At 59.5% G+C, this 111,451-nt stretch carries 117 protein-coding genes, 1 tRNA gene, 1 pseudogene and 1 riboswitch (2 of these 120 running past the window's edge); of the genes and pseudogenes, 66 read left to right on the top strand and 53 right to left on the bottom strand.

The window, feature by feature from the left end:
• Both C4S59_RS15645 and C4S59_RS15640 read left to right on the top strand, forming a co-directional pair.
• On the top strand, positions 1 to 65 hold the final stretch of the coding sequence (locus C4S59_RS15645; protein ID WP_234994793.1) for a tetratricopeptide repeat protein. The gene continues 469 nt to the left of window position 1, outside the view; only the last 65 of its 534 coding nucleotides appear in the window; its start codon lies off the left edge, out of view; the stop codon is at positions 63 to 65.
• A 44-nt stretch (positions 66 to 109) separates the two neighbouring features.
• A tRNA-Leu gene (locus tag C4S59_RS15640) sits at positions 110 to 195 on the top strand.
• A gap of 53 nt (positions 196 to 248) precedes the next feature.
• Here C4S59_RS15640 and C4S59_RS15635 read toward each other — a convergent pair.
• Together C4S59_RS15635 and C4S59_RS15630 are read right to left on the bottom strand one after the other, a co-directional pair.
• Positions 249 to 722: a CAP domain-containing protein gene (locus C4S59_RS15635; RefSeq protein WP_160006926.1), complete on the bottom strand. Its 474-nt coding sequence runs from the start codon at positions 720 to 722 to the stop codon at positions 249 to 251.
• 122 nt (positions 723 to 844) lie between these two features.
• The gene (locus tag C4S59_RS15630) at positions 845 to 1,411 is read right to left on the bottom strand and encodes a carboxymuconolactone decarboxylase family protein (RefSeq protein ID WP_103911451.1); all 567 of its coding nucleotides are present in this window, start codon (positions 1,409 to 1,411) and stop codon (positions 845 to 847) included.
• Positions 1,412 to 1,512: 101 nt separating this feature from the next.
• Between C4S59_RS15630 and C4S59_RS15625 the strand changes: the two genes are divergently transcribed.
• The gene (locus C4S59_RS15625) at positions 1,513 to 2,097 is read left to right on the top strand and encodes a TetR/AcrR family transcriptional regulator (protein ID WP_103911450.1); all 585 of its coding nucleotides are present in this window, start codon (positions 1,513 to 1,515) and stop codon (positions 2,095 to 2,097) included.
• On the opposite strand, the gene C4S59_RS15620 is transcribed toward C4S59_RS15625, so the two are convergent.
• Genes C4S59_RS15620 through C4S59_RS15595 form a run of 6 tightly spaced genes read right to left on the bottom strand, consistent with a single transcriptional unit; the run spans position 2,094 to position 7,477 of the window.
• On the bottom strand, positions 2,094 to 2,855 hold the full coding sequence (locus C4S59_RS15620) for an HpcH/HpaI aldolase family protein (protein WP_103911449.1): 762 nt from the start codon (positions 2,853 to 2,855) through the stop codon (positions 2,094 to 2,096). The two genes, C4S59_RS15625 and C4S59_RS15620, sit on opposite strands and share 4 nt — an antisense overlap.
• Before the next feature lie 4 nt (positions 2,856 to 2,859).
• Positions 2,860 to 3,663, bottom strand: coding sequence for a 2-oxo-hept-4-ene-1,7-dioate hydratase (gene hpaH / locus C4S59_RS15615; RefSeq protein ID WP_103911448.1), 804 nt, complete (start codon positions 3,661 to 3,663; stop codon positions 2,860 to 2,862).
• On the bottom strand, positions 3,660 to 4,526 hold the full coding sequence (locus tag C4S59_RS15610) for a fumarylacetoacetate hydrolase family protein (protein WP_103911447.1): 867 nt from the start codon (positions 4,524 to 4,526) through the stop codon (positions 3,660 to 3,662). Before C4S59_RS15610 ends, hpaH begins: the two co-directional genes overlap by 4 nt.
• 27 nt (positions 4,527 to 4,553) lie before the next feature.
• Complete coding sequence (gene hpaD, locus C4S59_RS15605) at positions 4,554 to 5,534, bottom strand: 3,4-dihydroxyphenylacetate 2,3-dioxygenase (protein WP_103911446.1); 981 nt, start codon at positions 5,532 to 5,534, stop codon at positions 4,554 to 4,556.
• Between the two features lie 38 nt (positions 5,535 to 5,572).
• Positions 5,573 to 7,084: a 5-carboxymethyl-2-hydroxymuconate semialdehyde dehydrogenase gene (hpaE, locus tag C4S59_RS15600; protein WP_103911445.1), complete on the bottom strand. Its 1,512-nt coding sequence runs from the start codon at positions 7,082 to 7,084 to the stop codon at positions 5,573 to 5,575.
• Between the two features lie 3 nt (positions 7,085 to 7,087).
• Positions 7,088 to 7,477 (bottom strand): 5-carboxymethyl-2-hydroxymuconate Delta-isomerase, encoded by a 390-nt coding sequence (locus C4S59_RS15595; RefSeq protein WP_103911444.1) that lies wholly within the window; start codon positions 7,475 to 7,477, stop codon positions 7,088 to 7,090.
• Between the two features lie 99 nt (positions 7,478 to 7,576).
• Between C4S59_RS15595 and hpaR the strand changes: the two genes are divergently transcribed.
• Positions 7,577 to 8,047 (top strand): homoprotocatechuate degradation operon regulator HpaR, encoded by a 471-nt coding sequence (gene hpaR, locus C4S59_RS15590; RefSeq protein WP_103911443.1) that lies wholly within the window; start codon positions 7,577 to 7,579, stop codon positions 8,045 to 8,047.
• A gap of 101 nt (positions 8,048 to 8,148) precedes the next feature.
• On the opposite strand, the gene C4S59_RS15585 is transcribed toward hpaR, so the two are convergent.
• On the bottom strand, positions 8,149 to 8,535 hold the full coding sequence (locus C4S59_RS15585) for a helix-turn-helix domain-containing protein (RefSeq protein ID WP_103911442.1): 387 nt from the start codon (positions 8,533 to 8,535) through the stop codon (positions 8,149 to 8,151).
• 192 nt (positions 8,536 to 8,727) lie between these two features.
• Here C4S59_RS15585 and C4S59_RS15580 point away from each other — a divergent pair, with 192 nt between their 5' ends.
• The 3 genes from C4S59_RS15580 (at position 8,728) to C4S59_RS15570 (ending at position 11,692) form a co-directional block, all read left to right on the top strand.
• A complete protein-coding gene (locus tag C4S59_RS15580) occupies positions 8,728 to 9,609 on the top strand; it encodes a LysR family transcriptional regulator (protein WP_160006923.1) in 882 nt (293 codons plus the stop codon).
• 92 nt (positions 9,610 to 9,701) lie between these two features.
• Positions 9,702 to 10,457, top strand: coding sequence for a hypothetical protein (locus C4S59_RS19530; protein WP_146064553.1), 756 nt, complete (start codon positions 9,702 to 9,704; stop codon positions 10,455 to 10,457).
• 56 nt (positions 10,458 to 10,513) lie between these two features.
• Complete coding sequence (locus C4S59_RS15570) at positions 10,514 to 11,692, top strand: MFS transporter (protein ID WP_103911439.1); 1,179 nt, start codon at positions 10,514 to 10,516, stop codon at positions 11,690 to 11,692.
• 272 nt (positions 11,693 to 11,964) lie between these two features.
• Here C4S59_RS15570 and C4S59_RS15565 read toward each other — a convergent pair whose 3' ends face one another.
• The 4 genes from C4S59_RS15565 to C4S59_RS15550 all read right to left on the bottom strand — a co-directional run bounded on the left by C4S59_RS15565 (position 11,965) and on the right by C4S59_RS15550 (position 15,822).
• Positions 11,965 to 12,981 (bottom strand): VOC family protein, encoded by a 1,017-nt coding sequence (locus tag C4S59_RS15565; RefSeq protein ID WP_103911438.1) that lies wholly within the window; start codon positions 12,979 to 12,981, stop codon positions 11,965 to 11,967.
• 36 nt (positions 12,982 to 13,017) lie between these two features.
• Positions 13,018 to 13,359, bottom strand: coding sequence for a 2-hydroxymuconate tautomerase (locus C4S59_RS15560; RefSeq protein WP_103911507.1), 342 nt, complete (start codon positions 13,357 to 13,359; stop codon positions 13,018 to 13,020).
• Between the two features lie 47 nt (positions 13,360 to 13,406).
• Entirely contained in the window at positions 13,407 to 14,294 is an 888-nt protein-coding gene (locus C4S59_RS15555; protein WP_103911506.1) for a LysR substrate-binding domain-containing protein, read from the bottom strand.
• Positions 14,295 to 14,361: 67 nt separating this feature from the next.
• Positions 14,362 to 15,822 (bottom strand): 2-hydroxymuconic semialdehyde dehydrogenase, encoded by a 1,461-nt coding sequence (locus tag C4S59_RS15550; protein ID WP_103911437.1) that lies wholly within the window; start codon positions 15,820 to 15,822, stop codon positions 14,362 to 14,364.
• A gap of 223 nt (positions 15,823 to 16,045) precedes the next feature.
• Here C4S59_RS15550 and C4S59_RS15545 point away from each other — a divergent pair, with 223 nt between their 5' ends.
• From C4S59_RS15545 to C4S59_RS15525, 5 genes are all read left to right on the top strand, one after another.
• Entirely contained in the window at positions 16,046 to 16,846 is an 801-nt protein-coding gene (locus C4S59_RS15545) for a fumarylacetoacetate hydrolase family protein (RefSeq protein ID WP_103911436.1), read from the top strand.
• On the top strand, positions 16,843 to 17,649 hold the full coding sequence (gene dmpH, locus C4S59_RS15540) for a 2-oxo-3-hexenedioate decarboxylase (RefSeq protein WP_103911435.1): 807 nt from the start codon (positions 16,843 to 16,845) through the stop codon (positions 17,647 to 17,649). Before C4S59_RS15545 ends, dmpH begins: the two co-directional genes overlap by 4 nt.
• Before the next feature lie 21 nt (positions 17,650 to 17,670).
• Complete coding sequence (locus C4S59_RS15535) at positions 17,671 to 18,585, top strand: acetaldehyde dehydrogenase (acetylating) (protein ID WP_103911434.1); 915 nt, start codon at positions 17,671 to 17,673, stop codon at positions 18,583 to 18,585.
• Positions 18,585 to 19,628, top strand: coding sequence for a 4-hydroxy-2-oxovalerate aldolase (gene dmpG / locus C4S59_RS15530; protein ID WP_103911433.1), 1,044 nt, complete (start codon positions 18,585 to 18,587; stop codon positions 19,626 to 19,628). The genes C4S59_RS15535 and dmpG overlap by 1 nt, the downstream gene beginning before the upstream one ends.
• 300 nt (positions 19,629 to 19,928) lie before the next feature.
• A complete protein-coding gene (locus C4S59_RS15525; RefSeq protein ID WP_103911432.1) occupies positions 19,929 to 21,599 on the top strand; it encodes a GMC family oxidoreductase in 1,671 nt (556 codons plus the stop codon).
• Between the two features lie 14 nt (positions 21,600 to 21,613).
• Here the strand turns inward: C4S59_RS15525 and C4S59_RS15520 are convergent, their stop codons facing one another.
• Positions 21,614 to 22,294: a GntR family transcriptional regulator gene (locus tag C4S59_RS15520; RefSeq protein ID WP_103911431.1), complete on the bottom strand. Its 681-nt coding sequence runs from the start codon at positions 22,292 to 22,294 to the stop codon at positions 21,614 to 21,616.
• 100 nt (positions 22,295 to 22,394) lie between these two features.
• Here C4S59_RS15520 and C4S59_RS15515 point away from each other — a divergent pair, with 100 nt between their 5' ends.
• A complete protein-coding gene (locus C4S59_RS15515) occupies positions 22,395 to 23,399 on the top strand; it encodes an AbrB family transcriptional regulator (protein WP_103911430.1) in 1,005 nt (334 codons plus the stop codon).
• Here C4S59_RS15515 and C4S59_RS15510 read toward each other — a convergent pair.
• The 5 genes from C4S59_RS15510 to C4S59_RS15490 form a co-directional block, all read right to left on the bottom strand.
• On the bottom strand, positions 23,396 to 24,037 hold the full coding sequence (locus C4S59_RS15510; protein ID WP_103911429.1) for an aspartate/glutamate racemase family protein: 642 nt from the start codon (positions 24,035 to 24,037) through the stop codon (positions 23,396 to 23,398). The two genes, C4S59_RS15515 and C4S59_RS15510, sit on opposite strands and share 4 nt — an antisense overlap.
• Positions 24,034 to 24,873 (bottom strand): ABC transporter permease, encoded by an 840-nt coding sequence (locus C4S59_RS15505; protein ID WP_103911428.1) that lies wholly within the window; start codon positions 24,871 to 24,873, stop codon positions 24,034 to 24,036. The genes C4S59_RS15510 and C4S59_RS15505 overlap by 4 nt, the downstream gene beginning before the upstream one ends.
• 1 nt (position 24,874) lies before the next feature.
• Positions 24,875 to 25,747, bottom strand: a complete 873-nt coding sequence (locus C4S59_RS15500) for an ABC transporter permease (protein WP_234994792.1) — start codon at positions 25,745 to 25,747, stop codon at positions 24,875 to 24,877.
• A gap of 84 nt (positions 25,748 to 25,831) precedes the next feature.
• Positions 25,832 to 27,091, bottom strand: a complete 1,260-nt coding sequence (locus C4S59_RS15495; protein ID WP_103911427.1) for an ABC transporter substrate-binding protein — start codon at positions 27,089 to 27,091, stop codon at positions 25,832 to 25,834.
• A gap of 20 nt (positions 27,092 to 27,111) precedes the next feature.
• Entirely contained in the window at positions 27,112 to 28,098 is a 987-nt protein-coding gene (locus C4S59_RS15490) for an ABC transporter ATP-binding protein (RefSeq protein WP_103911426.1), read from the bottom strand.
• Positions 28,099 to 28,328: 230 nt separating this feature from the next.
• Here C4S59_RS15490 and C4S59_RS15485 point away from each other — a divergent pair, with 230 nt between their 5' ends.
• The 3 genes from C4S59_RS15485 to C4S59_RS15475 all read left to right on the top strand — a co-directional run bounded on the left by C4S59_RS15485 (position 28,329) and on the right by C4S59_RS15475 (position 30,490).
• Entirely contained in the window at positions 28,329 to 29,033 is a 705-nt protein-coding gene (locus C4S59_RS15485; RefSeq protein WP_103911425.1) for a GntR family transcriptional regulator, read from the top strand.
• 182 nt (positions 29,034 to 29,215) lie between these two features.
• Entirely contained in the window at positions 29,216 to 29,860 is a 645-nt protein-coding gene (locus C4S59_RS15480; protein ID WP_103911504.1) for a HupE/UreJ family protein, read from the top strand.
• A gap of 15 nt (positions 29,861 to 29,875) precedes the next feature.
• Positions 29,876 to 30,490 carry a transmembrane anchor protein gene (locus C4S59_RS15475; RefSeq protein ID WP_103911424.1) on the top strand — a complete coding sequence of 205 codons (615 nt, stop codon included), beginning with the start codon at positions 29,876 to 29,878 and terminating at the stop codon, positions 30,488 to 30,490.
• A gap of 9 nt (positions 30,491 to 30,499) precedes the next feature.
• Here C4S59_RS15475 and C4S59_RS19525 read toward each other — a convergent pair whose 3' ends face one another.
• Together C4S59_RS19525 and C4S59_RS15465 are read right to left on the bottom strand one after the other, a co-directional pair.
• Positions 30,500 to 31,147, bottom strand: coding sequence for a hypothetical protein (locus tag C4S59_RS19525; RefSeq protein ID WP_146064552.1), 648 nt, complete (start codon positions 31,145 to 31,147; stop codon positions 30,500 to 30,502).
• A 122-nt stretch (positions 31,148 to 31,269) separates the two neighbouring features.
• Entirely contained in the window at positions 31,270 to 32,136 is an 867-nt protein-coding gene (locus tag C4S59_RS15465; protein ID WP_160006920.1) for a helix-turn-helix domain-containing protein, read from the bottom strand.
• 160 nt (positions 32,137 to 32,296) lie between these two features.
• Here C4S59_RS15465 and C4S59_RS19865 point away from each other — a divergent pair, with 160 nt between their 5' ends.
• The 16 genes from C4S59_RS19865 to C4S59_RS15385 all read left to right on the top strand — a co-directional run bounded on the left by C4S59_RS19865 (position 32,297) and on the right by C4S59_RS15385 (position 47,931).
• Positions 32,297 to 32,431, top strand: a complete 135-nt coding sequence (locus tag C4S59_RS19865; protein WP_268810633.1) for a hypothetical protein — start codon at positions 32,297 to 32,299, stop codon at positions 32,429 to 32,431.
• Positions 32,421 to 33,305 carry a carbohydrate ABC transporter permease gene (locus tag C4S59_RS15455; RefSeq protein ID WP_103911420.1) on the top strand — a complete coding sequence of 295 codons (885 nt, stop codon included), beginning with the start codon at positions 32,421 to 32,423 and terminating at the stop codon, positions 33,303 to 33,305. The genes C4S59_RS19865 and C4S59_RS15455 overlap by 11 nt, the downstream gene beginning before the upstream one ends.
• A 3-nt stretch (positions 33,306 to 33,308) precedes the next feature.
• On the top strand, positions 33,309 to 34,223 hold the full coding sequence (locus C4S59_RS15450) for a carbohydrate ABC transporter permease (RefSeq protein WP_234994791.1): 915 nt from the start codon (positions 33,309 to 33,311) through the stop codon (positions 34,221 to 34,223).
• A complete protein-coding gene (locus tag C4S59_RS15445) occupies positions 34,223 to 35,350 on the top strand; it encodes an ABC transporter ATP-binding protein (protein WP_103911419.1) in 1,128 nt (375 codons plus the stop codon). Before C4S59_RS15450 ends, C4S59_RS15445 begins: the two co-directional genes overlap by 1 nt.
• 22 nt (positions 35,351 to 35,372) lie before the next feature.
• Entirely contained in the window at positions 35,373 to 36,635 is a 1,263-nt protein-coding gene (locus C4S59_RS15440; protein WP_103911418.1) for an ABC transporter substrate-binding protein, read from the top strand.
• 69 nt (positions 36,636 to 36,704) lie between these two features.
• Positions 36,705 to 38,216 (top strand): polygalacturonase PglA, encoded by a 1,512-nt coding sequence (pglA, locus tag C4S59_RS15435; RefSeq protein WP_103911417.1) that lies wholly within the window; start codon positions 36,705 to 36,707, stop codon positions 38,214 to 38,216.
• Positions 38,210 to 39,310, top strand: coding sequence for a glycoside hydrolase family 88/105 protein (locus C4S59_RS15430; protein WP_103911416.1), 1,101 nt, complete (start codon positions 38,210 to 38,212; stop codon positions 39,308 to 39,310). Before pglA ends, C4S59_RS15430 begins: the two co-directional genes overlap by 7 nt.
• A gap of 6 nt (positions 39,311 to 39,316) precedes the next feature.
• A complete protein-coding gene (locus tag C4S59_RS15425; RefSeq protein ID WP_103911415.1) occupies positions 39,317 to 40,684 on the top strand; it encodes a pectinesterase family protein in 1,368 nt (455 codons plus the stop codon).
• Between the two features lie 87 nt (positions 40,685 to 40,771).
• Positions 40,772 to 41,509: a DUF1868 domain-containing protein gene (locus tag C4S59_RS15420; RefSeq protein WP_103911414.1), complete on the top strand. Its 738-nt coding sequence runs from the start codon at positions 40,772 to 40,774 to the stop codon at positions 41,507 to 41,509.
• Positions 41,510 to 41,621: 112 nt separating this feature from the next.
• Positions 41,622 to 42,293, top strand: a complete 672-nt coding sequence (locus C4S59_RS15415; RefSeq protein WP_103911502.1) for a Crp/Fnr family transcriptional regulator — start codon at positions 41,622 to 41,624, stop codon at positions 42,291 to 42,293.
• Positions 42,294 to 42,365: 72 nt separating this feature from the next.
• Positions 42,366 to 42,572: a YgaP family membrane protein gene (locus C4S59_RS15410; protein WP_103911413.1), complete on the top strand. Its 207-nt coding sequence runs from the start codon at positions 42,366 to 42,368 to the stop codon at positions 42,570 to 42,572.
• Entirely contained in the window at positions 42,569 to 43,009 is a 441-nt protein-coding gene (locus C4S59_RS15405; protein WP_103911412.1) for a YeeE/YedE family protein, read from the top strand. The genes C4S59_RS15410 and C4S59_RS15405 overlap by 4 nt, the downstream gene beginning before the upstream one ends.
• 3 nt (positions 43,010 to 43,012) lie before the next feature.
• Entirely contained in the window at positions 43,013 to 43,453 is a 441-nt protein-coding gene (locus C4S59_RS15400) for a DUF6691 family protein (protein ID WP_103911411.1), read from the top strand.
• A gap of 12 nt (positions 43,454 to 43,465) precedes the next feature.
• Entirely contained in the window at positions 43,466 to 44,353 is an 888-nt protein-coding gene (locus C4S59_RS15395) for an MBL fold metallo-hydrolase (protein WP_103911410.1), read from the top strand.
• A gap of 26 nt (positions 44,354 to 44,379) precedes the next feature.
• Positions 44,380 to 46,059, top strand: coding sequence for a bifunctional protein tyrosine phosphatase family protein/NAD(P)/FAD-dependent oxidoreductase (locus C4S59_RS15390; protein WP_103911409.1), 1,680 nt, complete (start codon positions 44,380 to 44,382; stop codon positions 46,057 to 46,059).
• A gap of 138 nt (positions 46,060 to 46,197) precedes the next feature.
• Entirely contained in the window at positions 46,198 to 47,931 is a 1,734-nt protein-coding gene (locus tag C4S59_RS15385) for a SulP family inorganic anion transporter (RefSeq protein WP_103911408.1), read from the top strand.
• A 3-nt stretch (positions 47,932 to 47,934) separates the two neighbouring features.
• On the opposite strand, the gene C4S59_RS15380 is transcribed toward C4S59_RS15385, so the two are convergent.
• Positions 47,935 to 48,411, bottom strand: a complete 477-nt coding sequence (locus C4S59_RS15380; protein ID WP_103911501.1) for a MarR family winged helix-turn-helix transcriptional regulator — start codon at positions 48,409 to 48,411, stop codon at positions 47,935 to 47,937.
• Between the two features lie 117 nt (positions 48,412 to 48,528).
• On the opposite strand from C4S59_RS15380, the gene C4S59_RS15375 reads away from it, so the two are divergent.
• Both C4S59_RS15375 and C4S59_RS19520 read left to right on the top strand, forming a co-directional pair.
• Positions 48,529 to 50,367 (top strand): feruloyl-CoA synthase, encoded by a 1,839-nt coding sequence (locus C4S59_RS15375; RefSeq protein ID WP_103911407.1) that lies wholly within the window; start codon positions 48,529 to 48,531, stop codon positions 50,365 to 50,367.
• Between the two features lie 63 nt (positions 50,368 to 50,430).
• A complete protein-coding gene (locus C4S59_RS19520) occupies positions 50,431 to 51,228 on the top strand; it encodes an alpha-crystallin domain-containing protein (RefSeq protein ID WP_146064551.1) in 798 nt (265 codons plus the stop codon).
• A 12-nt stretch (positions 51,229 to 51,240) separates the two neighbouring features.
• Here the strand turns inward: C4S59_RS19520 and C4S59_RS15370 are convergent, their stop codons facing one another.
• Positions 51,241 to 52,434 (bottom strand): APC family permease, encoded by a 1,194-nt coding sequence (locus C4S59_RS15370; RefSeq protein WP_103911406.1) that lies wholly within the window; start codon positions 52,432 to 52,434, stop codon positions 51,241 to 51,243.
• Between the two features lie 201 nt (positions 52,435 to 52,635).
• Here C4S59_RS15370 and glpD point away from each other — a divergent pair, with 201 nt between their 5' ends.
• A complete protein-coding gene (glpD, locus tag C4S59_RS15365) occupies positions 52,636 to 54,198 on the top strand; it encodes a glycerol-3-phosphate dehydrogenase (protein ID WP_103911405.1) in 1,563 nt (520 codons plus the stop codon).
• A 54-nt stretch (positions 54,199 to 54,252) separates the two neighbouring features.
• The gene (locus tag C4S59_RS15360; protein ID WP_103911500.1) at positions 54,253 to 55,368 is read left to right on the top strand and encodes a THUMP domain-containing class I SAM-dependent RNA methyltransferase; all 1,116 of its coding nucleotides are present in this window, start codon (positions 54,253 to 54,255) and stop codon (positions 55,366 to 55,368) included.
• Here C4S59_RS15360 and C4S59_RS15355 read toward each other — a convergent pair.
• The 9 genes from C4S59_RS15355 to C4S59_RS15315 form a co-directional block, all read right to left on the bottom strand.
• Positions 55,365 to 57,269 (bottom strand): beta-galactosidase, encoded by a 1,905-nt coding sequence (locus C4S59_RS15355; RefSeq protein WP_103911404.1) that lies wholly within the window; start codon positions 57,267 to 57,269, stop codon positions 55,365 to 55,367. The genes C4S59_RS15360 and C4S59_RS15355 overlap by 4 nt on opposite strands.
• 6 nt (positions 57,270 to 57,275) lie before the next feature.
• Complete coding sequence (locus C4S59_RS15350; protein WP_103911403.1) at positions 57,276 to 57,881, bottom strand: 2-dehydro-3-deoxy-6-phosphogalactonate aldolase; 606 nt, start codon at positions 57,879 to 57,881, stop codon at positions 57,276 to 57,278.
• 1 nt (position 57,882) lies between these two features.
• Positions 57,883 to 58,797, bottom strand: a complete 915-nt coding sequence (locus C4S59_RS15345) for a 2-dehydro-3-deoxygalactonokinase (RefSeq protein ID WP_103911402.1) — start codon at positions 58,795 to 58,797, stop codon at positions 57,883 to 57,885.
• On the bottom strand, positions 58,794 to 59,564 hold the full coding sequence (locus C4S59_RS15340) for an SDR family NAD(P)-dependent oxidoreductase (RefSeq protein WP_103911401.1): 771 nt from the start codon (positions 59,562 to 59,564) through the stop codon (positions 58,794 to 58,796). Before C4S59_RS15340 ends, C4S59_RS15345 begins: the two co-directional genes overlap by 4 nt.
• Entirely contained in the window at positions 59,564 to 61,279 is a 1,716-nt protein-coding gene (locus tag C4S59_RS15335) for an IlvD/Edd family dehydratase (protein ID WP_103911400.1), read from the bottom strand. Before C4S59_RS15335 ends, C4S59_RS15340 begins: the two co-directional genes overlap by 1 nt.
• Positions 61,276 to 63,354 carry an alpha-galactosidase gene (locus C4S59_RS15330; RefSeq protein WP_103911399.1) on the bottom strand — a complete coding sequence of 693 codons (2,079 nt, stop codon included), beginning with the start codon at positions 63,352 to 63,354 and terminating at the stop codon, positions 61,276 to 61,278. The genes C4S59_RS15335 and C4S59_RS15330 overlap by 4 nt, the downstream gene beginning before the upstream one ends.
• Entirely contained in the window at positions 63,354 to 64,202 is an 849-nt protein-coding gene (locus C4S59_RS15325) for a carbohydrate ABC transporter permease (protein WP_103911398.1), read from the bottom strand. The genes C4S59_RS15330 and C4S59_RS15325 overlap by 1 nt, the downstream gene beginning before the upstream one ends.
• Positions 64,203 to 64,245: 43 nt before the next feature.
• Positions 64,246 to 65,166 (bottom strand): carbohydrate ABC transporter permease, encoded by a 921-nt coding sequence (locus C4S59_RS15320; RefSeq protein ID WP_103911397.1) that lies wholly within the window; start codon positions 65,164 to 65,166, stop codon positions 64,246 to 64,248.
• Between the two features lie 103 nt (positions 65,167 to 65,269).
• Positions 65,270 to 66,526 carry an ABC transporter substrate-binding protein gene (locus tag C4S59_RS15315; protein ID WP_103911396.1) on the bottom strand — a complete coding sequence of 419 codons (1,257 nt, stop codon included), beginning with the start codon at positions 66,524 to 66,526 and terminating at the stop codon, positions 65,270 to 65,272.
• Between the two features lie 140 nt (positions 66,527 to 66,666).
• Between C4S59_RS15315 and C4S59_RS15310 the strand changes: the two genes are divergently transcribed.
• From C4S59_RS15310 to C4S59_RS15300, 3 genes are all read left to right on the top strand, one after another.
• Positions 66,667 to 67,458, top strand: a complete 792-nt coding sequence (locus tag C4S59_RS15310; protein WP_103911395.1) for an IclR family transcriptional regulator — start codon at positions 66,667 to 66,669, stop codon at positions 67,456 to 67,458.
• Positions 67,459 to 67,479: 21 nt separating this feature from the next.
• Positions 67,480 to 68,541, top strand: coding sequence for an ABC transporter ATP-binding protein (locus tag C4S59_RS15305; protein ID WP_103911394.1), 1,062 nt, complete (start codon positions 67,480 to 67,482; stop codon positions 68,539 to 68,541).
• Between the two features lie 306 nt (positions 68,542 to 68,847).
• Positions 68,848 to 69,471: an imm11 family protein gene (locus C4S59_RS15300; protein ID WP_103911393.1), complete on the top strand. Its 624-nt coding sequence runs from the start codon at positions 68,848 to 68,850 to the stop codon at positions 69,469 to 69,471.
• 230 nt (positions 69,472 to 69,701) lie between these two features.
• Here C4S59_RS15300 and C4S59_RS15295 read toward each other — a convergent pair whose 3' ends face one another.
• The 5 genes from C4S59_RS15295 to C4S59_RS15275 form a co-directional block, all read right to left on the bottom strand.
• The gene (locus tag C4S59_RS15295; protein WP_103911392.1) at positions 69,702 to 71,021 is read right to left on the bottom strand and encodes a mechanosensitive ion channel family protein; all 1,320 of its coding nucleotides are present in this window, start codon (positions 71,019 to 71,021) and stop codon (positions 69,702 to 69,704) included.
• A gap of 94 nt (positions 71,022 to 71,115) precedes the next feature.
• Positions 71,116 to 72,003, bottom strand: coding sequence for a helix-turn-helix transcriptional regulator (locus C4S59_RS15290; protein WP_103911391.1), 888 nt, complete (start codon positions 72,001 to 72,003; stop codon positions 71,116 to 71,118).
• Between the two features lies 1 nt (position 72,004).
• Positions 72,005 to 72,808 carry a substrate-binding domain-containing protein gene (locus C4S59_RS15285; protein ID WP_103911390.1) on the bottom strand — a complete coding sequence of 268 codons (804 nt, stop codon included), beginning with the start codon at positions 72,806 to 72,808 and terminating at the stop codon, positions 72,005 to 72,007.
• Between the two features lie 22 nt (positions 72,809 to 72,830).
• Positions 72,831 to 73,574 (bottom strand): ATP-binding cassette domain-containing protein, encoded by a 744-nt coding sequence (locus C4S59_RS15280; protein ID WP_234994790.1) that lies wholly within the window; start codon positions 73,572 to 73,574, stop codon positions 72,831 to 72,833.
• Complete coding sequence (locus C4S59_RS15275; RefSeq protein WP_103911389.1) at positions 73,567 to 74,274, bottom strand: ABC transporter permease; 708 nt, start codon at positions 74,272 to 74,274, stop codon at positions 73,567 to 73,569. The genes C4S59_RS15280 and C4S59_RS15275 overlap by 8 nt, the downstream gene beginning before the upstream one ends.
• Before the next feature lie 389 nt (positions 74,275 to 74,663).
• Here C4S59_RS15275 and C4S59_RS15270 point away from each other — a divergent pair, with 389 nt between their 5' ends.
• From C4S59_RS15270 to ureG, 10 genes are read left to right on the top strand one after another with little or no spacing between them, the layout of a single operon-like run.
• Positions 74,664 to 75,434 (top strand): urease accessory protein UreD, encoded by a 771-nt coding sequence (locus C4S59_RS15270; protein WP_234994789.1) that lies wholly within the window; start codon positions 74,664 to 74,666, stop codon positions 75,432 to 75,434.
• Between the two features lie 3 nt (positions 75,435 to 75,437).
• The gene (locus tag C4S59_RS15265; protein ID WP_103911388.1) at positions 75,438 to 75,740 is read left to right on the top strand and encodes an urease subunit gamma; all 303 of its coding nucleotides are present in this window, start codon (positions 75,438 to 75,440) and stop codon (positions 75,738 to 75,740) included.
• A gap of 26 nt (positions 75,741 to 75,766) precedes the next feature.
• Positions 75,767 to 75,937, top strand: coding sequence for a hypothetical protein (locus C4S59_RS19715; protein ID WP_200813235.1), 171 nt, complete (start codon positions 75,767 to 75,769; stop codon positions 75,935 to 75,937).
• The gene (locus C4S59_RS15260; protein ID WP_103911387.1) at positions 75,934 to 76,239 is read left to right on the top strand and encodes an urease subunit beta; all 306 of its coding nucleotides are present in this window, start codon (positions 75,934 to 75,936) and stop codon (positions 76,237 to 76,239) included. Before C4S59_RS19715 ends, C4S59_RS15260 begins: the two co-directional genes overlap by 4 nt.
• Positions 76,239 to 76,628 carry a lysozyme inhibitor LprI family protein gene (locus C4S59_RS15255; protein ID WP_103911386.1) on the top strand — a complete coding sequence of 130 codons (390 nt, stop codon included), beginning with the start codon at positions 76,239 to 76,241 and terminating at the stop codon, positions 76,626 to 76,628. The genes C4S59_RS15260 and C4S59_RS15255 overlap by 1 nt, the downstream gene beginning before the upstream one ends.
• Positions 76,629 to 76,661: 33 nt before the next feature.
• Positions 76,662 to 77,414: a hypothetical protein gene (locus C4S59_RS15250; protein WP_103911385.1), complete on the top strand. Its 753-nt coding sequence runs from the start codon at positions 76,662 to 76,664 to the stop codon at positions 77,412 to 77,414.
• A gap of 49 nt (positions 77,415 to 77,463) precedes the next feature.
• The gene (gene ureC / locus C4S59_RS15245; RefSeq protein WP_103911384.1) at positions 77,464 to 79,224 is read left to right on the top strand and encodes an urease subunit alpha; all 1,761 of its coding nucleotides are present in this window, start codon (positions 77,464 to 77,466) and stop codon (positions 79,222 to 79,224) included.
• Positions 79,225 to 79,283: 59 nt separating this feature from the next.
• On the top strand, positions 79,284 to 79,778 hold the full coding sequence (locus C4S59_RS15240; protein ID WP_200813234.1) for an urease accessory protein UreE: 495 nt from the start codon (positions 79,284 to 79,286) through the stop codon (positions 79,776 to 79,778).
• On the top strand, positions 79,702 to 80,406 hold the full coding sequence (locus C4S59_RS15235; protein WP_234994788.1) for an urease accessory protein UreF: 705 nt from the start codon (positions 79,702 to 79,704) through the stop codon (positions 80,404 to 80,406). Before C4S59_RS15240 ends, C4S59_RS15235 begins: the two co-directional genes overlap by 77 nt.
• A 14-nt stretch (positions 80,407 to 80,420) precedes the next feature.
• A complete protein-coding gene (gene ureG / locus C4S59_RS15230) occupies positions 80,421 to 81,056 on the top strand; it encodes an urease accessory protein UreG (RefSeq protein ID WP_103911383.1) in 636 nt (211 codons plus the stop codon).
• Positions 81,057 to 81,231: 175 nt separating this feature from the next.
• On the opposite strand, the gene aroC is transcribed toward ureG, so the two are convergent.
• Complete coding sequence (gene aroC / locus C4S59_RS15225; protein WP_103911382.1) at positions 81,232 to 82,332, bottom strand: chorismate synthase; 1,101 nt, start codon at positions 82,330 to 82,332, stop codon at positions 81,232 to 81,234.
• 94 nt (positions 82,333 to 82,426) lie between these two features.
• A riboswitch (TPP riboswitch) is annotated at positions 82,427 to 82,535 on the top strand.
• A 49-nt stretch (positions 82,536 to 82,584) separates the two neighbouring features.
• Here aroC and thiB point away from each other — a divergent pair.
• The 8 genes from thiB to pssA all read left to right on the top strand — a co-directional run bounded on the left by thiB (position 82,585) and on the right by pssA (position 89,733).
• The gene (gene thiB, locus C4S59_RS15220; RefSeq protein WP_103911381.1) at positions 82,585 to 83,568 is read left to right on the top strand and encodes a thiamine ABC transporter substrate binding subunit; all 984 of its coding nucleotides are present in this window, start codon (positions 82,585 to 82,587) and stop codon (positions 83,566 to 83,568) included.
• Positions 83,544 to 85,052 (top strand): thiamine/thiamine pyrophosphate ABC transporter permease ThiP, encoded by a 1,509-nt coding sequence (locus tag C4S59_RS15215; RefSeq protein WP_103911380.1) that lies wholly within the window; start codon positions 83,544 to 83,546, stop codon positions 85,050 to 85,052. Before thiB ends, C4S59_RS15215 begins: the two co-directional genes overlap by 25 nt.
• Positions 85,045 to 85,746 carry a thiamine ABC transporter ATP-binding protein gene (locus C4S59_RS15210; protein ID WP_103911379.1) on the top strand — a complete coding sequence of 234 codons (702 nt, stop codon included), beginning with the start codon at positions 85,045 to 85,047 and terminating at the stop codon, positions 85,744 to 85,746. The genes C4S59_RS15215 and C4S59_RS15210 overlap by 8 nt, the downstream gene beginning before the upstream one ends.
• A 167-nt stretch (positions 85,747 to 85,913) precedes the next feature.
• Positions 85,914 to 86,621, top strand: coding sequence for a DUF484 family protein (locus C4S59_RS15205; RefSeq protein WP_103911378.1), 708 nt, complete (start codon positions 85,914 to 85,916; stop codon positions 86,619 to 86,621).
• Positions 86,618 to 87,541, top strand: coding sequence for a tyrosine recombinase XerC (locus tag C4S59_RS15200; RefSeq protein WP_103911377.1), 924 nt, complete (start codon positions 86,618 to 86,620; stop codon positions 87,539 to 87,541). Before C4S59_RS15205 ends, C4S59_RS15200 begins: the two co-directional genes overlap by 4 nt.
• A 69-nt stretch (positions 87,542 to 87,610) precedes the next feature.
• On the top strand, positions 87,611 to 88,216 hold the full coding sequence (locus C4S59_RS15195) for a glutathione S-transferase (protein WP_103911376.1): 606 nt from the start codon (positions 87,611 to 87,613) through the stop codon (positions 88,214 to 88,216).
• 93 nt (positions 88,217 to 88,309) lie between these two features.
• Positions 88,310 to 88,981: a phosphatidylserine decarboxylase gene (locus C4S59_RS15190; protein ID WP_103911375.1), complete on the top strand. Its 672-nt coding sequence runs from the start codon at positions 88,310 to 88,312 to the stop codon at positions 88,979 to 88,981.
• Positions 88,978 to 89,733, top strand: coding sequence for a CDP-diacylglycerol--serine O-phosphatidyltransferase (gene pssA / locus C4S59_RS15185; protein ID WP_103911374.1), 756 nt, complete (start codon positions 88,978 to 88,980; stop codon positions 89,731 to 89,733). Before C4S59_RS15190 ends, pssA begins: the two co-directional genes overlap by 4 nt.
• 18 nt (positions 89,734 to 89,751) lie before the next feature.
• Here the strand turns inward: pssA and C4S59_RS15180 are convergent, their stop codons facing one another.
• Positions 89,752 to 90,411 carry an outer membrane protein gene (locus tag C4S59_RS15180; protein WP_103911373.1) on the bottom strand — a complete coding sequence of 220 codons (660 nt, stop codon included), beginning with the start codon at positions 90,409 to 90,411 and terminating at the stop codon, positions 89,752 to 89,754.
• Positions 90,412 to 90,649: 238 nt separating this feature from the next.
• Here C4S59_RS15180 and petA point away from each other — a divergent pair, with 238 nt between their 5' ends.
• The 7 genes from petA to uvrC all read left to right on the top strand — a co-directional run bounded on the left by petA (position 90,650) and on the right by uvrC (position 98,419).
• The gene (gene petA / locus C4S59_RS15175; RefSeq protein ID WP_103911372.1) at positions 90,650 to 91,213 is read left to right on the top strand and encodes a ubiquinol-cytochrome c reductase iron-sulfur subunit; all 564 of its coding nucleotides are present in this window, start codon (positions 90,650 to 90,652) and stop codon (positions 91,211 to 91,213) included.
• 12 nt (positions 91,214 to 91,225) lie between these two features.
• Complete coding sequence (petB, locus tag C4S59_RS15170) at positions 91,226 to 92,551, top strand: cytochrome b (RefSeq protein WP_103911371.1); 1,326 nt, start codon at positions 91,226 to 91,228, stop codon at positions 92,549 to 92,551.
• 17 nt (positions 92,552 to 92,568) lie between these two features.
• Positions 92,569 to 93,357 carry a cytochrome c1 gene (locus C4S59_RS15165; protein WP_103911370.1) on the top strand — a complete coding sequence of 263 codons (789 nt, stop codon included), beginning with the start codon at positions 92,569 to 92,571 and terminating at the stop codon, positions 93,355 to 93,357.
• 147 nt (positions 93,358 to 93,504) lie between these two features.
• Entirely contained in the window at positions 93,505 to 94,302 is a 798-nt protein-coding gene (locus C4S59_RS15160; protein WP_103911495.1) for a S49 family peptidase, read from the top strand.
• A gap of 170 nt (positions 94,303 to 94,472) precedes the next feature.
• Positions 94,473 to 95,426, top strand: a complete 954-nt coding sequence (locus C4S59_RS15155) for a calcium/sodium antiporter (protein WP_103911369.1) — start codon at positions 94,473 to 94,475, stop codon at positions 95,424 to 95,426.
• A 16-nt stretch (positions 95,427 to 95,442) separates the two neighbouring features.
• A complete protein-coding gene (locus C4S59_RS15150) occupies positions 95,443 to 96,234 on the top strand; it encodes an SDR family oxidoreductase (RefSeq protein ID WP_103911368.1) in 792 nt (263 codons plus the stop codon).
• A 307-nt stretch (positions 96,235 to 96,541) separates the two neighbouring features.
• A complete protein-coding gene (gene uvrC, locus C4S59_RS15140; protein WP_103911366.1) occupies positions 96,542 to 98,419 on the top strand; it encodes an excinuclease ABC subunit UvrC in 1,878 nt (625 codons plus the stop codon).
• On the opposite strand, the gene C4S59_RS15135 is transcribed toward uvrC, so the two are convergent.
• The 12 genes from C4S59_RS15135 to C4S59_RS15080 all read right to left on the bottom strand — a co-directional run bounded on the left by C4S59_RS15135 (position 98,420) and on the right by C4S59_RS15080 (position 108,599).
• Positions 98,420 to 98,854 carry an acyl-CoA thioesterase gene (locus tag C4S59_RS15135; RefSeq protein WP_103911365.1) on the bottom strand — a complete coding sequence of 145 codons (435 nt, stop codon included), beginning with the start codon at positions 98,852 to 98,854 and terminating at the stop codon, positions 98,420 to 98,422. It lies immediately after the preceding gene.
• Positions 98,854 to 99,618, bottom strand: coding sequence for a TIGR02186 family protein (locus tag C4S59_RS15130; RefSeq protein ID WP_103911364.1), 765 nt, complete (start codon positions 99,616 to 99,618; stop codon positions 98,854 to 98,856). Before C4S59_RS15130 ends, C4S59_RS15135 begins: the two co-directional genes overlap by 1 nt.
• Complete coding sequence (locus tag C4S59_RS15125) at positions 99,615 to 100,526, bottom strand: sulfite exporter TauE/SafE family protein (RefSeq protein WP_103911363.1); 912 nt, start codon at positions 100,524 to 100,526, stop codon at positions 99,615 to 99,617. The genes C4S59_RS15130 and C4S59_RS15125 overlap by 4 nt, the downstream gene beginning before the upstream one ends.
• Positions 100,527 to 100,626: 100 nt before the next feature.
• Complete coding sequence (locus C4S59_RS15120) at positions 100,627 to 101,592, bottom strand: ABC transporter permease (RefSeq protein ID WP_103911362.1); 966 nt, start codon at positions 101,590 to 101,592, stop codon at positions 100,627 to 100,629.
• Complete coding sequence (locus C4S59_RS15115) at positions 101,592 to 102,680, bottom strand: ABC transporter permease (RefSeq protein WP_103911361.1); 1,089 nt, start codon at positions 102,678 to 102,680, stop codon at positions 101,592 to 101,594. Before C4S59_RS15115 ends, C4S59_RS15120 begins: the two co-directional genes overlap by 1 nt.
• Positions 102,673 to 104,220, bottom strand: a complete 1,548-nt coding sequence (locus tag C4S59_RS15110; RefSeq protein ID WP_103911360.1) for an ABC transporter ATP-binding protein — start codon at positions 104,218 to 104,220, stop codon at positions 102,673 to 102,675. Before C4S59_RS15110 ends, C4S59_RS15115 begins: the two co-directional genes overlap by 8 nt.
• An 85-nt stretch (positions 104,221 to 104,305) precedes the next feature.
• Positions 104,306 to 105,310 carry a BMP family lipoprotein gene (locus C4S59_RS15105; RefSeq protein ID WP_103911359.1) on the bottom strand — a complete coding sequence of 335 codons (1,005 nt, stop codon included), beginning with the start codon at positions 105,308 to 105,310 and terminating at the stop codon, positions 104,306 to 104,308.
• A 142-nt stretch (positions 105,311 to 105,452) separates the two neighbouring features.
• Complete coding sequence (gene rimI, locus C4S59_RS15100; protein WP_160006917.1) at positions 105,453 to 105,899, bottom strand: ribosomal protein S18-alanine N-acetyltransferase; 447 nt, start codon at positions 105,897 to 105,899, stop codon at positions 105,453 to 105,455.
• Between the two features lie 8 nt (positions 105,900 to 105,907).
• A complete protein-coding gene (gene tsaB, locus C4S59_RS15095) occupies positions 105,908 to 106,486 on the bottom strand; it encodes a tRNA (adenosine(37)-N6)-threonylcarbamoyltransferase complex dimerization subunit type 1 TsaB (RefSeq protein WP_103911357.1) in 579 nt (192 codons plus the stop codon).
• The gene (locus C4S59_RS15090; protein ID WP_103911356.1) at positions 106,476 to 107,039 is read right to left on the bottom strand and encodes a NifU family protein; all 564 of its coding nucleotides are present in this window, start codon (positions 107,037 to 107,039) and stop codon (positions 106,476 to 106,478) included. Before C4S59_RS15090 ends, tsaB begins: the two co-directional genes overlap by 11 nt.
• Positions 107,040 to 107,215: 176 nt before the next feature.
• Positions 107,216 to 107,671 (bottom strand): universal stress protein, encoded by a 456-nt coding sequence (locus C4S59_RS15085; RefSeq protein ID WP_103911355.1) that lies wholly within the window; start codon positions 107,669 to 107,671, stop codon positions 107,216 to 107,218.
• 67 nt (positions 107,672 to 107,738) lie between these two features.
• Positions 107,739 to 108,599, bottom strand: a complete 861-nt coding sequence (locus C4S59_RS15080) for a branched-chain amino acid aminotransferase (RefSeq protein WP_103911354.1) — start codon at positions 108,597 to 108,599, stop codon at positions 107,739 to 107,741.
• A gap of 246 nt (positions 108,600 to 108,845) precedes the next feature.
• Here C4S59_RS15080 and C4S59_RS15075 point away from each other — a divergent pair.
• Positions 108,846 to 109,229: pseudogene (locus C4S59_RS15075) on the top strand (DUF2867 domain-containing protein); the annotation flags it as partial.
• Here C4S59_RS15075 and C4S59_RS15070 read toward each other — a convergent pair.
• Positions 109,204 to 110,640, bottom strand: coding sequence for an ABC1 kinase family protein (locus C4S59_RS15070; RefSeq protein WP_234994787.1), 1,437 nt, complete (start codon positions 110,638 to 110,640; stop codon positions 109,204 to 109,206). The pseudogene C4S59_RS15075 and the gene C4S59_RS15070 overlap by 26 nt on opposite strands.
• 164 nt (positions 110,641 to 110,804) lie before the next feature.
• Here C4S59_RS15070 and C4S59_RS15065 point away from each other — a divergent pair, with 164 nt between their 5' ends.
• Positions 110,805 to 111,203: a hypothetical protein gene (locus tag C4S59_RS15065; protein WP_103911352.1), complete on the top strand. Its 399-nt coding sequence runs from the start codon at positions 110,805 to 110,807 to the stop codon at positions 111,201 to 111,203.
• 67 nt (positions 111,204 to 111,270) lie between these two features.
• On the opposite strand, the gene trpS is transcribed toward C4S59_RS15065, so the two are convergent.
• A protein-coding gene (gene trpS / locus C4S59_RS15060) for a tryptophan--tRNA ligase (protein WP_103911351.1) crosses the window boundary here: on the bottom strand, positions 111,271 to 111,451 show its final stretch. 851 nt of this gene lie beyond the right edge of the window; only the last 181 of its 1,032 coding nucleotides appear in the window; its start codon lies beyond the right edge, outside the window — the gene reads right to left on this strand; its stop codon occupies positions 111,271 to 111,273.

Genomic DNA, 111,451 nt, shown 5'->3' with positions numbered 1-111,451 from the left:
TGGAGCTGAACCCATGGCTGTCAGAACGCCATCTTTTGCAAGAACTTCCCGGCGAAGAGCTCTGAGCTACTTCCACTTCCCTAAACACGTCGCTATGGTCGCGCTGCTGGCCCGCGTGGTGGAATGGTAGACACAGGAGACTTAAAATCTCCAGGCAGTAATGCCGTGCCGGTTCGAGTCCGGCCGCGGGTACCAGCGGTTTCAAAAGAAACAACTTTTTGATCAAGCAGCCGGAAGGCTGAAAGCGATCAACACCGTCCCGCCAGCGTCATCACCCAATAGCCGTTCACGTTTGCCAGCCCGTACACCCGCACGTCCGGTTTCAGCATGCTGGCGCGGTGGCTTGGGGAATCCATCCAGGCCTGAAGTACTGTTTTGTCGTTGAACGGGCCCTTGGCGATGTTTTCGGCGCGTGTTCCGCGACAGCCTGCGGCGGTGAGGCGAGAAACACCTGTGCTGCCATCCGATCCGCGGTGGCTGAAAAAGTTGTTTCGCGCCATATCCTGGGCGTGCTTCTGTGCCACGCGGGTCGCGGTGGCCGAGACAGACAGGGGCTGAAGCCCAAACTTCGCGCGGATCTGGTTCAGGTCCGGCAGGCTGGGATCGGTCGAGGTGATCTGTTCGACATCATAGGTCACGATCTTGGGCGACGGTGCCGTGCCCGCGCTGCCGCAGGCGGTCAGGATAAGGGACATAGATAGGGCGACTGCTGTACGGATCATGGGCCTGTTCCTGCCATTTCGCTGGTGTGGATGGCCCGAGTTTAGGTTGTGATCCCTTAACAATCCATAGACTGGATTGCCGCGTCGGCGGTGGCGCGCCTGTTTCGGCGCGCCGGTTGGTATCAGACGTCCAGCGGCGTGGCGCTGCGGGTCCATTTCAGGGGGTGGAAGACCTCGTCCACCGGCGTGTCGGCCACGTGGTTGATGTAGTTCGACATGGTTTTCTGCGCGAGGCCAAGGATCACATCCAGAACGGCGCGGTGGCCGTAGCCTGCGGCAAAAAAGGCGTCCATCTGCTCTTGGCTGACATTGCCACGGGTACGGACCATCTGAATGGTGAATGTGCGCAATGCCTCAAGCTTTTCTGACGGCAGGGGTGTTTCGTTGCGAAGGGCGTCGATGATCTCGTCCGAGACTTTCATCATCTTGGCGATGCCGGTGTGTGCGGGCACGCAGTAGTGGCATTCATGTTCGACGTTAATGGCCTGCCAGACGACCGTTAGCTCATCGGCGTCGAAATCGGTGGCCATGAATGTTTTGTGCAGAAACTGATAGGCTTCAAAGGCTTGCGGGCTTTCAGCCAGTACCTTGTGCAGGCCCGGCAGGCGACCGAACGCCTTTTGGGATTCCTCAAGAAACGGTTTCGAATTTTCGGGGGCGGTGTCGAAGTTGTGGAACGGGAATGTCATGAATCGTGTCCTTAGTTGAATACGGGTATGCATCATTAGGGGTTTCTTGAGTGATCACTCAAGTATATATTTTGAGTAATCGCTCAAATATTGGTGAACGGATGCCGAGACGGCCGAACTATGACCGGGATGACCTGATAGACCGCGCGCGGGATTTGTTTTGGCGCAGCGGCTGGGCGGGCACGTCTTTGAAAGACCTCGAGGCCACTTTGAAGATGAAGCCGGGCAGCTTTTATGCGGCCTTCGGATCAAAAGAGGCGCTGTATGAACTGGCGCTGGAAAAGTATTCGGAAGGCAGTAAGGCCACCGTGAAAGAACTGGTGGACCAGTTCGGCGCCTTCGGTGCACTGACCCAACTGCCTGCTGTCGTAGTCGAAGCCGAAGGCGCGCCGGCCAAGGCCTGTATGGTGTCCAAAACACTGCTAGAGCTGCACGCGCAGAACCATCCTCTGGCGGCCAAGGCCGAAGATCTGCTGAACATGATGGAAGAACAGTTCACCGGACTGTTCCGTCAGGCGCAGGCGGACGGGGATATCGACCCTGACCTTGATCCGGCGGTTCTGGCGCAGCGGTATCAGTCAGATTTGTTGGGTCTGCGGTTGTCAGCCGAACGCAGCAGTCTGGACGCCAGCGCCATCGCCGCCGAATTCGCAGAGAGCCTCGGGCGGCTGCGGCCCGCGACTTAGAACGCCTGTCGCAACGCGGTCAGGCCGCTGCGCAATGTGCCCACGTCTGATCCAACGGCCAGAAATTCCACGCCAAGATCAGCATAGCCTTTGGCCAGTGTTCGGTCGGATGTCAGGATGCCTGCCGCGACGCCTGCTTGGCGAATGCGGGTCAGGGCATCGTTCACGGCTTCTTGTACTTCGGGGTGGGCGGGGTTGCCCCTGTGGCCCATATCTGCGGCCAGATCGGAGGGGCCGATAAACACGCCATCCACGCCTTTGACCGCCAGAATATCGTCCAGCGCGTCCAGACCTGCACGGCTTTCGACCTGTAACAGAAGGCAAACCTGATCGTTGGCGGTCGCCAGATAATCGGCCTCGCCGCCATAACGGGACGCGCGCGCCAAGGCCGCACCAACGCCCCGCACGCCGTCGGGGGGATAGAGCATTGATTTCACGACCTCACGCGCCTGATCTGCGCTTTCGATCATCGGCACCAGAAGGGTCTGCGCACCGATATCCAGCATCTGTTTGATGTCCGCGCGGTTGTCGTCTTTGACCCGTACCACGGGATGGGCCGTGCCATGGCTGGCCGCGCGTAGTTGCGCCAACACATCGCGCAGCCCGTTCGGGCCGTGCTCGGCGTCGATCACCAGCCAGTCGAACCCGCAGCCTGCGGCAAGCTCGGCCACGCTGGGGTCGCCAAGGCCCACCCACAATCCGATCTGCGTTTCGCCGGATGTCAGGCGTTTCTTGAAGGTGTTCTCAGGTGCGGGCATCGGGTTACTCGAAGTTGATGGCGACAGTGCCGAAGGGGCCGAAATCGGCGTCGATTTCCGTGCCAGAGGGGCATTCAATCGGCGCGATGAAGGAACCGGACAGAACGATCTGGCCCGCTTCGATCCGCTGGCCATATTGACCCATGCGCCGCGCCAGCCAGACAAGCCCCATCACCGGATCGTCCAGCACCGCAGCGCCCAGTCCGGTTGTTTCAACCTCGCCGTTCACCCGGAAGATGGCACCGGTCCAGCGCAGATCAAAGGCGTCGGGCGCATGGCGGCCCGTGCCCAGAACAACGCCCGCGTTGGCGGCGTTGTCCGATACCGTATCGGTGATGATCCGCGCCTGACCGCTGTCTGGGTCTTTGCGCAGAATGCGGGTGTCCAGAATTTCCAGCGACGGGGCGACATAGTCGGTTGCCGCCAGCACATCGTCACGGTTCACATCGCCATCCAGCGCGGATTTCATGACAAAGGCGATCTCGGCCTCGACCCGAGGCTGGATGAACCGGCCTTTGGGCACGGTCGCGCCGTGATCAAACACCATATCGTCGTACAACACGCCCGAATCCGGAGTGTCGATGTTCAACGCGCGCTGCATCACCTTGGATGTCAGCCCGATCTTCCAGCCTGCAATCGTACGACCGGAGGCCAGCTTTTGCGCCATTTGCGCCGCTTGGATCGCATAGGCATCGTCCAGCGTCAGACCGGGATGTCGTAGGGACAAAAGCCCGATCTGTTCACGGGTTTCTTCGGCCTGCAGCAGGTCGGCGGCAGCGCGGTCGATATCGCTCTGGCTTAGGGTCATTCGTCTTCTACCGTGTTGCGCAGGATGCCGATGCCGGGGCATTCGACCTCGACCACATCGCCGGGTTTCAGGTATTTCGGCGGATCAAACCGCGCGCCTGCGCCGGTGGGGGTGCCGGTGATGATGATGTCGCCCGGTTCGAGCGTGGTGAAGGTCGAGATGTAGGCGATCTCTTCGCGGATCGGGAACATCATGTTCTTCAGCTCGTCTTCCTGACGCAGTTCGCCATTCACACGGGTCATGATCTTGGCGTCGTCCAGTTGCGCCGGATCGGTAAAGGGCACCATCCACGGGCCGATGGCGCCGGATTTGTCCCAGTTTTTGCCCTGGGTGACATTGAATTTGGCGTGGCGCACCCAGTCGCGGATCGTGCCCTCGTTGCACAGCGTCAGGGCGGCGATGTGGTCATAGGCGTCTTCGGCTTTGATGCGGCGGCCACCCTTGCCGATCACCACTACAACCTCGCCCTCATAGTCCAGCGTGTGGTTTTCCGGCGGGCGGATCAGGGGGCAGTTGTGGCCCGTAAAGCTGCTGGGAAAGCGCGGAAACAGCGACATGTGTTTCGGTTGGCTGCTGCCGTCTTTGTATTCGGCGTTCCGGTCAGGGAAGTTGACGCCAACACAGATGATCCGCGCAGGGTTCGGCACGGGGATGCCGTAGGTCACGGCGTCTTCGGACCAAGTGGGCGTGCGGGATTTTCCCGCCTCCACCAGTTCTTCCAATGCGCCCGCAGCGATCGCTTCGCGCAGGGTCGGGAACCTGCCGCCAAAGTCTGACGACAGATCGATCACGCCATCATCTGTGATCAGCCCGTAGTGGTCCTGACCATCGACGCGGAACGAGACGAGTTTAGGGGTGTTCATGGGAAACCTTCCAGATCGTCTGCGGGGTCAGGGGGCGATAATCGGCGTGGCCTTTAACTCGGCCTCGCGCGTGTCGACGCCGGTAAAGACCGACCCGTGTTCAAACCAGCTGCGCGGCGCGGCGGCACCCCAAAGGGTCTGGCGCTGCGGGTCTTTCAGATCCCATTTGATCGGTTCCAGATCGGGATCGACCGTCTGGTAGTCCGAACAGTAGATTTCGATCCGGTGACCATCGGGATCAAGGATATACAGGAAGAACGCGTTGGAAATGCCGTGACGGCCGGGACCGCGTTCGATGTTACTGACGTATCCGGTGGTCGCCATCAGATCGAGCAGGTCGATGATGTTCAACGGTGTCGGCACCCAGAACGCGGTGTGGTGTAGGCGCGGGCCTGTGCCGTTGGTAAAGGCGATGTCATGCACGCCGCCTTTGCGATGCGCCCATGCCGCCCACAAATGACCGGTTTCTTCGTCCTCGGTATATTCGGTGACGCGGAAACCAAGCTCGCCATAGAACTCAACCGCCTGATCCACGTTCGGCGCAAAGCAGTTGAAGTGGTCGATGCGCAGCGGTTTCACCCCGCGATAGAGTTCGTACTTCTGATGGATCGGCTCGAGCCTGTCCATTTTGTAGTAAAACTCCATCGGTGCGCCAAAACAGTCTTGGCTGCGCAGGGTGCGGCCCTGATAGGCGCGTTCGACCCATTCGGTTTTGTGACCCTTGGCTTTGAAAAACGCCTCGGCCTTGTCCAGTTCTTCTTCGGACCAGACTTTGTAGGACAGGTAGTCAATTCCTGCCTCGGGCTTTTTCTTAAGCACAAGGCAGTGATGCCCGCGCTCTTCCATGGCGCGCAGATAGATCGTGTCCTGATCTTCGTCTGTGACCTGCAGGCCAAGGATTTCGGTATAGAATTTGCGGCTCGCGGCCAGATCGGTCACGCCGAATTCAACGTGGCTGAGGCGCACAATGTTGAACGCGGGGTTCAGGTTTGGTGCGGGGATCGGCATTGGGTCTCCTCCCAAAGAATGCGTATAGGTGCGGCGTATCAGCCGCCGAGTTTCGGGATTTTGTGTGTCGCGCGGGGGAATGAGACGTTGACCGTCTCCATATAGAAATCAAACGACCAGTCGCCGCCGTCACGACCGATGCCGCTGGCTTTGACGCCGCCAAAGGGCGTGGGCAGGTGACGGATGTTTTCCGAGTTCACCCACATCATGCCTGCTTGCAATTCGTCCGTCATCCGCATGGCGCGGTTCAGATCGTTTGTCCACAGATATGCGGCCAGACCGTAGTCCACGTCATTGGCGATGCGCAGCGCGTCGTCTTCGTCTTTGAAGGGGATCGCGGTCAGAACAGGGCCAAAGATTTCTTCCTGCGAGATGGCCATGTCGTTGTTGGCTTTTGTGAACAGTGTGGGCGCAACATAGCAGCCGTCGTCACCCACCTTTTCACCGCCAGCCGCGATGGTCGCGCCTTCCTCTTCTGCCTTGTCGAAGTAGGACAGAACCTTGGATTCATGTTCGGGGTGGATCAGCGGGCCGACAACAGTGTCCGGATCAAGAGGGTGTCCAACCTTGATGCGTTTGGCGACGTCGGCGACGCGGGCGCAGACCTCATCATAGATCGTGTCCTGCACCAACAGGCGCGACGAAGATGTGCAGCGTTCGCCGTTCAGCGAATAAATCATGAAGGTCGCAGCATCGACGGCGCGGTCCAGATCGGCATCGTCGAATACGATGACAGGGTTCTTGCCGCCCAGTTCGAAATGAACGCGTTTCAGCGTGGCCGCGCCTTGGGCCATGATCATGCTGCCCGTCCGACTTTCGCCGACAAAGGCGATGGCCTTGATGTCGGGATGTTCGGTTAATCTTTTACCCACCTCTTCGCCAAACCCGTTCACCACGTTCAAAACGCCTTTGGGCAAACCGGCGCTTTCGGCGATTTCAACCAGAAGTTTGGCGGTCATCGGACTGAATTCTGCGGGCTTGTGAACAACGGTACAACCAGAGGCAAGTGCAGGGGCAATCTTCCATGTGGACAGCATGAAAGGCGTGTTCCACGGGGTGATCACTCCGACGGGCCCGATGGGGCGGCGCGAGGTGGTGTTCATCTGCGTGGGCGTGCGCGTGACCTCGCCGTTTTCGGCATCAGGAGCCTGATCGGCAAAGTAACGGAAGTTCGCTGCGCCACGGATCGCAGCCTTGGACATAAAGCGCAGCGCCTGACCGGTGTCCATGCATTCGGTAAAGGCGATCTCTTCGGCGCGGGCCTCGATTGCCTCGGCCACTTTGATCAGGATTTTCCGGCGCTCGGCGCCGGGGGTCCTGGACCATTCGGGGAAGGCGGCCTTGGCGGCAGCGACAGCGCGGTCGATGTCTTCTGCGCCGCCACGGGTCACTGTGGCCAGCACCGACAGATCGGTCGGCGTGATGGTTTCAAAAGTCTGGCCGCTTGCTGCGGGCACGGATTGACCGTCGATGTGGTTCAACACGCCGGTGTCGCGGAAATGGGCCATATAGGCCGTGGCCTTGGCGATGTTGTCTTGCAGAACGCTCATGTCCTAGTCCTTTTTCGAAAGCCGTGCGTGGATCGGCGTATCTTTCCAGCTAAGCGCCGGATCAATTTCACGAATTTCCAGTGACAGGGCAAAATGAGGGGTGCCAAGCGGGTCAGCCAGCGCGCCTTGCACAGCGGCGAAAATCGTGTCGCCGGCAGCTTTCAGCGTGTCTGTGTCCCGACCTGCGCCGACGGCCAGTGTCATGGCCAAAAAATCGTTTTCGGGGTGATCATCGGCCACAATCGCAATGTCAGCGCGATAGGCGCGCACGCGAATACCGCCCATGGGAAAGATCCCCGCATCAATCATCGCCTGATAGGCCGTGCGCGCAACGGTTTGCATATCGCAGCGCGCCTCCAGTCCTGCGGAATATTCCATCGACAGGTGTGGCATTATGATTCCTCCCTTGAATAATGAACATGTTAAGTAAATGGTTGCTTGTCAACGATGGAATATTCCGGAACTAAAAACACGGTTGGAGGAACAGACCCTATGACGGACCCGGAAATGCGTGACGGCTTTGAGCTGTCGGAAACGCGGCACACGCTTCCGATGGCGCTTTTGCGGCTTCGCGAATTGGTGATGGCTGAATTCCGACCGATTCTTTCGGGGCATGGTGTGACCGAACAGCAATGGCGCGTGATGCGGGTGCTGTTCGAAGTCGAGGAAGTCACCGCGAGCGATCTGGCCGACAGGGCACTGATTCTTGCGCCGTCATTGTCGCGAATCCTGAAAACACTTGAGGCACGGGGATTTATCGATCTGGGACGCAGCCCCGGAGACGGACGACGCGCCCGCATCAGATTGTCTGACACCGGGCGCGCCTTTATCCGTTCTGTGTCCCCGGAAAGCGCGGCAGTCTATGCCAAGATCGGAGAGCGAATCGGAGCAGACCGACTCGAGAAATTGTTAACGTTACTGGATCAGGCCAACACGGCGCTTGATGAAAATAGAACTAAATAAAAGAAACAGATCACTCGTTAAAACACAGAAACTTTTAAGGTCCACATCCAGAAAATTGAAAACACTGATGACAAAAGGTGGAAACGTGGAACTCGTTGAAATCACTCCGCCTTCATGGCGGTTGGAGCTAACTCGGTGTTCCTTAAAAGCTTAATCAATTCCAATACATGACGGCGATTTTCCGGCTTTTCCAACTGGTGCAGTTGGGCCGCCGCTTCTGCGACTTTGCGGTTGATGCGTTCATTCGAGCCAACCGGAGCGTCGGTCAGGCCATCGAAGAAAAAGTTGGGGGAAACGCCCAGTACATCGGAGAACTGCCACAGTTTGCTTGCGGAGATGCGGTTCTTGCCTTGTTCGTACTTCTGGATCTGTTGGAAGGTCAGGCCAACTGTCGATGCGAGCTGTGTCTGAGACATTCCATTCGATTCGCGGATAAAGCGAAGTTTGGAACCGACGTGAACATCAATTTTTTCCGGTGCTAACTGCAATTCTGGTTACCTCTAGTCGCTTACTGAAGACCCGTAATCTGGGCCAAATTTCAAAAATCTCCTTAGAGTTGTTTTATTTTGAGAAGTGCAGTCTTGAAAATTCCAAAAATTTTGAGCGATTATGGATAAAAAATTACCACCTGGTGGATGATTTGTCATACACTAAGGGGAATACAAAATGAGAGTGTAGCTTTGTCAAAATTGACTCGAAATGCGAACGTCTCGGTCGATATGTTGCGCGCCTTCGTGACCTTGGCGGAGTGTCTCAATTTAACCCGTGCCTCGGAAACGTTGAAGGTCACACGCCAAACTGTGCGGCGCCACATTACCGATTTGGAAGAAATTAAAGGCGAGAAATTATTCACGCTTCATCGGCACGAATATTCCCTGACCCAATTCGGCGCTGAATCAATTCCCGAAGCTAAAAGCATTCTGCGTCAGATAGAAGGTTGGTCGGGCAGTGCAAATTTGGCGCGACGTAGCGCAGAATTTCTGGAAAGCGCTGAATACACCGATTCGGATGGACGTAAGTTTTATTCCCAACAGCATTCAATTAGCTCTATTGCAAAGAATGGCCTTCCCATTCTGAAGGCAGCTTTGGCATCTTGGGGGAGTGCGCAAACACAGATCGAAGACTCGGCGATGGAAGACATCCGTCCCTATATGGTGGTCTACAGAAAAAGCGCGGGTGGCTGGATCTGCGTCGAGATCGGTGAAGAGTCTGCATATGCAAAGTGGTTTGGCTGGGCTTGGTCCAAAAGCGCCATCGGCAGGCTTTTGCAGGAAGACAATGCAGGCGACGATTACAACGATTTTATCGCCGGTGCGTACGCCCGCATCTACAGTGAAGGCGGGGTGCGATTGGATCATATTTACGCCCACCTTCCGAGAGAGGATAGCAGCGAGTCTGTACCGGTCAGTTTTCAGCGGATGTTAATGGGCTGCGTGTTTCCTGACGAAACACCTGCCTTGGCCATGGTCGCCGTGATTACGGACCAGATTGAGATAAAAACGCTCGAAAACATCGAGTTACCCCCACTTTCAGACGAGGTGAAGGCAATTTTTAGCACATAACGCAACTTCCAAGCGAAAAACATGCACGTATTTAGGGAAATTCACTGGTAGCATTCTATTATGGCAATGCTTGGACCCAGAAAGGAATGCCCATGTCTGCACTGAAACTTTATACAATGATTGTAAATGTCGGAAACATCACAAGAGAATTGGAAGCCGCGGGAATGCGGTTGGAAATCGGTGACGATTTCACAGTGTTCCGCCGTCTGAGAAATCAACAAGATGACCGGTCTGGCGTTTATCCCATGTTCGATGCATCGGCATCCTACGTAGATTCATCAAATGCATTTTGGGTTTGTGGATACAATGACGTAGGGGAACTGGTACACACACAAGCTATTCGCCTGCTAGACTTGTCGCACCAGTCGCTCAGCGAACATCTCAGAGTTCACAGGTTAAAGTACATCACTCCCAATTCAACTCCTGACCCTGAGAATACTTTCTTTTCGTCCACGAATGCGATGGATCGCGTGACTGGTCGTGTGTGTTACCATGGTGAGTTTTGGTTGAAGGGTGGCAAAGGCGGACATCGAAGCCAGGGCTTCACCGGTCTTTTGTCGCGTGTTGTATTTGAGTTGGCGCTTAAAATTTGGTCACCGGACTATGTATTCGGTTTTGTCGATTACACAGTTGCCGCGAAAGGGGCTCCGGTTCGTTACGGGTACACCCATTGTGAACCCGGTGTCTGGCGCGGTCCCGACAATCAGATCACGTCGGATGAGATGCTGGTCTGGATGAGCCGGATGGACATTGAGCAGTTCCTTGAAACGTCGCCGAAAGCACTTTCGGACGAACGTGTTCTGCCGAACCGTCAGGAACTGATGGCCAACATGAGTGTCGTCGCTTGAAAGAACCGCAGATCGGGCGGGGATGACTCGTCGGTTCTGCATTTGAAAGACTATTGATGAACGAACAAATTTCAAAAGCCTCCGGTCGCCTGGTCTCGAACCTGGCGATCGTGGGCATCATTCTGGCAAGTGTCGTTTTCGTTCTGGAAATGACACTTGTCCCATTGCTTTTGTCGACGTTGCAAGGCGACTTGCAGTTGACCACGGCCCAGCTTGTCTGGGTCTTCAATTCCTATTCCTTCGCAGTTGCTGTGTTTGTTTTGATTGGTGGCTGGGGTGGGGATATTCTGGGGGCCCGACGGGTCTTTGGTATTGGCATCATCGTGTTCTGTCTGGGGGCCGCTGTTTCCGCGGCCTCGGGCAGTTTCAGCACGCTGATCGCGGGCCGGATCATTCAGGGCGTTGGCGGGGGGCTGTTTTCGCCCCTTGTCCCTGTTCTGCTGACGCGGGCCATGCCGGATAAACCGGGCAAGATCCTGATCATCTGGGGCAGCATCGCGGGATATTTCGCAGCCTTCGCTCCGCTTTTGGGCGGTAAGCTGGTCGAGGCGGCGGGATGGCACGCGATCTTTGCCCTGTTTGCCGTTCTGGCGGTGGTCTCGTTGCTTTTGTCTTCGTTGCTGTTCATGCCCGAGGAAAAGCGCGAACTGACGCTGAAACGGGATGTTCTGGCGCTGTGCCGCTTGCCCAAGCTCTGGCTGACCTTTGCTTATGTGTTCTGTACATACGGCTGCATCACGTTCTTCCTGTTCGACTTCCCGCTTCTTCTGGGCGAGGCGCATTACACCGCCAAGGCGATCGGGCTGTTTTTGGCTGTGATGTGGTTCAGCTTTGCGGTCTTCAGCACGGTTCTGCGCAATTCGGTGGATGGCGAGAAGTTGGGGCTGATCATGTTTGCAGCGCCGGTTCTGATTGCCTCAGGCTTTGTCCTGGCACTGCTCACAGAACATGCCTTTGCGCTGTTCGTGGCGGGGGTTGCCGTTGGTGCAGGCTTTGCCTGTAGCAACGCGCCGTCCACGCAGCTTGTGCTTCGAATTGTGCCGGACTCTCTGCGCGGGATCGCGACCAGCTTTGACATCACCTTTGCTCGTATTGGCGGTGTTGTGGTGGTGGCCGCTTTGGCCAAGGTGGCGCCCAGCGGGGCCGTGATAGGGGTGATCTGCATGGCACTGGTCGCCGTTGCATGCGTCTTTCTACTGCGGGGCGAATTCAGTCAGGGTCCCGATAAAACGTAGCGTCGGGGACAATTCGCCCTACTGACAACAATCAGCCGGTGGTGCAGAACCTGAACCATCGGCTGGTCACGGTCGGTCTGCCGATGACGATCGGCACCTTGTGGACTGACTGCGCGGCACCTGCGCAGTGTGACCTGTCATGGTGAAAACGCGTAGTTGTACCAGTTGCAGCTTCGCGTTTTCCCAAAGATTTCTTCCCAATCGCCCAAACGAAAACCGCCCCCACCGGATCAGCGGTAGGGGCGGTGATTTGGTCGCTTGGGAGTTCGACCTTATTCAGCGGGTTCCTGCACCGCTTCTTTTTCGTCTGCCTGCGCTTCCATCGCCGCTTCGACGATGGGTGTGCCGTAGACGAAGAAGTCCTGAGGCAATTCGCCGCCGTACCAGACGCCGCCTGCATCAAAGAAGTTCTCTTCGGTCCATGTGAGCGTCTTCCACTCGGGGTCGAAGATCAGATAGCCAGCGTCGCCGAACAGTTCGATCCGGTTGCCGCCCGGTTCGTAGACATACATGAAGTACGCTTGCGAAATGCCGTGCTTGGCAGGGCCCGCTTCGATTGTGACGCCGTAGTCGGCCAGAACGTCTGCCAGATCCAGCATCTGGCCTTGGTTGCCGTACCAGAATGCAAGGTGGTGCAGGCGGTTGCCGGGGCCTGCCTGATCGACGGTGAAGGCAACTTCGTGAACCATCGGGCTGCAGGACAGCCAACAGGCCAGTTCCTGTTCGCCACCGAAAATCACGTTTTCACGCTTCAGGAAGCCAAGGCTGTCTTGCAAGAACTGGGCGTTCTTGGTCACGTCCGAGCACAGCAGGTTGAGGTGGTCGATCCGGCGGACCGGAACACCGCGCAGCGGGCGCTTCTGGATGCGGGACAGCAGTTTGGATTTCTGCTCTTCGCTGGGTTTGAAGTATTCAACGTCCCAGAAGATGTGCTGCACGTGGCCGTCGGGCGTTGTAAATTCATAGGCACGGCCATAGCCTTTGTGGCCTTCGACCCATTTGCCTGGACGGCCTGTCGCTTCGATCGCGGCAACGCGACGTTCAAGCGCTTGCGGCGATGCCGCGCGCCAGGAAACGGTGCCAACGCCCGCCGCATCAGATCGCGTCAGTTTAAGCGAATGGTGATAGCGATCCTCATAGCCGCGCAGATAGCAGGATTTGCCATCATCTTCGGTCGGCGTCATTCCGAGAACGTCGTGGAAAAACCAGAAGGATTCCTCGAATTTCGGGGTGAAAAGTTCGACCATTGCCAGTTGTGCAACGTCGTGGATTTGTTCCTGAAAGCTCATGGTTCCTCCCTTAAAAACCGTGAAGACAGCTGGGTGTCAGTTACTTGTCGCGACGCGGGCCTTTCCCGTGTCGTTTGCCGCTGCGTCCGCATCGGCGAATTTCGGTTCGCCCCCGACAGAGAAGTGGCCAGATTGCAGTTCCTGAAGCAGGATGCGTACGCTCTGGCTGGGCACACCCAAAGACTCGGCTGCTGCGTTTGTGACTGCGCGCATCAGCGCCTGTTTCTGGTCGGTTGTCCGACCTTCCATCAGGTGAATCTGGATTACAGGCATTTGGGCTCCTCTTGCGTGGTGGCGCGTGCTTCCCCAATTGCGGGGCCTCCTCACGCGTCCGTCCTGCAACTGTGGCCCAGTGCGAGCGATGCAATCAAATACCATTTCGTCCCGCACCCGATACCGGTTTGGCATCGAGACGAACGGCACGGTTAATCTGTCATTTCCCGTGCGACCTGCAGGAAATTCGCCAGCAAGGGCGAGCTGTCGTTTTCACGGTATATGCAGGATATGTCGACACCCGCGGCCTCGTTGACGTCAGACAGCGGCAGGCAGATCACGCCGTCCATCCGCACGCTAGTGATCGATTCCGGCACAAGGCAGACGCCGAAACCCGCCGCGACCAGCGCCATGGCGGTAAAGCCGTCGCCGACGACCTGTGCGACGTTGGGGGCAAAGCCCGCTTCGTGGCAAAGGCCAGATACCTTTTCGACAAAACCCTGCGCGCGGCTGGCTGGGAACAGCACCATCGGCTGCTCGGCCAGTTCGGACAGCGCGATGCTGTCACGGTCTGACCACGGGCCGGGATCGGGTAGCACCGCATAAAGCTGTTCGCGCTGCAGTTCTTCGATCATCAAACCGGGCACGGGCACCAGCATCCGGTTGAACCCCAGATCCAGCGACCGGTTTTGTAGCCCTTCGATCTGCGCCAGTTTATCGCTGGCATGCATGACGATTTTCACGTCCGGATAGCGGTGTTTGAATTCTAGAATGATGCGCGGGATCAGGCTAAGGATCGCGGTGCCGAAAATGGCGATGTCCAAGCGGCCCAGATTGCCCTCGGCGGCGCGGTGGACGCGGTCAGCGGCCTGTTCCAGAAGCTCTGCGATATTGCGGGCCTCTTCCAGAAACAGGCTGCCGGCCTGTGTCAGTTCTACGCCGCGCGGGGTTCGGATGAACAACTGCGCGCCCAGCGTTTCTTCAAGGCTTTGGATCTGGCGGGTGATCGGCGGCTGACTGATGTGCAGCCGTTCAGCCGCGCGACCGAAGTGCAGTTCCTCGGCGACCGCAATAAAGTAGCGCAGCTGTCTCAGGTTCATGTTCGTGCCCATCATGGACAACACTGTGTCGAGGAGCGTGGCGCCATGCAAGCGCCACGCTGCCGCATCACAGTTTCATGCACAGATTGGACCGCTCGGTGTAGAATTCGAGCGAATGCAAACCGCCTTCGCGCCCGATGCCCGAGGATTTCGAACCACCGAACGACGTGCGCAGGTCGCGCAGGAACCACGAGTTGACCCAAACCAGACCTGCCTCGATCTGTCCGCCGACGCGATGCGCACGGGACAGGTTTTCGGTCAGGATCGTGGCAGACAGTCCATAGGTGGTGTCATTGGCCATGGCGATCACTTCCTCTTCGGTGTCGAAGGGCGTGACGTGGCAGCAGGGACCAAAGATTTCCTCTTTCACGATGGCGCTGTCTTCGGGCAGGCCCGTCCAGATCGTCGGATCGACAAAGAAGCCGCCCTGACGTTCGTCATTGAACTGGGGCATACCGCCACCTGTCACGACCTTCGCACCCAATTCGCGGGCCTTGTCGTAATAGCCTAGGACCTTGCGGCGGTGTTCGTCAGAAATCAGCGGGCCGATTGTGGCGCCGGGGGTTTCCGGACCACCGTGTTTCAGTGCCTCGGCACCGGCCTTCAGGCGGCTGACGTATTCGTCAAACACAGGGCGTTCCACATAGACCCGTTCAGTGCCCAGACAGACCTGACCTGTGTTGGCAAAGACCGACCGCATCGTGACTTCGATCGCCTTGTCCATATCGGCATCGGCAAAGATGATCGCGGGGTTCTTGCCGCCCAGTTCGAAGGACACATCGCGGAGGCCGACGGCGGCCTGTTTCATGATCGCCTCGCCGGTGCGGGTTTCGCCGGTAAAGGTGATGCCGGACACTTTGGGATGCTGTGTCAGCAATTCGCCCGCTGATCCGGGGCCGAACCCGTGGATCACGTTATAGACGCCCTTCGGAATGCCCACTTCGTTCATCACCTCGCCCAGAAGGGTTGCGGTGTAGGGGCTTTCCTCGGACGGTTTCACAACAACGGTGTTGCCGCAGGCAAGGGCAGGGCCGACCTTCCATGTCATCAACAGGAACGGTGCGTTCCACGGGGAAATAACGCCAATCACGCCTTTGGGGCGGTGCAGTTCAAGGTTCACCGCGCCGGTGTGGTCGGGCGTGTCCATATGATAAAACTCGCCGCCGGTGTGTTTCAGCATTTCGGCAAAGATACGGAAGTTCGCGGCACCACGGGGGATTTCGACCTTTTCGGCGAAATGGCGGGTGTGGGCCGTATCGGCAACTTCGGCTTCGATGAAATCTGGGGTGCGGGCCTGAATGGCATCGGCCAGGCGCATCAGCAGATCGCAGCGCGCGGCCTTGGGCATCTTGCCCCATTCGCCCTTCAGCGCGGCATCGGCGGCCATGACCGCGTCGTTCACATCCTCGGCCAGTGCTTCGTGCACGACGGCAATCTTTTCGCCAGTCGCGGGCGAGATTTTGTCAAAGGTCTTGCCGGACTTCGCGTCGCGATAGGTGCCATCGATAAAGAGTTGATGCGTTTTCATGGTGTCCTCCGCCTTTAATCACCGTGCTAGATATGTAGAGAGCACCCGTGATGCGCTCCAATGCTTTTGCAGCGGGGTGTTGATACGGTTTTGGTATCAAGTGGCGGCGCTTTGCGATGCGGTATCGGTATCAAGGGCGGTCTGCCAAAGTATTGGAGCGTATCGGTCAACCTCTCTAGCTTGGCCTCCGACAGGACTTGCACGAATTGCGAGTGGAGGAGCTATGCTGGACCAATCAAGAACCGACGCGCTGGGCGATGCGCTGTATAATGCGCTGAAGTCGGGCAAACCGACCCCCAAGATCAGCGTCTTGGAACCCGAAAGCGATATCGAGGATGCCTACCGCATCCAGTTGCGCATGTTGCAGCGCCGTCTGGATGCAGGCGACAGCGTGATCGGCAAAAAGATCGGCCTGACCAGCCGCGCCATTCAGGATGCGCTGGGCGTGTATCAGCCGGATTTCGGTCAAGTGACCAAGACCATGCTGTTCGAAGATGGTGCCATCATCGATCTGAGCAAACTGATGCAGCCGCGGCTTGAGGGCGAACTGGCCTTCCGTCTGAAAGAAGACCTGATGGGGCCGGGCGTGACCACCACCGATGTGATCCGCGCCACCGAATACGTCACCCCCTGTTTCGAGATCGTCGATACCCGTTTCGAGGACTGGCAAATCCGTATCCAAGACACGGTCGCCGACAATGCATCCTGCGGTGTGTTCGTTCTGGGCGCGGCCAAGGCAGACCCCCGCGATCTGGACCTGAGCCTTGCGGGCATGGTCATCGAAAAGAACGGCGAGGTTGTCGCCACGGGTGCCGGTGCCGCTGTGCAGGGATCGCCCGTGATGGCGGTGGCATGGCTGGCCAACACGCTGGGTGAATTGGGCATCGGTCTGAAGGCTGGCGAAATCATCCTGTCGGGCGCGCAGGCCCCGTTGTTGGCGGTGACCGACGGCGACCACTTTACCTGCGAAATCGCGGGCATCGGAAAATGCGAAATGCGGTTTGCAGGAAGGGCAATGGTATGAGCCTTGATAACCCCAAAACCCTGAACGACGAGGCGATCATCCGCTTGGCCGAACGGGTTGAAACCGCACAGCGCTATGCGACGCCGATCCATAAGCTGACGCAAGACTACCCTGACATGACCCTGTCCGAGGCCTACCGCGTCCAGACCGCGTTGCGCCGCAGCTATGAGGCACGCGGTCAGCGCGTCATCGGCTGGAAAGCGGGCCTGACGTCCAAGCCCAAGATGGCGCAGATGGGCGTGTCGACACCTGGCGTTGGCTTTCTGACCGACGCGATGGAGCGTCCGGCCAACAGGAAGATCACGGTCAGCGACCTGATCCATCCTCGGGTCGAGGCCGAGATCGCCTTTGTCACCAAATCCGAATTATCCGGTAAGGTGACCGCTGAGCAGGTCATGGCGGCGACCGACTATGTACAGCCCGCCCTCGAAGTCATCGACAGCCGCTTTTCCGGTTTCAAATTCGATCTGGAAAGCGTGATCGCCGACAACAGCAGCTCGGCCCGCTACGTGCCCGGTGGCCGCATGATCCGCCCTGATGCGCTGGACCTGCGCACTGTGGGCGTGGTTTTGGAACACAACGGCGAAATCGCCCAGATCGGCGCGGGCGCCGAGGTTCTCGGCCATCCCGCCGAGGCCATCGCCATGCTGGTCGGCGTTCTGGATGACATGGGCGAGGTGCTGCCCGCAGGCAGTTTCGTCATGGCCGGTGCCATCACCGCCGCCGTCGCTGTCAAACCCGGCGACACCATCACCGCACGTTTTTACGAAATGGGGTCGATCACGGTGACTTTCACCGAATGATCCCCTGAACAGGAGGCTAAAATGCGCAAGATCAAATGTGCTTTGATCGGATCGGGCAATATCGGCACCGATCTGATGTACAAATTGCTCCGCTCCGAGGTGCTAGAGCCTGTGTGGATGGTGGGCATCGACCCCGAGTCCGAGGGCCTGAAACGCGCCGCCGAGAAGGGGTTGAAAACCACGCATGAAGGCATTGACGGTCTGCTGCCCCATGTCGAGGCGGACAATATCGAAATCGCCTTTGACGCGACATCGGCCTATGTGCACGCGGCAAACAGCGCCAAGCTGAACGAACTGGGCGTGCTGATGGTCGATCTGACGCCTGCCGCGATCGGCCCGCTGTGCGTGCCGCCGGTGAACCTTGCCGATCTGGCGGGTGACCGCCCGATGAACGTGAACATGATTTCCTGCGCGGGTCAGGCCACGATCCCGATGGTGGCTGCGGTCAGTCAGGTGCAGCCGGTGGATTATGCCGAAATCATCGCGTCGCTGAGTTCGAAATCCGTGGGTCCGGGCACCCGCGCGAACCTTGATGAGTTCACCTACACGACCTCTAGCGCGTTGGAAAAACTGGGTGGCGCGAAAAAGGGTAAGGCGCTGGCTATCATCAACCCTGCCGAACCGCCCCTGATCATGCGCAACACGGTCTATTGCGAGGTCGAAGGCACGCCGGATCAGGACGCCATCACCGCATCCGTCCACGCCATGATCAAAGAGGTCCAGCGCTATGTGCCAGGCTACAAGCTGGTCAACGGGCCGGACTTTGATGGCAACCGTGTCGCGATCTTCCTTGAGGTCGCGGGCCTTGGGGATTTCCTGCCGACCTATGCGGGCAACCTTGATGTGATGACGGCGGCTGCCGCCCGTACTGCTGAAATGTTCGCGGAACGTATCCTTGACGGATCCTTTGTTCTGCCCAAACCGGAGATGGCCTGATGTCCAAAAGCGCAATGGAAGGTATGAAGGTCAAGCTGCATGATATGTCCCTGCGGGACGGGATGCATGCCAAGCGGGAACAGATTTCCGTCGATATGATGGTGCAGATCGCGCGTGGTCTGGACGCCGCCAAGGTGCCTTATATGCAGGTCACACATGGCGCGGGTCTGGGCGGCAATTCGATCCAGCACGGCCGCGCGTTGGCCTCTAACGCCGAATATATCTCGGCCGTCGCGGACGTGGTGGAAAACTCTGTGATCTCGGTTCTGCTGATCCCGGGTCTGGGCACTATGGCCGAACTGAAAGAAGCCTATGACTGCGGCGCGCGATCGGTCCATGTGGCGACCCACTGCACCGAGGCCGATACATCGCCCCAGCACATCGCCTTTGCCCGCGAACTGGGTATGGACACCACCGGCTTTCTGATGATGTCGCATCTGAACAGCGCCAAAGGTCTGACCGAACAGGCGCTTTTGATGGAAAGCTATGGCGCGAACACTGTCTACGTCACCGACAGTGCGGGCGCGATGCTGGGCCACGAAGTGACCGAAGCGATTTCGATGATGCGCGACGCGCTGAAGCCGGAAACGGAAATCGGGTTCCATGGTCACCACAATCTGGGTCTGGGTGTGTCCAACTCGATCGCCGCGATTGGCGCAGGCGCGACCCGCATTGATGCCTCGCTTGCGGGCCTTGGGGCAGGCGCAGGCAACGCGCCTATCGAGGTGCTGTCCGCCGTCTGTGACCGCATGGGCATCGACACCGGAAGCGACACGTTCGCGCTGATGGATCTGGCCGAAGATGTGGTCGTGCCTTTCATGGATCACGTGGTCCGTGCCGACCGCGAGGCGCTGACACTGGGCTATGCCGGTGTGTATTCGACCTTCCTTCTGCCCGCCAAACGCGCGGCACAGCGGTTCGGTCTGCCGGCACGCGACATTCTGGTCGAACTGGGCCGCAAAAAGATGATCGGCGGCCAAGAGGACATGATCCAGGACACCGCCATGACCATGGCCCGCGAACGCGAGGCTGCGGCTGGTTAAGCATTGGTCATAGCCGGAGGATGGCCATCCTTCCGGCTCTGGCTGCCAAAGACGCGCGCCTTGTCTCGTGTGTCTTCGTTTCTGGCGCTGCTGCGCACCCGTGATACGCGGGATGGTTTTCGGGGTATGGATGCGTCGTGTATCCCTGTTGTGTGGGCCCGGTATCGTCCGGCGTGCGCACGGCGCCAGAAACACCCACTTCCTGTTCTGCTTTTTCACAGTCCGGCATTGCACGGTTAAACCCTTGCAACCGGTCCCAACCTGCTGGATTTTAGGGCTGTATTTGAAAAGGGCGGACACATGGCGGCACATTCTGGCGGTGACTTTGATTATATCGTGATCGGGGCAGGGACGGCAGGATGCCTTCTGGCCAACCGCCTAAGCGCTGATCCGAAGAACCGCGTGCTTCTGTTAGAGGCTGGTAAGCCCGACACCTATCCTTGGGTGCATATCCCCGTGGGGTATCTTTACTGCATTGGCAATCCGCGCGCTGACTGGCTGTATAACACCGAACCGGACAAGGGCCTGAACGGGCGGTCGTTGCGCTATCCGCGTGGCAAAACGCTGGGCGGATGTTCGTCGATCAACGGCATGATCTATATGCGCGGACAGGCGCGGGACTATGACAGTTGGGCCGATCAGACGGGCGAAGAGGACTGGCGCTGGGCGAATGCGCTGCCCGATTTCAAGGTCCACGAAGATCACTACAAACTGGACAACGGCGCTGATCCCAAAACGGGCGACAACAGCCGCTTTTCGGACATGCACGGGCACGGCGGCGAATGGCGCGTGGAAAAACAGCGCCTGCGCTGGGACGTGCTGGACAGCTTTGCCGATGCCGCCGAACAGAACGGCATTCAAAAGACGGATGACTTCAACAGCGGCGATAACGCGGGCGTCGGGTATTTTGATGTGAATCAGCGATCTGGCTGGCGCTGGAACACGTCCAAGGCCTTTCTACGCCCCGCCAAAACGCGCCCCAACCTGACGATTTGGACCGAGGCGCAGGTGGTCAAGCTGACGTTTGAGGCTGGCGACGATGGCCGGCCGCGTTGTACCGGCGCGCAGGTCGATCACAAGGGCCAGATCGTGGATGTGACCGCGACGCGCGAAGTGGCGCTGTCCGCAGGTGCCGTGAACTCGCCCAAGATATTGCAGCTGTCGGGCGTCGGCCCTGCCGCGCTGTTGCAGCAGCACGGCATCGACGTGGTTCTGGACGCGCCAGGGGTGGGTGAAAACCTGCAGGACCATCTGCAAATCCGCGCGGTGTTCAGCGTTGAGGGTACAAAAACCCTGAACACTTTGGCCAATTCCCTGTTCGGCAAGGCGATGATCGGTCTGGAATACGTGCTGAAACGCTCTGGCCCGATGAGCATGGCCCCAAGCCAGTTGGGCGCCTTCACCCGTTCCGACCCGAACCGCCCGCATGCGAACCTTGAATACCACGTCCAGCCCCTGAGCCTTGAGGCCTTCGGCGAAGACCTGCACGACTTCCCTGCGATCACAGTCAGCGTCTGTAACCTGAACCCGTCCAGCCGCGGCCACATCCGGATCGGGTCATCTGACTACCGCGATGCGCCCAAGATCACACCCAACTATCTGGCGACGGAAGACGACCGCAAAGTCGCCGCCGACAGTTTGCGGCAGGTCCGCTCGATCATGGCGCAGCCCGCGATGCAGCAATACAAACCGGCCGAGGTCAAACCCGGCACGCAGTATCAGACCGACGAAGAACTGGCCAAACTGGCAGGCGATATCGCGACAACGATCTTCCATCCTGTGGGCACCACCAAGATGGGCCGCGATGACGACGCGATGGCGGTTCTCGATCCGCACCTGCGCGTGCGCGGGATCAGTGGCCTTCGCGTGGTTGATGCAGGCGTCATGCCCACCATCACCAGCGGCAATACCAACGCCCCAACCCTGATGATCGCAGAAAAAGCGGCACGCTGGATGCTGGCGGATGCGTAGCCTTCGGCGATTTTCTAAAACGCGTCGTCTAGAACGCCACGGTCCCTGAAACGCAAATCCCTGACGCGGACGCGCTGGGCGGCTTGGATGTGGGCGCGGGTGGCGGCTTCGGCGGCAATTGGGTCGCGGGCCTTGATTGCGGTCATCATGGCGCGGTGTTCTTCTACGGCGTTGCGGGCGCGTTCGGGCTGGGTCAGGGTCGTAGGGCCCAGGATCATCAGCGCCTTTTGCAGGCCGGTAATGGATTTCGTTAGAAAGCGGTTCTTGGCGGCGTCCAGCAAAGCGGCGTGAAACAGGCGGTTCAGCTTGAACGCCTCGGGCGTGGCACCGGCCTTTTCCAACTCGTTATTCAGCGCCTCAAGTTCTTCGATTTCGATGTCCGATGCGGCGCGTGTGGCCAGTCGCGCGGCGGTGCCTTCCAGCACGGCGCGCATCTCGTAAAGCTCCATCACCTCGGCGTAATCCAGCGTGCGGATGCTGGCGCCCTGGCGGGGCACGTGGGCCACCAGACCGTCGGCTTCCAACTGGCGGATGGCTTCGCGCACGGGGGTGCGGGACACGCCCAGCCGGTCGGCCAATTCGGTCTCGCGCAAGCGGTCTCCCGCGTTCAGGCGGCCCGCGCGAATGTCGTCCAGAAGCTGGCTGTAAACGGACTGTCCCTGCGCGTCCTGTTGGCTGTCGTTTTGGCTGGTCAAACGTCTTATCCTGAATTATGTATCCGGATGAATACAGTTGGATACAAGATTCGTCAAGGAACGCCGAGTGGCCCTAAATTCCCCTACCTCCCAACGACTTATGACATTGTCCTTTGCCTGCGCCGGTGTCGCGTTCTTTTGGATTCTCGATTTGCCATTGCCGTTTCTGTTCGGCCCCATGTTCGCTTGTCTCGTCGCGGCTCTTGCTGGTTTCCGCCTGAAAAGCTTTGGTCAGGTGTCGGTCGCGGCACGCACCATTCTGGGCATCGCCATCGGCGGGTCGATCACCCCTGCGGTCGTGGCGCGCCTGCCGGAAATGGCGCTGTCCGTGGCGATTGTTCCGTTCTACATCGCGCTGATCGGGTTGATCGGCGTTCCCTTCTTTCGCCGGGTGTGGAAGTTCGACCAACCCACCGCCTATTACGCCGCGATGCCGGGCGGTTTGCAGGACATGGTCATCTTCGGGATCGAGGCAGGGGGCGACGCGCGCGCCTTGTCCTTGATCCATGCGACGCGCGTTCTGATCGTGGTCACGCTCGCGCCGATTTTCCTGACCCAGCTTTATGGCCAAAGCCTGACGAACCCCTTGGGCGTGCCTGCGTCCGAACTGCCGATCCACGAGATGGCGCTGATGGTTGTGGCGGCCTTGGTTGGCTGGAAGGGCGGTGAAAAGCTGGGCCTGTTCGGCGCGTCCATCCTTGGCCCGATGATTGTGGCGGGTGCTTTGTCGTTGGGCAATGTGCTGCACGGTCGCCCACCGGCCGAGGCGATCCTGACCGCGCAGTTCTTTATCGGATGCGGCATCGGCGTGCATTTCGTGGGCGTGTCGTGGCGCGAACTGTCGCGCGATGTGGCGGCAGGGGCGGCTTACGTTGTGATCCTGTCGATCCTTGCGGCCATCGTTGCCTATGTGGTGACCCATGTCGGGCTGGCCGCTGGGACCGAGGCATTTCTGGCCTTCGCCCCCGGTGGTCAGGCGGAAATGACGGTTCTGGCCATCGTGGCAGGGGCCGATCTGGGATATGTCATCGCGCATCACCTGACGCGGATCGTGCTGGTGATCATCGGATCGCCCATAATCGCGCGGCTGATGCGAAGGCGTTAGGCGGTCAACGTGGCCGCCATGTGCAGGCTTGCGCGGACACCGTCCACCAACAACAGGTCCGTCTCCGCTTGAGCCTCGGCCAGCAGCCCCGCCATGCCTGCACAGCCCAAGGCGATGGCCTGAACACCATCTTCGGCTTCGGCCCGTTTGATTTCGGCGATGACCTTGGCGTTGGCGGCTTTGGGATCGGACTCCAGTTCCAACACAGGCACGTCGCTGGCCCGCACACGGGACAAATGGGGCGACAGCCCGTAAGTCACAATGTTGCTTTCCAAAATCGGAACGGAAACGGCCAAAGTTGTCACCACCGAAAACCGTCCGCCAGCGCAGGCGGCCACGTGGTAGGCGGCTTGCCCGATCCCGATGACGGGGCAGGCGGCGATGTCGCGGGCTTCATAAAGCCCTGTGTCGTCAAAACACCCGATGATGATTGCGCTGGCCCCTTGGTCCGAGGCTTTCTGAACCAGTTTCAACATGGGGGGCACGGCAGCGTCTCCGTCTTCGCCCCCCTGAATGGAGGGCGGCCCGTCATGGGATGTCCACGCCTGCACCTCAATTCCGGGCAAGGTGCGTTCCGCCGTGCGTTGCATTGCTTCGGTCATGGCGACGGTGCTGTTGGGGTTGATCAGAACGATCATACCATGCCCTTTCCCGCATCCGATCCGGCGCGCGCCTTTCGTTTTGTGCTGACCCAGGTCAGCAACAGGAACGCCCCGATCATGATCAGCGAAAATCCGGTGGTCAGCGTTCCCAGCGCATAAAGCACGGGCGTCGTGACGTTTGTCGTCATCCCGAAAATCTCAAGCGGCAGGGTGTTGTAGCTGCCCGCCGTCAGCAGCGTCCGCGCGAATTCGTCGTAGCTGAGCGTAAAGCCGAACAGCGCCACCCCGATCAGCGAAGGCGCAATGATCGGCAGCACCACATGGCGGATGGTTTGCCATGACGTGGCCCCCAGATCGCGGGCGGCTTCTTCATAGCTGCTGTCAAAACGGTTGAAGACGGCGAACATGATCAACAGGCCAAAGGGCAGGGTCCATGTCAGCTGCGCGCCAAAGCCCGAGGTCGCCCAATGCACCGTCATCCCCGACTGGCTGAACATCAATCCGACGCCCAGTGAAATCAGGATCGACGGAATGACCAGCGCCGTGATGATCAGGTAGAACAGGATGTTCGATCCCGGAAAACGGCGGCGGAAGGCAAGGCCACCCATGACCGAGACGACGACGGTCGTGACCATCACCATCAACCCCAGCACCAGACTGCGGCTGAAGCTGCCCCAGATGTCACCCACGGCCTGTTGTTCGAAAAGATCGCGGAACCAGTGCAGCGACACGCCGTTCATCGGGAAGGTCAGGCCACCGCTTGGGCCCTGAAACGACAGGATCGCGATGGTCACGGTAGGCCCATAAAGGAACAGCATGAACAGCGTGAAAAACGCGGCGAGGACATAGAAGGAACGGGAACGGGGCTCCATCTTACAGCTCCTTTCTGATGTCGACGAACCGCAGCAGGATGCCGATCACGATCAACACGGTACACAGCAGAACAACCGCAGTGGCCGAGGCCGAGGGATAGGCCAGCAATGCCACGTCGTTGGAAATCAGGCGGCCCACGTTGGCCGATTGGCTGCCTGACATAAAGCGCACGGTGATAAAGTCGCCCATCACCAGCGTGACCACGAAAATCGTGCCGATCATGATGCCGGGTTTGGTCAGGGGGATGATCACATTCCACAGGATTTGCGCACCATTGGCACCGGCGTCGCGTGCGGCCTCGATCAGTGACTTGTCGATCCGCATCATCGTGTTGAAGATCGGGACGACCATGAACAGCGTGTAAAGGTGCACGAAGGCCAGCACGACGGCAAAGTCGCTGAACAGCAGCCACTCCAAAGGCTCGTCAATCACGCCCCAAGATATCAGCGTCGAATTGGCGATACCGTTGCGGCCCAGAAACGGAATCCACGAAATCATACGGATGATGTTCGACGTCCAGAAGGGGATCGTGCACAGCAGAAACAGTGCGATCTGCCAGCGTAGTGTGCGGATGTGGAAGGCTAGAAAATACGCCACGGTAAAGCCGATCAGCAGCGTCGCCGCCCATGTGATCAGTGCATATTTGAAGGTGTTGAAAAACACCCGATAGGTCACCGAGGACCCGAAAAGGAATTCGTAGTTCTCAAAGACAAAGGCAGGGATGATCGAAAATTCGGTCGCTCGCCAGAAACTGACGATCGCGATCATCGCGATGGGGCACACCAGAAAGACGAACAGCACCGCAACAAGCGGCGATACCATCATCAGGCTTTTGGAATTGGGGGACAGGCGCATCGGTTGGTTGCCAATCATTGTCTTTGATATTCAGGGGTTGGCGTGGGGGCCAGCGGCCCGCACGCCCCGGTCGGTGCCGTTAGGCACCGAAACCATGTCAGATCAGGCCGCGATGAATTCGTTCCATTTGCGGACCATGTACTGGTTTTCGTCCATAACGGCGTTCCAGCAGGCAACCTTGCCCATACGGTCATAGAACGAACCGCCATCACGCACCGCACCTGCGGTTTCCATGACGTCGCCGAACGGGTTGGTGATGTCGCCCTGTGCAGGCTTGCCTTCGAACCAGAAGCCCCACTCGTCTTCGGTCATGTAGTTCTTGGATGTTTCCGGAACGGCCGAATAGTAACCCTGACGCATCAGGAAGCCGCCGACCCAGCCATCAAGGTACCAGTTGATGTATTCATAAGCCGCGTCGCGTTCGAGACCGGTCAGCGCCGCCGACATGCCGATGCCGCCACCCCAGCTGCGATAGCCTTCTTCCAGCGGCTGGTAGACGCAGGGGATGCCTTTGGATTTGACCGCTGTGATCGCGGGCGACCACATGGACTGGATCACCACCTCGCCCGAGGCCATCAGGTTGACGCTTTCGTCGAACGACTTCCAGAAGGCACGGAACTGGCCGTTTTTCTTGGCTTCGGTAAAGATGCCAAGGGTCATGTCGATTTCTTCTTTCGTCATGTTGCCCTTGTCGGGGTATTTGTATTCACCCATCGACTCGACCACCATCGCCATGTCCATGATCCCGATGGACGAGATATCGAGGATCGATGCCTTGCCCTTGAATTCGGGGTTCAGCAGTTCGGACCAGTTGTTGATCGGGCGACCGATCAGGTCGGGGCGGATGCCCAGCGTGTCGGCGTTGTAGATTGTCGGGATCAGCGTCATCCAGCCGGATTCATTGTCCACAAACTCGGTGCCGTTCTGACCTTCGACAAAGCCCACTGTGTGGGGCGCGGTGCCTTGGGCGATCTCGCTTTCCGGTGTCAGCTTACCGCTGCGGAAAATGCCGACGATCTTGTCATAGTTCTTGATCTTGGACGTATCCATCGCCTGCAGGTTGCCTGTCGGCCAGACCTTTTTACAGATCCAGTATTCGATGTCGGCAATGTCAAAGCTTTCGGGCTGTGTCGCCGCGCGCTGTGTCACGCTGTCGGAATCCAGCGCTGTCATCTCAAGCGTAAAGCCCAGATCTTCTTTCACCTTGGCGGCAACCTCGTTCAGGTTGGAAACGCCGGTGCCGAACTGGCGCAGGGTCACATCCTTGATGTTCTGCGCCCAGATCATCGGCGCCCCTAGGGTGGAGCCCGCCGCAAGGGCCGTGCCCCCGGCCAGAAGTTCGCGTCGTGTCATTTTGGTCATGTCATACTCTCCTTGTGGGTCTATGCGCTCAGCTTGTGCAGCTGGTCTGTTTCCCAGGTCAGTCCGACGGGATCGCCCGGGTTATTCGGTTGCTCAAAGAAACGGGCGTCAGGCAAAAGCGCGGTGACCTCTTGGTCGCCGGCAATGCGTGCCGATACCGAAACATGGGTGCCTTGGAATTCGATCGCGGTGACAGTCCCGTCGATGGACCCTGCGCCGGGGGCCGACAGCCCCACCGCATCGGCGCGAATGGCATAGGTGCCGTCAGCCAGCGACACCACGTTGTGACCGCCCATGAACCGCGCGACAAAGGCGGTCTTGGGGGTGTTGAACACCTCGCGGGCTGTGCCCGCCTGTTCGATCACCGCGTTGTTCATCACGACAATCTCGTCGGCCAGCGCCAACGCTTCGTCCTGTCCGTGGGTGACGTGCAGAAAGCTGATCTTCAGTTCCTGCTGCAGCTTGCGCAGTTCAGCGCGCATCTTGATCCGCAGGAACGGGTCTAGCGCTGACAGTGGCTCATCTAGCAGCAACAACTGCGGCCGCGTGATCAGCGCGCGGGCCAGTGCGACACGCTGCTGCTGACCGCCCGACAGTTGATCCGGTAGCCGGTCCGCCAGCGCCGACAGGTCCACCAGTTCCAGCATCTCGCCCGCTTTCTTCAGGCGCTCGCCCTTATCGACGCCTTTCATCTTCAGGCTGAAGGCCACGTTTTCCGCAACACTCAGGTGCGGGAACAAGGCATAGCTCTGGAACATCATCGCCGTGCCGCGCTGAGCGGGGGGCAGGTGCGAAATGTCCACGCCACCCAACAGGATCGCGCCGTCGCTGACGGTTTCATGCCCTGCGATCATCCGCAGGGTCGAGGATTTGCCACAGCCCGACGGCCCCAAAAGGCAGGTGTAGCTGTTCGGACGGAAATGATGCGAAACGGCGTCTACAGCGACCGTGTCGCCATAGCGTTTCGTGACCGATACGAGTTCAAGCTCTTTGGTATTCAGACTCATGTCGCCTCCTGCGTTGGGACTACAGGAGCGACTTTTTGCGCCGCAGCAAAAATTCAGTGACTGTGATGTGGGTGGAATCCTGATGTTGCTGAAAATTTCCGCAGAAAAAATTCAATCTGGGTAAATATTGAGCGCAAAACTGTATACAATTTTTAAAAACATCCCGTACAACACTGTGGCGGGTTGAGTGAGCGCGGTGCTTTTGTCAGAACCAAAGGCAAGGAGACGACATGGACCCCGCGATCATCAAAACCCCGTCAGCAAGACCCGCACAGCCCTTGGCCGAGGACGTGACCCGCGCGCTGACGCTGGCCATCCACGAACACCGGATCAAACCGGGGATGAAGCTGGGCGAGGATGAACTGGCCGATATCTATGGCGTGTCCCGCACGGTCGTCCGCTCTGCGCTTCATGCTTTGGCACATCTGCAACTGGTCGATATCCAGCGCAACCGCGGGGCTTTTGTCGCCCAGCCAACCCTGCGCGACGCGCGCGAGGTGTTCGAGGCCCGCGAATTGTTGGAACCGCGTATCGCCCGCATGGCCGCTGCCAAGGCCACGGCAGAAGACATCGCCCTTTTGCAGCAGCACATCCATGACGAACACGCGGCATTGGCCGAGGCCGATCATGGCCGCGCGCTGCATCTGTCCGGCCAATTCCACATCGAAATCGCCCGCATCGCCGATCAGCAAACCATCGCGGCCTTTGTCGAAAGCCTGATTTCCCGATCCTCACTGATAATTGCGCTTTATTGGCGGCGCGAAAGCGCCCTGTGCGAAAAGCACGCGCATCATGAACTGGTGCAGGCCATCGCGGACGGGAACGGGGACAAGGCCGCTGATCTGATGCGGTCGCATCTGGTCGATCTGCATTCCGCGCTGGACCTGCGCGAACAGGACGAAGCGCCACGATCCCTGAAAGACGCGCTGCTGTAATCGGGTCGGCCACACCCGTACCTAATGGCAACTTGTCGGGCGCTCCGTTGGCCTCTACCTTTGGGCAGACCGGAACAAGAGCCGAAGCAAGACGCGTGAACCCCAGCACTTCCAGATCAAAGCCGCGCCACAACACGCGCCTGACGCCATATTCACTGCTGCTAGCCTTGGCCGCGCTGCAAATGACGGCCAGCGCCGCCTTTGCCCATGACGTCACCCCCGGTGACGCTGGCTACATTCAGGAAATTTGGGGCGTCCACATCGTGCCCTTCATCTACCTTGGCGCCAAGCACATGATCACGGGTTATGACCACATCCTGTTCCTGCTCGGCGTGGTGTTCTTTTTGTACCGCATGAAAGACGTGGCGCTTTACGTCAGCCTGTTTGCACTAGGCCATTCCATTACTATGTTGCTGGGCGTTTGGTATGGTTGGGGCATCAACGCCTATATCATCGACGCCATTATCGGCCTGTCTGTCGTCTACAAGGCGCTGGATAACCTTGGCGCGTTCCAGAAATGGCTGGGGGTCCAACCCAACACCAAGGCCGCAACCCTGATCTTTGGCCTGTTCCACGGCACGGGTCTTGCGTCGAAAATCATCGATTACCAGATCGACCCCGAGGGCCTTCTGGCCAACCTTCTGGCCTTCAACGTGGGCGTCGAAATCGGCCAAATTCTGGCGCTGTTCGTCATTCTGATCGTCATGGGTTACTGGCGGCGCAGCCCTCGGTTCATGCAACAAGCCACCTACGCCAACTGGATTATGGTCGCCCTTGGCCTTTTGCTGACCTACCAGCAGATCGCCGGCTACCTCGCCAGCACATAAGAACAGGAGCATTCCATGCACAACGCACCCAAGCCGAACCTAGAAGATCTGCCCACCAAAGCGCAGCTTCGTCGGTCTTCCATCGTGGCTGGCATCGGCGCGGTGGCCATCGGCGTGATGGTTTATATGCCTGCGGAACTGGGCAAGGATCCAACCGGTTTCGGCACGCTTCTTGGCCTGACGGAAATGGGCGAGATCAAACAGCAACTCGCCGCCGAGGCCGCAGCAGACGCGGAATTGCACACGCCGGATGAGTCCTCTTCGCTGATCAACGATCTGATGGGCTTGTTTGTATCTGCCGCCTACGCCGAAGAGGCATGGGCGGACGAGATCACCTTCGTCCTCGATCCCGGTGCGTATATTGAGATCAAAGCCACGATGGAGGAGGGCGCCACGCTCTATTACTCATGGGTGGCAGACGGTGGCCGGATCAACTTTGATCTGCACGCCCATGCCGATGGTCAGAACGTGACCTATGAAAAGGGCCGCGGTAAAACCGCAGGCGAGGGCAGCTTTGAAACGCCCTTCGCAGGCAACCACGGCTGGTTCTGGCGCAACCGCGACAAATCCGAAGTGACCGTCACCCTGCAACTGCGCGGCGACTACAGCGCGATTGTGCAGGAAGAGTGATTTAGGACATCATTCTTTCGCGGTTGACTTGATCTGTTCGATTTCTGCAGCTTTTGTCTGGGGAACCTGTTCACATAGACGGCAATCTGTTCGGAGCTTTTCCAACAACGAGGTTTTTTGGTAAAAGAACAGAAATGTACCAACTGCTAACAAGGCTATGAAGGGAACAAAGCTACAATATTGCGGCCTTTTGATATTACTTACGAATTTTTCGATTCTCGCTGTGTGCGTCCAAAGAAATCCAAAAATTGTTGCAAGTATGGCAACGTAAACCATCCATTCTAAGAGGGGAATGGGCGAACTACCATACATGCAACTGTGAATAGACAGTGGAAAGGCCACCCCCACGTATGCCCCGAAAATGTTTTGGCAGGAGCTGTGTAATTCGGTTAAGGCTCTTGAGATAAAGCTGGACTTCGCTAAGGCCGAAGCAATTTGCATTATTGCTGTCGCCAGAATTAAAATAACCGCCAATGTTCTCGATAATACCGAATTTACGAGATCTTTTGCTGCATCGTATGAAGCGCTTTCAAGATTGAAAAGTGCGATAGTCGACGCTAAGGAACCTATTACGAACCAAAGGCCAAAGGGCCCTATTATTGTGTTCCATGTTGATGGTTCTTTTTCGCTCTCTTGCGGTTTGTCGGTTGTGTTCACGCCACTAGTACCCATTCAAATTTGGAGTTTGACGGGATATATTAGTATGGCGTTCATGTAGCAATTCTAGATTGCTAACTTAGTCAAGTTAACAATCCTTGGTGGTTTTGTGCGGGCCTAACTCACTCCGCCTTCCCATCCTCGACCAGTTTGCTTTTCTTTTCGCGGTAGCTTGACGGGCTGGCGCCGATAAAGCGTTTGAACATGCGGCTGAAAAAGTAGGGGTCGGAAAAACCAAGTTCTGCTGCCACGGCCTTAACCGGCAGGCCCTGGCCCAGACGGTTGGCGGCAAATTCCATGCGTTTGAGTTCGCGGAACTTCTGCGGTGTCATACCGATCCGGTCGCGGAACGCGCGGCGGAAATAGTCGGGGTTATAGGGCACATTCGCCATGGTCTCCTCGACCACCGAACCCAGTGGGTCCGCCGACAGGTGAGTGGCCACGAACATGATGTGCATCGACAGCTGATCCTGTGAATCCTCGATGGCCTCGTTCGATTTCCAGCCCAAAAACGCGTCTTCCAGATAGGCCAGCAACAGAACCATAAACTGGTGATGCTGTGCCAAAGTGGTCGAGGTCGGGGTGGCCGACGCGCGGTAGTGCTGCACCAGCGGGCCCAGTGCCTCCCAATCGCGCAGGCGCACTTTGCGGTGCAAATCCATCTGCGACACCACATTGCCGCGTCCGAACAGATCGAGCGTAAAGTGCTGTGCGACACCGGTGTAAATGTCATCGCCGCCACCGTGCTGGCCCCGAAACCGCGTGTAGGCGGGGATCAGCAGCGCATCGCCCGGTTCAACTGTGATCTCCTCTCCGTCGATGTGATATAGCCCCCGTCCGGTCAGGCAGATAATCAGGTCGTGTACGGGGTTCAGTTTGTCGATCCGCCACGCGGGACCGTGGTGCATCCGGATCGTCGAACGCGCCAAACGCAGCGACAGCGACCGCATTGGCATAAGGGAAAGCGGAAAATCTACGGTTTTGTCCATCTTTTTGTCTGTAGCTGACATTTAGTCGGGCTGGCAAGGCGATTTACTGTGCTTTCAGGGAATCAATACGTGGTCCTGACCGAAAAGGATGGACCTTAGGGAGGCAAATAAGCATCCATTTGACCTGTGCATTGTCGATTTGCACAGGAAGAGGGGCGGCTTGATCTATAAACACATGAACTATTTCGAACACGCGTATACCGGCGGTGCGTCCGCCTCTTACGTGACACCCCACTGCGCCCTTAGCGCCCCGCTTGGCGGGCTGATGCACGGAGGCGGCGGTCATGGGCGGTGACAGTAAGTATCTGGGGCTGTGGTATGTTTCGCCCTACATCATCGGTTTGTTGCTGTTCACAGCCTTTCCGTTCCTTGCCTCTTTCTACCTGAGCTTCACGGATTACGATCTGCTGTCGACGCCTGAATGGGTCGGCATGAAGAACTATGAAAAGCTGTTCACCCGCGACCGGACGTTCGATAAGTCGCTGAAAGTGACGCTGATCTATGTGTTCACGACCGTTCCGCTGAAACTGGTCTTTGCCCTGTTCATCGCGGTGGTGCTGAACTACCGGCTGAAGGCCATCAACCTGTTCCGCACGGCCTATTACGTGCCATCGATCCTTGGCGGGTCTATCGCGATTGCGGTTCTGTGGCGCTATATCTTTGCCGATACGGGCCTTGTGAATATGGGCCTTGCGCTGTTCGGGGTTGAACCGATCAACTGGTTCGGCGATCCCAACACCGCGCTGTTCACCATCACGCTGCTGCGTTGCTGGCAGTTCGGATCGGCCATGGTGATCTTCCTTGCGGCGCTGCAATCGGTGGACAAATCGCTATACGAAGCGGCCGCTATCGACGGTGCGGGCCAGTGGCAGATCTTCCGCTACATCACCTTGCCGCTGATCACGCCGGTGATCTTCTTCAACCTGATCATGCAGACCGTACAGGCGTTTCAGGAATTCAACGGCCCCTACATCATCACCGAAGGTGGTCCGCTGAAAAGCACATACCTGCTGCCGCTGTATATCTACGACGAAGCGTTCAAGAGCTTTGACATGGGCTATGCCTCGGCCATCGCTTGGGTGCTCTTCGTGATCATCATGGTTCTTACACTCATCGCGTTCTGGTCCTCGAAAAAGTGGGTCTACTACGCTGGCGACAAGAGGAGCTGAGCAATGGTGTCCTATTCCGAATTGCCCAACCCCGCCCACAACACCGGCGATGCGCCGACCCAGTTGGAACTGAAACTGCGCCGCAAGGCTCGCATCAATTCGGCGCTGCGATACACAGTGCTGGCGGTCATCGGCCTGATCATGGTTTATCCGCTGATCTGGCTGGTGGGGGCGTCGTTCAAGACGAACTCTGAAATGTTCTCGTCGCCCGGCTTCTGGCCCAGCGAACCCACGGTTCAGGGCTATATCGACGGTTGGAAAACCTCGACGCCCTACACCTTCGGGCATTTCTTTCTGAACTCGCTCTGGATCATCATTCCGAAAACCATCGGCACAGCGATTTCCTGTACGCTTGTGGCCTACGGCTTTGCCCGCTTTGACTTCCCGGGCAAGAACATCCTGTTCGCCACGGTGATCGCAACGCTTCTGTTGCCCAACGTTGTCACACGTATTCCGCAGTACCTGCTGTTTCGTGACATCGGCTGGCTGGACAGCTTCCTGCCGCTGTGGGTGCCGTCTGCGATGGCGGGGGATGCGTTCTTTGTCTTCATGGTGATCCAGTTCCTGCGCGCCATCCCGCGCGACATGGAAGAGGCCGCACGTGTGGACGGGGCAACCACCCTTCAGACGCTGATCTTTATCGTTGTTCCGATGCTGATGCCTGCGCTGATTTCGGTGTGCCTGTTCCAGTTCATGTGGACCATGAACGATTTTCTGGGGCCGCTGATCTATATCAGCTCGGTTGAAAAATACCCTGTCAGCCTCGCACTTAAACTGTCGATCGACACAACCGAAGCCTTCGCCTGGAACCAGATCCTCGCCATGTCCGTGCTCGCGCTGACACCGTCGCTGGTCGTGTTCTTCATGGCTCAGAAATACTTCATCGAAGGCATCTCTACCGGGGGGGTCAAAGGCTAATGGCCGAGCTTCAACTCAAATCGCTGGAAAAAACCTATGGCAACGGGTTCAAGGCCGTTCACGGCATCAACCTTGAGGTCAAGGAAGGCGAATTCATGGTGCTGGTCGGCCCGTCCGGCTGCGCCAAGTCCACAACACTGCGGATGATTGCAGGGCTGGAAACGGTCACAGGCGGTGAAATCCGCATCGGCGATCAGGTGGTCAACGATCTGGTTCCGGGCAAGCGCGGCATCGCGATGGTGTTCCAGAACTACGCGCTTTATCCGCATATGAAAGTGCGCCGGAACCTGTCCTTTGGCCTGCGCCTGAAACGCCAGCCCAAAGACCAGATCGAACAGTCAACACAGGTTGTGTCCAACATCCTTGAGATCGAGGAACTGCTGGATCGTCTGCCGAAACAACTGTCCGGCGGTCAGGCCCAGCGTGTGGCGCTGGGGCGTGCGTTGATCAAGGAACCGGACGTGTTCCTGTTCGACGAACCGCTGTCCAACCTTGACGCCAAACTGCGCGCCTCGATGCGGGTGCGGATCACTGATCTGCACAAACGCCTGCGATCCGAAGGCCGCCCCGCGACCGTGGTCTACGTGACCCACGATCAGGTCGAAGCGATGACCATGGGCGACCGGATTTGCGTGATGAAAGACGGCCACATCATGCAGGTGGCCGATCCTGCGACGCTCTATGAACGCCCTGCAAACGCCTTTGTGGCGGGCTTCATCGGCATGCCGGAAATGAACCTTGTGCCTGCTGTTCTTAGCAGCAACGGCGCAGCCCGTCTGACCCTTGCCGGACAAACCATCATGGCAGGACCAGACCTGACAGCACGTCTGCAAACCGCGGATGGGCCTGTCACCTTGGGCATCCGTCCGCAGCACCTTGAGGTGCTCGAAGACGGTGCCGCAGAGGCGTTCAGCGGAACGATCTCGAACCTCGAGTTTATGGGGCACGAGGTCAACGTTCATGCCCGTGTCGGTGACGCGACCTTTGTCGCCGTCGTGCCGACCGAACGTTTCGACACCACCCTGCAACGTGGCGACAAAGTGGGCCTAAGACCCATCGCGGCACGTCTGCATCTTTTTGATCCGGAGACCGGCGAAAACGTGTCGCTGGCTGACCAGAATTCATAATCGTCCAGGGAGGAAACTGACGATGAAACTGACTGTATTGGGACTTGCCCTTGCCACAACTGCGCTTGCGGGCACGGCCTCTGCTGCCGACCTGCGCATGAGCTGGTGGGGCGGCGACAGCCGTCACGCGGCCACGCAAGAAGGCATCAAGGTCTGTGGCGAAAAGTACGGCCACAACGTTAAGCCTGAATTCACCGGCTGGTCCGGCCACTTTGAAAAGGTCGCGACCCAGATCGCAGGCCGGACCGAGGCCGACATTATGCAGATCAACTGGCCGTGGCTGCCGATCTTTTCCGCCCGTGGCACAGGCTTTGCCGATCTGAACGAACTGTCCGGCACAATCGATCTGGGCCAGTGGTCTGCTGATCAGCTGGCTGCAGGCACCATGAAGGGCAAGCTGAACGGCCTGCCGGTGTCCACAACAGGCCGTCTGTTCGTGTTCAACAAAACCACCTTCGACAAAGCGGGCGTTCCGCTTCCCACCACATGGGACGAACTGATCGCGGCTGGCCCTGTGTTCAAGGAAAAGCTGGGCGACGATTACTTCCCGTTCGAAGCAACCAAGCTGGACGCGACGCTGATCGTCACGCTTTACGGCACGCAGAAAACCGGCAAGCCACTGATCGACCCCGAGACGAACAAAATCCTGTGGTCCAAAGAAGAACTGATCGACGCGATCAACTTCTACCAGACGCTGGTCGACAACCACGTGATCAACAACTGGAAGGCCGCGCAGGCATCGGGCGTCAAGGCGCTGCACGAAGATCCGGCATGGGCCAAGGGCAAGATCGCGGGCACCTACCAGTGGGATTCCACCTACTTCAAAATCAACGATCCGCTGGAAGATGGTCAGGAACTGGCCTACGTCGATCTGCTTAGCCAGGATGGCCAGCAGACACCGGGCATCTACCGTAAGGCATCCATGGTCTTCTCGATCTCGGCCAATTCCGAGAACAAGGAAGCCGCCGCTCAGGTCTTGAACTGCCTGCTGAACGAACCCGAAGGCATTGCGGCCATGGGCACCGCCCGTGGTGTGCCGTCCTCGACCGCCGCGCGTGAACAGCTTCTGGCCAATGACGCCATCAAGCCGGTTCAGATCGAAGCGCAGGCCAAGGTTCTGGCAGCGGCCGGTCCGGCGATCCACCCGTTCATGGAGCATCCCGACGTCCGTTCGGCGATGCAAGACAATCTCGAGCTGTTTGCCTACGGCGAAGTGGATGCCGAAACGGCAGCGGACGAGATGATTTACGGCATCGAAGAAGCCTTGGCTGACATCGACTCGTAATCCTCCTGACGGGGCGTCTGCTGTCCTCTAACCCGCAGACGCCCCGCCTTTTCGAACAATGGTTTGTCTATGAGCGATCTTCGCGTTCTCCAGCTGTCTTCGCGGACAGCAAGTCTTTTGCTGGCCCCGGGCGGCGCACGCTATGCCGTGCCGGTTCCGATCAGCTGGCAACTCAGCTGTGGTGACAAACCCTGCGCGTCGGGCAAGGCCACTGTGGCTCCGCTGTTTTTCGAAAACCTGACGCCGGATACCGAATACTGCCTGACCACGCCGTTGGGGCGTCTGCGTTTCCGCACGCTGAAATGTGCCGGTCTGGTGGATGCGCGCAACTTCGGGGCCGATCCCCGCGCCGCCGACAACTCCGCCGCGATCCAGCGCGCGATTGATGCTACGCCCGAGGGCGGCACCCTGCGCATTGCGCCGGGTCGCTACACCATCGGACCGATTTTTCTGAAACCGCGGATGACGTTCTATCTGCCCGAAGGGGCCGAGCTGAACGCCCATGGTGATTGGTCCGACTGGCCGATCCTGCCTGCGCGCGATGACACAGGCCGCCCTCTGTCCAGTTGGGAAGGTCTGCCAGAAGCCGCCTTTGCGGCGCCGGTTACAGCCATCGACTGCCACGGCCTGATCCTGACGGGCAGGGGCGTGATTGATGGTGGTGGCGACAGGGGCGATTGGTGGTCGTGGCCCAAATCCACCCGCCGCGATGCCCGCCGCCCGCGCACGCTGTTTCTGGCGTGGTCGGACGATGTCCAGATCTCGGGCTTGACCATCCGCAATTCGCCCAGTTGGACGGTTCACCCCTTCCGCTGCGACCGGCTTACGGCCTCGGCCCTGCATATCCAGAACCCTGCCGACAGCCCGAACACCGATGGCCTGAACCCCGAAAGCTGCTGTGACGTGACCCTGACGGGTCTGCATTTCAGCGTGGGCGACGACTGTATCGCGGTAAAGGCCGGCAAGCGCGGGGATCAGGGCGAGGCTGATCACCTGGCGCCGACCACGGGCCTGACCGTCACCCATTGCTTGATGGAACGCGGCCATGGGGCCGTCGTCCTCGGCTCGGAAATGTCCGGCGACATCACCGATGTCACCATCACCGACTGCACGTTCGACCGGACCGACCGCGGCCTGCGCATCAAAACCCGCCGTGGACGTGGCGGGCGCGTCGCCAATGTGGTGATGGAGCGCGTGGACATGACCCATGTGGACACACCCGTTGTCGCCAACGCCTATTACTTCTGCGACCCCGATGGCAGCGATGATTGGGTGCAATCCCGCAAACCCGCCGCCATCACTGAAAAAACGCCTGCGATCGACAATATCCTTGTCCGCAACGTGACGGCCAAGATGGCAAAGTTGGCGGGTGCCGCGATGCTGGGCCTGCCCGAAAGCCCGATCACCAATGTGCGGCTGGAATATTTCTCGGTCACGTTCGACCCCGATGCCGAACCCGCCGAACCCCTGATGGCCGAGGGCCAAACGCCCGTCCGCCACATCCCCATGATTGCCGAAAATACTCAGGTCACGGGCGAACCCCTGTGCGCCGAACCTTTGAAGGACCCCATCCTATGTTGATCGATTTCTTTGATGCCTTCGCCCGCGATTACCACGCCTACAAACGCGGAACGTGGTGCTATGAGGATGGTCTGCTTTATCGCGGTCTGCAGTTCCTGTCTGAGGCAACAGGCGATCCGCGCTGGGAAGCGCATCTGATGCGTCTGATCAACGAACAGGTGCAGGATGGCCCCGAAGGCGCAACACTTTTCGGCTATGATCCGGCTGAGTTTAACGTCGACCATGTGCTGTCCGGCCGGTCGCTGTTGTATTTGCACGAAAAAGCGGGCGATGCACGGTGGCTGTCGGCGGCGGGGCATCTGCTGACTCAGTTGAAAAACCACCCCCGCACCAAATCCGGCGTCTATTGGCACAAGCTGAAATACCCTTGGCAGGTCTGGTTGGACGGCCTGTACATGTGGGCACCGTTCCAGATCGGCTATGGTCAGGAAACAGGCGATGACGCTTTGGTTGCGGACGCGTTGCAGCAGGTGTCGACCGCCTTGGACATGACCTACAACGCCGACACCGGTCTTTACGCCCACGCCGTTGACGAAGCCCGCCTTCAACCGTGGGCCGATGCGCAGACAGGCCACAATCCGGCCCACTGGTCGCGTGCGGTGGGTTGGCTGGCGATGGCGCTGGTCGATATCCGCGAACTGGTCGGTGCCGCGCGGTTTGAACCGCTTGAGGCCCGCACACGCGGCCTTTTGAAACGCACGCTGGACCTGCGCCAGCCGTCGGGGCTTTGGCTTCAGGTCATGGATCAGCCCGATCTTGCGGGCAACTACGGCGAAAGCTCGGCCTCGGCGATGTTTGTCTATGCCTTGCAAAAAGGCAGCACGCTGGGCCTGTGCGATGCGCCGTCTGACCTGATGGATAAGCTGACCGCTGGCGTCATGAAGCAGGGCGCAAACGGCCCCGAGATGGCCGGGATGTGCGAGGTCGCGGGCCTTGGCTATTACGAAAGCCGCTTCCGCGATGGCAGTGCCGAATACTACGTGTCGGAAAAGGTTGTGTCGGATGATGTCAAAGGCGTCGGGCCGATGATGATGGCTTATGCGGTGTCGTTGGAACTGGAAGGTCAGCGCATGCCGTCAAAGGTCAGCGCCTAAGCCTTTATGAAACCGGTTAACCCCGAACTGACCGAAGAACAGGCCGCGCTGTTCACGCGCGACAGGGTGTTGTCCCGTGCGGGCGCGACGCTCGCGCCTGACGACCTGCCGTGGTCCCCTGCATGGGGCGCGTCGCCCGATTGGGTGATGACGGTCGGCGTGACAGGATCGGACCACAAGACCGTCCAATCCGCCGTTGATGCCGCGATCATGGCTGCTGTGGCCGATGGGCATGGCGGGCTGGCCGAGTTGCGGCTGGCCGAGGGCCAGTTTGACGGTTTGGTCTATCTGCCCAACGTGCAGATCGGGGATGACGCATTGCGTTTCCGGATCACCGGCGCGGGGCAGGGCAGGACGGTTCTGACCGCCGCCATCGATGCGGAATCGCCGGGGTCGGAATACCGCGCACGTTTCGCGGCGCAATTCGCGGTCTCCCCCCTTCCGGTGCAGGTTCTGTACGAACAAATCGCAGATCGGGGCAAGCTGAGCACAGCCAATGCCTCGGTCCTGCGGAACGAAGCGGTGGGCACCTGCCTTCAGGGCCTCAGCATCCGCAACACTTACAACTGCGACCGCGATGCCGCCGCCGAAAGCGATGAGAAAAACGCCCAAGGGCAGTATCTTAGCGGGCAGCATCAGGCAGTGGCTTTGCTAAGTTTGGGCGACGGGCTGGCTGTGCGCGACGTGGCGCTGCACAGCTTTCAGGACACGCTGTATCTGCAATCCCGCGAAGGCCGCATCACCCGCAGCGCCTTTGAAAACTGCCTGATCGAAGGCGATGTGGATTTCATTTTCGGGCAGGGCACCGCCCATTTCCAAGGCTGCACCATCCGGTCCTTGGGCAGTCGCAAGGCCCAAAGCTGGGCCACTGCCCCCAGCACGCGGATGCACGTGCCCTACGGTTTTGTCTTTAACGAATGTCACTTCACCCATGACGGTGCGGGCGATGTCGCGGGCGGGCAGGTCTTGTTGGGCCGACAGTGGTTCGAAGCCGTGCGCGCGACCCCCTATGGCATCCCGCCTGATCCCGACTACCGCGTCGATCTGGGCCCTGTGTCGATCCTGTCTGAAGATGGCAACACCATCAGCCGCCAGACGTTAGAGGCGGTTGGCAAATGTGTGCTGCTCAACTGTCGTATATCCTCAGAATACAACTCTGTATCCCCATGGGGACCATGGTGTGGCGGGCATTGGGACCGTGAGGGACAGCACCATCCGGCCCCGTGGCATCCCCGCTACAGACCTGTGCAAACAGGTCTTCAGGATTTGCAGGCCGAACTGGGCCCGTGGCTGGCAGCACAAGGCCTTTGCTATGATTCCGCGCACCACAAAGGGCCGTGGATGGGCCTGTGGCGATGCAGGTTTGAAATCTGAGCCAGATAACAGGTTTCAGTAGACAGTCACGCGGCTGTCGTGTTCCGTGGATAGCAACAGGGAAATCCCAGCCAGCCACGGTGCCCCATGATCCCACTTCGCCCTGATCCCGTAGAATTCATGACCGGTCGCCATAGCGGTACTGATCGTCCAGGCGGTATTTCGATGCCGGGGGGCGGCGGTAAATTCACACCGGACGGGCAGGCGCTGATCTGGCCGGGGAATACGTTCATCTGCCACATCAACCGTAAATCCCCCCAGTGGGAGGCGATGCGGGATCTTCAGGAACAGGTCAAATGCAGCGAATTCCAGCGCTTCTTTGCGTTTCTCACGCCCACCAGCTTTCACATGACGGTGTTTCAGGGCCTGTCCCCCGATCTGCCCGCCAGCATGCCCGATGGACTTGCGCCGAACACACCGCGCGACAGGGTCAGCGCCGAACTGATGGCCCGCACCCGCGATCTGGTATTGCCGTCGTCCTTCCGCGTCACCACGACCGAATTGTTTGCCCTACATTCCCTGACAACGGTCGGCGCGGATGAGGCGGCCGAGGCCGATCTGCGCCATGCCCGCCGGATATTGCGCGATGCGACAGGGATCAGTCCCGCGAAATTCGATTACTATGTGTTCCACATCACCATGGCCTATCCGCTTGATTGGGTGTCGGACACGCTGGCGCAGGAAATGGCGGATTTCAGCGCCGAACTGACGGCGGATGTGGCCGAAGACATCGGGCCTATCGACCTCGGGGCGATCGAATTCTGCACCTTTGACACAATGCATCATTTTGAACCGCTGATGCATCTGACGGGGCGATCTGCATAAACACGCCATAGCAGGTGTTGCAGGTGCTGGTAGAACGCGGCCTTTTGGATTAGCCTAAGCGAATACGAAGGGACACCATTTTGCCATGCACGACACCGTACATGATCATCTGATGGAAGGATCGTGGGTTGACCGGTTTCCCGGGCTGCAGCAACTGCCGCCCGAACATCGTGCTATTCTGGAAAAAGGCAGCAAGGTGATCTCGGTCCCTGAGGGCACACAAGTGTTCGGCCCCGGCCAATCCGCAGATAACCTTTTGATGCTTCTGGAAGGCACCGTGCGGGTCCAGCAGACCTCGGACACGGGGCGCGAGGTGTTCCTTTATCGTGTGAATGGCGGTGAAAGCTGTGTTCTGACCACAGCCTTCATGATCACCTTTGACGACTATTCCGCCGAGGGTATCGCAGAAACCGACGTTCTGGCCGTGGCAATTCCGCGTGCCACGTTTGACGAACTGGCAGGGCTGTCCAAGCCCTTCCGCGATGTGATTTTCGCCGCCTATTCGCGGCGGATGACTGATTTGTTTACTTTGATTGATGACATCGTTTTCCAACGCATGGACGTGCGTTTGGCCGCGCGGTTGCTTGAATTGGCGGGTGACGGCGATACGGTCAAGGCAACGCATCAGGTGCTCGGCAACGAACTTGGCACCGCCCGCGAAGTGATTTCTCGCACCCTTTCAGAGTTCCAACGCCGTGGCTGGATTGAACAATCCCGCGGTACTGTCCGTATTATCGGACGCGAAGGATTAGAGCGTTTGGCACGCTCTTCTTCCTCTATGTGACGAAGTCACCGTAGATTTGACCACCATGTGAGAAAACAGCGTCATCAAGTGATTCCTTCTGGAGAAACCGAGATGACAAAGAACATGGGAAAACTGGATCGGACCATCCGAATTGTGGTCGCGATCGCTCTGATCGTTTCGGCCTTCACCGGTATCCTGCCTGCCGCAGGTCTGTGGCACTGGCTGGGGCTGGTCGTGGCTGCGGTCTTCTTGCTGACATCAGCACTGGGCAACTGCCCGCTCTACTCAATTTTCGGAATAAGGACGTGCCGCGCATGACACCAATCGTAACTGAATTCACACCCCTGGCTTCGGCCTTTGGCGGTGCGCTGATCGGCGTTGCTGCCGTTCTGCTGATGACCTTCGGAGGCCGTATCTTTGGCGCCACGGGCATCTTGTCAGGTGCGATTTTGCCATCAGGTGCGGGTGACCGAGCATGGCGCTGGGCGCTGCTGGCCGGAATGGTTTCCGGTCCGCTGGCGGTGCAGCTCATGACCGGTTCCATGCCTGCCGTGGAAATCCCGATCTCGCTGCCGATGATCATCGTAGGCGGGTTCCTTGTGGGAGTCGGCGTGAACTTTTCGTCGGGCTGCACATCGGGCCACGGTGTTTGTGGCATGGCGCGGCTGTCGCCGCGGTCCATCATCGCGACCCTGACCTTCATGGCGGCGACAATTGTCACCGTCTACATCGTCCGCCACGTGATCGGAGCCTAAGCCATGAAACTTATCGTCTACTACCTGATCGGTCTTGTTTTCGGCGTCGGCATTTCGATTTCGGGCATGGCCAACCCTGCCAAGGTCCTGAACTTCTTTGACCTTGCCGGATCGTGGGATCCGTCCCTGATGTTCGTGATGGGTGGTGCTTTGATTGTGACGTTTATCGGCTACCGTCTGGCCTTCCGCCGGTCGGCCCCGCTGATGGCGCCCCGCTTCGAAGTGCCCACACGCCGCGATCTTGACCTGCCGCTGATTGGCGGTTCGGCGGTCTTCGGCATCGGCTGGGGTATCGCGGGCTTCTGCCCGGGTGGTGCTCTGCCGGCCCTTGGCACTGGCATGATCGAAGTTGCGATCTTCGTCGCATCCCTGATCGCCGGCCTTCTGACAGCACGCGGATTGCGCCGCATTGGCGTGAACGCACTTACCAAATCTACGACTTAAAGGATCAGACCTATGACCAATTATCCTGTAAACATGTCTGTTAAGCCCGAAGTCAAAGCCTTCTTTGACGAGGCCACAAACACAATCACCTACGTGGTGAAAGACCCGAACTCGAACGCATGTGCCATCGTCGATTCCGTCATGGACATCGACTATGCCGCTGGCCGCATCAGCTATGAAAGCGCGGATGAGGTCATCCAGTACGTGAAGGACAACAACCTGACCGTCGAGTGGCTCTTGGAAACACACGTGCACGCCGACCACCTGTCTGCCGCGCCGTACATCCAGCAGGAACTGGGTGGCAAGATCGGCATCGGCGACAAGATCACCGTTGTGCAGGACACCTTCGGCAAAGTCTTCAACGAAGGCACCGAATTCCAGCGTGACGGGTCGCAGTTCGACAAGCTGTTCCAAGACGGTGACGAGTTCACCATCGGTGGCATGCCTGCCTTCACAATGCACACACCGGGCCACACGCCTGCGTGCATGGTGCATGTGATCGGTGACGCGGCATTCGTCGGTGACACACTGTTCATGCCTGATGGCGGTTCGGCCCGTGCCGACTTCCCGGGTGGTGATGCAGGCGAGCTGTACGACTCGATCCAGAAGGTGCTGGCACTGCCGGACGAAACCCGTCTGTTCATGTGCCACGACTACGGACCGAACGGCCGTGACATCCAGTGGGAAACCACGGTTGCCGAGGAAAAAGAGCACAACATTCACGTCGGTCAGGGCAAGACGAAAGAAGAATTCGTCAAGTTCCGCACCGAGCGCGATGCCCAGTTGGCCGTGCCCAAACTGATCATCCCGTCGCTGCAAGTGAACATGCGTGCCGGTGAAGTGCCGACGGATAAAGACGGCAAGCCGATGCTCAAGGTTCCGGTCAACGGACTGGGCTAATCGGCACACAGGAAAAGGAGCCAGACATGGACCTGAGAAAGATTTCATCCCAACTGAGCGTTTCGCCTCAGATCACGCCAAACGACATGGCCGCCATCAAAGAAGCAGGGTTCCGGTCGATTATCTGTAACCGACCGGACGGCGAAGGTGCCGACCAGCCCAGCTTTGATGAAGTCCAGAAGGCTGCCGAGGCAGCCGGTCTTGAGGTGCGCTATGTGCCGATCAAGGCGGGGATGGTGTCGGATCAGGATGTCGATGCGTTCGGCGCGGCGCTTGATACGCTGCCGGGCCCGACGCTGGCTTACTGCCGGACGGGGACACGTTCCGCGACTTTGTGGTCCTTCCACGAATCCAAGAACCGCCCCATGCCGGAAATCCTGGCTGCAACCAAAGCGGCGGGCTACGACATGAACGGCGTGGCCCGACGCATCGCCAATGGTGGCAAAACCCCCACCGAAACAGGCGACGCAAAGTACGATGTGGTTGTTGTAGGTGGCGGCGCGGGCGGTATTTCTGTCGCAGCCAGCCTGCACGCCCGCAAACCCGATATCTCGATCGCGATCATCGATCCGGCGGATATCCACTATTACCAGCCGGGCTGGACCATGGTGGGCGGTGGCATCTTTGAAGCCAGCGAAACCGCGAAAACCATGGGTTCGCTCATCCCGCGCGGGGTCAAGTGGATCAAGGCCGCCGTGGCCGCGTTCGAACCTGCCAATAACGCCGTGATCCTCGATGGCTGCCGCGTGGTGAAATATGATCGTCTGGTCGTTTCTCCGGGGCTCAAGCTGGATTGGGAAGCGGTGGAAGGTCTGGAAGAAACGCTGGGCCGCAACGGTGTGACATCGAACTACCGCTATGATCTGGCGCCTTACACATGGCAGCTGGTTCAGGAAATGAAGGGCGGTCGTGCGCTGTTCACCCAGCCGCCGATGCCGATCAAATGTGCCGGTGCGCCGCAAAAGGCGATGTACCTGTCCGGTGACGCATGGAACCGTCGTGGCGTTCTGAAGAACATGGACATCCAGTTCATGAACGCGGGTGGTGTGCTGTTCGGGGTCAAGGATTATGTCCCCGCGCTGGAACAGTACATCGACAAATACGGCGTGACGCTGAACTTCTTCCACAACCTTGTGTCTGTGGACGGGGCTGCGAAAAAGGCGACCTTCAAAGTGGCCAAGCCCGATACCGAAGCGACCGAGGTCACTGTCGACTTTGACATGATGCACGTCACCCCGCCGCAAACGGCCCCTGATTTCATCCGTGTGTCGCCCCTGGCGGATGCGGCTGGTTGGGTCGATGTGGATCAGGCGACGCTGCGCCACAAAAGCTTCGACAATATCTGGAGCCTTGGTGACGTGATGAACGCGCCGAACGCGAAAACCGCAGCGGCCGCCCGCAAACAGGCGCCGACGGTTGCGGACAATATCGCGGCTGACATCGATGGCCGGTCACCGGTTGCCGCCTATGACGGCTACGGATCCTGCCCGCTGACGGTTGAGCGCGGCAAGATCGTTCTGGCCGAGTTCGGTTACGGCGGCGTGCTGAAGCCCAGCTTCCCGGCGTTCCTGATCGACGGCACCAAGCCGACACGCGCGGCGTGGTTCCTGAAAGAAAAGATGCTGCCGCCGATCTACTGGAAAGCGATGCTGCGCGGCAAAGAATGGATGGCCAAGCCTGAAAAGCTGACCATCGCCGCCGAGTAATCGGCCCCGAATGCAACGAACAGGGGCGGCGCCCGCCCCCGTTCCCCGAAATGGCCGACTCCTCTCTGTCTGGCCAAAACCTTGGGCAGCTTGTGGCTTGGATGTTCAAGCTGCCCCCTTTTCTTGAATTGACTGCCCATGCCTGACTTCCGCAGATATCTCCCGATCCTCGACTGGGGCCGCAGCTACGATAAAACTGCGTTCTCGAATGATATGATCGCCGCGGTGATCGTGACGATCATGCTGATTCCGCAATCGCTGGCCTATGCGATGCTGGCAGGTCTGCCGCCCGAGGCGGGTCTGTACGCCTCGATCGTGCCAATCCTGCTTTATGCGGTCTTTGGTACATCACGCGCGCTGGCCGTGGGGCCGGTGGCCGTTGTGTCGCTCATGACCGCCGCGGCTGTAGGTCAGATCGCTGAACAGGGCACCATCGGTTATGCCGCCGCCGCCCTGAGCCTTGCGCTTTTGTCCGGTCTGATGCTGCTGGCGATGGGTATTTTCCGTCTGGGCTTTGTGGCGAACTTCCTCAGCCACCCTGTGATTGCGGGCTTTATCACCGCATCCGGTATCCTGATCGCGGTCAGCCAGCTAAAACACATCTTCGGTGTGTCCGCGTCGGGCCATACCCTGCCGGAAATCGTGCATTCGCTGTGGACGCATTTGGGCGACACCAATGTGATCACTCTTGTGATAGGCATCATCGCGATTGCCTTCCTGTTCTGGGTGCGTCTTGGCATGAAAGACGCGCTGATCAAGCTTGGCCTGTCCAACAGTGTCGCGGGCGTTCTGACCAAGGCCGGCCCTGTGGCTGCTGTTGCTGTCACAACTATGGCTGTGGCGCTGTTCCGTCTGGATGAAAGCGGCGTGAAGATCGTGGGCTCTGTCCCGCAAAGCCTGCCGCCGCTGACCATGCCTGCGTTGTCGCCCGATCTGTTGCAGCAACTACTGCTGCCTGCCGCGCTGATCACCATCATCGGCTTTGTTGAATCGATCTCGGTCGCGCAGACACTGGCCGCGAAAAAACGCCAGCGCATCAATCCGGATCAGGAACTGATCGGTCTGGGTGCGGCGAACATCGGTGCGGCCTTTACCGGCGGTTATCCGGTGACAGGTGGCTTTGCGCGTTCGGTCGTAAACTATGACGCAGGCGCGGAAACGCCCGCTGCTGGTGCCTTCACGGCCATCGGTCTGGCGATTGCCGCCCTTGCGCTGACCCCGCTGATCTACTTCCTGCCGACGGCGACGCTGGCTGCGACGATCATCGTGGCGGTTCTGGGTCTGGTCGATCTGTCGATCCTGAAACACGCATGGACGTACAACCGCGCCGATTTTGCCGCTGTTCTGGCGACCATCCTTCTGACCCTTGGTTTCGGTGTCGAGGCGGGCGTCAGCGCCGGTGTGATCATCTCGATCGCGATGCACCTGTTCCGCACATCGCGCCCCCATGTTGCCGAAGTCGGTCTGGTGCCGGGCACCCAGCATTTCCGCAATATCAAACGCCACAAAGTGGAAACCGATCCGGAAATCCTGACCCTGCGTGTCGATGAGGCCCTGTGGTTCGCCAACGCGCGCTTCCTTGAGGATCAGATCCTTGATCGCCTGACCAAAGACTGCGCGCTGAAGCACGTCATCTTGATGTTCTCGGCTGTGAACCAGGTTGACCTGTCCGCGCTGGAAACCCTTGAGGCACTGAACAAACGTCTGGATGAACAGGGCATCAAGCTGCACCTGTCCGAGGTCAAAGGCCCAGTCATGGACCGTCTGCAACGGGCGCATTTCCTAGAAGAGCTGACCGGCAAGGTTTATCTGGCCCAGTATGATGCTTGGCGCGACCTGCACGACGCTACGCCGATCAAGGCCGTGTCCTAAGGGTCAGTCCAGACCGGAATACTTCTTAAGCAAACGGGTGAGGTCGCTGAATTCGGCCTCACTCAGATTTCCGCGTTCTGCCTGATGCAGTGCCAGAAAATCATCCTTGCGCGCAGCGGCGAACGTTTCGCCCTCGGGCGTCAGCGACAGATGCACCGCGCGGCGGTCTTCGGGGGATGCGACCCGTTCGATCAGGCCAGCCGTCACCAAACGATCCACCAGTTTTGTCATATGCGCGGGCTTGATACACAGGCTGCGCGCGATCGCGCCCTGCTTCATGCCCGGATTGCGCAAGACCAGCCAAAGCGCGGTGAATTCCCCCGGCCGCAGGCCCAAAGCCGACAGTTCGTCAAAGAACGCCTCAAAGGCGCGAAGCTGCGCGATCCGCAAAAGAAACCCAAGGGATTCGCCCAGTTCCGCGATCTCGACAGTTTCGTCGTCGGCGGGCAGGGGCGGCTTTTTTGCTGTTTTCGCAGGCATTTTCGCGCGAACCTTCGGTGTGCTTTGTTCAGACTTGATTACCCCTAGCATAAATAGTACCCACGGATAAAGTTTCCATGGAAACTAAATTGGATCAGATTACGGAGGAGACATCTGGTGCAGGACGCAACTTCGCGTGACACGCTTTTCTGGCAGCCCGAAATCCTAAGCGAAACGCGCGACGACGGGACAATCTATGTCTGGCAGAAAGACCCGCTGCCCGCTTATCCCGACCGTCTTTCGGACAAGATCGCGCATTGGGCGTCGGTCGCGCCTGATCGTGTATGGATGGCCGAACGCGGCCCCGACGATGCGTGGCGCAAAGTCACCTACGGCGAAATGTTCGCGCAAATCCGTGCCATTGGTCAGCGTTTGCTTGATCTTGATCTCTCTACCGACCGCCCACTGGTCATCCTGTCGGGCAACTCCATCGCTCACGGTCTGATGGCCTTGGGTGCGCAGTATGTGGGTATTCCGTCGGCGGCTTTGGCGCCGGCCTATGCGCTGGTGTCTGGCGATTACGCGAAACTCAAAGGCATCCGCGACCAGATCACACCGGGCGCTGTTTTTGCCGACACGCTTGATCCGTTCCTGCCCGCAATCGAAGAAGTTTTCCCCGACCTGCCGCGTCTTGCGGTCGAAGGGACAGGCCTGGCCGTATCGTGGGACGATCTGGTGACAACTCCCATCACCCCGTCCGTCGATGCGGCCAACGCCGCAACCGGCCCCGATACCGTGGCCAAGTTCATGTTCACATCCGGCACCACCGGATCGCCCAAGGCGGTGATCCTGACCCAGCGCATGATGTGCGCGAATATGGCGATGGTTGCCGATTGCTTTGCCTTTTTCCGTGATGAGCCGCCCGTCCTGCTGGACTGGGCGCCGTGGAACCACGTCGCGTCCGGCACAAAGGTGTTCAACCTGACGATCTACAACGGCGGCACCTATCACATCGATCAGGGCAAACCGACGCCCAAGCTGATCGGCGAAACCATCCGCAACCTGCGCGATGTGTCGCCCAACTGGTACTTCAACGTGCCCGTCGGCTACGAAATGCTGATCACCGCGATGAAAGAGGACAAGTCGCTGGCGGAGTGCTTCTTCCGCAACGCCAAGCTGATGATGTACGCGGGTGCCGCTATGGCCCAGCACACATGGGAAGATCTGGGTCGTATTTCGGAAGAGGTCACAGGCAAGCGCGTAACGCTCAGCACCGGTCTGGGCGCGACAGAAACCACGCCATTTGCCCTGCAACAGATCGAGTATCAGGAAACGCCGGGCAACGTCGGTGTGCCGTCCAAGGGTCTGACGCTGAAACTGGTCCCGAACGAAGGCAAGTATGAGGCCCGCCTGAAAGGCCCGTCTGTCACGCCGGGTTACTGGCGGAACGACAAACTGACGGCCGAGGCATTCGATGACGAAGGTTTCTACTGCTTGGGCGACGCGCTGCGGTTTGCCGATGAAACCGATCCGTCCAAGGGCTTCTTCTTTGACGGGCGTGTGGCTGAAAACTTCAAGATGGCCACAGGCACGTGGGTCGCTGTCGGTGCCCTGCGCGGTAAACTGAACAACGCGCTCGAAGGTCTGGCGGCAGACGTTGTGATCGCCGGTGAAGGCCACGAGGAACTGGGCGCGCTGCTGGTGCCATTCCGTCCCGCGATCGAAAAGGTCGTTCCGAACGGCGCATCGCTGTCTGACGCAGAATTGCTGGCCCATCCGGCGCTGCGTGACCGTGTCGAAACGCTTCTGGGCACTTACAATAAAACCGCTGGCGGTTCGTCGCTGCGTGTGCCGCACGTGCGTTTTCTGGAAGAGCCGCTCAGCCTTGATAAGGGCGAGGTCACGGACAAAGGATCGGTCAACCAGCGCGCGGTTCTGCGCCTGCGCGCGGATCTGGCGGACTCGCTGTTCACCGACGCGCCCGAGGTCATGCACAGCCGCAAACCGGCTATCTAGGAATATGGTTGATGTCAGATAAGATCGTGCAGAAATTCTATTTCTGCACGATTGGATTTGATTGTGAGTTTACGCGATAATTGCAAATTATGTGGCGAAAACCGCCCATTGATGAATAGCCATATTATTCCGCGAGGTTTGTATGCGAGGGTGCAAAAGCAATCCGCCGACCGCGTCAATGAGCTTGTTCATAGTGACCCTGAAAATAATTCACTGTATTTAAGCTCTAAGCAGTTGAAGCAAAGGCTTTTGTGTGAGGAATGGGAAGCGAGGATTCAATCTTTTGAGGATTTCTATTTCCGTCTTGTGGATAAAGAACCTGACCGGCTAGCACGGTCCGTATCTGAAGAGAGTGACTATTTATCCAATAACTTAAGTAGTCATTTTTCTGAGGTAGAATTAAGGAAAATCGCGGGATTTATTTTAAGTATCTTTTGGAGGTGCAATCTTTCTCGGCATCGCGAATTGAAAGATTATCACGGTGCATTGGGTAGAGAGTTTTCTGAAGAGGTAAGGCTGTTTCTATTGGGTGTAGGTTCTTTCCCTCAGCGAACTCTGGTCAGAATTATGCTATATTCCGAAAATGACGTTCCTGAGTGGTTTTCGTATCCATCAAGAGAAAGGCAGAAGCATTCGGAGGGGTATTTCTGGTCGCATGGCATTAGGTGTTTAAACTTCGAGTTCGATGTTTTCCGTGGATTGCATAATCACTATCTACCTCCGATTGACGATGCATCCTGTTCGGTTCGCTTGCATGTTGCTGAAAGCTCTATTCAACGATCCTCATTTGTGAAGAACTTGTTCAGAACTGTTAGCTCCGGAGACAAAAGAGGGAAGTTGAAGAACTATCTTTCAGAATAGACTTGCCTAAATCTACTCGACCGACGCGCCGAACAGCACGATCGCAACCGCGACACCGGCCAAAGCAACAAAGCCAACGGCTTTCACGGGCTGCCCCTTCAGGGCGGCCCCTTTTGCTGCGATCAGGGTCTGGATAGCGTAGTAAAGCGCAAAGGCGCGGGACGCATAGCTGATGATCTCGAACACGCTGGCGGTCCACGTCAGCGCAACGCCCACAACCGCCAAAAGCACATAGCCCGCCCGTGGGGCCAGACGTCCGCCGGTCAGTTCCGACACCAATCCACCCGCGCCGCCGGTATCGGCCACCGCGGCGCTGAATTGCGCGCTCAGCGCCGCGACAATCAGCAGGATCGGCAGGATGGGGGCGACGACCTCCATCAATCCGATGATCGCGGTTTCGCTCAGGTCCAGCGCATCGGGGGCGAAGGCAAAGCTCAGCAGCAGGATGTAGACCAGATAGATTGCGGTCGACACGCCCTGCGCCAGTTTCATCGATTTGATACGCGTCGGGGCACTGTATTCTGCGCCGAGATATCTTGAGGTTTCGAACCCTTGCACCGTCACCAGCAACCCGCCCACCAGCGCCACAGCCTGCCAGCCGCTGACTGTGGCTGCGCTGAACACCAGATCGCCCGCGCTGGCGGTTTTGCCGAAAAACACCGCCAGTCCGAACAAAAGGCCCGCGATGATGGCCAGTTTGATGCCAACAGACACTTCCTCGAGCCGCTCCAGCGCACCAAAGCCGCGCGTCCAGCCGACGATCAGAATGATCGCAAAGGTCGCGGTGGTGACCAGTTTCGCGGGGATGTGTCCTTCGACCTCGGTCAGGCTGACGGCAAAGGCGCCCAGCAGGTTCAGGTAGTAGGCGACCGAGATGATATAGGCAAAAGCCAGCGACCATGCCGAGGCGAGCTCTAGCCCTCGTTCCGAAGGGCTGCGGTTTTCGCCCTTGTTGTTCAGCCGCCAGATGTTGAACCGGATCGCCGCGCCGAACAGATAGGCTGCGCCGCACAAGATCGCCATGACCAGCGGCGCATAAGCCCCGAAAGACGCGTTCAGGATCGGCCCCAACACCAGAAAGCCGCTGCCGATGATCGACGCCAGCGGCGTGATCGCAGCCCGCCACAGCGTGGCATTGGCGAGCTTCGGCCACATCAGCAGCGCACCGGTGGCCACAACGACCAATAGGATCAAAGCGTTCAGCATAGGGTTTGAATACGCCCCGTATACGCCACTGGAAACGGAGAAATGCGCAAAGCGTCAATTTGCGCGAGGGTGCGCGTATGGTTGTGAATGTGCGACTTCTACGGCAAAGCGAACATAAACGAAAGTAAATGTCTTTCTTTTGGCGCGAGGTACGCTATATATCTGCCTGTGAATCGAACAAAATCACGTAGGCTAGGGCCCATGGACACGCAGTACGACCTTTTCATCATCGGTGGCGGTATCAACGGCTGCGGCATCGCGCGTGATGCGGCGGGCCGCGGGCTATCTGTTGGCGTGGCCGAAATGAACGATCTTGCGTCGGCCACGTCCTCGGCCTCGACCAAGCTGTTCCACGGCGGTCTGCGCTATCTTGAATACTTCGAGGTCCGCCTTGTCCGCGAGGCGCTGATCGAACGGGAAACCCTGCTGCGGGCGATGCCGCATATCTCGTGGCCAATGCGATTTGTGCTGCCGTATCATGAAGATATGCGGTTCGAGGGGTCGACCCCGACGTCGCGCATTCTGAACACTGTCATGCCGTGGATGAAGGGCCGTCGTCCTGCCTGGCTGATCCGTCTGGGCCTGTTCATGTACGACAATCTGGGTGGTCGCAAAATCCTGCCCGGCACCAAGACACTGGACCTGACCGAGGTGCCCGAAGGCCGTCCGCTGAAATCCAAATTCGAAAAGGCGTTCGAATATTCCGACTGCTGGATCGAGGATTCGCGCCTTGTCGTGCTGAACGCCCGCGACGCTGAACGCCTTGGCGCCGATATCATGACCCGCACCAAGGTTCTCAGCGCTGAACGCGAAGGCGGTGTCTGGCGGATCACGCTGGAAGAGGGCGATCAAACACGCACCGTCACGGCCAAGATGCTGGTCAATGCCGGTGGCCCGTGGGTGGGCGACATCATCAGCGGTACAATCCGCTCCAATTCCCGCGATGGCGTGCGACTGGTGCGCGGGTCGCACATCGTCACGCGCCGCCTGTTCGACCATGACAAAGCCTACTTCCTTCAGGGCGAAGACGGCCGCATCATGTTCGCGATCCCGTATGAGACCGACTACACCCTGATTGGCACCACCGATCAGGATCACACTGACCCAGACACGCGCCCCGAATGCACCGAGGCCGAGCGCGACTATATGCTGGAGTTCGTGAACAAGTATTTCGAACGGGACATCACGGTCGACGATATCGTCTGGTCCTATTCGGGCGTGCGTCCGCTTTATGACGACGGCGCATCCTCGGCCACGGCTGCAACGCGTGACTATGTTCTGAAGGTCGAAGACCGTGGCGGCGCGCCGGTTCTGAACATTTTCGGCGGAAAAATCACCACATATCGCAAACTGGCCGAAAGCGCGCTGGACGAAATCGCACCGTTCTTCCCGGGCCTCAGCGGCCCGTGGACCGCCGGCAAGGCATTGCCCGGCGGCGACTTTGAGGTCGGCGATTTCGACGAACTGGTTGGCAATCTGCACAAACAGTTTGGCTTTTTGACAGAAAGGTGGGCAAAACGACTGGTTCGCGCCTATGGGTCCGAGGCATGGGATCTGCTCGCTGGGGCCGAAACCGCTGATGATCTGGGTCAGGATTTCGGCGCGACCCTGACCGAACGCGAGGTCGCGTGGCTGATGGACCATGAATACGCCCGAACCGCCGAAGATGTGATCTGGCGGCGCAGCAAACTGGGCCTTCGCATGGATGAAGAACAGAAGACCGCGCTTCAGGATTTCATGCAAATTCGTATGGCTAAGGCCTGACCTATACGCATTTGGTCATCGCTAAGGCCAAAAATCCCCGCTATGACGCAGGATATGAGCGATGATCAGACATTCGAGATTTTCCTGACCGCCCCGCCGGGGCTGGAACCTGTGTTGGCCGAAGAGGTCCGCGCAGCAGGTTTTGCCACGCCCCAGACCGTGCCCGGTGGTGTCACGACCCAAGGCGGCTGGCCCGAGGTCTGGCGCGCCAATCTGGTGCTTCGCGGCGCAACGCGCGTTCTGGTCCGCATCGGCGGGTTCCGCGCCTTTCATCTGGCGCAGCTGGACAAACGCGCGCGCAAGTTCGAATGGGGCGATTTCCTGCGCACGGACGTGCCGGTGAAGGTCGAAACCACAACCAATCGCAAATCCAAGATTTACCATGCTGGTGCCGCCACCCAGCGGATCGAAACTGCGTTGAAAGACAGCCACGGCATCACCATCGCGGACGACGCCGAACTGCGGCTGATGGCGCGGATCGACGATAACTTTGTGATGTTCTCGCTCGATACGTCAGGCACGTCGCTGCACAAACGCGGGCATAAAGAGGCGGTCAATAAGGCCCCCATGCGCGAAACATTGGCCGCTCTGTTCCTGCGTCAGATGGGCTTTGATGGCACGCAGCCTGTGCTCGACCCGATGTGCGGATCAGGCACCTTTGTGATCGAAGCCGCTGAGATGGCCGCCGGCCTTGCCCCCGGTCGTACCCGCAGTTTTGCCTTTGAAAACCTTGCCTCTTTTGACGCTGCAGCTTGGGCGCAGATGAAGGCATCGCAAACCTCCGGCACCCCGCTAAAGCAGTTTTTCGGATCGGACCGCGACGCAGGCGCTGTGCGCATGTCCACCGCCAACGCCGAACGCGCGGGCGTGGATGGGTTCACCGAATTCACCAACGTCGCGATCGCCGATTTGCAGCGCCCCGACTGTGAACCGGGCATCGTCATCATCAACCCGCCCTACGGCGCGCGGATCAGCAACAAAGGCCCGCTGTTCGCCGTCCATGCGCAGATGGGCGAGGTGCTGAAAGAGCGCTTTGCTGGCTGGCGCGTTGGCATCATCACCAGCGAGCCGCAATTGGCCAAGGCGACCGGTTTGACCTTTGCCAAAACCAGCCCGCCGGTGCCGCACGGCGGGCTGAAAGTAAAGCTATATCAGACAGATACGCTTTAACTGGCTTCGCGCAACACGCCTGCAGCGGGGATGGTTCTGCCGCCAAACGTGATCTCGGAATCCGTGTGGTTGAACCAGAACCGTTCGGTCGCCGTCGCCCGTGTGCGCAGCCCGTCGGGCAGGTCCATCACAGGCACGCCAGCCGCCTGACAGATCATCGCAACGATCCGCTCCAGCGCCGCATCATCGCCCCAGCCGCCCACATAACTCACATGGCCCGCGCGTTTCACCGCCGCGCGGCCATCCGTTAGGGTCATAACCGTTTCCGCTTCGCCGCTCAGCTCCTCTCGGTACCCCGCGAACGCACCGCCGCCTGACAGTGTCATGGGGCTGTCGGGACGCAGGCTTTCGACCAGCGTGACGGTCACGTCCAGATCGGGAAACGCGGGTGGCAACGGGTTGGGGATTGAGAAGTGCGCATCCCGCGCCGCGCTGCGGGGGCCAAGGACGACCTGCGCATCAGCCGCGTTCAAAGCTGCCTTCAGGTCATCGGGCATATGCATCAAACCCGGAGCAAAAACAGCGGCATAGCCGGAAAAATCACGTGTATCAGGCGGCAGAATGTCCACACTAAGCCCCGCGCGACGCAGAGCGCGGTAGTGTTCGAACACAAGGCCGAAATAGGACAGGCCCGCGCCATGCGGCTGCACCGTCCACGCCCAGTCGGCGTCGTAGTCAAAGATCAGCGCAACAGGCGCTTGCGCGGGCTGCACCATTGGCGCATCGATCAGTTCATCGCGCACTTGCCGCGCCTCGATGATCGCGGGCGCGTCCGCGCTGTCAGGGCGCAGCATGCCTGTGTGCATTTCTTCCTGCGCAAACGGGGCCTGACGCCAGCGGAAATAACAGACCGCCTCGGCCCCGTGGGCAAAGGCCTCCCAAGTCCAGAGGCGGACCATACCGGGCAGGGGCGCGGGGTTATAGGGTGCCCAGTTCACCGGTCCGGGCTGCTGCTCCATCACCCACCAGCGGCCAAGGCCCACGGCACGATAAAGATCGTGGTGAAACGCCTGAAAATCCGGATCGCCCTGGCGCGCATATTTGCGCTGTCGTTCGGCATCGGCACCAACGCGATCTTCAAGGAAACCAAGGGGATAGCTGTCCCATGTCGCGATTTCCAGATCGCGCCCGACTTTGTAGTGATCAAAGTCCGTGATGCGGCCCATGTAGTTGTGGCTGATCGGCGCGTCGGAATGCGCGCGAATGATATCCACCTGTTCGCGGTTGAACTGCACCACCTGATCCGACGAAAATCGGCGGAAGGCCAAGGCATGGGCGGGGTTCGGTTCGGTCACCGTGAGGTTGGGCAGATCGATGTCGTCGAAATCGGCGTAGTCCATCGACCAGAACACATTGCCCCAAGCCGTGTTCAGCGCGTCGATATCGTCGTTAAACGCATTCCGCAGCCAGTCGCGGAAGGCCAGACGCGCAGCGTCGGAGTAGGAAATCACCGTATCGTGGCAGCCGTATTCGTTGTCGGTCTGCCATGCGGCGACATAGGGGTTTTTGCCGTAGCGCTGCGCCACTTTTTCGGTGATCCGGCGGCTTTCGGCGCTGAATCCTTCGTGGCTAAAGCAATAATGGCGGCGCGATCCGAATTTGCGCGGCTTTCCGTCCACATCCACAGCGATCATATCGGGGTGTTTGTTGACGACCCATCGGGGCGGCGTGGCGGTGGGGGTGCCCAGAACAACCTTCAGGCCCGCGCGCCCCAGCACGTCAATCGCGCGATCCAGCCAGTCCCAATGAAACTCGCCCTCGCGCGGTTCTATTTTACCCCACGCGAATTCGCCGATGCGCACCCACGTCAGGCCGGTCTCGACCATGCGGGCGGCGTCTTTCTCCCATATGTCTTCGGGCCAGTGCTCGGGGTAGTAGCAGGTGCCAAGTGTGCGTTTCATAGGGAATTATCCGTAGATTTCGTCGTAGGCCGCGACGATTCTTGCGGCCCGTGTTTTGATCTCGGAGATTTGTATACCTGTAGTATACAGCGCCGTTCCAATACCGAACCCATCCGCTCCGGCAGCTTTCCAATCGGCGAAATTGTCGGGGCCTGCACCGCCCACGGCAAAGCATTTCGTGCCTTCGGGCAGAACCGCGCGGATGGCTTTCAGGCCAGCGGGCGTCACAAGCGATCCGGGGAACATTTTCAGCCCGTCGGCACCGGCGCGCAACGCGGTGAAGCATTCGGTCGGGGTCATCACACCGGGGTAGGACAGCATGCCTGCGGCCTTGGTGGCCGCGATGACGTCAGGGTTGCAGTCGGGCGATACGATCATCTGCGCGCCAAGATTGCCCAGCTGTGTGACCGCATCGGTATCCAGCACCGTGCCCGCCCCGATCACCGCGCGGTCGCCAGCGGCCTGCACCATGGCTGCGATGCTGTCGAACGGGTCGGGTGAATTCAGCGGCACCTCGATCAGTGTGATGCCTGCGTCGATCAGGGTGTTCATGGCGTCGACGGCCTCGGGCGGGGTAATGCCGCGCAGGATGGCGATAATGTTGCGTGTCATGTCAGGCGTCCTGAAGGGTTTTGTAGGCGGCGGTCAGTCCGGCAAGCGTGACCGTTTCGGCATCCAGAATGGTCACGGGAACGGCCTGCGCCGACAGGGCATCGGCATAGGCGGTGGCGATCTTTGCGGCACCCGCGATGCGCACGTCCTGACCCAGCCAGTAGGGTTTGGCCGCGGCCAGTTCGAGGCCGATCAGAAGGCCCGACAGCCGCGACCGTGCGGTCACTGGATCAAGGTCGGTCAAAAGCGCCTCGGCCCGTAGCGAGAACAGCTCGGCCGCGACGGCGGCGGGGCGGGACATGGCCTGATCCAACGCGTCGGTAAAGGCATCACCGTCCCAGCCATCATCGGCCACGGAATGGCGCAGCACGGACTGTTCGGACAGAAGGCCGAACATTTCACCGGTCAGGAAGGTGCGGAAGCTCACGACCTCTCCGGCGCTGATATGTGCCCATTTACAATGGGTTCCGGGCAGGCAGACGATGCCGTCAAAGTCTGGATCGATCTGCATGACGCCCGCGATCTGGGTTTCCTCGCCGCGCATCACGTCGGCGGGTTTGTCCTGTTTGATGCCGGGCAGAATGTGCACATCGATCCGCGCGTCGCGGGTGGGCACATGGGTGGCCTGATCGATGCCGGGGGGCTTGCAGGGCACGCTGACATAGCGCGCCTCGGCCCAACCCTGACGCGATCCGGCCATGCCGCAGATCACCACGGGCAGGGTGACGCCCGGTTCCAGATGATCGCGCAGCGCGTCGATCAGAACGGGTTCGAAATGGTCGGGGCGCAGTCCGGCCATGCCTTTGTTGCTGTCGATCCGCTGCAACGCCTGCCCGTCGGCTGTCATCAGCCAGATACGCAGGTGGGTTGTGCCCCAATCGACGGCAATCCAGTCGGGTTTCATAGTCTTGGTCATCCTGTCACTACAACACCACCGTCCACGACCATCGCCTGACCGGTCATCATCCGGCTGGCGTTCGAGGCCATGAAAAGGGTGGTGCCTACGATGTCTTCGGGCACGAGGTGATCCTTAAGGCACTGGCGGTCCAGATGCGCGGCAAGGGATGCGGGATCAGCCCACATATCCAGTTGTTTCTGGGTCAGCACCCAACCCGGCGCCAATGCGTTCACGCGGATACGGTCGGGGCCGAATTCACGCGCAAGGCTGCGGGTCATGCCGTTGATGCCGGAATTTGCGGTTGTATACGCAGGATATCCAGCGTTCCCCATCATGTAACTGATAGAGGAAAAGTTGATGATCGATCCACCGCCTGCATCACGCATACCACCGACAACGGCCTGACAGGCAAAGAAGTAAGCCTTGAGGTTGATGGCCATGGACCAATCCCAGAAGTCCTCGGTCACGTCTTCGGTTGCGTGGCGTTTGTCGTTGGCGGCGTTGTTGACCAGCACGGTGATCGGGCCATTCTGATCGGCGGATTTGGCAATCGCGTCTTGTAGGGCGGGAATGTCGGTGATGTCGCATTGGATGAAAAACGGGCGGTTGCCGGTTTTCTGCTCCATCTCGTCCACAAACTCGGAGGCATCCGAGCGGCCCACAAAGGCGACCTTGGCACCTTGGCGCAGGAAGCCTTCGGTCAAGGACGCGCCGATGCCAGAGCCGCCGCCGGTGATGAAGACCGACTTGCCGTTCAGATCGTGATAGGTGGCATTCAGGTCCATCAGTGGCTTTCCCTTGTGACAAGGCGGGTGTCTTTGCCCACCAAGAAATCCAGATCCGCGCCTTGGTCGGCTTGCAGAACGTGGTCGATGTAAAGTTTCGCGTAACCGCGGGTGTAATGCGGTTCGTCCGGTGTCCACGCGGCGCGGCGTTCGGCCAGTTCGGTTTCGTCCACCAGCAGTTCCAGAATGCCCTGCGATGCGCTGACCTTGATCCGGTCGCCGGTTTTCACCAGCGCGAGCGTGCCGCCGGCCTGTGCCTCGGGCGAGACGTGCAGGATGACGGTGCCGAACGCCGTGCCGGACATGCGGGCATCCGAGACGCGGATCATGTCGCGCACCCCTTCGCGGACCAGCTTGCGCGGGATCGGCATATTGCCGACCTCGGCCATGCCGGGATAGCCCTTGGGCCCGCAGCCTTTCAGGACAAGGATGGTGTCTTTGGTCACCGGCAGATCATCGTTGTCGATGGTGGCTTTCAGCTCTTCGATGTTTTCGAAAACGTAGGCCTCGCCTTCGTGTTCCAACAGGGCGTCGGTCGCTGCCGAGGGCTTAACGATCGCGCCGTTGGGGGCAAGGTTGCCACGTAGAACGCGCAGTCCTGCTGCGGGTTTTACGGGCGCGTCCCAGCTGTGGATCACGTCGCGGTTAAAGCATTCGGCCCCGCCGGCATAGGCGCTGATATCGCGGCCCAGCACGGTTTGCGCGCCTTCCAATAGGCCCTGATCCGCCAGTTCGCGCAGCACGACAGGCATGCCGCCCGCGTAGCAGAAATCTTCCATCAGGTATTTGCCCGACGGCATGCAGTTGACCAGCAGCGGCACGTCCGACCCCAGTTCGAAATCGGCCAGCGTCAGGTCCACGCCCACACGGCCTGCGATGGCCAGAAGGTGCACAACCGCATTGGTCGACCCGCCCACGGCGGCGTTGGCGCGGATGGCGTTGATGAAGGCCTGTTTGGTCAGAACGTCGGACGGTTTGATATCTTCGTCCACCATTTCCACGATCCGCTTGCCGGTCAGATGCGCCAGCGCCATGCGGCGGCTGTCAACGGCGGGCAGGGCGGCGTTTGTGGGCAGCGACAGACCCATCGCCTCGACAAGTGACGACATGGTGGATGCGGTGCCCATGGTCATGCAGACACCTTTGGAACGGCTCATGCCGGCTTCGGCGTTCATGAAGTCCTGCAAGGTCATTTCGCCCGCGCGGACGGCTTCGGAAAACTTCCAGACGTCTGTGCCCGACCCGATATCCTTACCCTGCCATTTGCCGTTCAGCATCGGGCCTGACGACACGACGATGGAGGGCAGATCAACGGACGCTGCACCCATCAACTGGCCGGGGGTGGTTTTGTCACAGCCGCCCAAAAGCACAACGCCGTCAATGCCATAGGCGCGGATCGATTCCTCGACATCCATGGCCAGAAGGTTGCGGAACAGCATGGCAGTGGGCTTCATCTGGGTTTCGCCAAGGCTCATGACCGGAAACTCGACAGGGAAACCGCCTGCCTCCCACACGCCGCGCTTCACGCCTTCGGCCAGATCGCGCAGGCCCGAGTTGCAGGGCGTCAGTTCGGACCATGTGTTGCAGATGCCGATGACGGGGCGGCCGTCAAAGGCGTGATCGGGAAAGCCCTGATTTTTCATCCATGAGCGATGGATGAAGCCGTCTTTGTCCAGTTTGCCGTACCAGTTTTCGCTGCGTCTTTTCTTGGTCATGTTCGTGTTCCTTCGATCACCCACATCGTCTCGGGGAAGGCCCAAGGCAGGGTCAGACCGTGTTGCATCAGATATTGTCCCGACAGCACCATATCGCGGCTTTTGATCGCCTGCGATCCGCGTGACAGATTGGGCAGCGCGTCGTCGCGGTTGAGCAGCCGGATGCTGTAGCGTGCTTTGGCGTCCAGCCCCGTCAGTTGCAAGGGGCGCGGCAGGATTTGCGGCGATGTGGCGTGCTTGCCTGCAAAGACGACAAAGCGGCTGCCGTCACTGGCCAGTTGCTGTTCCGCGATGACAGAGGGATCGGCGCTGTCCAGCCGCAGGATCGCGGCGGTGCTGCGCCAATGGCGGTTGTCTTTCCACCACTGCGTGACGTTGCGCAGAACCTGCGCTTCGTCTTCGGTCAGTTCGCGGGGGTCCATTTCGAACCCCATGTGGCGCTGTGCGGCGATCCATGCGCGGAGGCGGATATCCAGCGTTCTACCGGATGTGTGGCAGTGGCGCGGGCCGACGTGGCTGCCTGTGACGTCCAGCGGCAGGAACAGCGCTGCCTCGTGCTGGATGCGCATGCGTTCTATGGCGTCGTTGGAGTCCGACAGCCAGACACGCTGGGAGCGTTCCAGTACGCCCAGATCAATGCGTCCGCCGCCAGACGAGCAGCTTTCAATCTCGACAAGCGGGAAATCGGCGCGCAGGCGGTCTACCAGCGCATAGTAGCCGCGTGTCTGGGCCGCATCGGGGAAGGGCAGAACGCGGTTATGATCCCATTTGATATAGTCGATATCATAGGCCGACAGGACGGCGGCGATCTTGTCGTAAAGATACGCGCCCACGGCGGGGTTCGCCATGTCCAGCACCATCTGCTGACGGCCCAACACCTGATCGGCGGGGCCAAGCGCCCAGTCGGGGTGCGCGCGATAGAGATCGCTGTCGGGGTTCACCATTTCCGGTTCGAACCAGATGCCGAATGTCATGCCCAGCCCGAGGACATGATCGATCAGCGGCCCGAGCCCGTCTGGGTATTTGCGCGGATCGATGTCCCAGTCACCAAGGGATGAGGTGTCATCGTCGCGTTTCCCGAACCAGCCGTCGTCCAGCACGAACCGTTCGGCCCCCAGCGCCGCTGCGCGGTCGGCGATGGCGGTCAGTTCGGGTAGGGAATGGTCGAAATAGATCGCCTCCCAACAGTTGTAGTGCACAGGCCGCGGGGTATCGGGTTTGGGCCACGTCACGATCCGGTCACGCACCTGGCGCTGGAAGGTGGTGGCGATGCCGTTCAGGCCTGTGGTGCTGAAGGTGGCATAAAGCTTGGCGGTTTGCGCTTTGGTCACGGGGGCCAGATCGGTGCCCGTGGCGTGACCAAACTGGATTTGGCGGCGCCCGTCCGGCAGCTCCTCGGCCACCATGCGGTGCCCGCCGGACCAGCCGTAGTGGATGGCCCATGCATCGCCGCGCGTGTTGGTGGTGCCGCGTTCGGGCAGGATCACGGCGGGGAAATGTTCGTGCCCCGTGCGGCCCGTGCGGCTTTCGCGCATGTGGATGCCTGCGGCCCACGGGATGTTTGTGGTCTGGAACTCGCCAATCCAGCGGCCGGAAAAGTCGATCATATGATCGGCCAGTTGCGGCGCGGGCAGGGTGGGCGCGGCCAGCCAGTGGATGCGCACAGGCGCGTCTGATGTCAGCGTCGTTTGCGCGGTGATCATGCGCGTGGCGGTGTCTATCCCCAGATCGAAGGTGAGGGTCAGGCCCAAATCCGCGTCGATGTAGGTCAGGCTGATCGCCGTTTCGCTGGCCTGATCGCTGGCATAGCGGAAACGCGGCAACATCGGTGCGCCGGTTGCGTCCTGCACCATGAGGCCGGGTTGGCCAGGGAAGGTCTGTGATGCCTCGGGACACAGCGAGATCGGCGGGTTTGCATCCAGCATGCCGCCGGTCACGTCCATTTCGGACGCCGCCGTCAGTTCGGCCAGATCATCGTTTAGTGCCGCGCCCCAATAGACGACATGCGGCAGGGCATCGCCGTGTGACGAAAGGATCAGGCTTTGATGCCCGTCAGTCAGGTGCCAGTTCCGCATTACTTCACAGCACCCAGTGTAAGGCCCGCGATAAAGTGGCGTTGCATCAGGAAGAACATCGCCACGGGCGGCAGGGCGGCGACGATGCTGCCCGCGCTCATCAGGTGATAGGCCGCGCGGTATTGGGCGTTAAAGCTGGTGATGCCTGCAGTCACGGGCTGGCTTTCCGCGCCTTGGGTCAGGACGACGGCCCAGAAATAATCGTTCCAGATGAAGGTAAAGATCAGCACCGACAGGGCGGCAATTGCGGGCTTCATCAGGGGCAGGACGACGAACCAGAAAATCCGCCATTCAGCAACGCCTTCGACGCGGGCAGCCTCGATCAACTCATAGGGCAGCGCACGGATGAAGTTGCGCATGAACAGCGTGCAGAACCCTGTCTGGAAGGCGATGTGGAACAGGACCAGACCGGTTTTGGTGTTGTACAGCCCCATGTCCAGGGTCAGGTCGCGCACCGGCACCATCAGGATCTGGAAGGGCACAAAGTTGCCCGCCACGAACATAAAGAAGATCCACAGGTTCGATTTGAACTTGTAAATCCCCAGCGCAAATCCGGTCATACAGGACAGTGCCACGGCCCCGATCACGGTGGGCACGGTGATCAAGAAGGAATTCATCAGATAGCGCGGCATGTCTGATTGGAAGAACACCTTGCCGTAGTTTTCAAACCCGCCAAAGGCCGAGGGCAGGCCCCAGTAGTTGCCGGTTGTGAAATCCGTGTCAGGCTTGATTGAAAACAGCGCCACGGCAATCAGCGGGGCCAGCCACATCAGAAGCGCGATGGGCAGCAGGCCCTGATAGCTGAGCTGGGCGGCACGGGATGATTTTTCGATGGGTTTGGGAAACATCGTCAGGCCCCCGCGCGTGGTGTGATGGTGGTGTGTGTCATGATCAGCGCCCCTTTTCCTGACGCCACATCGACCAGAGGAAGTAGGCGATGAAGAACAGCATGATCAGGAACAGAACGACCGAAATCGCCGCGCCATAGCCCATGCGGAAGCCGTATTCCGACAGCGCTTTTTCGAACATGTAGAACGACAGCACGCGGGTCGATCCGAAGGGGCCGCCGTTGGTCATGATCGAGATGAGATCGAACGAACGCAGCGCGCCGATGATGGTGACGACGAAGGCGATGAAGGTGGCGGGCGCCAGTTGCGGCAGAACCACGTGCCACAGCATGCGCAGGCCTTTCGCGCCGTCCAGACGTGCGGCCTCGATCTGTTCGGGGTCCACGGCGTTCAGGCCGGTCAGGTACAGGATCATGCAATAGGCGATCTGCGGCCAGAGACCTGCGGCGATGATGCCGTAGGTGGCCAGTTTCGGGTCGCCCAGAACATTGATCGGGCTAAGGCCCACAGATTCCAGAATGGTGTTAAGCAGACCGAAAGTGGGATCGTAGAACCATGTGAAAACAAGGCCCACGACGACTTGGGAGATCACGAATGGAAAGAAGAACAGCGATTTATAAAGGCGGATGCCCGTCACCGTCTGGTTCAGGAACAACGCAATTCCCAGACCTGCGGGGATCGCCAGCAGGTACATCAGCAGCCATTTCAGGTTGTTCCACAGCGACACCTCGAAGGCGCGGTCTGTGACCAGTTCCTGATAGTTCTGCATGCCGACCCATTCTTTCGCGCCCAGCCCGTCCCATTGGTAGAACGAAATCTGGAAGCTCTGGAAAATCGGGGCGATGACGTAGAACAGAAAGAACAGCAAACCCGGAGCCAGAAACAACCAAGGGGCCAGTTTCTGACGGTTGCGGCGGATAAAGCCTGTGGGTTGCGATGTGTCAGGATGCGTGGCGGTGGCCATGGCGGGGATCCTCCGCAGTCGTTCGGATGGCACAAGGCCGCAGTGGCCTTGCGCAACTGTGTTTCAAAGGGCGGTGGCGATCAAGCCATCCGCCCGGGGAGGATTATTTGTAAATCCGGCCACGCGCCTGTTCGAGGCGGCCAAGGATGTCATCCAGATTGTCAGGGAAGACCATGAATTCCTGGAAGCCTTCCATGGCAACAGATGCCATTTCCGCCGGTGCGTCGCGGTCAAAGAACTGAGCGATACCGCCGGGGCTGTTGGACGACAGCATCGCAAAGCCCTGGTTCAGCATTTCGTCGTCATCAACCGAAGACTGCGCGTTCACAGGCAACTGACCCAGCGCGTCGCCCGCGTTGATCTTGGTCTGGTTGTCTGCGGAAACAACGAAGCGCAGGAATTCACGTGCGGCTTCTTTGTTCTGGGCACCTGCCGGAATGTGGAACGTGTCTGTCGGCGCGTCTTCGGCCAGTGCGACATCGGGGTTGATGGCGGGGAACTGGTAGAAGTCCAGCTGGTCGGTGCTCAGGCCCGCTTCGCGCAGCGGTGCCACGGCAAAGTTACCCATCAGGTAGGCCGCTGCTTCGCCGTTGACCATGAAGGGCAGCGCCTCTTGCCAGCTGTAGGACTGGTGGTTGTCGATGAAGGCACCCATGTCGATCAGTTCGCGCCAGTTGGCGAATGTCTGGCGGACGCGGTCGTCTGTCCAAGCCACTTCGCCGTTGGTCAGCGCCATGTGGAAGTCATAGCCGTTGGTGCGCATGTTCAGGTAGTCGAACCAGCCGCCGGCGGTCCACAGGAACTTGGTGCCGATGGTAAAGCACTTCTTGCCGGAATCGAGGATTGCCTGACAGTTGGCTTTGAATTCGTCCCAGTTTGTAGGCTCGCTCAGACCCAGTTCTTTGTAGATGTCTTCGCGGTAGTAAACGCCCCACTGGTAGTAGGTATAGGGCACGCCCCACTGTTTGCCGTCGATGGTCATCGCGCCTTTGGTGGAGGCAAGGTTTTCAGCGATTTCGGGTTCGGCCCACAGATCGGAAATGTCTTCGAACAGATTAGCCGAGATATAGGGGCGCATGCGGTTTGCCGCGTACCAGTTGGCCACATCCGGCGGGTTCGCGGACAGGAAGTTGCGGATTTGCGTTTTGTACGCTTCGCGGTCGATGACCGTCAGTTCAACGGTCAGATTGGGATGCATGGCGTCAAAGCGTGCGGCCATATCCTCCATCACCGCGCGGGGCGCGGGGTTCGACATGTCCGAGAAAATCTTGAGCGTGCCTGTCAGGTTCGAGTCCTGAGCGAGTGCCGCGCCTGCGGTCAAAGCCACCGCGGCTGCGGTTGTCATTAGTCTGGTCAGCATTGCGTCCTCCCTGATTGATGCTGAGCGTCAACAGGTTCCAAATAATGAAACTCGTTTCCAGCTATTGAAACTATGATCGCGACTCGCTAAGAAAGTCAACAGGTGGCATTCATGTTTCGAATGTCGGGAGGAACACGCATATGAATTCACAGGTGCGACAGCAGGGTGGTGCCGACGGGACCGTTGGCAAAGCTTTGGAGGTGTTGGATCAGGTCGCTGACAAGGGCCGTCCTGTGCGCTTTTCCGAACTACTGGCCGAAACATCGCATCCCAAGGCGACGCTCTACCGGTTGCTGCAAACCCTGACCAATCAGGGCATGCTGGCCTATGACGAAGATCGCCAGACATATGCGCCCGGTCTGCGGCTGGTTCGGTTGGCCCACAGCGCGTGGCGGCAAAGTTCGTTGGCCCCTGTAGCACGCCCCTATCTGACTGCTTTGGCTCAGAAAGTCGGGGAAACCATCCACCTTGCCCAGCTGGATCGCGGGCAGGTTCTTTACGTCGACAAGATGAACGCCGCCGAACCGATCGAGATGTTTTCGCAGGCGGGCAAGGTTGGCCCGGGCTATTGCACGGGCGTAGGCAAGGCGATGATGGCATTCCTTGATGCCGACGACCGGCAGGATGCCATCAACCGTCAGGCCTATTTCGCCCATACGCCCAACACTCTGACCACACCCGATGCGCTGGCCGCCGAGCTGGACCGGATCAAGGCCGAAGGTGTGTCGTATGACCGTGAAGAACACGAGCCCGGCATCATCTGTATCGCCGCGCCGATTCTGTCATCGACGGGCCGCGTTATCGGCGCGCTGTCGATCACCACATCCACATCCCGCCAGAGCTTTGACGGGTTAGAGCAACATCGCGCCGCGCTTTTGCGCACGGCGCAGGATATCGCCGGGGCTGCCGAAAGCTGGCAGTTCCCGACCTAGGTTTTTCGGGGGAGGATCGCCATGTCGGGTGTGACGCTGACACAGGCTATTAAGAAATACGGTGACGTTCAGGTGATCCACGGTGTGGATCTGGACATCAAGGACGGCGAATTCTGTGTGTTTGTCGGCCCGTCGGGCTGCGGCAAGTCCACGCTTTTGCGCATGATCGCGGGGCTTGAGGAAACCACCGACGGCCAGATCAACATCGGTGATCGCGATGTCACACGGGTCGAGGCCGCGGATCGTGGCGTGGCGATGGTGTTCCAGACCTACGCGCTTTATCCACACATGTCGGTCGAACAGAACATGGGCTTCGGCCTGAAGATGAACGGCCATCCCAAGGATGAAATCAAGGCCAAGGTCGATGAAGCCGCCCGCATCCTGAAGCTGGAAGACTACCTGAAACGCAAGCCCAAGGCGCTTTCCGGTGGTCAACGTCAGCGCGTGGCGATTGGCCGTGCGATTGTGCGTGGCCCCGAAGTGTTTTTGTTCGACGAACCGCTGTCGAACCTTGATGCGGAGCTACGTGTCGACATGCGGGTCGAGATCGCGCGCCTGCATAAGGAAATCGGCGCGACGATGATTTACGTAACGCACGATCAGGTCGAGGCGATGACGCTGGCCGATAAGATCGTCGTGCTGCGCGCGGGCAAGATCGAACAGGTCGGCAGCCCGATGGATTTGTACAAAGACCCCGACAACAAATTCGTCGCGGGCTTTATCGGATCGCCCAGCATGAACTTCCTCAAGGGTGTGGTGTCTGGCGGTCAGGTACAGGTGCCTGCGCTGGGCGGGGCGTCTTTGGCGGGGCCTGCGTCTTTGCCAGCCGACGGGTCCGAGGTGCTGGTCGGTCTACGCCCGCAGCATCTGTTCGTGCAGGCTGGCGGAGACCACGCCCGTCTGGACATCCGCGAACGTCTGGGCGGCGTGGCCTACGACTATCTGATCACGCCGGACGGTGAAAAGCTGGTCGTAGAAACACGCGGCGACGAAGACATCGCGGAAGGCTCCAGCGTGACCATCACCTGCGACGGCACGCAGGCGATGTTCTTTGATGCAACGACGGAAGCGCGGCTGCGGTAAGCGGCTGGATTCGGCTTTTACAGAATGGATAATGGCGGGCGTGTCGCGTCCGCCATGATTTGTGATGCGATGCAGCTATTGTCAGCTTGGAGCCCATTGTGCAGGATGCTGCAGTGCGCCCGAATGTCGGGTTTGACGCAAAGACATGGAATCGGCATGCTTGGGACGTTGGCGAATAGCAGCATTTTGCATCGTAACGTCGCGTCGGTTCTGTGAAGGCGATTTGCACCTCCATCCCATCGTGGGGTCGCTCATGGACAAAGAGACGCTTAAAAAGATGCGCTCGCGGAACGGGTCAAATGGTTGATGCCTTGGGTTCTTGATGCCGAAACCGGCAGAGATCAGTTTGAAATCGCAGGACGTTGGCACCCGGAACACGATCTGTCCCGCGCCTTTGTGGATTTCCACAGATTGCCCGAGGGTGTGGAAGCGCCGGTCCACGTATTGCTGACATCGGCGCCGGAGCGGCTGCCGGAGTATACGGCGCTTCTCAACAGGCAGATTTTCGCGGGTCTGAAGGCGAGGGACCTGCTTGAGAAATTTCTCGCCAATGAGGTCCAGTTCACGGACGCGATCGTGACCATGCCGGACGGAAGCGTTTACGGCGAGTCCGTATTTCTCGTGACATTCGGGGACGGTGTTTATGTCGACGACGGCATCGTTGTCGAGGAGTCCGACGTCACGCCATCGAGCATTACCCATGTCCAGGCCCCTGATGGCAGGAGTATCCCCCTGCCGCCGCGGCTCGACGTCACCAAGTACCCGCCGCGATTGATGTGGCACCGGTCTGCCGTCGGCGACCGGCATATCTGGATCGACAAGAGACTGAGGAACAGGGTCGTCGCATCGGACGACCTTTACCAGGCCATGAAGGATGCCGGAATTACCGGATTTCAGGCACAGGAAAGCCTTTTCAAACGAACACATTGATAGAAGTGCAGTGCAATGGCTGGAACGTTTCCGGCCAACTGCTGTCATACCTGAAAACGTCCTCGTTCATGGCTAGAGTTTTCCGCTAGATTTTCCCTGGCTGGGAGAGGAGCGGATGGCTAGCAAAACGCTTGAAGCCAAAAAGGCAGACGTTCTATCGACGTCACCGAACGGCAGCAAAGTCCCGCATAGTTGCCTCGCAGGCGGCGAGCATTGGCAAGTCGTCGCGATTACGCTTCTGACAATTTCCCATCATCCCCGCTGCGCATTTCGATGACACGGCGCGGGTAGGGGATTTCGATGCCTTCCGCCTTCAGCGCGTTCCAGATCAGGAACAGCACGTCGCTGGAGTATTTGTTCTTGCCGTCGTCAAGGCCTTCGACCCAGAACTCGACCCCGAAGTCGATCCCGCTTTCGCCGAAGCCGCGCAGTTCGACGTCCGGCTCTTCCGGTTCGCTCAGAACGCCGGGGTGGGCGGCGACGGCTTTTGAGATCAGGTCGGGGATTTTGTTGATGTCGGTGTCGTAGCTGACCGAGAATTCGACCTCGAGCCGGTTGGCCGATCCGCTGTCGGAATAGTTCACGACGCGGGTGGTGATGAAGTCTTCGTTCGGGACCACGATCCAGCGGCCGTCAAAGGTTTCAAGGATCGTCGCGCGGGCGGTCATTTTGATGATTTTGCCGGCCTCGCCGCCGTCCAGTTCCACGTAGTCACCCACGGTGGCCTGACCCTCGAGCAGAAGGATCACGCCCGAGATGAAGTTCGAGGCGATCTTTTGCAGGCCGAAACCAAGGCCGACGCCGACCGCACCACCGATAATGGCCAGTGACGACAGGGAAATGCCCATGATGTTCATCAACAACAGGAAGGCCACGCCGAAGATCATCGCCTCGGCGGCTTTGGCCGACAGTTGCCGGATCGCGGGGCGCATGGGTTGTTTGTCGATATAGGTCGCCGTGTGGCTGTTCGACCAAGTGCCTGCCCAGAACAGCAGGCTACCGGCGATCAGGCCGCGCACGATGGACATGACCGAGAACTGGATGTTGCCCAGATTGACCTGCGTTTCGTTCAGGAAGGCGGAAACGTCGTCAAGGATGCCCAAGGCATAGAGGCCCGCCAGAGGCACAAGGATGTATTTGGCGAGCGTGCGCAGGAAGGGTTCCTGAATGATCTTGTTGGCCAGCGCGCGGGCAGCCAGGAACAGGAAGACGCGTTTGCCAAAGGCAATCACTGCGCCCGATCCGAACAGCGACCGTGTGACCTGTTCGCCGATCGCGGTCAGCCCGTAGGCCAAGAGCGGCAGGAGCAGCGGCAGGAAGATTAGGACAAAGCGGCGCGCTTTGGCGATGATCGAGGTCGCGTCCTCGGCCGGTTCCAGAACGGCTTTGATCTTGGGGGTGATGATGCGGTTGGCCAGAACGGCTGCACCATAGGCAAGGATGAGGATTGCGAATTGCGACCAGGCGGCAGGCGTCAGCAGCCAGTTTTGCGCGATATCAACGCCCTGCTGCAGGTAGCCCTGCGCGGTTTCCATCAGATTGCTTGCCATGTGCCCCTATCCCCTAGTGGTGGCGAATGTATTGCCGCTATGGGGTGCGTCAGGCAAGGGGCAACGTTGCGAACCTAAGGTCGCAGAGCCTGTGTCAGGCGTTCCAGCGCGTTTTTCCGGCGGCGCTGATGTCATATCCGCCCAAACGGTGGGCGTAGTCGGCGAATTCGTCGGTGCGCATGAACTCGGCCAGTTTTTGCAGCGGGTCGTCGAACCATGCGCGACGGTCGACAAGGATGTCAAAGCGTTCCTCGATCAGCGGGATAAAGGCCAGACCGTGTGCCTTGGCCAGACTGGCAAGGCCAAAGGTCGCGTCCGCCGCGCCGTGTTGCACCATGCTGACTGCATCAGTTTCGCTGCGCTGGGCGGGGGTCTGGGTCAGACCGGCGGGGTCGATGCCTGTGTCGCGGCAAAGGCGGGCGAAAATGCTGGCGGTGCCGGATTCCGGCTGACGGGGCGCAAAGCGGCGCTGGGACAGGTCGGTCAGGCTTTGGATCCGGCTTTGATCTTCGGGGCGGATCACGATGCCGCGCATGCGGGTCGCAAAGCCAAGCAGCACGACGTTCTGATTGGCGCAGTGTTTCTGGACGTGGGGCACGTTCCACTGTTCGGTTTCCGCATCCAAGAGGTGCAGGCCCGCGGCGGCCCCTTCGCGGGCGGCAAAGCGGGTCAGGCCATCAAGGCTGGAATCAAACAGGCTGGCCATGCCGCAGCGGGACTGGCGGATCGCCCAGTCGAGCAGCGGATCGTGGCTGCCCAGAAAGACGTTGGGGCGGGCCGCACCGATGGCGTCGCTGCCGCCGTCGCTTTGACCGGCTGCCATCCATGCGCGGATGTCCTTTTCCGGAAACAGCAGTTTGCCCGTTACCTTGACGCAAGGCACCGCGCCCGAGGCGGCAAGGTCATAGACCTTGCGTTCCTTCAGGCGCAGCAGCTCGGCCAGTTCTTTGACTGTCAGGTATTCGGGCGCGTTTTCGGTCATGTCACTTCGGGGCGTTGGGGAAGAACAACTGTTGTCCGTCCAGCTTATACCCTGCAATGGCCGATTGTCCCGCGTCACTCAGCAGCCAGTCGATGAAAGCCTGACCGGATGTTGCATCGACGTTGGGGCATTTGTCGGGGTTCACAAGGATCACGCCGTATTGGTTGAACAGGGTTTCGTCGCCTTCCAGCAAGATCTTGAAATCGGATTTGTTCTGAAAGCTGATCCATGTGGCGCGGTCGGTCAGGGTGTAGGCGCCCATGCCGACAGCTGCGTTCAGCGTGGCGCCCATGCCGGAACCGGTTTCGCGATACCACGTGCCGGATGCATCTGCCGGTGTCAGGTTCGCCGCCGCCCACAGCACGCGCTCTTTTTTGTGCGTGCCGCTGTCATCGCCGCGCGAGGTGAACAGCGTGCCTGCGTTGGCGATCTTGGTCAGCGCGTCAGTGATGTTTGTGGCCGAGGCAACCTGCGCGGGGTCATTCGCGGGACCCACCACAACGAAATCATTGTACATCAGATCGGTGCGTTCCAGCCCGCCGCCGCTGGCGACGAATTTCTCTTCGCTGGGTTTGGCATGGACCAAGAGCACGTCACCGTCGCAGTTTTCCGCGTTACGGATCGCCTGACCGGTGCCCACGGCAACGACGTTCACGGTGATGCCGCTGGTGTCTTTGAAGGTGGGCAGGATGGCCTCGTACAGGCCTGAGTTCGCAGTGGATGTGGTGGATTGCACGATAATGCTGTCAGCCGCCTGCGCGGCGGTCGCGCCAAAAGCGGCAAGGATCAGTGGGATCAGTTTCATGGGGGTCCGTTCAAGAAAAGGGTTAGTTCAGAATATGACCGGCCAGAAAGCGTGCGGCTTCTGCGCTGTCCGGTGTTTGGAAAAAGCTGGCTGCGTCCTGATGGCAATGCAGCTGACCACTGGTTAAAAACAGAACATCATCAGCCAACCTGCGCGCCTGTGGCACGTCATGGGTGACTAGAACGATCTTGGTGCCGGCCTCGCGCTCTTCGTGCAGGATGTCTTCGATCACGCGGGCTGAGGTGGGATCAAGGCTGGCTGTGGGTTCGTCCAGAAACAGCAGCTTTGGGCTGGTGGCCAAGGCGCGGGCAAGCGCAAGGCGCTGCTGTTCGCCACCGGACAGAAGGCGGGCTGGCTGTTTGTTGCGGCCCTTCAGGCCAACGCGGTTCAGCAGTGCATCGCGCAAGGACGGATGACGGATGCCTGCGACCTTCAGGGCGAAATCCACGTTCGCTTCGACCGAGCGGCGCAGAAGAACGGGTTTCTGGAACACCATGGCCTGCGCTTTGCGGGCCTCTTCGGTGACGGCATCGCCCTGCCACAGCACCAGCCCCTGATCGGCGTCGATCAACCCATGCGCCACGCGCAGCAGCAGGCTTTTGCCAGCACCATTCGGGCCCATCACGGCGGTGATGCCGCTGGGGGGCAGGGCGCAGGTGATGTCGTTCAAAAGGGACGTGCCGTTGCGCGACAGGCTGATGCCTGACAGGGCCAGCCCCTGTTCATGGCGCGTGCGCGCGTCGGGCATATCAAGGAAATCACGCATAGGCGGCCCTTGTTGCTGTGCTGCGTACCGATTGGACAAATCCGTTTACCACCAAGGCAATTGTCAGCAGGATCATTCCCAGCGCCAAAGCCAAGGGTAGGTCGCCTTTGGAGGTTTCCAAGGCGATGGCCGTGGTCATGACCCGCGTCAGATGATCGATGTTGCCGCCCACGATGATCACCGCCCCCACCTCGGCCACGGCGCGGCCAAAACCGGCCAGAGCGACAGTCAGAAGGGCAAAGCGGCCATCCCATAGCAGCGCCTTCATCTGGCCGATGCGCGACAGGCCGAAAGAGCGGAATTGTTCGGCGTATTCGTGGTTCAGGTCCTCAAGGATCTGGCGCGACAGCGCCGCGATGATCGGGGTGATCAGGATCGTCTGCGCAATGATCATGGCTGTCGGGGTGTAAAGCAGCCCGAGAAAGCCCAAGGGACCAGAGCGCGACAGGTTCAGATAGACGATCAGGCCCACGACAACAGGCGGCAGGCCCATCAGCGCGTTGATCACCACCAGAACCGCGCCGCGCCCACGGAATTGGGACACGGCCAGAAGCGACCCGATGGCAAGGCCGATGATGCAGGCAATCAGGGTTGCAATCAGGCTGACGCGCAGGGACAGCAGGACGATTTCCCACAGATCGGGATCGCCTGACAAAACCAGCTGTCCTGCAAGGTGCAGTGCGTCGCCCATGTTTTGCAAATCCTCCCAATCTTGCAAAATTTCCCGCTTAAGAGTCAGATTTGGGAAAAATTGCAAGAAAGGCAAGAAAAAAGCATCACGGGGACCACATGCTTTAGTCTGCGTTCTGCTGAATTGCTGTGCGAAATAGTCGGTTTATCGGGGAAATCGGGTTGGTTTCACGAAGTTGATTCAATTCGGATTAATTATTGGGCGAATCTGGCGGTGATTGCCGCATAAATGGGCGACTCGGTGCGCGACGGGTGTCTCGCTCTTGGCCGTCCCTGTTCGCCCGTGCAGAGTTGGGCCAACTCTGATCGCGACCAACCGAGGACCGTCCAATTCCTTACGATCACACCACTGCCAGCGAACCCAAAGTCACCGCGCAGCGCGCGCGGGGGGCGGTTGTTTTGCGGGCAAAGCGTCGGGATAAGGCGACTGTGATTGGCGGGTTTTCCGTGTCCGGTTCTTCCAAGATGCTGTTCCCACATGGTCCTGCGAATGGGCCGATGACAGGTGTTTGGCTGAACACCGCAGGCGGCATCACAGGCGGTGACCAGTTCACGCTTGAGGCCGCGGCGGATGAAGGTGCGCATCTGGTGCTGACCTCGCAGGCGGCCGAGCGGATTTACCGCGCGATGCCGGGCAAGCCGGGGCAGGTTGTGAACCGCCTTGAGATCGCTTCGGGCGCGCGGGCCGATTGGCTGCCGCAGGAAACGATCCTGTTTGACCACGCCGCGCTGGATCGTCGGCTGGACGTGACCATGGCGGCGGATGCGCGGTTTCTGGGTGTTGAAAGCCTGATTTTTGGGCGTGCCCTGATGGGCGAAACCGTGACTCAGCTTGACCTGATGGACCGGATTTCTGTGCGTCGTGATGGAAGGCTGGTCTTTGCCGACCGCCTGCGCCTGTCAGGCGATGCGCAAGCCGCGCTGAACCGCGCGCATCTGGGCGGTGGTGCCGTGGCCATGGCCACCGTGATCGCCGCATGGCCCGGGGCCTCTGCGCAACTGGAGACGCTGCGTGCGATGCTGCCCGAAACCGCAGGTGCCTCGGCCCTTGATGATGACCTGATCGTGCTGCGCATTCTGGCCCCTGACGGGTTCGATCTGCGCCAATCCCTTATTCCCGTTCTGCGCCATCTGAATGGTGCGGACCTGCCAAGACCCTGGATGATCTGACTTATGCAACTGACCCCCCGTGAAAAAGACAAGCTTCTGATTTCCATGGCCGCCATCGTGGCCCGCAAGCGGCTTGAACGCGGCGTGAAGCTGAACCACCCGGAAGCGATTGCGCTGATCACCGATGCGGTGGTCGAAGGTGCCCGCGACGGGCGCAGCGTGGCCGATCTGATGCAGGCGGGAGCCGAGGTGATCAGCCGTGAACAATGCATGGAAGGCGTGCCCGAAATGATCCACGAGGTTCAGGTCGAAGCCACGTTTCCCGACGGCACCAAGCTGGTGACCGTGCACAACCCCATTCGATAATTCTGAACGATAGGAAAGGACACATCATGCGGACAGCACTGGCATTCGGCGCGATGTTTACAGCGACACAGGCGGCGGCCCATCCGGGCCTGCATGTGCATGGCGACAGCGGCTCGTCCTTGGGTCTGGTCGCGGGCGCATTGGCCGTTGTGGCTTTGGCGGGCGTTCTGGCTTGGGCACGAGGAGCACGGGCGTGATCCCGGGCGAAATCATTCCTGCCGAGGGCGACCTGACCCTGAACAGCGACCGCGAAGCGTTTACGCTGATGGTGGCCAACACGGGCGACCGTCCGGTGCAGGTGGGCAGCCATTATCATTTTGCCGAAGCGAACCCCGCGCTGGATTTTGATCGTGACGCGGCCCGAGGCTGCCGTCTGGATATCGCAGCGGGCACAGCGGTGCGCTTTGAACCCGGTCAACGCCGCGAAGTATCGCTGATCCCGCTCGCGGGGGACCGTGTGGTGTACGGCTTCAACCAAAAGGTTATGGGGGCGCTGTGATGCTGCGTGGGCTGGCAGTTTTGGTAACACTGGCAAGCCCCGTTGCGGCGCAGGCGCTTGATTGCCCTGATGCGACGTCTCAGGCCGAAATGACCGGCTGCGCGGCCCGCGCGTATGAGGCGGCGGATGGTGATCTGAACCTCGCCTACAAAATGGCTATGGAGCGTGCGCGGTCCATGGATGAATACCTGCAAGACGGTCAGGTGCCTGCCGTCGATATCCTGCGTGATGCGCAGCGGGCATGGCTTCCGTTTCGGGACCAAGCCTGCGAGGCGGAAAGCCTGATGGCACGCGGTGGCACCATGCAGAACATGATATTTTTTATGTGTTTGGAACGGTTAACGAGAAACAGAACAGAAGATTTACGTATTTTCGGAGAGCTCAACTGACCGGCCATTGGTCCGGTTTCAGGAGGTGAAGACATGATGACGACACCAGTGACGAATTGGATGAACCTGACCCAGAAAGTCTGGGTGCAACAGATCAAGATTGCCGAAGTGATGTACGAGGCAACGATCAGCCCGCGCGCGATGCAGCGCATGGGCTGGCCTATTCCAAATCCTGCAACGACCCGCACGTCAAAACCTGCGGCCAAGACCGCGTCCAAACCTGTGGCGGCCAAGGCGAACACGCCTGTCTACGACAAACCAAAAGCGGTGCCTTCCAAGCCCAAGCTTGTCGAGCCTGTGAAAGCCAAACCAACACCTGCCGTCGCGCCCAAGGCGGAGACGCCAGCAAAGCCCGCTGCTGCCGCAAAGGTGGCCGAACCCGCACCTAAGGCCGAAGCAGCCCCTGCGCCGACACCGAAACCAGCGGCCAAAACGGCTGCGCCCGAGGTCAAAGCCACACCCGCACCTGCGACCCCCAAAGCGCCGGCAAAGCCTGCAGCAAAACCTGCTGCGAAAAGAGCGGCCCCGAAACGTAAGACCACGGCACGTCCAAAGGCGGCCCCCAAGCCTGCCGCTAAAGCTGCGCCAGCGAAACCCGCTGCCAAAGCATCCCCGCCCAAGGCAACACCCGTTAAGGCGACGCCTGCCAAGACCGCCACGTCCAAACCGGTAGCGCCTGCAACGCCGTCTAAAGACGCGGAATTCGCATCCAAGCGCAAAGTGGTACGTCAGCCGTCCATGCCGCCTGCGATGCCCGACAAATCGCCCAAGAAACCCACGTCCTGATCCCCGCTCAGGACGTACAGAAACGACCCCTTACCGTTAAGGACACCTTATGCCCGCCAAGATTTCCCGTGCTGATTATGCTGCCATGTTCGGCCCCACCACCGGCGACCGCGTCCGTCTGGCCGACACCGATCTGATCATCGAGGTCGAGCGTGATCTGACCGCCGAGGCGGTCGGCTCGGCCCAGACTGGCGGTTCGGGGGCCAATTCTGCCATCTATGGCGAAGAGGTGAAGTTCGGCGGCGGTAAGGTGATCCGCGACGGGATGGGGCAGGCACAGACCAGCCGTGCAGGTGGGGCGGTGGACACCGTCATCACCAACGCGCTGATCGTGGATCACAGTGGTGTCTTTAAGGCCGACGTGGGCTTGAAAGACGGGCGTATTGCCAAGATCGGCAAGGCGGGCAACCCTGACACACAGCCGGGCGTGAACATCATCGTCGGGCCGGGCACCGAAGCGATTGCGGGCGAGGGCAAGATTCTGACGGCTGGCGGCTTTGACAGCCACATCCATTACATCTGTCCGCAACAGATCGAAGACGCGCTGCATTCCGGCCTGACCACAATGCTGGGTGGCGGCACGGGGCCTGCGCATGGCACTTTGGCGACAACCTGTACGCCGGGTCCGTGGCACATTGGTCGGATGCTGCAATCGGCAGATGCCTTTCCGATGAACCTTGCCTTCGCGGGTAAGGGCAACGCGTCTCTGCCCGAGGCGTTGATCGAACAGATCAAAGGCGGTGCCTGCGCGCTGAAACTGCACGAAGACTGGGGCACGACCCCCGGTGCGATTGATTGCTGTCTGTCTGTGGCCGACGACATGGACGTTCAGGTGATGATCCACACCGACACGCTGAACGAATCCGGCTTTGTCGAAAACACCGTGAAGGCCATGAAGGGCCGCACGATCCACGCCTTCCACACCGAAGGAGCGGGTGGCGGACACGCGCCGGATATCATCAAGATTTGTGGCGAAGACCACGTGCTGCCGTCATCCACCAACCCGACACGCCCCTACACGGTGAATACGCTGGAAGAGCATCTGGACATGCTGATGGTATGCCATCACCTAGACAAGCGCGTGCCAGAAGACGTGGCCTTTGCGGAAAGCCGCATCCGCCGCGAAACCATCGCTGCCGAAGACATCCTGCACGACATGGGCGCGTTTTCGATCATCGCGTCGGACAGTCAGGCCATGGGCCGCGTGGGCGAAGTGATCATCCGCACATGGCAAACCGCCGACAAAATGAAGAAACAGCGCGGCAGCCTGCCTGAAGAAACCGGCGATAACGATAACTATCGCGTCCGCCGCTATGTGGCGAAATACACGATCAACCCAGCGATTGCCCACGGCATCGCCCATGAAATCGGGTCGATCGAGGAAGGCAAACGCGCCGATCTGGTGCTTTGGAACCCCGCGTTCTTTGGTGTGAAGCCCGAGATGGTTCTGATCGGTGGCTCGATTGTCTGCGCGCAGATGGGCGATCCGAATGCCTCCATCCCGACACCGCAGCCGGTTTACACCCGCCCGATGTTCGGGGCCTATGGCAAGGCGGTCGAAAACTCGGCCGTGGTGTTCGTGTCCGAGGCCGCGCAGGCCGAAGGCATTGGCGAAAAGCTGGGTCTGTCGAAGCAGACTCTGGCCGTGCGCAACACGCGCAACATCGGCAAAAAGGACCTGATCCTGAACAATGCAACGCCCGAGGTCGAGGTGAACCCCGAAACCTACGAGGTGCGCGCGAACGGCGAATTGCTGACCTGCGAACCGGCAAAAGAGCTGCCCATGGCGCAGCGCTATTTCCTGTTCTAACGTCCCAGTCTCAGGGTCCGACCGGCGTCGGGCCACCTGTGACACCCTTTGACACTACGATGAATGGCCCGCTCATGCTCACCGCCCATGCTTACCACGGTCACGCCCATGCCACCCCGATCGGAGAGGTGGTTCTGGATTACGAAGGCCGTTTTCTGCGCCGCAAGGTGATTACCCTGACGGATGATCGTCGCTGTCTGGTGGATCTGCCGCAAACGACGTCTTTGGATGCGGGTGGCGTGTTGGTGACCGACGCGGGTGAGGTGACAGTGGTTGCCGCGCCAGAGCCGTTGTTAGAGGTGCGCGGCAATGGGCTGGTTCGTTTGGCGTGGCACATCGGCAACCGCCACACCCCCTGTCAGATCGAAGAGGATCGCCTGTTGATCCAGCGCGATCACGTGCTGCGCGATATGTTAGAGCGTCTGGGCGCGGAACTGGCCGAGGTGGTCGAACCCTTCACACCGGAAGGCGGGGCCTATGGGCACGGTCGCACCCACGGGCATGATCATTCGCACAGCCACGGTCCTGACACCCACGTGCATGCCCATGGCTGATCCGTTCCTGACCCTTCACCAAGTATTTTCGCCCGCCTTCCCGACGGGTGGCTTTGCCTATTCCCATGGGCTTGAGGCGATGGTGGCCGAGGGGCGGGTGGCGTCTGTTGGCGATATGGAGGACTGGCTGGAAACCGTGCTGCGCTTTGGCGCGGGGGCCACGGATGCAGCGCTGTTTTGCTGTGCCTATGATGCGGGGGACGATCTGGCCGAGGTCGCTGAACTGGCCGCCGCGCTTTCCGGCACCGAGGAACGGCGTCGCGAAACCATGCTGCAAGGCGCGGCTTTTGCCGCCACGATGCGCAAGGTCTGGCAGCTGGATTTGCCCGATATGGCCTATCCCGTTGCGGCTGGTCGCGCTGCGGCCCTGATGGGCCTGCCCCGTATCCCGAGCGCCGAGGCATGTTTGTTGGGCATGGCATCGAACCTCGTTCACGCAGGCGTCCGGCTGATCCCCTTGGGGCAAAGCGACGGTCAGGCTGTGCTGGCTAAGGCCGCGGCGATCTGCTCTGACGTTGTGGCGCAGGCGGCTGACACGCCAATCGACGACATCGGCGGCTTTGCACCCCTTATCGATATCTCATCCGCGCGGCACGAAGTGCTGGAAACGCGGCTCTTCCGGTCCTGAACAGGAGGTTTCTTATGGCATCCCCAAACGGCCCATTGCGTGTCGGTATCGGCGGCCCTGTGGGCGCTGGCAAAACGACACTGACCGCCCAACTGGCGCGCGCCCTTGGTCCACGCCTGTCGATGGCGGTGATCACGAATGACATCTACACGCGCGAAGACGCAGAAGCGTTGATGCGGATGCAGGTGCTGCCATTGGAACGTATTCGCGGCGTGGAAACAGGGGGCTGTCCACATACGGCGATCCGTGAAGATGCTTCGATCAACTTGGCGGCGGTGGATGAGCTGACCAAAGCGATCCCCGATCTGGAACTGGTGTTGATCGAGTCAGGCGGGGATAACCTGTCAGCAACGTTCTCGCCCGAACTGGCGGATGTGACGATCTATGTGATCGACGTGGCCGCGGGCGAAGAAATCCCACGCAAAGGCGGGCCGGCGATCTGTAAATCCGACATCCTCGTGATCAACAAAACTGATCTGGCACCCTACGTGGGTGCGTCGCTTGAAGTGATGGAGCGGGACGCGGCCAGGATGCGGGCGGGCAAGCCCTTTGTTTTTGCGCAGAACAAGCACAACAAAGGCGTGGATCAGATCATCGACCTTCTCTGCGATATCGGTGGGTTGGACCTGAAACCCATCGCTGCCGAGTAAATCAGAAACCTCGCGCAAGGTCTGATTGCGGGAGCCTCCGGCGGAGGTATTTGGGGACAGAAAATCTCACTAAGAACACAGTGTATTTTCTGTCGACAAATACCTCGGGGGAATTGGCCGAAGGCCAAGGGGGCAGAGCCCCCACTACGCCGACGCGCGAAGCGCGGCGGAACCCTTAACCGATCTGACCGCGCTTGCCGCCAGTCTGGGCGCGGTCCATCAGAATCTGATCCAATAGAACGCAGGCCATCATCGCCTCGCCCACCGGGACGGCGCGGATGCCGACGCAGGGGTCATGGCGGCCTTTAGTGACGACTTCGGTTTCCTTGCCGGATTTGGTGACCGACCCGCGCGGTTTCAGGATCGACGATGTGGGTTTCACCGAGAAGCGCACGACGACGTCCTGACCGGTAGAAATACCGCCAAGGATGCCGCCTGCGTGGTTCGAGCCGTAGATCGGCTGGCCGTCCGGCCCCATGGAAATCTCGTCGGCGTTTTCTTCGCCAGTCAGGGCGGCGGCGTTCATGCCTTCGCCGATTTCAACGCCTTTGACTGCGTTGATCGACATCATCGCGGCTGCAAGATCGGTGTCCAGCTTCGCGTAGATCGGTGCGCCGATACCTGCGGGCAGGCCTTGGGCCACAACTTCGATCACCGCACCAACGGAGCTGCCGGATTTGCGCAGGCCATCCAGATACTCGGCCCACTGATCAGCGGTCGCGGCTGATGGCACCCAGAAGGGGTTGTTCTCGATCTCGGCCATGTCGCGGTCGCCGGTGATGCCGTGCGGGCCCATTTGTGTCATGTAGCCGGTGATTTTCAGGTCAGGTAGCATGTCGGCCAGAACAGCGCGGGCGATGCCGCCGGCGGCCACACGGGCGGCTGTTTCGCGCGCCGACGAGCGGCCGCCACCGCGATAGTCGCGGATGCCGTATTTCTGCCAGTAGGTGATATCGGCGTGACCGGGGCGGAAGGTTTCGGCGATTTCGCCGTAATCCTTGGATCGCTGGTCGGTGTTTTCGATCATCAACTGGATCGAGGTGCCCGTGGTTTTGCCTTCGAACACGCCCGACAGGATTTTCACCGCGTCAGGTTCGCGGCGCTGGGTGGTGTAGCGGTTCTGGCCCGGTTTGCGGCGGTCCAGCCAGTGCTGCAGCATTTCTTCGGTCACGGCAACGCCAGGGGGGCAGCCGTCGACGGTGCAGCCAAGGGCGGGTCCGTGGCTTTCGCCCCATGTGGTGACGCGGAAAAGGTGGCCGAATGTGTTGAAGCTCATGAAGCATCTCCTGATCTTGGGTGACGTCCTAGGGCAGGGGACGCGGACCCTCAAGGGATTTCGCTTGAATCCACCTACGTGGGGCACTAGCTGTTGCCGCACCTCGGGGTGCTTGGGTTGGTCCAAGCTGAGATGCGACGCTTCGCGAACCCGTCGAACCTGAACCGGTTAACACCGGCGGAGGGAAGGCCATGGCCCACGGACCCTTGTCCCGCTCCATCCTTGCCCGTCCGTCGCAGAATGGAGAATGCCATGACCAAGGGCTTTATCATCGCTGCGGGACTGATGGCGGCAACTGCCGCGACAGCACAGGACAATGTGCTGACGGTTTACGCACCTGACTACATCACATCCGAATGGGGGCCGGGCCCCAAGATTGAAGAGCTGTTCGAAGCGGAATGCGGCTGCGATCTGCAGTTCAAGCCGGGCGATCTGTTGCCGCGCATCCTGCTGGAAGGCGACCAGACCGAAGCGGATATCGTGTTCGGCCTGAACACCGATGTCACCAAAAAGGCCCGCGAAACCGGCCTGTTTGCGCCGCACAATGTGGACCTGTCGCCACTGACCCTGCCGCTTGAGTGGGATGACGCGATCTTCCTGCCTTATAACTACGGGCACACGGCCTTTATCTATAACGAAGAGAAAATCGCCAACCCGCCCGCCAGCTTTGATGCTCTGGTGAACTCGGACGACGATCTGAAGCTGGTCATTCAGGACCCGCGCACATCCATTTCCGGCCTTGCGCTGGCACTGTGGGTGCAGGCGGTTTACGGCGATCAGGCGCAGGCGGCTTGGGAAAAGCTGGCACCCAAGGTGCTGACTGTGACCAAGGGCTGGTCGGAAAGCTATGGTTTGTTCACCGATGGTGAGGCGGACATGGTGCTGTCTTACACGACATCCCCTGCATACCACATCATCGCCGAAGAAGACCGCACCAAGAAGGCCGCGATTTTCCCTGAAGGTCACTACTTCATGGTCGAACTCGCCGCCAAAGTCGCCAGCACCGATGTGCCGGAACTGGCCGATCAGTTCATGGCGTTTGTGCTGTCTGAACAGTTCCAGTCGATGATTGCCACGGGCAACTGGTCGATCCCTGCGGCTTTGCAACAGGATAAATGGCCGGAAGGTTTCAAAGAGCTGAACCTGCCCGAAAAAGTTCTGTTCTATTCCGAAGACGAAGCAGCCGAGCTGCGTGATACAGCGATCGAGGCATGGCGCACCGCGCTTTCGCAATAATCGCGGGCGCGCTTGTCGCGCTTTTAACCCTTGGGCCCGTGGTGGCAGTGTCACTGCGGGCTGGCGGGGTTGGCGGGTTCGCGCCCGGTGATTGGGGCGCGATCCGGTTTACGCTGACGCAGGCGGTGATTTCAGCGGGGCTCAGCGTGTTGTTTGCCATTCCAGTGGCCCGCGCGTTGGCGCGGCGGCGGTTTGTCGGGCGCGGGGCCTTGGTGGCCCTGTTGGGTGCGCCGTTCATCCTGCCGGTGATCGTGGCGGTGCTGGGCCTGATCGCGGTGTTCGGCAACAACGGGATTTTCAACGGACTTCTGCGGGCCTTGGGCCTGCCAAGCATGACGATCTATGGCCTGCACGGGGTCATCATTGCGCATGTGTTCTTTAATCTGCCCTTGGCGACACGGATGTTGTTGCAAGGGTGGCTGGCGATCCCGTCTGAACGGTTTCGGTTGTCTGCTGGCTTGGGGCTGCGCCCGTGGGCGGCGTACAAGGTGTTGGAGTGGCCCATGCTGCTGCGCGTCGCGCCCGGGGCCTTTGCGGTGATCTTTGTGATTTGCCTGTCGTCCTTTGCGGTGGCGCTGACCTTGGGTGGCGGGCCGAAGGCGACGACGGTTGAACTGGCGATCTATCAGGCGATGCGCTTTGATTTCGATCTGGCCCGTGCGGCCAGCCTGTCTTTGGTGCAGTTGGTACTGGCCGTGGTCGCAGGTGTGGGCGCTTTGGCGCTGGCACGGGGTGATGGGTTCGGCTCTGGTTTGGATCGCGTCGTTATGCGGTTTGATGCGGGGCGGTTCGGCTTGGCGCTGGATACGCTCTGGATCATGCTGGCCGCGCTGTTCCTGCTGATGCCCTTGGCGCTGGTTGCGTGGAATGGGTTGGCGGGTTTGCCAATGTTGAGCGCATCGGTGTGGCAGGCGGCGGGGCATTCGATGTCGGTCGCTTTGGGCTCGACATTGCTGTGCATCCTCTGGGCGCTGCCGCTCGCGACGCGGCGGGGCGAGTTGATCGGCCTTCTGGGCATCGCATTGTCGCCCTTGGTTCTGGGCACGGGGCTGTTCCTGATCCTGCGGCCTTACATCAACCCGTTGTCCGTGGCCTTGCCAGTTACGGCCGTGATCAACGCATTGGTCAGCCTGCCGTTTGCCCTGCGCATTCTGCGGCCTGAGGCCGAGGCGATCCGACAGGACCATGCGCGGCTCAGCGCCGCATTGGGGCTGACGCCGTGGGCTTGGGTGCGCTTTGTCTATCTGCCCCGTTTGCGGCGGCCTTTGGGGTTTGCGGCGGGTTTGACCGCGGCACTGTCGATGGGTGATCTGGGTGTCATCGCGCTGTTTGCCGATCCGGACCGTGCGACCTTGCCTTTGCACGTCTACCAACTGATGGGCCGATACCAGATGGAGGCGGCGCAGGGGGCGGCGCTTTTGTTGTTGATGCTCAGCCTCGGGCTGTTCTGGCTGTTTGACCGTGGGGGACGCGTGAATGCTTGAGTTGAAGGGCCTGCATCTGAAAGAGGGCGATTTCGACCTGCGGGCTGATCTGGGTTTGCGGGCAGCGGGTCGCTATGCCGTGATCGGGCCGTCCGGCGCAGGTAAATCGACGCTTCTAGATGCGATTGCGGGCTTCCGGCCTTTGGTGTCTGGCGCGGTGTCGTGGAACGGTCAGCCCTTCACCGATCTGTCGCCCGCAGAACGCCCCTTGGCGATGCTATTCCAAGACAACAACCTGTTCCCGCACCTGACGGTTGATCGCAATCTGGCGCTGGCTTTGCGCCCAGACGGGGGGCGCATCGGGGCCGAGGGCCGCGAGAAGATTGCGCAGGCTTTGGCGGATGTGGGGCTTGCTGGCATGGGCGGGCGCAAGCCGGCGCAATTGTCCGGTGGTCAGCAAAGTCGCGCGGCATTGGCGCGGGTGGTTTTGCAGGAACGCCCCATCATGTTGCTGGACGAGCCTTTCTCGGCGCTGGGGCCCGCGCTGAAGGCCGAAATGCTGGATTTGCTGGCAAAGGTGGCCGACCGGCTGCAGGCGCTGGTGCTGATCGTGACCCATGATCCGAACGATGCGCGGCGGTTCGCGCCGGAAACCGTTCTGGTCAGCGAGGGCATCGCCCATGCGCCGCAACCCACGGGCCCGTTGCTCGACAACCCGCCGCCTGCGCTTGCGCAATACCTTGGTGGGGCATGACGTGACATGCCCACAACGCCGCGCGTTTTGTCATAAACTTTCACCAAGCTTTCGTTGACAGACGCGGCCCCAAAGTAGAGACATGACGCCGAGCGAATAAGTGAGAAATTAATTCTCAGGCACCTGCCATTTTCTGGTAAGGTAGCGAAAAGAACACGAGGCCAACCATGACCAGCAGTGCGCGTATTGAAGGCGATTTGCGCGAAAAAATCCTGACCAGCCCGGATATTGTGCTTGAAGACGCCGATCTGATGCGGGCGTTGGTTGCGGCCAATGAACGGGCAATGGGCGCCAATATCGTCGATCTGCGCGGCATTGCGATGGATCGTCTGGAACAGCGTCTGGACCGGTTGGAAGAAACCCACCGGTCGGTGATTGCAGCGGCCTATGAAAACCTTTCCGGTACCAATCAGATCCACCGCGCGATCCTGCGCATGCTGGACCCGATCGAGTTCGAGGCCTTCCTGCGCGAACTGGGTGGCGAAGTGGCCGATATCCTACGCGTGGATGCGGTCCGCTTGGTGCTGGAATCGCCTGCTGGCGAACAGGATCAGGCGCTGAACCGTCTGGGTGATGTTCTTAGCATCGCGCAATCGGGCTTTATCAATGACTATCTGACCGAAGGCCGTAATCTGCCGGTCCGTCAGGTGACCCTGCGCCAGATGCACGAAGGCGATGCACGCATTTACGGCGACAAGGGCAGCTACCTGCGGTCCGAGGCCTGCCTGAAGCTGGACTTCGGCGAAGGCCGTCAGCCCGGTCTGCTGGTCTTCGGTGCCGAAGACCCCCATCAGTTTACGCCGCAGCACGGCACGGACCTTCTGGCATTCTTTGCCGGTGTGTTCGAACGGTCCATGCGCCGCTGGTTGTCGTGACACTCGGGATTTCCGCACAGGCGCGGGACGCGCTGGAAAACTGGTTGGCCTCGATGGCTGCACTGAAAGGCGCGTCGGAAAATACGCTGAACGCCTATCGTGCGGATGTTCTGGATTTCATCGCCTTCATGACCAACCACTATGCCGAGGCACAGGGCCTTGGCCCTTTGTCGCGCATCACCGTGTCCGACATGCGGTCGTGGATGGCGCATCTGCGCGGGCAGGGGGTGGCACCGCGATCAGCAGCGCGTAAACTGTCTGCCGTCAAAAGTTTTTATCGTTGGCTGTCCGAGCGTGAGGGATTCGAGGCGACATCGGTCCTTGCCGCCCGCGCGCCGCGTTTTCAGAAAAAACTGCCTCGTCCTCTGTCGGCAGATGCCGCCCGTGCGGTGATTGATACCGTGGGTGAACAGGGGCGGGCTGATTGGATCGGCGCGCGCGATGCGGCGGTTGTGACGCTGCTTTACGGCTGCGGCCTGCGGATATCCGAGGCATTGGGCCTGACGGGCCGCGACCTGCCGCTGGGCGATGTGCTGCGGATCATCGGGAAGGGCGGAAAAGAACGGATCGTTCCGGTGATCCCCGCAGCCCGAGAGGCCGTCGCGCGATACGTCAAAATGGCGCCGTTCCCGATTGGCACACACGATCCGGTGTTTCGCGGGGCCCGTGGCGGGCCGTTGCAGGCGCGGATGGTGCAAAAGGTAACCGCAGCCGCGCGGATGCAGCTTGGCCTGCCGTCGACGGCCACGCCCCACGCCATGCGCCACAGCTTTGCCACCCATCTGCTTGAGGCAGGGGGCGATCTGCGGGCTATTCAGGAACTGCTGGGGCATTCTTCGCTGTCGACGACACAGGCCTATACGGCGGTTGATACGGTGCACCTGATGAAAGTCTACGAAAAGGCGCATCCCAAAGCATAAAGGCGCTTTCCATCTGCGGGGGGCGACCCTACGGTCACCACACGAACGCATTGGAAAGAGGGGGCTCCCATGAAGCTGCTGAAGCTTAGCGCATCGCCATTTGTCCGTAAGGTTGTTGTGACATTGCACGAAACCGGCCAGTTCGACGAGGTCGAGATGGTAACAGGTGCAAACTCGGTGATGGAGCCTGATGCGGAACTGACAGCGCTGAATCCCATCGGCAAAATCCCCGCTTTGGTGCGTGATGATGGCGCAACGCTGTACGACAGCCGAGTAATCACCCGCTATCTGAGCGACCGCGCTGGTGCGGGGCTTTATCCCGACGCGCGGATTTGGGATGTTCTGACGCTTGAGGCTACGGCGGACGGTTTGCTCGAAGCGGCGTTGTCGATGGTGTACGAGCTGCGCTACCGCGCGCCCGAAATCCAGAGTCAGGAATGGATCGAGGCGCAATGGCTGAAGGTCACGCGCTGTCTGGACGCGCTGGAAGAGCGCTGGATGAGCCATCTTGCAGGGCCGCTTGACGCAGGCCAGATCGCGGTTGGCTGTGCACTGGGCTATCTGGATTTGCGCCATGACGACCGCAACTGGCGCGACGGACGGCCGAAACTGGCCGCTTGGGACGAAAAGTTTTCCCAGCGTCCCTCCATGCAGGCAACGGTTCCACAAGGCTAAGCGACCCTTGCCACCGTCGCGGCGGGGGGCTAGGGCAGGCGTAACATCTTTGGCCCGCGCATCCAGCGGACCACCGTTACAGGAGATTTGACCATGCGCATGCGCGACACGTTTCTGAAGCCGATGCATCCCGAAGGCTTCAAATTTGTCGGTGTTTTTGCCGCGATCACCGTTGTTCTGTTCCTGATCTGGGAACCGCTGGGGTGGATCGGCGTGGGCCTGACTGTCTGGTGCTACTACTTCTTCCGCGACCCCGCGCGCATCACGCCGCAGGTTCCGGGCCTTGTGATCAGCCCTGCTGATGGCATCGTGTCCCTGATCGAAACCGTGTCGCCGCCGCCCGAACTGGGCATGGGCGATGCGCCGCGTCTGCGCGTCAGCGTCTTCATGTCGGTCTTCAATTGCCACATCAACCGCGCGCCGGTTCCGGGCGAGGTGGTCAAGGTGGCCTATACGCCGGGCAAGTTCCTGAATGCCTCGTTGGACAAGGCCAGCAAGGACAACGAACGCAATGGCATCGTGATCCGCATGGATGATGGCCGTGATCTGGGGGTTGTTCAGATTGCCGGATTGGTCGCGCGACGTATCTTGTGTTTCTCGAAAGAGGGCGATCACCTGCGCCGTGGCGAACGTTTTGGCCTGATCCGCTTTGGATCGCGTCTGGATGTTTACCTTCCCGAAGGTGTCGGCACCGAAGTGTCGATCGGCCAGACCATGATTGCCGGTGAAACCGTGATTGCCCGCCTGACACAGGACAACGCATGACCCGACCTGACCGCAAAAACGAAAAACTGTCTCTGGTTCAGCTGATTCCGAACATGCTGACCATTACCGCCATTTGCGCGGGGCTGACGGCCATTCGTTTCGGTCTGAACGGCCAGTACGAACTGGCGGTGCAACTGGTTCTTCTGGCCGCTGTGCTGGACGGGCTGGACGGGCGGATTGCCCGTGCGCTTGGGTCTGACAGCAAAATGGGCGCGGAACTGGATTCGCTGGCCGATTTTCTGAACTTCGGCGTCGTTCCCAGTTTGATCCTGTATCACTGGGCGCTTGAGGATTTCCGTGGTCTGGGCTGGCTGGCGGTGCTGGTCTATGCGGTGTGCTGCGTTCTGCGTCTGGCGCGGTTCAATGTAGCGCGGAAAGAGGAAATGCCCGGCAAAGGCAGTGAGAACGCCTATTTCGTCGGGGTGCCGTCGCCTGCGGGCGCAGCGCTTGTCATGCTGCCGATGTTCATTTCCTTCGGCTTTGGCACAGATCCGGTGCTGCCTGACCTGCTGCTTGCGCTTTACATGGGCGGGATTGGTCTGTTGATGATCAGCCGCGTGCCCACGTGGTCGTTCAAGACGGTCAAAGTCCCGCGCGGCGATGTCCGCATCTTTATGGTGGGCTTTGTTCTGGTGGGGGCTTTGCTGGTCACATACGCGTGGCTGAGCCTGATCGCGCTGTGCTTTGTCTATATCGGCGTTGTGATCTGGAAGCTGATCACCCGCCCGCGTGGTCTGGGCAAGCCCGAGTAATCGGGCCTGCCGTTTGCGTTAAAAGCGTAGCGACACACCGAAGTTGATCGCGTTTGTTTCGATCACGGTGCTGAGCGATCCGCCACCATCCAATTCAACTTCATTATCCGAAATCGTGTACTGGTATTCGGTGAACAGCGCTGTGCGTTCGGTCAGGTCGTATGACATGCCAGCCGTCAGACGCGCGGCGGGGCCGCCGATCTGATAGCCGAAGGTGTCAGAACCGTTGGTCGAGTTCACATCGACATGCGGAACGGAGATACCCAGACCCGCACCGACATAGGGCGTTGCCCCCAAGGCGGCGCTCGGCCAGCGGTACATGGCGTTCGCGGTCAAAATGTTCAGGCCGTCGGTGAATTCCAGACCGGAAAAGCCGATCGCACGTGCATCATCTTCTTCGGCATAGACCTTGGAGTGGGTGAATTCGACACCCCAGCCGAAATTGTCCGTGCGCCACCATGTACCGCGTAGGCCGTAATAGGGCGGTGCTTCGAATGATTTGCCATCCCAGCCGACGGTTGCGTCGATCTGGGCGCCGGTCTGCGGATATGTACCGGTGACCGTGCTGTCGTTGGCATTTTGCCAACCGGTATAGGCCGAAAGTTCGAATTCAGCCAAAGCAGGAGTTGCCATAGAAATGGCGCTGGCCGCCACGGCCAGTTTTAGTGAATTTTTCATGGCTACCTCGGGAGGAAGGGAGGAGAGTTGAGAGGTTTAGCTATTGGTTAACGAATTGGGGGTCGGAATCGTTCCTTTCAACCGCGACACATGGGCGCTTTTCTTGATCTCTCGGCGTTGTGATCTAGACGGAGCAGGCTGACCTCGTTACATAGCGCGCCAGAACGCCGTGTTGCAGGCGCGGTGCGACCCTGAATTTTGGTCGTTTTTTGGACGGCCCAGGAATGGAGAAAACCTCGTGTCAAACGCAGAAGACCACGCAGGCACCCGGAGGGACTTCCTCTACTATGCCACCGCAGGTGCAGGTGCCGTGACCGCCGGTGCGGCGGTATGGCCGCTTGTCAATCAGATGAACCCCTCGGCTGATGTTCGTGCTCTGTCGACCATCCGTGTCGACATCAGCGGCGTCGCTGAAGGCAGCCAGATGACTGTTAAGTGGTTGGGAAAGCCCGTATTTATCCGGAACCGTACCCAAGCTGAAATCGACGAGGCACGTGCAGTTGACGTGTCCGAGCTGATCGACCCGCTGGCGCGTAACGCCAACATCGACGGCACAGCGTCGGCAGAAGACGAAAACCGTTCGCTGGACGAAGACGGCAAATGGCTGGTCATGATGGGCGTTTGTACGCACCTCGGCTGTGTGCCTCTGGGCAACGGCGCTGGCGATTATGACGGCTGGTTCTGCCCCTGCCACGGTTCGCACTACGATTCGTCCGGCCGCATCCGTCGCGGCCCCGCACCCGAGAACCTGCCGGTTCCAACAGCGCAGTTCGTGGATGAAACCACGATCCTTCTCGGATAAGGGAGAGTAGAGATGGCTGGAATTCCACACGATCATTACGAGCCGAAGTCCGGCGCCGAGAAGTGGCTGCATTCGCGCCTTCCGGTGGTTGGTCTGCTCTATGACACAATCATGATCCCCACACCCAAGAACCTGAACTGGATGTGGATCTGGGGTATCGTACTGACATTCACTCTGGCACTGCAGATCATCACCGGCATCACGCTGGTTATGCACTACACGCCAGATACAACGCTGGCTTTCGCCTCGGTCGAGCACATCATGCGCGACGTGAACGGCGGCTGGGCCCTGCGTTACCTGCACGCAAACGGCGCTTCGCTGTTCTTTGTTGCTGTATATGCCCACATCTTCCGTGGCCTGTACTACGGTTCGTACAAAGCACCGCGTGAAGTCACATGGATCATCGGTATCCTCATCTACCTTCTGATGATGGGCACCGCGTTCATGGGCTACGTTCTGCCTTGGGGTCAGATGTCCTTCTGGGGCGCGACCGTTATCACCGGCCTGTTTGGCGCGATCCCGTTCATCGGCGAAACGCTGCAGACATGGCTGCTGGGCGGACCGGCTGTAGACAACTACACGCTGACACGCTTCTTCTCGCTGCACTACCTGTTCCCGTTCGTGATTGCAGGTCTGGTGATCGTTCACATCTGGGCGTTCCACTCGACAGGCAACAACAACCCGACAGGTGTTGAAGTGCGCCGCACATCCAAAGCAGACGCTGAAAAGGACACCGTTCCGTTCTGGCCCTACTTTGTGATCAAGGACCTGTTCGCGCTGGCCATCGTTATGGTCGTGTTCTTCGCGATCGTTGGCTTCATGCCGAACTACCTGGGCCACCCCGATAACTACATCGAGGCGAACCCGCTGGTCACACCTGCGCACATCGTTCCGGAATGGTACTTCTTGCCGTTCTACGCGATCCTGCGTGCCTTCACCGCTGACGTTTGGGTCGTACAAATCGCGTCCTTCGTCACAGGTGGCATCATCGACGCCAAGTTCTTTGGTGTTCTGGCGATGTTCGGTGCGATCGCGGTTATGGCGCTGGCACCGTGGCTGGACACATCCAGCGTTCGTTCCGGCCGCTACCGTCCGCAGTTCAAGATGTGGTTCGTCCTTCTGGTCATCGACTTCTTCCTGCTGATGTGGCTGGGTGCGATGCCCGCAGAAGAGCCCTATGCAAGCTTCTCGCTGATCGCGTCTGCATACTGGTTCGGCTACTTCCTGGTAATCCTGCCGCTCTTGGGTGTTATCGAAAAGCCCGAGCCGCGTCCGGAAACCATCGAAGCGGACTTCGATGCGCACTACCCCAAGTCTGACGCCACTCCGGCCGAGTAAGAAAGGATCTGAAGAAGATGTTCAGAAAACTCGCTATCGCTGCTGTAGCAGCACTCGGCCTGACATCCGGCAGCGCATTTGCTGCCGGTGGTGAGGGCCACGTCGAAGACTACGCTTTCAGCTTTGAAGGCCCCTTCGGCACATATGACCAAAACCAGCTGCAGCGCGGCCTTCAGGTGTTCACCGAAGTTTGCGCAGGCTGCCACGGTCTGAAATTCGTACCGATCCGTGATCTGGAAGAAGGTCTGGGCTATACCGAAGATCAGGTTCGCGCTTTCGCGGCCGAAAACTTCGAAGTCTATGACGAAGAGCTGGAAGATTTCCGCCCTGCGGTTCCGACAGATCACTTCCCGGAAAACAACGGTGTTGGCGCGCCTGACCTGTCCCTGATGGCAAAGGCACGCGCGGGCTTCCACGGTCCTTATGGCTCTGGTCTGAACCAGCTGTTCAAAGGCATGGGCGGCCCCGAGTACATCGCGTCGCTGCTGACAGGCTACACAGGCGAAGACAAAGTCGAAGCTGGTGTGACCCTGTACGAAAACACTGCCTTCCCGGGCGGTTGGATTTCGATGGCTCCGCCGCTGTACGGTGACGACGTTGAGTACGCGAATGAAGAAGTCGAAGCGACGATCGAGCAGGAAGCTCAGGACGTTGCTGCGTTCCTGATGTGGACAGCGGAACCCAAGATGATGGCCCGCAAGCAGGCTGGCTTTGTTGGCGTGCTGTTCCTGACGGTTCTGTCGGTTCTGCTGTATCTGGTGAACAAGAAGATCTGGGCACCGATCAAAGGCCGCAAAAAAGACTGATAGGTCTTTCGCCTACTGAAATTACAAAAGCCCCGCCACTTTGGCGGGGCTTTTTTGTTGTGCATGTTTGCGTCACTGCAAAATTCCCCTGCGTTCCATCGGGCCGTCCCCTTGTTTGTTGAAGGTGGGCAATCTAAGTCCAATGGCATGAGATCAAAGCTGCCATTCCTCAAATCCAAACCGGTTGTCTCGGTCATCCGCCTTCAAGGCACGATTGCCAGTGGCGGGCGCGGGACATTGTCCGATGCGTCTTTGGCGCCGCTGCTGACCCGCGCTTTCAGTAAGGGCAAACCTGCCGCCGTCGCGCTTGAGATCAACTCGCCCGGCGGATCGCCCGTACAATCCAGCCTGATCGGCGCCCGCATCCGTCGGCTGGCCGAGGAAAAGGAGGTGCCGGTTTTCGCCTTTGTCGAAGATGTAGCGGCCTCTGGCGGCTACTGGATCGCCTCTGCGGCGGATGAGATTTTTGCCGACGCGAGCTCGATCCTCGGGTCGATCGGTGTGATTTCGGCAGGCTTCGGCGCGCATGTCTTCCTGCAAAAGCAGGGCATCGAACGCCGCGTGCATACTGCCGGTAAATCCAAGTCGATGCTGGACCCGTTTAAACCGGAAAATCCCGAAGACATCGAGCGGCTGAACAGCCTGCTGGCGCAGTTGCATGACAACTTCATCGGGCAAATCCAGTCGCGTCGCGGCGACAAGCTGGCCGACAACCCTGATCTGTTCACCGGTGAGGTCTGGATCGGCCAGAAGGCGGTTGAGGTTGGTCTGGCCGATGGCGTAGGTCATCTGGAAACGGTGATGAAGGCGCGGTTCGGCGATAAGGTCCGTTTCCGCCGCTACAGTCAGCGCCGCCCGCTGTTCGCGCGTTTCGGTGCGCAGCTGTTGCGGGATGGACTAACAGAAATCGAGGAACGCGCCGAATTCGCGCGCTTCGGGCTTTGACGTGATTATCAAGATTGTCGTCCTCTTCCTGATTGGCATGGCCGTACTGGCCATGTTTGGCCGTCTGCGGATGCCTAAGGCAGGACGCAGGTTGCCGGGCGTCTGCAGCAATTGTGGGCGCTACAAGATAGGCAAGGGCCCGTGCCCCTGTACTCAAGGGAAAAAGTAGTATGGTTTGGCTGACTGCAGCTTTGGGACTCGTCATTTTGTTGCTGGCGGGTGACGCACTGGTGAAAGGCGCTGTGAACCTTGCACTGCGCGTCGGCATCCCTGCTTTGATCGTCAGCCTGACCATCGTGGCCTTCGGGACCTCTGCGCCGGAACTGCTGATTTCGATCAAGGCCGCGCTGGACGGCGTGCCGGGGATCGCGCTGGGTAACGTTGTGGGATCGAACACGGCAAACGTGCTGATGGTTCTGGGGATCCCTGCGCTGATCGCGGTGATGCACACAGCTGAACACGACTCGCGCAAAAGCTATCTGGTTATGCTGGCGTCGACCGTGCTGTTCATCGGGCTGGCCTTTCGCGGCACGTTCGACTGGATTGCGGGCCTGATCCTTCTGGGCGCTTTGGCCTTGGCGCTGGGGGACAATATTGTCGATTCCCTGCGCCACCGTCGGGAAGGGGCCGCGGCCAGCGAGGACGACGAAGAAGAGCCCGAGGGCGCTGATCCCGATATGGCGGGCTGGAAGGTTGGCCTGTTCCTTGTTCTGGGCCTTGTGGGCCTGCCGCTGGGTGCCAACCTGTTGGTTGAAAGCGCCACGGAAATCGCCCGCATGTTCGGTGTATCGGAAACGGTGATCGGTCTGACGCTGGTTGCGATCGGGACATCCCTGCCGGAACTGGCGACAACGGTTATGGCGGCACTGCGCCGTCAGGCGGATGTGGCGCTTGGCAACGTGATCGGGTCGAACATGTTCAACCTGCTGGCCATCATCGGTGTGGCCGCGCTGATCAAGCCGATGGATGTGGACCCAGAATTCCTGCGCTATGACCTGTGGGTCATGCTGGGATCGACGCTGATCCTGATCCCCTTCGTCTTTTTCCGTCAGAATATCGGGAAGGTTTGGGGTGTGATCTTGTCTGCGCTATATGTGGGCTATGTCGTTTCAGTACTGATCTAAGACCAGGGATCCGCTCATGTCAGACTTTCAGAACCGAGCACTTGTAACCGGTGCGGGTAAACGCTTGGGCCGTGCGATGGCGCTTTGTCTGGCGGACAAGGGCTATGACGTGGCCGTGCACTACAACAGTTCGGCGGATGAAGCCGAGGCCGTGGTGGACGAGATCAAAGCCAAGGGCCGTGATGCGGTGGCTGTGCAGGCGAACCTGCTGGATGAGGACGCTGTGCAAAACCTGCTGCCCGAGGCGGTCAGGGCGCTTGGCGGTCCGATAAGCACTCTGGTCAACAACGCGTCGATTTTCGAATACGACAATATCGGTTCTGCCACCCGCGACAGCTGGGACCGGCACATGGAAAGCAATCTGCGCGCGCCTTTCGTTTTGTCGCAGGCGCTTTATGCTCAGATGCCGGATGCGGCGACGGATGAATACGGCGAACCGCTGGCGCGTGGATTGATAGTCAATATGATCGATCAGCGCGTGCACAAACTGACGCCCGAGTTCATGACCTACACAATCGCCAAGATGGGTTTGTGGGCGTTTACGCGCACGTCAGCGCAGGCGATGGCGGATAAAGTCCGTGTCAACGCCATCGGCCCCGGTCCGACGCTTCAGGGCGGTCGTCAAAGCGATAGCCATTTTGAAAGACAGCGCGCGGCGACGGTTTTGGGGCGCGGTGCGAATACCTCGGATATAACCGGCGCGCTCAGCTATTTCTGCGATTCGCCGGCCATCACCGGCCAACTGCTGTGTGTCGACGGAGGTCAACATCTTGCATGGCAAACGCCGGATGTTTTGGGGGTCGAGTGACCTATTGGACGTCAGTTCTGCACAATCATGATTGACGTCATATAGTGTTCACAAAAGCTTTAGGAAAATCAGTGTTTTGGGCTTTTAAGAAAAAATATTGTGCAAAAACAAACGCTTATTTATGTGCTTAAAATTTGTGCAAATCAGCGAAATCCTTAAAAACCAACGAAATTTTCCAATTCCTTCGGATTTGCCCATAGAGTTATCCACAGAAACCGTGGATGCCTTTGGCCTTGATCAGGGGGTCAACTTTTTGCAGGCAAGCCGTAAGAATCAGGACACCCGAGCAGCGAATCAAGTGACGTGAATGACAGACGATCCGACACATTCGAATCCTGAAATTCCAAGAGGCCATTCGGTCATTCAGGGCTATCTAAAGACACTGGATAGTTCGCCGGGTGTTTACCGCATGTTGGACCCGCAAAGTCGCGTTCTGTACGTCGGCAAGGCGCGGAACCTGAAGGCGCGGGTGTCGAACTATGCGCGACCCTCGGGGCATTCGCGGCGGATCGAGCGGATGATCTCGGAAACGTCGTCGATGATGTTCCTGACCACGCGCACCGAAACCGAGGCCTTGCTGCTAGAGCAGAACCTAATCAAGCAGCTTAAGCCGCGTTACAACGTGCTGCTGCGTGACGATAAGAGTTTTCCGAATATTCTGGTGACGGGCGACCACCCCTATCCGATGATCAAAAAGCATCGCGGCGCGAAGAAAGAGAAGGGCAGCTACTATGGCCCCTTCGCCAGCGCGGGGGCGGTGAACCGCACGCTGAACCAGCTGCAAAAGGCGTTCTTGCTGCGCAACTGTACGGACTCGGTATTCGACAGCCGCACGCGGCCATGTCTGCAATATCAGATCAAACGCTGTAGCGCGCCGTGCGTGGGCAAGATCAGCGAAGCTGACTATGCCGAGACGGTGAAAGATGCTGAACGGTTCCTGTCCGGCAAATCCACCCGCATCCAAGAGGCATTGGGCGCCCAGATGCAGGAAGCGTCCGAGGCGATGGAGTTCGAACGCGCCGCCGCTCTGCGCGACCGTATCCGCGCGTTGACGCAGGTGCAGACGTCACAGGGCATCAACCCGCGTACTGTGACCGAGGCCGATGTGATCGCGCTTCATATGGAAGGGGGGCAGGCCTGTGTACAGGTGTTCTTCATCCGTGCGAACCAGAACTGGGGCAACCGCGATTTCTATCCCCGCGTTGGCCCCGATGTGGATGAGGCCGAGGTGCTTGAGGCCTTCATGGGCCAGTTCTACGACACCAAGGAACCGCCGCGCCTGATCCTGCTGTCCCATGCGGTGGAAAACCCCGACCTGATGGAAGAGGCGCTTTCCAGCAAACTGGGGCGACGTGTCGAACTGTCCGTCCCGCAGCGGGGCGAAAAGGCCGAGATCATCGAAGGCGCCACGCGGAACGCCCGCGAAAGCCTTGGTCGCAAGATGTCGGAATCTGCGGCGCAGACCAAACTGCTGAAAGGCGTGGCCGAGGCATTCGCGCTGGATGCCCCGCCAGAACGGGTCGAGGTATACGACAACTCGCACATCCAAGGCACCAACGCGGTTGGCGCAATGATCGTTGCGGGGCCGGACGGGTTCATGAAGAACCAATACCGCAAGTATAACATTAAAGGTGAAGACCTTACGCCCGGCGATGACTTTGGCATGATGAAAGAGGTGCTGTCGCGCCGCTTTACCCGCCTGCTGAAAGAAGACCCTGATCGGGAAAACGGGCTGTGGCCGGATTTGCTGCTGATCGACGGTGGTGCAGGGCAGGTCAGCGCCGTGGCCGAGATCATGCGCGAATACGGGGTGGAAGACATTCCCATGGTCGGCGTGGCCAAGGGCGTGGACCGTGACCACGGCAAGGAAGAGTTCCACCGCGTTGGCCAGCGCCCCTTTGCGCTGCAACGCAATGATCCGGTCCTCTATTTCATCCAGCGCCTGCGCGACGAAGCGCACCGCTTTGCCATCGGCACCCACCGTGCGAAGCGGGCCAAGGCCAACATGGCCAATCCGCTGGATGAGGTTCCGGGCGTCGGTGCGTCGCGCAAACGCGCGCTGTTGGCGCATTTCGGATCGGCCAAGGCCGTGTCCCGCGCCAATCTGGCCGACCTTAAGGCTGTTGATGGCGTGTCAGAGGCGCTGGCAGAGCGCATCTACGGGTTCTTCCACGAAAAGGGCTGATCACTCTGTCAGGATGGTGGACAGCAATGCGCGCAGAGCGTCAGGGATCGGTGTGGGTGTGCCATCGGGATCGGTCAGCACGTTCACAAAGAACCCAAGGGTCGATGCGGTGTCCTCGTCCCCTTTGAACAGCGCGATTTCGATCCGGTAGGAGGTGCGCCCCAGATGGGTCAGGCGCAGGCCAGCGGTCAGCGCATCGGGAAAGCCCACCTCGGAAAAATAGGTGCAGCCGTTTTCCACCACGACAAAGCGGATCGCTTCGGGCCCGCGGATGTTGATGCCGTTTTCCATCTGCCAGACGCTGATCGCCGTGTCGAACAGCGACAGGTAGGTGGCGTTGTTCATATGGCCGTATTCGTCGTTATCCGCCCAGCGGGTCTGGATGGGGCGGAAGGCGTGGAAATCGGCGCGGGTGGGGGGCGGTGTGCGGGGCATTATCCGTTCCTGACTAGTCTGACAGCGGCCGAGGCAAGCCAACCGGCAATCAGCGCGATCGCGACAGCCAAAAGGCCATAAGCCAGCGGGTTCAGGCGCGACAGGTTATACAGCCAGCGTTCGATCCCGACCTTTTCCACGATGATCGACGTGTCGATATCGCCCACCACCGCGCCTTCACGGGTCAGGAATATACGCAGGGTATATTCACCTTCGGTCAGGTTCGCCGGCAGCGAGACCGAGGTCGAAAACAACGTCTCTTCCCGCATATTCACGGTATTTTCATCCAACCGGTAGCGGCCTTCCTTTTCGCGGATACGGATCAGCGCCTGTGTGAAGGCCTGCGCGTCTGTCACATCATCAGGCGCGCCGACGGACCGGATGGCCTTGGGAATGGAAATACGGTGACGTAGGTCTTCGACCGCTGAAATGACAGAGGTCCAAGGGGCAGAGGTGGCTACAGCGTAGAAGGATGGGGCTTCGTCGACCTCGACGCTTTCGGCGTTTACCCAGATGCCCAGTTTGCGGTCCTGTTTGTAGACGGTCATGCGCTCGGTCGGGCCGGAGACCGCGACGATCACTTCTAACGGCGGGCCTTCGGGGATCGGGTTTTCGCGTTTGACCGCGCCGTAGACCAGAATGTCGGACCCGTCGAAATCGGTTGAGATCGATACCGTGTCGTGGCTGAGGCCCAGAACGATCTCTTCCTGCGCGGCGGCTGCGCCTGTCAGAAAGGTCAGTATGGCGGCGAGGTAGCGGATCATGATCCGAACTCGGCCAGAATATAAAGCTCATCCGGCGTCAGGAACAAATCCAGCGCCAGTTTGAAGCAGACCGCCAGCACCAGCGATGCCAGCAGGATACGAAGTTGTTCGGCCTTCAGTTTTGCGCCGATCACGGACCCGATCTGCGCGCCCACAACGCCGCCAAGGATCAGCGCCAGCGCCAGAACGATATCCACGGTTTGTGTGGATACCGCGTGCAGAAGCGTCGTGAAGGCGGTGACAAAGATGATCTGGAACAGCGATGTACCGATAACGACCTTGGTGGGCATGCCCAGCAGATAGATCATCGCAGGCACCATAATGAAACCGCCGCCGACACCCATGATCGCGGCCAGAATACCCACAGCCGCACCCACCAGAAGCGGCGGGATGGCCGAGATATAAAGGCCTGACGCGCGGAAGCGCATTTTGAACGGAAGGCCATGCACCCAGACGTGCACATGGCGTTTGCCACGCTTGCCCGCGCGGCTTTTCATCATGGACTTGACGCTTTCGTAAAACATCAGCCCGCCGATGATCCCAAGGAAGACGACGTAGCAAATCTTGACCAGCAGATCGACCTGACCTTGGGTTTTCAGGAAGTTGAAGATGTAGACGCCGATGGCGGACCCGAAGAGGCCGCCCACCAGCAACACCGTTCCCATTTTCAGATCGACCGTTCGTCGTTTCAGATGGGCCATCACGCCGGATACGGAACTGGCCACAATCTGGTTCGCGCCGGTGGCCACGGCCACAGCGGGCGGAATGCCCATGAAAAACAGCAAAGGCGTGATCAGAAACCCGCCGCCCACGCCGAACATGCCAGACAGAATGCCCACAAGCGTACCCAGACCCAGAAGAAGGATCAGGCTGACCGATACCTCGGCGATGGGAAGGTAAATCTGCATATTCTCACTCTGAGCCTACGATTTCGAAAATGGCAACGGGGGCAGAGTGGATTTGCTTTAAAAAGTGCGGGCGCAGCACAGGTCTACGCCCGCTTTTGGCTTATCTTTCCTTAACGTAGGGCTCGCCGCCCGCGCGGGGCGGGATGGCCTTGCCGACGAAACCGGCAAGGATGACCACGGTCAGGATATAGGGCAGGGCATCCATCACCTGCACGGGGATCACGACGCCGCCCAGATCGATGTTCTGATAGCGCAGCGCGACGGCCTGAAGCAGACCGAACAGCAGGCAGGCGCCAAGCGCGTACCAAGGCCGCCACTTAGCAAAGATCAGCGCCGCCAGCGCGATAAAGCCACGACCGGCGGTCATGTCTTTGACAAAGCCCGCTTGAAGTCCGGTGGCCAGATAGCTGCCTGCGATGCCGCAAAGGATGCCGCAAATGCCCACAGCCGCAAAGCGCAGGCCGACGACCGAGACACCGGCGGTGTCCACAGCCTCGGGCGCTTCGCCCACAGCGCGCAGGCGCAGGCCGAAACGGGTGCGGAACAGGATCCACCACGTCAGCGGCACCATGGCAAAGGCCACATAGACCAGCAGCGAATGGCCCGAGATCAGCTCGGCATAGATGGGGCCAAGGACGGGCACACCCGAGAGCGTTTCAGCGAAGGGCAGGGTGATGTTTTCCCAACGCCCGCCGCCGATCAGCGACGGTGTGCGGCCCCCCTGTTTGAACCAGTTCTGTGCGATCAGAACAGTCAGGCCAGCCGCAAGAAAGTTGATCGCTACACCGGAAATCAGCTGGTTGCCGCGGAAGGTGATCGATGCCAGCCCGTGAATGGCCGACAGCGCGACCGAGGCTGCGATACCGGCAAACAGACCCAGCCAGACCGAACCCGTAACATAGGCGACACCGGCAGACAGGAAGGCAGCGGCCAGCATCTTGCCTTCAAGCCCGATGTCGAAAACACCGGCGCGTTCGCTGTAAAGGCCAGCCAGACAGGCCAGCAACAGGGGGGTTGCCAGACGGACGGTGGAATCAAGAACCTGAAGTAGGGTCAGAAAATCCATCACGCGGCCCTCCGTTTCACAAAGAGTTTCTCAAGAGGCATCCGCACCATGTTGTCCAATGCGCCCGTGAACAGGATGACCAGCGCCTGAATAACGACGATCAGTTCACGCGGGATGTTTGTCCAAAGCGCCAGTTCCGCGCCGCCCTGATAAAGGAAGCCGAACAGAAGCGCGGCCATCAGAACGCCCACAGGGTGGTTGCGGCCCATCAGGGCCACAGCGATCCCGATAAAGCCCGCGCCTTCGGCTGCGTTGATAACCAGACGCTCGGCCTCGCCCATGGTGGCGTTGACGGCCATCAGGCCGGCCAGACCGCCCGAAATCAGCATCGCGACGATGGTGATGCGCACAGGCGAAATGCCGGCATAGCGTGCGGCGGTTTCCGAATGCCCCTGTGCGCGGATTTCGTAACCCAGACGCGTGCGCCAGATCAGAAGCCAGACCAGCACACAGGCGATCAGCGCAAGGAAGAAGGTCACGTTGGCAGGTGATCCGCGAAACAGCGGGTTGTCTGCGGTCGCGAACATGTCCTGGAACGACGGAAGATGCGTGGCTTCGGGGAAGTTCGCGGTTGCGGGTTCCATCGAGCCTGCGGGTTTCAGCAGGTTCACAAGGACGTAGTTCAACAGCGCCGCAGCGATGAAGTTGAACATGATCGTGGTGATCACGATGTGGCTGCCGCGTTTTGCCTGAAGATAGGCGGGGATCAGTGCCCAGAGCGCACCAAAGGCCGCTGCCGCAAAGGCGCCGCCGATGATCGCCAGCGACCAGTGGGGCCACGGGATGAACAGGCAGGCCAGCGCCGCGCCCAGACCGCCCAGAACCGCCTGACCTTCGCCACCGATGTTGAACAGTCGCGCGTGGAAGGCCACGGCAACGGCGAGACCGGTGAAGATAAAGTTGGTGGCGTAGTAAAGCGTATAGCCCCAACCCGACGACCGCATCAGCGCGCCATCGACCATCAGCTTAAAGGCATCAACGGGGTTCTCCCCGATGGCCAGAATAACAAGCGCCGACAGGAAGGCCGCCAGAAGCAGCGAAATCAGCGGAACAAGGACTGCATCGGCCCATGCTGGCATCTTATCCATGGCTTGCCTCTTTCGTGTTGGTGACGCCGGCCATCAGCAGGCCCAGTTCGCGTTGGTCTGTCTCTGCAGGGTCGCGGAAGCCCATGATCTGACCGTCGAACATCACGGCGATGCGGTCGGACAAGGCAAAGATTTCGTCCAGTTCCACCGAGACAAGCAAAATGGCCTTACCTTCATCGCGCAGACGCACGATTTGCTGGTGGATGAACTCAATCGCGCCGATATCCACGCCGCGCGTCGGCTGGCCGATCAGCAGCACATCGGGATTGCGTTCAATCTCGCGTGCTAGAACGATCTTTTGCTGGTTCCCGCCCGAGAAATTCTTGGCCGCAAGGTTGCAGTTCGCAGGGCGCACGTCGAAGCGTTCGATCTTGCCCTCGGCGTCTTTGCGGATCGCGTCGTGATCCATCAGCAGACCTTTTTGGTATTGCGCGTCGCGGTGATAGCCGAAAATCGCGTTTTCCCACGCGGTGTAATCAAGGATCAGACCTTCGTGGTGGCGGTCTTCGGGGACGTGGCCGATACCCGCCTCGCGCCGTGCGCTACCGTCCGATCCGGGGCCGGACAGCGGCAGTTCCTGACCGCGTAGTTTGACCGAGCCCGTGGCATCGGCATAGCCGCCCAGCACTTCCAACAGCGCGGACTGGCCGTTGCCAGCAACGCCCGCGATGCCCAGAATTTCGCCGGCCCGCAGATCAAGCGAGATGCCTTTCAGACGTTCCACGCCGTGGTCGTCCACATGGCGCAGATCTTTGATTTCCAGAAGCTTTTCACCCGGTGTGGCGGGCTTTTTATCGACCCGCAGCAGAACCTTACGACCAACCATCAGTTCGGCCAGTTCTTCGGGCGATGTTTCAGATGTTTTGACGGTGGCCGTCATCTCGCCCCGGCGCATGACCGAAACGGTGTCGGTAATCTCCATGATCTCGCGCAGTTTGTGGGTGATCAGGATGATCGTTTTGCCCTCGGCCCGCAGGTTATCAAGGATGCGGAACAGGTGGTCGGCTTCGGCGGGTGTCAGAACCCCTGTGGGTTCGTCCAGAATAAGGATGTCGGCTTGACGATAGAGCGCCTTGAGGATTTCCACGCGCTGCTGGTGGCCAACCGACAGGTCTTCGATCAACGCATCGGGATCGACGGACAGTTCGTATTCTTCGGCAAGCTGTTTCAGAACCTTGCGCGCCTTGGACAGCGAATTGTTCAGCAACCCGCCTTCTTCTGCGCCCAGTATGACGTTTTCCAGAACGGTAAAGTTCTGCACCAGTTTGAAGTGCTGGAACACCATGCCGATGCCTGCGGAAATCGCCGCCTGACTGTCGGGGATGTCGGTTTTCCTGCCCGAAATATAAATCTCGCCCGCGTCGGCTTTGTAAAAGCCGTAGAGGATCGACATCAGGGTGGATTTACCAGCACCGTTTTCACCGATGATGCCGTGGATGGTGCCGGGCATGACGCGGATCGAAATATCTTTGTTGGCTTGAACAGGGCCGAATGCCTTGGAAATGCCTTTGAGTTCGATCGCGGGAACCGTATCGTTCATGATCAAGGTCCGAATATCGCTATGGGGAAGGGGCCGTCCGTGGACGGCCCCTCAACCAAGTTTCAGATAAAACGCTAGGCGCTTCTTAGAATTCCAGCGCGGGGCAGCTGTCGTTGGCGTAGTAGGATACGACTTCCAGATCGCCCGAGATGATTTTCGCTTTGGCGTCTTCAACCGCTGCAATCATGTCGTCGGAAATCAGTTCCGCGTTGTTTTCGTCAACCGCGTAGCCAACACCGTCTTCTGCCAGACCAAGTGTCATGAACGTACCTGTTTCCAGGTCAGCACCGCCAGACATTGCTTCGAACACGGCGTTGTCGACGCGCTTGAGCATGGATGTCAGAACGGAACCCGGGTGCATGTGGTTCTGGTTGCTGTCAACGCCGATGGACTTGATGCCTTCGTCAGCCGCTGTCTGCAGAACACCGATACCTGTGCCGCCAGCAGCTGCATAGATGACATCCGCGCCTTGGCCAATCTGTGCTTTGGCCAGCTCGGTGCCTTTAACCGGATCGTTCCATGCCGCAGGTGTTGTGCCTGTCATGTTGGAGATCACGGTGATGTCGGGGTTCACAGCCTTCGCGCCCTGTGCGTAGCCACAAGCGAAGTGACGGATCAGCGGAATGTCCATACCACCGATGAAGCCAACTGTGTTGGACTTGCTTTCCATCGCCGCCAGCATGCCAACCAGATAGGACCCCTGATGTTCTTGGAAGTTGATCAGCAGAACGTTTTCGGGCACTTCGGGCAGCCAGCCGTCGATGTTTACGAACTTGGTGTCCGGATAGTCAGCCGCGACGTTGTTGATCGGATCGGCAAAGGCGAAACCGGCTGTGATGACCGGGCTGAAGCCTGCTTCGGCAAAGCGACGCAGCGCCTGTTCGCGCTGGGCTTCGGATTGCATTTCAATGTCCTTGTACGTGCCGCCTGTTTCTTCGGCCCAACGCTGAGCACCGTTATAAGCAGCTTCGTTAAAGGATTTGTCGAACTTCCCGCCAAGGTCATAAATCAGCGCAGGATCGGCCAGTGCGGCACCAGCAGAGAGTGCCAGCGCGGCTGTTGCGCCAAGAAATTTGGTCATGATTGTCATTACGGGCTCCCAGTGTGTTATGTCTGGCCGCTGTCAAAATCGTGCGGCCATTTGTACAGGATCAAAACGATCTGACAGAGATTAGGGCGTGTCTTGACCAAGTGGTCAACCGGTTTTTCAGCAAAAACAGGGCTGTCTGGCGTTACGTCACGCTTTCGGGGCGGATTGTTGCCCGTGCCATAAGCACAGCATCATCAAAGTTACCGTCCGGACGGCGGTAATAGCGCTTGCGCAGACCGGACTCGGTATAGCCGTGGGCCTTGTAAAAGGCGCGAGCGGCGGTGTTTCGGGCCGCAACCTCAAGAAATGCGGTGGCGATTCCCTGTTTTTCGTGCGCGTCGTGGAAGGCTGTGATCAGCCGCGTGGCGATGCCTGATCTTTGGGCATCTGGGTCGACGGCGACGGCCAAGATCTCGGCCTCGTCCAGAATCTGGCGGGCGATCAGAAAACCGAGGGGGGCGTGCAGGAATATGCAGCCTGATTGCGCCAGCGTGTCGGCGATGGCCTTTTCGGACCAAGGCGACTGATGCGTGTAGGCGCGCGCCATGATCTGAGCCACGGTGGCCGGTGACATGGTGGCCGGTGGCATGGGGTGCGTCATGTCAGGATGCGCGGCGGCACGTCCCGTGACGGGGCCGCATCGGCGGGTTTGATGTACATCGGCGCGGGCGAGGCGCCCGGTGTGGCCTTGGCGGCCACTTGGGCGATGGCGATGGCCAGTTCGCGCGGCGCAGGCGGCAGGGTCAGAGGGGCGGTTTCCTGGGCCTCTGCGATCGGCAGCAACTGCGGTTCGGGGCCAAGATGCGTGACATACACAAGATCGCGCGGGGCGGGGACGGCGGGCGTTGCCTTGGCGTCGATCTGTGTGATCGCGTCAAACGTCGATACACCAATCGCGGGAATGTCCAAGGCCAGAGCAAGACCACGTGCAGCCGAGACAGAGATACGGATACCGGTGAAGTTTCCGGGGCCGATACCTACGCCAATGCGGTCCAGATCTGCCCATGTCACGTCTGCGCTAGACAGCATGTCTTCGATCAGCGGCATCAGGTTTTCGGCCTGTCCGCGCCCCATCTCCTGCGCGGTGGCCGCAAGGATTTCATCACCCCGTAACAAAGCGGCCGCGCAATGCGCGGCCGATGTATCAAAGCCGAGTGTGAGAGGCTTAGACGCCAACGGGGCGGACCTCGGTCACTTCGGGGATGTAGTGGCGCAGCAGGTTTTCGATGCCCATTTTCAGGGTCAGTGTCGAAGACGGGCAGCCCGCGCAAGCACCTTGCATGTGCAGATACACCACGCCACGTTCAAAGCCGTGGAAGGTGATGTCGCCACCGTCCTGTGCCACAGCAGGGCGCACGCGGGTGTCGAGCAGTTCCTTGATCTGGCCCACAACCTCGGCGTTTTCGCCGTCGTGGTCTGCGTGGCCGGATTGCGGCTGGGCATCGTCGGCCATGACAGGCTGACCGGACTGGAAGTGTTCCATGATCGCGCCAAGGACGGCGGGCTTCATGTGGTCCCAATCCACGTCATCTGCTTTTGTGATGGTCACAAAGTCATTGCCGAAGAAAACGCCACGGACGCCTGCAACTTCGAACAGGCGTGTGGCCAGCGGAGATGCGCCTGCGCCGTCTGCTGTCGGGAAATCAGCTGTGCCAACCTCTAGCACGGTCTGGCCCGGCAGGAACTTGAGCGTTGCGGGGTTCGGTGTCGATTCTGTCTGGATGAACATGATGCACAGCCTTTCTGGGTTCGCCCTCTATATGCTTGTGCAGGGCGGGTCCGTCAAGGTTTGGAATCATTCTAAACTGTGATGCGGGGTGCGGTCGTGCGACCGCACGCTGGTTTATCTCGGGTCCTGCCTTTGGCCGGACCCTCGGGTGGGTGCCCCGTGTCTGGCGCCGTGCGTCAGGTGATCGCTTCGAGTTGTTCTTTGGACAGATCGCCCGGAACGATGGTAATCGGGATGGGCAGGCTGCCGGAGTTGCGGGTCAGTTGGGTGACCAATGGCCCGGGGCCTTTTTTGTCGGTGCCTGCGCCAAGAACCAGCACGCCGATTTCGGCATCGTCCTTGATCTGGGCCAGAATTTCGCTGACCGGATCGCCTTCGCGGATGACCAGTTCGGGATCGACGCTTTGTTTGTCGCGCATCCATTTGGCGAAGACCTCGAAGTGGGCCTCGATCCGTTCGCGGGCTTCTTCGCGCATGATGTCACCGACGCCGATCCAGTGGTTGAATTCATCTGGCGGGATGATCGACAGGATCGCAACGCCGCCGCCGGTGTGCGATGCGCGCATGGCGGCAAAGCGCATGGCGTTCAGGCATTCGCGACTGTCGTCGAGCACGACAAGAAACTTGCGCATGTGGTTTAGCCCTCCTGTTCCTGTCGCATCATGGCGAAGGGGTTGGAGCCTGTCTACTACAATGAGATCAGGAGCTTGCGGCCCAGTCCCAGTAGAGTTCGCGCACGCGTTTGGTCATGGGGCCGGTCTGGTAGGAGATGTCTTCGAAGCCTGTGACGGCGGTGACCTTGTTCATATTGCCGGACAGGAAGACCTCGTCAGCTTCTGCGAAGTCCTGGAAGCCGAGAACGCATTCCTGCACCTCGACCCCGTCGGCGCGCAGGTTGGCGATGTGGCGGGCGCGGGTGATGCCGGCAAGGAAGGTGCCGTTGGCAACCGGCGTCTGGACCACGCCATCGCGCACCATGAAGACGTTGGCTGTGGCGCTTTCTGCGACATTGCCAAGCGCGTCGGCCACCAGCGCGTTGCCAAAGCCGCGGGCGCGGACCTCGGACAGCATGCGGGCGTTGTTGGGGTAGAGGCATCCGGCCTTGGCGTTGACCACGGCATCTTCAAGCACAGGCCGGCGGAAGCGGGTGCGGCCCAGCGTGACCGAGGCTGTGTCGGGGGCCATGGGGATTTCTTCAAGACAGATGGCAAAGCCGGTGGCGTCCGGCGAGGGCATGATGGCCGATGCATCGCCGTGGATCGCCCAGTACATCGGGCGGATATAGACCGCGGCACCGGGGGCGTAGGCGCTTAGGCCGTCTTTGACGATCTCGACCATGGTGTTCGTGTCGACGGTCGGGGTGATCATCAGCGCGTGGGCGGATTGGTTGACCCGTTCGCAGTGCAGATCGAGATCAGGCATCAAGCCGTTCACGAAGCGGGCGCCGTCAAACACCGTGCTGCCAAGCCACGACCCGTGATCGGCGGCGCGCATCACTGGCAGGTCGCCGTCGTGCCAAGTGCCGTTGAAATAGGTGTGGATGTTTTTGCCGGTTGCCATGGTGCGCCTCCCTTGTTCGGGCGGAGGCTAGGGGCCTTGGATGGGAAGGTCCAGACGGGAAATTGGGTTGTTTTTATGGAGTGCGGGCTTGCGCCCGCACGCAGGTTTGTCTCGGGACACGCCTGTTGGCGCGTCCCTCGGATCTGGCGCTTTTGGTGCGGGGTGTGGCGATTTGCGCCGGTTGTGCGTGTGGTGGGGCCGTGATTGTCTGACGGCGATTAGAGGAAAGATTTTTCGGGGATTATTATGGATATCTCTGCCGATCAGGGGCTTTTGGGGCCCAAAGAGGCGCTTGATTATTATCACACGGCTTTTGTCGATTTGCCGGTGGTTGTGACGCCTCTGGAAGGGTGGAACATCATCACGGGCGCGCCCAATCCGCTGTTACAGTTGGCGTTTGATATCCGCGATGGGATTTCCGCGATGTTCGGCGTGCAGCGGATTGCGGGATTTTCCGGTAAGCAGATGACGGACGTGCAGGTCGGCGACCACCTGGATTTCTTTCTGGTCGAGCATAGCGCGCCGGACATGCTGGTGCTGACGGCGCGCGATCGGCATCTGGATGTGATGACGACCCTGACCGTTGAGGGCGCGCGCTATCGCATCACTTCGTCTGTGGTGACCCATAACTGGTTTGGCCGCGCGTACATGATCCCTGTGGGGATTGCGCATCGGGTGATTGTATGGGCGTCGCTGCGGCGGTTGCGGAAGGCGCTGACAGCGCAAGACCGGACGTAAGGATGGGGCGCAGGGGAAGCTTTGCGCCCAGCCGTGCGGCCAGCAGGTAAAGACCCGCGATTTTGCGGTGCAGGAACAGCGTGTCTGTGGGGGGCACGACGGCAAAGCTGCGGTCTTTGGCAAAGTCCTGTGCAGCTTCGGTCATTTGACGGGCAAGTGGAGAGGTCGCGAAGTCGAAGGGCTGGTCGCTGCTCAGCGGTGCGGTGGCGGTTTCCATCAGGTCCAGAACGCGGGTGGCGTGGTGATCGGCGGTGTCGGGCGTCAGGTAATTCGCGTTCAGCGCGGCGGCGTGTAGCTTTGCGCGGTCGCCGGACAGGGCGGCGGACAGCAGTTGGCGGTATTCGGCGATCCGTTGGTTTGGGAAATGGCGTGTGGCGCCGAAATCCAGCAGGACAGTGCGGTCGGTTTCCGGCTGGTAGCGGAAGTTCGCGAAATTGGGATCGGTCTGCATCGTGCCAAGGACAAAGAGTTCGCGGCAGGTCAGTGTGATCAGGTCTTGGGCGATACGGTCGCGGATGTTCTGCGGCGCGGTTGCCATCGCCTCAATCGGAACACTGTCGATGAAGTCCATGGCAAGGATGTCTTGGGTCGAAAGATCGGGCGCGGGACGCGGCACGACAAAGCGGGGATCGTCCGACAGCGCATCGGCGTAGGCCGTCATGGCGCGGGCCTCTTGGCTGTAGTCGGCTTCTTCGTGCAGCTGTTGGCGGGCGTCTTCCAGAAGGGCATCAATATCGATCCCTTTGGGCAGCAACCCTGAAACCTTCATCACGGAACCAAGGTTGCGGATGTCGCTGTCGATGCTGTGGCGGATGCCGGGGTATTGCACCTTGATCGCCAGATCACGGCCGTCTTTGGTGGTGGCGCGGTGGACCTGCCCGATGGAGGCTGCGGCAATGGGGCGGACGTCAAATTTGCGGAAGCTGCGCAGGAAATCGGGCCCCCAGTTGCGGATGAGCACCGTTTTCAACTGCGCCGGTGGCATGTGATGCGCCTGTGCCCTGAGGCGGGCGAAGATGTCGGACAATTCGGGCGGTAGCACGTCGCCGGTGTCCATCGACAGCAATTGACCTAGCTTCATGGCCGCGCCGCGCATTTTGGACAACTCATCTGTGATGCGTCGGGCATTTGCGGGCGTCAGGACCAGATCGGAAAGCCGCGGTTTGCGGCCTGACAACAGGCTTTGTGCCCCGCCTGCGACGACCGACCCCAAAAGCGTGCCGCCCAATCCGCCCATACGGGCTGCGCGCCCGAGGCGGGTTGACGGAACGGCGGATGTGTCAGGGTGCGTGTTGTCGGCCATGGGGCAGAGTTAGAGTGTCGTGAATGGTCTTCCAGTCAGAGGAGCACAGGATCCAAAAGTCCGGTCAGTGTAATGCTGCCGGTTTACACTGGTAGACACATTCCATATTTGACGGACTCACCTTTGACGGGTATCTTTCCCGTGTTTTTTAGGAGCTTAGATAAATGAAACTTAAAATTCTGGCCGCAATTGCTGCGGCAACTGCGATTGCACAACCGGTTTATGCTGATCCTGCATTCAGCCTTGGCGTCACATTTAATTTTGGTGGACAGAATGCAAGCGGCATCGGCATCACGGCAGGTGTCTGGTCGGACAACACTGAGGAAGAGTTCACAGGCGGTCTGACGGGTACGTTCTATCCGACGAGCAACCAGTTCGGCGCAGGTGTGGCCGTTGGCTATAACTTTGAAAACGGCGTGGGCATGCTGGGCTATGACTTCTTGCAGCGCAACGCGCAGTTCGGTGTCGGCTTTGCCAATATCGAAGGCAAGGATGATGACGACCCCGCACCGCAGCCAGAGCCTGAAGGCGAACCTGAAATCGTGGTCCAGGATCCGACCTAAGCAGGTTCATCAAGATACAAAAAAGGCCCGGATCGTCCGGGCCTTTTTTCGTTTCAGGGAATGGTGATCAGCGCACCATGCCGACGATTTCATAGGTCTTGGCCAGAATGGGCGACGCGATTTCGCGGGCGCGTTCCGAACCACGACGCAGGATCGCATCGATTTCGTCCTGATGCTGCATCAGGCGGGCCATTTCCGTGGAAATCGGCGTCATCTTGGTGACGGCCAGTTCCGACAGCATCGGTTTG

Origin of the sequence: Thalassococcus halodurans (genome assembly GCF_900108225.1) — a bacterium.
Lineage (GTDB): Bacteria > Pseudomonadota > Alphaproteobacteria > Rhodobacterales > Rhodobacteraceae > Thalassococcus > Thalassococcus halodurans.
This window is presented reverse-complemented; position numbering and strand designations above follow the sequence as displayed.

Coding starts and splice junctions, on each gene's coding strand:
- C4S59_RS15635 (WP_160006926.1), bottom strand. CDS start 722: ATGATCCGTACAGCAGTCGCCCTATCTATGTCCCTTATCCTGACCGCC.
- C4S59_RS15630 (WP_103911451.1), bottom strand. CDS start 1,411: ATGACATTCCCGTTCCACAACTTCGACACCGCCCCCGAAAATTCGAAA.
- C4S59_RS15625 (WP_103911450.1), top strand. CDS start 1,513: ATGCCGAGACGGCCGAACTATGACCGGGATGACCTGATAGACCGCGCG.
- C4S59_RS15620 (WP_103911449.1), bottom strand. CDS start 2,855: ATGCCCGCACCTGAGAACACCTTCAAGAAACGCCTGACATCCGGCGAA.
- hpaH (WP_103911448.1), bottom strand. CDS start 3,663: ATGACCCTAAGCCAGAGCGATATCGACCGCGCTGCCGCCGACCTGCTG.
- C4S59_RS15610 (WP_103911447.1), bottom strand. CDS start 4,526: ATGAACACCCCTAAACTCGTCTCGTTCCGCGTCGATGGTCAGGACCAC.
- hpaD (WP_103911446.1), bottom strand. CDS start 5,534: ATGCCGATCCCCGCACCAAACCTGAACCCCGCGTTCAACATTGTGCGC.
- hpaE (WP_103911445.1), bottom strand. CDS start 7,084: ATGAGCGTTCTGCAAGACAACATCGCCAAGGCCACGGCCTATATGGCC.
- C4S59_RS15595 (WP_103911444.1), bottom strand. CDS start 7,477: ATGCCACACCTGTCGATGGAATATTCCGCAGGACTGGAGGCGCGCTGC.
- hpaR (WP_103911443.1), top strand. CDS start 7,577: ATGACGGACCCGGAAATGCGTGACGGCTTTGAGCTGTCGGAAACGCGG.
- C4S59_RS19530 (WP_146064553.1), top strand. CDS start 9,702: ATGTCTGCACTGAAACTTTATACAATGATTGTAAATGTCGGAAACATC.
- C4S59_RS15570 (WP_103911439.1), top strand. CDS start 10,514: ATGAACGAACAAATTTCAAAAGCCTCCGGTCGCCTGGTCTCGAACCTG.
- C4S59_RS15565 (WP_103911438.1), bottom strand. CDS start 12,981: ATGAGCTTTCAGGAACAAATCCACGACGTTGCACAACTGGCAATGGTC.
- C4S59_RS15560 (WP_103911507.1), bottom strand. CDS start 13,359: ATGGTATTTGATTGCATCGCTCGCACTGGGCCACAGTTGCAGGACGGA.
- C4S59_RS15555 (WP_103911506.1), bottom strand. CDS start 14,294: ATGAACCTGAGACAGCTGCGCTACTTTATTGCGGTCGCCGAGGAACTG.
- C4S59_RS15550 (WP_103911437.1), bottom strand. CDS start 15,822: ATGAAAACGCATCAACTCTTTATCGATGGCACCTATCGCGACGCGAAG.
- C4S59_RS15545 (WP_103911436.1), top strand. CDS start 16,046: ATGCTGGACCAATCAAGAACCGACGCGCTGGGCGATGCGCTGTATAAT.
- dmpH (WP_103911435.1), top strand. CDS start 16,843: ATGAGCCTTGATAACCCCAAAACCCTGAACGACGAGGCGATCATCCGC.
- C4S59_RS15535 (WP_103911434.1), top strand. CDS start 17,671: ATGCGCAAGATCAAATGTGCTTTGATCGGATCGGGCAATATCGGCACC.
- dmpG (WP_103911433.1), top strand. CDS start 18,585: ATGTCCAAAAGCGCAATGGAAGGTATGAAGGTCAAGCTGCATGATATG.
- C4S59_RS15525 (WP_103911432.1), top strand. CDS start 19,929: ATGGCGGCACATTCTGGCGGTGACTTTGATTATATCGTGATCGGGGCA.
- C4S59_RS15515 (WP_103911430.1), top strand. CDS start 22,395: ATGACATTGTCCTTTGCCTGCGCCGGTGTCGCGTTCTTTTGGATTCTC.
- C4S59_RS15510 (WP_103911429.1), bottom strand. CDS start 24,037: ATGATCGTTCTGATCAACCCCAACAGCACCGTCGCCATGACCGAAGCA.
- C4S59_RS15505 (WP_103911428.1), bottom strand. CDS start 24,873: ATGGAGCCCCGTTCCCGTTCCTTCTATGTCCTCGCCGCGTTTTTCACG.
- C4S59_RS15500 (WP_234994792.1), bottom strand. CDS start 25,747: ATGATTGGCAACCAACCGATGCGCCTGTCCCCCAATTCCAAAAGCCTG.
- C4S59_RS15495 (WP_103911427.1), bottom strand. CDS start 27,091: ATGACCAAAATGACACGACGCGAACTTCTGGCCGGGGGCACGGCCCTT.
- C4S59_RS15490 (WP_103911426.1), bottom strand. CDS start 28,098: ATGAGTCTGAATACCAAAGAGCTTGAACTCGTATCGGTCACGAAACGC.
- C4S59_RS15485 (WP_103911425.1), top strand. CDS start 28,329: ATGGACCCCGCGATCATCAAAACCCCGTCAGCAAGACCCGCACAGCCC.
- C4S59_RS15480 (WP_103911504.1), top strand. CDS start 29,216: ATGACGGCCAGCGCCGCCTTTGCCCATGACGTCACCCCCGGTGACGCT.
- C4S59_RS15475 (WP_103911424.1), top strand. CDS start 29,876: ATGCACAACGCACCCAAGCCGAACCTAGAAGATCTGCCCACCAAAGCG.
- C4S59_RS15465 (WP_160006920.1), bottom strand. CDS start 32,136: ATGGACAAAACCGTAGATTTTCCGCTTTCCCTTATGCCAATGCGGTCG.
- C4S59_RS15455 (WP_103911420.1), top strand. CDS start 32,421: ATGGGCGGTGACAGTAAGTATCTGGGGCTGTGGTATGTTTCGCCCTAC.
- C4S59_RS15450 (WP_234994791.1), top strand. CDS start 33,309: ATGGTGTCCTATTCCGAATTGCCCAACCCCGCCCACAACACCGGCGAT.
- C4S59_RS15445 (WP_103911419.1), top strand. CDS start 34,223: ATGGCCGAGCTTCAACTCAAATCGCTGGAAAAAACCTATGGCAACGGG.
- C4S59_RS15440 (WP_103911418.1), top strand. CDS start 35,373: ATGAAACTGACTGTATTGGGACTTGCCCTTGCCACAACTGCGCTTGCG.
- pglA (WP_103911417.1), top strand. CDS start 36,705: ATGAGCGATCTTCGCGTTCTCCAGCTGTCTTCGCGGACAGCAAGTCTT.
- C4S59_RS15430 (WP_103911416.1), top strand. CDS start 38,210: ATGTTGATCGATTTCTTTGATGCCTTCGCCCGCGATTACCACGCCTAC.
- C4S59_RS15425 (WP_103911415.1), top strand. CDS start 39,317: ATGAAACCGGTTAACCCCGAACTGACCGAAGAACAGGCCGCGCTGTTC.
- C4S59_RS15420 (WP_103911414.1), top strand. CDS start 40,772: ATGATCCCACTTCGCCCTGATCCCGTAGAATTCATGACCGGTCGCCAT.
- C4S59_RS15415 (WP_103911502.1), top strand. CDS start 41,622: ATGGAAGGATCGTGGGTTGACCGGTTTCCCGGGCTGCAGCAACTGCCG.
- C4S59_RS15410 (WP_103911413.1), top strand. CDS start 42,366: ATGACAAAGAACATGGGAAAACTGGATCGGACCATCCGAATTGTGGTC.
- C4S59_RS15405 (WP_103911412.1), top strand. CDS start 42,569: ATGACACCAATCGTAACTGAATTCACACCCCTGGCTTCGGCCTTTGGC.
- C4S59_RS15400 (WP_103911411.1), top strand. CDS start 43,013: ATGAAACTTATCGTCTACTACCTGATCGGTCTTGTTTTCGGCGTCGGC.
- C4S59_RS15395 (WP_103911410.1), top strand. CDS start 43,466: ATGACCAATTATCCTGTAAACATGTCTGTTAAGCCCGAAGTCAAAGCC.
- C4S59_RS15390 (WP_103911409.1), top strand. CDS start 44,380: ATGGACCTGAGAAAGATTTCATCCCAACTGAGCGTTTCGCCTCAGATC.
- C4S59_RS15385 (WP_103911408.1), top strand. CDS start 46,198: ATGCCTGACTTCCGCAGATATCTCCCGATCCTCGACTGGGGCCGCAGC.
- C4S59_RS15380 (WP_103911501.1), bottom strand. CDS start 48,411: ATGCCTGCGAAAACAGCAAAAAAGCCGCCCCTGCCCGCCGACGACGAA.
- C4S59_RS15370 (WP_103911406.1), bottom strand. CDS start 52,434: ATGCTGAACGCTTTGATCCTATTGGTCGTTGTGGCCACCGGTGCGCTG.
- glpD (WP_103911405.1), top strand. CDS start 52,636: ATGGACACGCAGTACGACCTTTTCATCATCGGTGGCGGTATCAACGGC.
- C4S59_RS15360 (WP_103911500.1), top strand. CDS start 54,253: ATGAGCGATGATCAGACATTCGAGATTTTCCTGACCGCCCCGCCGGGG.
- C4S59_RS15355 (WP_103911404.1), bottom strand. CDS start 57,269: ATGAAACGCACACTTGGCACCTGCTACTACCCCGAGCACTGGCCCGAA.
- C4S59_RS15350 (WP_103911403.1), bottom strand. CDS start 57,881: ATGACACGCAACATTATCGCCATCCTGCGCGGCATTACCCCGCCCGAG.
- C4S59_RS15345 (WP_103911402.1), bottom strand. CDS start 58,797: ATGACCAAGACTATGAAACCCGACTGGATTGCCGTCGATTGGGGCACA.
- C4S59_RS15340 (WP_103911401.1), bottom strand. CDS start 59,564: ATGGACCTGAATGCCACCTATCACGATCTGAACGGCAAGTCGGTCTTC.
- C4S59_RS15335 (WP_103911400.1), bottom strand. CDS start 61,279: ATGACCAAGAAAAGACGCAGCGAAAACTGGTACGGCAAACTGGACAAA.
- C4S59_RS15330 (WP_103911399.1), bottom strand. CDS start 63,354: ATGCGGAACTGGCACCTGACTGACGGGCATCAAAGCCTGATCCTTTCG.
- C4S59_RS15325 (WP_103911398.1), bottom strand. CDS start 64,202: ATGTTTCCCAAACCCATCGAAAAATCATCCCGTGCCGCCCAGCTCAGC.
- C4S59_RS15320 (WP_103911397.1), bottom strand. CDS start 65,166: ATGGCCACCGCCACGCATCCTGACACATCGCAACCCACAGGCTTTATC.
- C4S59_RS15315 (WP_103911396.1), bottom strand. CDS start 66,526: ATGCTGACCAGACTAATGACAACCGCAGCCGCGGTGGCTTTGACCGCA.
- C4S59_RS15310 (WP_103911395.1), top strand. CDS start 66,667: ATGAATTCACAGGTGCGACAGCAGGGTGGTGCCGACGGGACCGTTGGC.
- C4S59_RS15305 (WP_103911394.1), top strand. CDS start 67,480: ATGTCGGGTGTGACGCTGACACAGGCTATTAAGAAATACGGTGACGTT.
- C4S59_RS15300 (WP_103911393.1), top strand. CDS start 68,848: ATGCCTTGGGTTCTTGATGCCGAAACCGGCAGAGATCAGTTTGAAATC.
- C4S59_RS15295 (WP_103911392.1), bottom strand. CDS start 71,021: ATGGCAAGCAATCTGATGGAAACCGCGCAGGGCTACCTGCAGCAGGGC.
- C4S59_RS15290 (WP_103911391.1), bottom strand. CDS start 72,003: ATGACCGAAAACGCGCCCGAATACCTGACAGTCAAAGAACTGGCCGAG.
- C4S59_RS15285 (WP_103911390.1), bottom strand. CDS start 72,808: ATGAAACTGATCCCACTGATCCTTGCCGCTTTTGGCGCGACCGCCGCG.
- C4S59_RS15280 (WP_234994790.1), bottom strand. CDS start 73,574: ATGCGTGATTTCCTTGATATGCCCGACGCGCGCACGCGCCATGAACAG.
- C4S59_RS15265 (WP_103911388.1), top strand. CDS start 75,438: ATGCAACTGACCCCCCGTGAAAAAGACAAGCTTCTGATTTCCATGGCC.
- C4S59_RS19715 (WP_200813235.1), top strand. CDS start 75,767: ATGCGGACAGCACTGGCATTCGGCGCGATGTTTACAGCGACACAGGCG.
- C4S59_RS15255 (WP_103911386.1), top strand. CDS start 76,239: ATGCTGCGTGGGCTGGCAGTTTTGGTAACACTGGCAAGCCCCGTTGCG.
- C4S59_RS15250 (WP_103911385.1), top strand. CDS start 76,662: ATGATGACGACACCAGTGACGAATTGGATGAACCTGACCCAGAAAGTC.
- ureC (WP_103911384.1), top strand. CDS start 77,464: ATGCCCGCCAAGATTTCCCGTGCTGATTATGCTGCCATGTTCGGCCCC.
- C4S59_RS15240 (WP_200813234.1), top strand. CDS start 79,284: ATGAATGGCCCGCTCATGCTCACCGCCCATGCTTACCACGGTCACGCC.
- C4S59_RS15235 (WP_234994788.1), top strand. CDS start 79,702: ATGGGCACGGTCGCACCCACGGGCATGATCATTCGCACAGCCACGGTC.
- ureG (WP_103911383.1), top strand. CDS start 80,421: ATGGCATCCCCAAACGGCCCATTGCGTGTCGGTATCGGCGGCCCTGTG.
- aroC (WP_103911382.1), bottom strand. CDS start 82,332: ATGAGCTTCAACACATTCGGCCACCTTTTCCGCGTCACCACATGGGGC.
- thiB (WP_103911381.1), top strand. CDS start 82,585: ATGACCAAGGGCTTTATCATCGCTGCGGGACTGATGGCGGCAACTGCC.
- C4S59_RS15215 (WP_103911380.1), top strand. CDS start 83,544: ATGGCGCACCGCGCTTTCGCAATAATCGCGGGCGCGCTTGTCGCGCTT.
- C4S59_RS15210 (WP_103911379.1), top strand. CDS start 85,045: ATGCTTGAGTTGAAGGGCCTGCATCTGAAAGAGGGCGATTTCGACCTG.
- C4S59_RS15205 (WP_103911378.1), top strand. CDS start 85,914: ATGACCAGCAGTGCGCGTATTGAAGGCGATTTGCGCGAAAAAATCCTG.
- C4S59_RS15195 (WP_103911376.1), top strand. CDS start 87,611: ATGAAGCTGCTGAAGCTTAGCGCATCGCCATTTGTCCGTAAGGTTGTT.
- C4S59_RS15190 (WP_103911375.1), top strand. CDS start 88,310: ATGCGCATGCGCGACACGTTTCTGAAGCCGATGCATCCCGAAGGCTTC.
- pssA (WP_103911374.1), top strand. CDS start 88,978: ATGACCCGACCTGACCGCAAAAACGAAAAACTGTCTCTGGTTCAGCTG.
- C4S59_RS15180 (WP_103911373.1), bottom strand. CDS start 90,411: ATGAAAAATTCACTAAAACTGGCCGTGGCGGCCAGCGCCATTTCTATG.
- petB (WP_103911371.1), top strand. CDS start 91,226: ATGGCTGGAATTCCACACGATCATTACGAGCCGAAGTCCGGCGCCGAG.
- C4S59_RS15165 (WP_103911370.1), top strand. CDS start 92,569: ATGTTCAGAAAACTCGCTATCGCTGCTGTAGCAGCACTCGGCCTGACA.
- C4S59_RS15160 (WP_103911495.1), top strand. CDS start 93,505: ATGAGATCAAAGCTGCCATTCCTCAAATCCAAACCGGTTGTCTCGGTC.
- C4S59_RS15155 (WP_103911369.1), top strand. CDS start 94,473: ATGGTTTGGCTGACTGCAGCTTTGGGACTCGTCATTTTGTTGCTGGCG.
- C4S59_RS15150 (WP_103911368.1), top strand. CDS start 95,443: ATGTCAGACTTTCAGAACCGAGCACTTGTAACCGGTGCGGGTAAACGC.
- uvrC (WP_103911366.1), top strand. CDS start 96,542: ATGACAGACGATCCGACACATTCGAATCCTGAAATTCCAAGAGGCCAT.
- C4S59_RS15135 (WP_103911365.1), bottom strand. CDS start 98,854: ATGCCCCGCACACCGCCCCCCACCCGCGCCGATTTCCACGCCTTCCGC.
- C4S59_RS15130 (WP_103911364.1), bottom strand. CDS start 99,618: ATGATCCGCTACCTCGCCGCCATACTGACCTTTCTGACAGGCGCAGCC.
- C4S59_RS15125 (WP_103911363.1), bottom strand. CDS start 100,526: ATGCAGATTTACCTTCCCATCGCCGAGGTATCGGTCAGCCTGATCCTT.
- C4S59_RS15120 (WP_103911362.1), bottom strand. CDS start 101,592: ATGGATTTTCTGACCCTACTTCAGGTTCTTGATTCCACCGTCCGTCTG.
- C4S59_RS15115 (WP_103911361.1), bottom strand. CDS start 102,680: ATGGATAAGATGCCAGCATGGGCCGATGCAGTCCTTGTTCCGCTGATT.
- C4S59_RS15110 (WP_103911360.1), bottom strand. CDS start 104,220: ATGAACGATACGGTTCCCGCGATCGAACTCAAAGGCATTTCCAAGGCA.
- C4S59_RS15105 (WP_103911359.1), bottom strand. CDS start 105,310: ATGACAATCATGACCAAATTTCTTGGCGCAACAGCCGCGCTGGCACTC.
- rimI (WP_160006917.1), bottom strand. CDS start 105,899: ATGCCACCGGCCACCATGTCACCGGCCACCGTGGCTCAGATCATGGCG.
- C4S59_RS15090 (WP_103911356.1), bottom strand. CDS start 107,039: ATGTTCATCCAGACAGAATCGACACCGAACCCCGCAACGCTCAAGTTC.
- C4S59_RS15085 (WP_103911355.1), bottom strand. CDS start 107,671: ATGCGCAAGTTTCTTGTCGTGCTCGACGACAGTCGCGAATGCCTGAAC.
- C4S59_RS15080 (WP_103911354.1), bottom strand. CDS start 108,599: ATGGCAACCGGCAAAAACATCCACACCTATTTCAACGGCACTTGGCAC.
- C4S59_RS15070 (WP_234994787.1), bottom strand. CDS start 110,640: ATGGCCGACAACACGCACCCTGACACATCCGCCGTTCCGTCAACCCGC.
- C4S59_RS15065 (WP_103911352.1), top strand. CDS start 110,805: ATGAAACTTAAAATTCTGGCCGCAATTGCTGCGGCAACTGCGATTGCA.